Genomic DNA, 92724 nt, shown 5'->3' on the forward strand with positions numbered 1-92724 from the left:
AAGACCGAGACCACGAACGACACCCAGGGCGGCACCGCCGCCATCGGCTTCACCTGGGAGGCCCAGAACAGCTGATCCGGTCAGCGTGCGCGTCGGGGGACGCGCCGACCGGGACGATCCCGGACCGCTGCCTGTCGGGGGACAGCGGGACGACGGCAGGACCGCACCGCGAGGTGCGGGCAGGGAAGGCGTGCGACCAGGGGGATCGGGCGCCGTACGAGGGGCCCGCGCACGGCGAGAAGATCCGCCGCGCGCGGGCCCTCGTGCGTCGTAGCGTGTGGCTCCCGCCGCCGACGCCGAAGGACCGCCCGTGCCCCGTCACCCCATCGACCCCGAGTCGCTGGGCCCGCTCGAGGCGGACCTCGCGGTCCTGCCCGGCGGCCTCGGTTCCATCCCCGACATCGTCGAGCGGCGGGCACGGGCGAAGACGCTGCCGGGGGCGGCCGAGGTGGTCGATGACCCGCGCGTGACCAAGGAGGACCGGACCGTCCCGGGTCCTTCCGGGGAGCCCGACGTCCGCGTGCGGATCTACCGGCCGGTGGCCGCGTCGGGCGCGCTGCCGGGCGTCTACGTCATCCACGGCGGCGGGATGATCATGGGCGAGGTCGACGGCGAGGACCCGGTCGCGACGATGCTCTGCGTCGAGCTGACGGCCGTCGTCGTGTCGGTGGAGTACCGGCTGGCGCCCGAGCACCCGTACCCGGCCGGCCCGGAGGACTGCTACGCCGGCCTGGTCTGGACGGCCGCCCACGCCGACGAGCTGGGCATCGACCCCGCCCGGCTCGCCGTCTACGGCGGGAGCGCCGGGGGCGGGCTGGCGATCGCCACCGCGCTGATGGCCCGTGACCGCAGCGGGCCCGGGCTCCGCCTCCTGATGGCGCTCTACCCGATGGTCGACGACCGCAACGAGACGCCGTCCAGCCGGGACGTCACCGACGTCGGCGCCTGGGACCGCAGCACGAACGTCGAGGCCTGGGGCTGGTACCTCGGCGGCCGCGAGGCCGACGCGTACGCCGCGCCCTCCCGTGCGACCGACCTCGGCGGGCTGCCGCCGACCTACATCGACGTCGGCACGGTCGACCTCTTCCTCGACGAGGACGTCGAGCTCGCCCAGCGGCTGCTGCAGGCCGGGGTGCCGACCGAGCTGCACGTGCTGCCGGGCAGCTACCACGCCTCCGAGCGGCGCGCGCCCGAGGCGGCGCTCAGCCGGCGGATCTGGGCGCTCCGGGTGGGCGCCCTGCGGCGGGCGCTGGCCTAGGAGCCCGGGAAGAACGTCCGCACGAGGATGCCGGTGGCGTCCTCGACGAGGGCGGCGCCCTGGTCGGCGCTGATCCGGCGCGACCCGACGAGGCTGGCGGTGCCCTGGACCGCGGCGGCGAAGAGGAGCCCGAAGCGCCGGCGGTCGTGGGCGCTCATCGGCTGATCGGGGCGGTGCTGGTCGAGCAGCTCGTCGAACGTCGCGAACAGCCCCTCCGCCGCGCGCTCGACGGCCTCGTCCGCGTGGTCGGTCTTGGCCGCGAACATCAGCTCCATCAGTGCGGCGTCCCGGACGGCGAAGTCCACGTACGCCCGGGCCACCCGCTGCACCGCCGCCTCGAAGGTGCCGCCGCCCGCCCGGTCGGGGTCGACCGCGCCCACCTCCCGCAGGCGTACGCCCAGCCGCTCGAACCCGCGGACGGCCAGCGCGTCCAGCAGCGACTGCCGGTCGACGAAGTGGCTGCGGGGTGCACCGTGGCTGACCCCCGCGCGTCGGGCGAGGTCGCGGAGGGAGACCCCGTCGGCGCCGTCCTCCCGGAGCACCGCCTCGGCGTGGTCGAGCAGCTCCGCACGGAGGTTGCCGTGGTGGAACGGGCGCTCGACCATGAGGGCAGCGTACGCCGATCTAGGCATTGACTAGTAAGTAGTCACCGTCTACTTTGGGTTCATGACGTTCTCGTGGAACCCGCCCGACCTGCACGACCGGACCTTCGTCGTCACCGGCGCGACCAGCGGCATCGGCCGCGCGACCGCCACCGCTCTCGCCCGTGCCGGTGCCGGTGCCCGGGTGGTCCTCGCCGTGCGCGACGTCGACAAGGGGGCGCGCGTCGCGGCCGAGATCCCGGGCGAGACCGAGGTGCGTCCGCTCGACCTCGCCGACCTGTCGTCGGTCCGGGCGTTCGCCGAGGGGTGGGACGGCCCGATCGACGTGCTGGTCAACAACGCGGGCGTCTCGGTGCCGGACCTGCGTCGCAGCGTGGACGGCTTCGAGCTCCAGCTGGCGACGAACCACCTCGGCCCCTTCGCCCTGACGAACCTGCTCCTGCCGCACATCACCGACCGGGTCGTGACGCTCGCGTCGCAGGCCGAGCGCGCCGCACGCCTCGACCTCGACGACCTCGAACGGCAGCGCACGCCGTACAAGGAGTTCCGGACGTACGCCGGGACCAAGCAGGCCAACCTGCTCTTCAGCGCGGAGCTGCAGCGCCGGCTGCACGCCGTCGGCTCGCCGGTGCGGACCGCGGCCGCGCACCCCGGGTTCGTGGCGACCGGCATGTCGCAGGGTTCCGGCGGGCTGGGTGGGCTGATGACCCGGCTGCTGGCGCAGAGCCCGGAGGACGGCGCGCTGCCCGTGCTCTACGCCGCGACGGCGGACCTGCCCGGCGACAGCTTCACCGGGCCCGAGCACCTGATGCACATGCGGGGCGGGGCGGAGCTGATCAACCGGTCGGCGACGGCCAAGGACCCGGACCTGGCGCGCCGGCTGTGGGACCTGTCCGAGCGGCTGACCGGGGTGACGTTCCTCGCGCTCAGACCTTGAGCGCCCTGAGGTAGTCGAAGCCGGTCCGCGCGGTCTGGATCGCCTGCTCCGTCGTCCGGGGAGCCACGCCGGCGTCGTCGCGCTCGACGATGTACTCCTCGGCCCGGTGGGCGCGGAAGATGCGGCGGAAGTCGATCAGGCCCTCGCCCAGGTCGGCGAACGAGCCGGCCTGGTCCAGGTCCTTGACGTGGTACTGCCGGACCCGGCGGCCGAGGCGCTTGACCAGGTCGACCGGGTCCCGGGCGCCGCGCGTGACCCAGAAGAGGTCCATCTCGAGGTGGACGTAGCGCGGGTCGGTCTCCTCGACCAGCACGTCGTAGCCCGTGGTGCCGGGCTCGTCGAGCAGGGAGAAGAACTCCCAGTTGTGGTTGTGGTAGCCGAGGCGCACGCCCGCCTTCTTCGCCATCCGGCCCGCCCGGTTGAGGTCGCGCGCGAAGGCCGTCCAGGTCGCGCGGTCGCGGACGACGGCGCCGGTGGCGAAGTTGATGCCGAACACCGGGTTCACGATGTAGCGGGACCCGAGGACCTTCGCGTCCCGCAGGCTCGCGGCCCAGGTGTCCGCGTCGAACGGCTGGGGGATCGCCACGTGGCCGGACGTGGCGGTGATGCCGACCGCGTCGAGCGCGGCCTTGAACTCGGTCACGCTCCGTCCTACGAAGCCGGCGTGCTCCACCCGGCGGTAGCCGATGTCGGCGAGGCTCTCGAGGGTCCCCGAGAGGTCCTCCTCGAGCTGGTTGCGCAGCGTGTAGAGCTGGATGCTGATGCGGCTCGACGGCAGGTGGTGCGGCTTCGCGGCCGCGGGGCCGGCGGCCGACGCGACCGCGGCGGTTCCTCCGCTCAGCCCCAGCGCGGCGGCTCCGACGGCGGCGCCGCGCAGGACGCCCCTCCGGCTGATGTCGTGGCTGTGGCCCTCCGGCCGACCTGCTCCGAGATCGAGGTCCCGGGCCTGCTCGTCACCGATGCACATGCTGATCCTCACTGATCAGGTCCTGGTCGAGGTCCAGGAGTGAGCCGGAACCTACGAGCCCACCAGAGAGGTGTCAAGGGTCGGCCGCACCTGCGGCCCGGGTCAGCGGCGGCGGCGGGTCACCCGGCGAACGAGCTGACGCGCGACGATCAGGACCCGTTCGCGACGCGTCCGGGTCAGGGCCATGCCCGGCTGGACCACGAGCGGCGGGAGCGCCACCTCGAAGAGGCGGGGTCCGCGCAGCGAGCGGAGGGCGAGCGGCACGGACGCCACCCGGATGAGGCGGCTGCCCGTCGCGGGCACCTGCCACCAGGGGGCGCGGACGCCGTGACCGACGTGCAGGAGCGGGCCGGACGGGCCGGTGAGGTGGACCGTGAGGCCCTGGTCGTCGAGGCTCTGCGCGACCGGGCGCACCACCGGACGGGTGCCCTTGCCGGCCAGCGAGGGCGTTCGGGAGAACGCGACGACGACGTCCGAGCCGTCGGCCCGCACGGTGCCCGTGGTGGGGGCGGCGTGCGGGCCGGGGCCGGAAGCGTCGGTCGTGACCTGGAACGTCAGGTCGGCGACGATCTTCATGCGTGCAGCGAGCTGATGGTCAGTGCTCGTTGTCGCTGGTGGTGATCTGCAGCGTGCCGTCGAGCTTCCACGTCGCACGCGGCGCGTCGGCGCCGGTGTCGCGGGGGACCTCGACGGTCATGTCGATCAGCTTGTAGTTGATGACGGCGCCACGCCCGGTCAGGTAGCTCCACATCTCCTTGCCCAGCTGGGTCCAGGACTGCGGCTCGGTGGCCTGGCTCTCGACGGTGGGGTCGCTCATGGTGTCTCCTCGTGGTTGGGCTCGTCCGTGCTTCGGTCGGGGACGTCCTCCGCGGTTGCACCCCGCCAGCAGGTGAGACGCAAAGGGTGGGAGCCCGCACCCCGGTCTGCGACGAATGAGCCCCGGCGAGCCCCTCTGCCCCTAGGGTTTGCCGCGTCCGTCCCCCCAGCCACGAGGTGCTCCCGCATGTCCGACCCGAACGCCCAGCCGCCGGAGCAGCCCTACGGCCAGCAGCCGCAGCAGCCCTACGGCCAGCAGCCCTACGGCCAGCAGCCCCAGCAGCCGTACGGGCAGCAGCCCCAGCAGCCGTACGGGCAGCAGCCGTACGGCCAGCAGCCCTACGAGCAGCAGGGTCAGCCGTACGGGCAGGTCCAGCAGCCCTACGGGCAGCAGCCCTACGGCCAGGTGGGCGAGGTGCCGCTGTCGCAGCCGCTCTACGGCGCGAACATCGGGCAGGCGGTGCGCCGCTTCTGGAAGAAGTACGCCACGTTCACCGGCCGGGCCAGCCGCGCCGAGTTCTGGTGGTGGTTCCTGGTCAGCTACCTGATCTCGTTCGTCCTCAGCATCGTCGGTCAGGCGATCGCGGGACCGCAGCCGCAGCCGCCGGTCGCGGCGACCACCCAGGAGGAGCTGACCCAGTACTTCGGGATCCTCGTCGGCTGGACGTTGAAGGCCTCGATCCTCTCCGGCATCTGGGGGCTCGCGACCCTGGTCGGGCAGATCTCGCTGTCGACCCGACGGCTGCACGACACCAACCGCTCGGGCTGGTGGTACCTGATCGGCCTCGTCCCGGTCGTCGGCGCGATCGTCCTCATCGTCTTCTGGGCCTCCGCCCCGAAGCCCGAGGGCCAGCGCTACGACCGCTGAGGTCGTCCACGGCGATCCTGCTGCTGTCGCGGCTCCAGAGCAGGCCGTAGCCGACCTTGGCGAGCAGGTCGACCACGGTGATCCACCCGGTCTCCGTGGTCGACCCGACGACGCCGAGGCCGTGCGGCCCCAGGCCGACGACGACGGGGTAGACGCACCACAGGACGACCAGGACGAGGGTGTTGCGCCGGTACGCGTCGCGCCTGTGCCGGTCGCGGCGTCGGGCCTCGCGGCGTAGCGGGCCGAGCAGGGTCGCGAGGACGGCGAGGAACGCACCCGTGCTGACGAGGAACCAGGGCAGCCGGCGGGCCGGGTCCTCCGACAGCGCGGAGAAGAGCCCGGTGACCACCATCAGGACGTCCGCGCCGAGCAGGGCCGCGACGAGGGCGGGCCGCCGGTGCGCCCCGTGCAGGGCCGACATCGCCAGCCCGAGCAGGAGCAGCGGGGTCGTGACGCTCCAGTCGACGTAGCGGGCCCACCACAGGGTGCTCCCACCGCGCTCGGACCCGCCCTGCCCGAAGGCCATGGCCAGGTAGGAGCAGGCGGCGACGACGGTCACCAGGACGTGGACGACCTTGTGCGCCTCCTCGTCGCCGGTGCGGCTCTTCGAGACCAGGAAGAGCAGCACCGCGCCGAGGGCCATGCCGGTGGTGCCGGTCCAGAACCACGCGGTCTCGGTCATGGGGTGTGTGGTTCCCCGGTCTGCCGGTGCCGAAACCACCCGGGCGGTCGCGTCCGGACCTACCGGCATGATGGGCCCCATGAACGACGACGAGATCCTGGCCAAGATCCACGACCTGGTGGCGCAGGAGCGGGACGCGACCAACCACGGCGACCCCGAGCGGCGCCGCCGCGTCGAGATCGCGCTCGACCAGGCCTGGGACCTGCTGCGCCAGCGCGACGGCCTGCGCGACGCCGGCAAGAACCCGGACGAGGCCCAGGAGCGTCCCGCCGACGAGGTCGAGGGCTACCTGCAGTAGCGCCGGACCCACCCCGATGCCCCTCGACGTCGCGACCCTGCGCGCCTCCTTCCCCGCCCTCGCCGGCCCGACCGCCTACTTCGACGGTCCCGGCGGCACCCAGACCCCGACGGTGGTGGGGGAGGCGATCGCGCGCACCCTCACCGGACCGCTCTCCAACCGCGGCACGGGCTCGGCGTCCCAGCGCAACGCCGACGCCGTCGTCCGGGCCTTCCGCGCCGCGTACGCCGACCTCCTCGGCGCCGTGCCGGGCGGGGTCGTGCACGGGCGTAGCGCGACCCAGCTGACGTACGACTTCTCCCGGGCGCTCGCTCGGACCTGGTCCGCCGGGGACAACGTCGTGGTCTCCCGGCTCGACCACGACGCGAACGTGCGCCCGTGGGTGCAGGCCGCCGAACGCCAGGGCGTCGAGGTCCGCTGGCTCGAGATCGACCCGGGGAGCGCCGAGCTGGACCTCGGTCCGCTCGACAGCACGGTGGATGGGCGCACCCGGGTCGTCGCCGTCGCCGGTGCCTCCAACCTGCTCGGCACGATCCCGCCGCTCCGGCGGATCGCGGACCGCGCGCACGCCGTCGGGGCTCTTCTCTACGTCGACGCCGTGCACCTCACGGCCCACCGGCTGCCCGACCTGGCCGCGCTGGGCGCCGACCTGCTCGTCTGCTCGCCCTACAAGTTCTTCGGGCCGCACTGCGGCGTCCTGGTCGCCGACCCCGCGCTGCTCGAGACGCTCCACCCCGACAAGCTCCTGCCGTCGACCGAGGCCGTCCCGGAACGTTTCGAGCTCGGCACGCTCCCGTACGAGGTCCTCGCCGGGGCGACGGCGGCGGTGGACTTCCTCGCCGACCTGCCCGGGGCGGACGGTTCCGACGGTGCGGCCGCCGGCACGCGTCGCGAGCGGCTCGAACGGTCCCACGCGGCGATCGCCGCGCACGAGGCCGAGCTCCGCGGCCGCCTGGAGGCGGGGCTCGCGGAGCTCGGCGACCGGGTCGTCGTGCACTCCCGTGCGGCGGACCGCACGCCGACGCTCTTTCTGACCTTCCCGGGCCGGCGCAGCGCGGACGTCTCCCAGGGCCTGCTCGAGCGCGACGTGCTCGCGCCCGCCGGGTCCTTCTACGCGATCGAGCCCTTCCGCGCGCTCGGGCTCGAGGACGAGGGCGGGGTCCGGGTCGGTCTCGCCGCCTACACCGAGACGGCCGAGGTCGACCGGCTGCTCGACGGGCTCTCCGCGCTGCTCTGAGCCCCGGTCGCCGGGCTCGTCGCGGACCGGCGGGCGACCACGACGCTGTCGTCCATCGAGCCGTGCTCGCCGTCGGGACCGACGACCGGGCGCGGGGCGACCGCCAGGCGGACGACCTCCCAGCCCTCGTCGAGGTCCAGACCGGCCCAGACCGCCTCGGGGGAGGGCAGGTCGCCCGGTCCGTGACGGTGGCCCTTGCCGTGGCCGCCACCGTGCCCGTCCTGCTGCTCGGCCTGGTCGAGGTCCGACCACGACCACGGCGGCAGGGACGCGTGACCGACGACCAGCAGGGTGCCGCCGGGGGCCACGGCGGTGGCCGCGCGGCGCAGCACCTCGTCACGGGGGAGCCCGTCCGGGGCGTGCAGGTAGTGCGTGGTGACCAGGTCGAACGTGCCGGTGGGGAAGGTCAGCGCCAGGTCGTGCCGCTCGAACGTCGCCCGCGCGGCCACGCCGGCCTGCTCGGCGGCGGCGCGCGCCCGCTCGACGGCCGCGCCGGACACGTCGATGCCGACGACCCGCCACCCCTGGCCGGCCAGCCAGACCGCGTCGTCGCCGTACCCGCTGCCCAGGTCGAGCGCCGTGCCCGCCTCGAGCGTGCCGGCGACCTCGACCAGCGTGGGGTTCGCCTCGCGCGGGTGCATGCGCCCCTCGCGGTACCGCTCGTCCCAGAACTCCTCGGTCCGGCGCCGACGGGCGACGGCCTCGGTGGTCTCCTCCTCGATCAGGTGCGCGTTCACCAGCGCGCCGGTCATGAGCCCGGCCGCGGCCGAGGTCGAGACCTGGGCCTGGATGGTCGCCACGTTCCCGGCGGCGTAGAGCCCGGGGACCGACGTGGCGCCGGTCGGCTCGGCGACGGCGTACGCGCCGAAGACGAAGTCACCCATGGCGAAGTCGGCGACCTCGACGCCCAGGTCGCTCAGCAGGGCCGAGTGGGCGACGGCGGGAGCCGCGATCGCCAGGTTCCGCAGGGGGACGACGGCGCCGGACGCCAGGCGGACGCCCGAGAGCGCGTCGTCCCTGGTCAGCACCTCGACGACCTCGCCGTCGACGAAGTGGATCCCGCGGGCCTCGAGGCGCTCGCGGTCCTCGTCGCCGAGGGTCGGGCCGGTATGGGTCAGCACGGTGACGTCGTCGCTCAGCTGACGGAACAGCAGCGCCTGGTGCGCGGTCATCGGGGTGGTCGACAGGATGCCGATCGCGGTGCCGCGGGCCTCGTAGCCGTGGCAGTAGGGGCAGTGCAGCACGTCGCGGCCCCACCGCTCGGCCAGGCCGGGGATCGCCGGGAGCTCGTCGGTGAGGCCGGTGGCCACGACGACGCGGCGCGCCTCCACCTGGCGCCCGTCCGCCAGCTCGGCCCGGAACCACGGCTGCGACGGCTCCTGCCCCAGCCGCTCGAGCCGGGTCACCTCGCCGGTCTCGACGCGGCCGCCGTACGAGGTCAGCGTGTCCCGGCCGTCGGCCAGCAGCTCGGCGGGGGAGACGTTCTCGCGGCCGAGGTAGTTGTGGATCCCGGCCGCCGTCGCGTTGCGCGGGCGCCCGGCGTCGACGACGAGGACCGAGCGCAGCGAGCGCGCCAGCGCCACCGCCGCGGCGAGGCCGGCGGGACCGCCGCCGACGACGAGGACGTCGTACGCGGCGGGGTGCGAGCGGTCGGGGGAGGGTTCCGTGGTCATGGGTCGATCGTGACGACCGTTCGCTGACTTGACAAGTGGTGTTGCCGGAACGGCAAACTGACGGCATGGTGCACCAGCACGGCGGACCGGCCGTCGACCGCGAGCCCGACGACCGCGAGCCCGACGACCTCGGCCCCGTCCTCGACGCCGTCGGACCGCGGCTCCGGGAGCTCCGCCTCGAGCGGGGGACGACGCTGGCGCAGCTGTCGGAGACCACCGGCATCTCGGTGAGCACGCTGTCCCGGCTCGAGTCGGGCGGGCGCAAGCCGACGCTGGAGCTCCTCCTGCCCCTGGCCCGTGCGCACCAGGTCGCGCTCGACGAGCTCGTCGACGCGCCGGACACCGGGGACCCGCGCGTGCGGCCCAAGGCGATCCACCAGTTCGGGATGACGCTGCTGCCGCTCACGCGACGCAACGAGGGGCTGCAGGCCTACAAGATGATCATGCCGCCCAACCCGCCCGAGCGGACGATGGAGCAGCGGACGCACGAGGGCTACGAGTGGCTCTACGTGCTCTCCGGGCGGATCCGGCTGCTGCTCGGCCCCCACGACCTCGTGCTCGAGGCGGGCGAGGTGGCCGAGTTCGACACGCGTACGCCGCACTGGTTCGGCAACCCGGGCCCGGGCGAGGCCGAGCTCCTCTCCCTCCTCGGCCCCCAGGGCGAACGCATGCACGTCCGGGCCCGGCCGAAGCAGGCCTGAGGACTCGGAAGAACGGTCGACACTCGGCGCCCGACGGACAACATCGCAGGGCTCCTTCTGTCAGTGGGCTGAGGCAGAATCGTACGTATGTTCGATCCGACGGTGGAGGTGGCGACCCCCGCTCAGCTCGCTGAGCGCATCGCCATGACGCACGCCGCCGTGCGGGAGTCCGAGTGCGAGGAGCTCGTGCTCGCGGCGGCCTGGGCCGACGCGCACTACCTCGACACCGGTGCGGACGACTACCGGCCGCTGGTCCAGCGGGCCCGTGCCTGGGGCGGCGACGGCTGCCCGCAGGTCGCCGAGCACTGCGCGCACGAGCTCGGGGCGCTGCGCGGCACCGGTGCGGTCGCGGCCCGGATGCTGATCGCCGACGCGCTCGACCTGCGTCACCGCCTGCCCCGGCTGTGGGTGCTGGTCCGCACCGGTGCGGTGCGGGCGTGGCAGGCCCGCGCGGTCGCCCAGGCGACGCACGACCTGTCCTGGGAGGCGTGCGCGGAGGTCGACCAGACGGTGAGCGGGTTCCTGCCGATGCTGGCGTGGCCGCGGTTCCGGCGGCTGCTGACGGCGGCCGTCCTGGAGGCCGACCCGGAGCAGCGCCGCGCCCGTGAGGAGGCGGCCCGCACCGAATGCGGCGTCTGGTCCTACGAGGGCGAGCACGGCCTGCGCACGCTCGTGGCTAGGGCGGCCTCCGGGGACGTGCGCTGGTTCGTCGCGGCGGTCGACCGGCTCGCGGAGATCCTCCGGCTCGACGGCGACCTCGAGCCGGTCGACGCCCGCCGCGCGAAGGCGATCGGCGTCCTCGCCCAGCCCGCCCTCGCACTCGAGCTGCTGGCGAGGCACGCGTGCGACGCCGACCCGTCAGGCCACGAGGAGCCGGTGGGCGACGAGCCCGCGGGCGACCAGGACGACGAACGACGTGACCCGTCCCTCGACGTCGGACTCCCGGCCGGTTTGTCGGCGGCCCAGCTGCGGCGGGCACGTCCGCGGGTCGTGCTGCACCTGCACCTGACGGACTCCGCGCTGCGCTCCGGCGACGGGCTGGTCCGACCCGAGCACGGCGACCCGCTCACCCTCGACCAGGTCCGTGAGTGGCTGGCCGGCACGGGCTGCGCGGTCACCGTCCGCCCGGTCGTCGACCCCGTCGCGACCGCGCCGGTGGACGCGTACGAGATCCCCTACCGGCTGCGCGACGCCCTGTTCCTGCGCGACCCGGTGGACGTCTTCCCTTTCGGGCAGGCCACGAGCCGCACCCTCGACCTGGACCACACCGTGCCGTACGTCCCGCTCGACCGCGGGGGACCGCCGGGCCAGACCGGGCTCCACAACCTCGGGCCCCTGACGCGGAGCCACCACCGCGCGGTCACGTTCGGCGGCTGGCGACGCCGACAACCCGATCCCGGGACCTACCTGTTCAGGTCACCGAACGGGCAGGTGTTCCTGACGACGAACCAGGGCACCCTCCGCCTGGGCGGCAGCGCGTTCACGCACGCCCTGTGGGCGCTGTGCCCCACCGCGGGGGTGCCGACCGGGCCGGTGGTGAAGGCGGCGTGACCGAGCGGTCCGGGGCGAGGGGTCAGGCGCCCGTGCCCGAGGGGGAGCGGAACGCCAGCTCGGCGGCGTCGAGGTACTCCTCGCCGCTCATCCAGCCGAAGAGGGCGCTGTTGAGCAGGTAGCCCTGGCACATGATCACGCAGAGCTGCGCCGTACGGGTGCCGAGCTCGGGGTCGGCGTCGGGCTGCGCGGCGGCCCAGGGCTCGAGGGCGCGGCCGAATGCGTCGCGGAGCTTGTCGGCCTTCTGCCGGAACACGTCGTGCAGGTAGGGGTCGACGGTCGCCTCGCCCCAGAACTGCAGGAGGACCGAGAGGTCCTTCGGCGCACGGCGGAGGCTCATGAAGAGACGGAGCACCTCGACCGGGGTCCGCACCGCGCCGTCAGCCACCGCGTTGTCTAGCCCGCCTATGCGACGATGGAGGAGCTGGTCCGCGATGTAGCGGGCGAGGTCGGCCTTGTTCTCGAAGTTGCCGTAGATGGCACCCGCCGACAACCCGCACTCGGCGACGATCTCGGCGATCGAGGTGTCGGACCCTTTCCTGGCCAGGACCTGGAGCGCAGCCTCGGCGATCTGCTCGCGTCGGGCAGCGCGATGTGCATCACTCACGCGGGGCATGGCAAAAAGAATAACCGTTCGGTATTGTTCCGGAGGTTTCGCCTTCTCGAGGAGTCTTGTGTCTTCCCTCCCCTCCCGCTTCCGCACCATCGGCGCGGGCACCGTCGTCCTGGGTCTGACCTGGGCGCTCACCTCCTGCTCGGGCAGCCAGCCCGCCGCCCCCACCTTCGACACCGTCACCCGCGGCGACCTCTCGACCGGGGTCACGGCGAGCGGCGCGCTCGCCGCGAAGACCAGCGAGCAGCTGGGGTTCGCGGCCAGCGGCAAGCTCACCTCGGTCGACGTCAAGGTCGGTCAGAAGGTGCAGGCGGGCGACGTGCTCGCCACCATCGACTCCAAGGCCGCGAAGGCCGCGCTGCGGCAGGCCGAGGCCAACGTGGACGCCCAGGCCGCCGTCCTGGCCGGCAGCTCGGACAACCCGGCCGTGCAGAACGCGGCGGAGTCGCTCGCTCGTGCGCGGCACGTGGTCCTCGAGACCGAGCAGCAGGGCGCCGCCTCCTCGCGCGCCGACGCGAAGGCGGTCTCCCGCGCGAAGAAGCAGAAGAGCACGGACGAGGACGCGAAGGACGACGCCGAGGACGCGGTCGACGACGCGAAGGACGCGTGCGACGACGCGCAGTCCACGGCGCGCAAGGCCGCCGCTGCCGCCCAGGCCGCAGCGGCCGACCCGTCGAACCCGTCGGCCGCGACCGTCGCCGCTGCCGCCGCCTCGTCGGCCGCCACGTCAGCATCGTCCGCGTGTGGCGGGGTCGGCAGCGCGGAGGCCGCCGTGACGGCGGCCAAGCAGCGCCTCGCCGCCGACGAGACGGCGATCGTCGCGGCCGAGGAGCGCAAGCGGGTCGACGACGCCGCGCTCGACGTCTCCGAGGCCAACGCCAACCAGGGCGTCGCCACCGCGCAGGGCGTCTACAACTCCGCGGTCGCGGCCCGCCCGCACACGCTCGACCAGCAGCAGGCCCTGGTCGACGCCGCCCAGGCCCAGGCCGACACGGCCCAGAAGGTCGTCGACGACACCACGCTCCGGGCCCCGGTCGCCGGAACCGTCTCGGCGGTCAACGGCAACAAGGGCGAGTACGTCTCGGCCAGCACCGGGACCAGCGCGCTCGCGCCGGGCAGCAAGGCCGCGATCCCCGGGGCCTCCGGCGCCGGTGCGGCCTCCGCCGGTGGTGCCGCGTCGCCGACCCGCCCGGGAGGCACGCAGCTGATCGTGCTGTCCGGGCTGGACCAGCTCCAGGTCGTGCTCCCCTTCGAGGAGTCGGACGCGGCGCTGATCAAGACTGGCCAGTCCGTGGACGTGCAGCTGGACGCGGTCCCCGACCTCGACGCCAAGGGCACCGTCGTCTCCGTCTCCCCGACGGCCACCCCGATCGCGGGAGTCGTCAGCTACTACGCCACGGTCAACCTCGACACCCGGGACCCGCGGGAGCGGGACGGGCAGACCGCCCGCGCCACCGTGCACACCGCGGAGCGCACCAGCGTGCTGACGGTGCCGAACGCGGCCGTCCACCAGCAGGGCGACGCCAGCACGGTCGTCGTCTACGAGCCCAGCGGCGACCAGCGCACGGTCAGCTTCGAGGCCGGCCTCGTCGGTCCCGACCGCACCGAGGTCGTCTCCGGGCTGAACGAGGGCGACCGCGTCGTGGTCCCGACCCACCCGTGAACCCCGCCCTGCGTCTGCATAGGACAACTACGATGAACACCAGTGAGCGCGGCTCGGTCGCGGCTCGACACGGACAGGACGCACATGTCTGACACGGCGACCACCACGGCCACCGACGACAACGTCGGCGCGACCGACGCACCCGGCACGCAGTCGGCCGCGGACGCCCCGGCCGAGGAGGCCGCACCCAAGAAGAAGATGTCGCGCAAGGGCCGGATCCGGCTGTTCGTGATCCTGGGTCTCGCGATCCTCGTCGGCATCGCCTTCCTCGTGCGCTACGTCGTCGACACCTCGAACTACGTCACCACGGACAACTCCCAGGTCGACGGCAACCAGATCTCGATCAACGCCCCGACGTCGGGCACCCTGCTCGACTGGCGCGGCCAGGTCGGCGCGTCCCTGCGGGAGAACGCCTCGGTCGGGCGGATCGAGATGCAGGGCGGCTACGTCCAGCCCCAGATGGTCATCCGCGCCCCCGCCGACGGGACCGTCGCGGTCGACAACGGCGTGCCCGGCACGTTCGTCACGCAGGGCACACAGCTGGCGATCGCGTACGACGAGCAGGGCGTGTTCGTCACCGCCCGCGTCGACGAGACCGACGTGGACCAGGTCCGGGTCGGTGCGCCGGTGAAGCTCTCGGTCGACGCCTTCCCCGACGCCGACCTCACCGGTCACGTCGCGGAGATCCAGACGGGCTCGGCGGGCGTGTTCTCCGCCTTCCCGCAGTCCAACTCCTCGGGCAACTTCCAGAAGGTCACCCAGGTCATCCCCGTGCGGATCACCTTCGACGACACCAAGGGCCTCGCCCTGGCGCCGGGCATGAACGTCACCGCCAAGATCCACCGGCCCTAGGACAGACGCATGAGCACCGACACGGCCCCCGCCGTCTCCGCGGTCGACCTCGAGGAGCGCCCGGTCGCCCGGACCGCTCCGCCGGCGGCGCGCCCGCCGGCCCCGCCGCGTCCGCAGACGGCCAAGGAGGCCGCCCCGCGCGACGCCCGTGGTCGTGAGCAGTGGGTCGTGCCGGTGCTGGTGCTCGTGGCCGGCATGTTCATGTCGGTCCTCGACACGAGCATCGTCAACGTGGCCATCTCGGCCATCCAGACCGACTTCGGCGGCAGCACCGCGGACGTCGCCTGGATCTCGACGGCGTACAGCCTGGTGCTCGGCGTCGTCGTGCCGGCGAGCGCGTGGCTCGGCGACCGCTTCGGGATCGCCCGGGTCTACACGATCTCGCTCGCGGCGTTCGCCCTCAGCTCCGCGCTCTGCGGCCTGGCCTGGAACCTCGACAGCCTCATCGCGTTCCGCGTCATCCAGGCGATCCCCGGCGGCCTGCTGCCGGCGGTCAGCCTGACGATGGTCTACCGGATCGTCCCGCCGGCCCGCATCGGTGCCGCCATGGGCATGTACGGCCTCGGCATCGTCTTCGCGCCGGCCCTCGGTCCGGCGCTCGGTGGTTACCTCGTCGAGTACGTGAACTGGCGTCTCGTCTTCTACATCAACATCCCGGTCGGCGTCCTCGGCGTGGCGGCGGCGATCATCCTGCTGCCCAAGTTCGCGCCCGCGGTGACGCGAAGGTTCGACGTGTTCGGCTTCCTCACCATCGCCACCGGTCTCGTGTCGCTGCTCCTCGCCTTCTCGGAGGGTCCGTCGTGGGGCTGGACGGGCTACCGCGTGCTCGGGCTGATCGCGCTCGCCGTGCTCTCGCTCGCCGCGTTCGTGGTGATCGAGCTCGAGGTGGAGTACCCGCTGCTGAACCTCCGGGTCTTCACCAACCGGCTCTACACGACGTCGCTGCTGGCGATGAGCGTGATGATGACCGGCCTCTTCGCGACGCTGTTCTACATCCCGCTGTTCCTGCAGGAGGGCCTCGGCTACCCCGCGCTGCGGGCGGGCCTGCTGATCCTGCCGCAGGCGCTCGTGATGGCGGTCCTCATGCCGGTCGCCGGCCGGCTCTACGACAAGATCGGCCCGCGCTACCTGGCGTTCTTCGGGCTGCTGATCGCCGCCGTCGGCACGTTCCTGCTGATGGGGATCAGTCCCGACATGACGCGCAGCGAGCTCGTCTTCTGGCTCTGCGTCCGCGCGGCCGGGACCGGGCTGGCGATGATGCCGATCATGACCGGCGGGCTCTCGTCCCTGCCCGGTCAGCTCACGACCAGCGGCAGCGCCATCAACACGGTCGCCCAGCGCGTCAGCGCGGCCCTGGGCCTGGCCGCCCTGACCGCCGTGGTGACCAACCAGCAGGGTGGCCTGATGGCCGCCCGGGCGGCCCTCGTTCCGGCCGGCCGGATGCCGGCGGCCGAGGTCCAGGCGGTCTACCAGCAGACCCAGCTCGAGGTGCTCGCCGCGTCCTACTCGAACGTGTTCCTCGTGACGGGGATCCTCACCCTCGTCGCGGCGGGGCTCAGCCTGATGCTCCGCTCCGGCGCCAACCCGCACGCCGGGGGCGGCGCCGGCGCGGCGATGATGGAGTGAGCTAGCCGAGCAGGTCGGCGACGGCCCGGTCGACCGGGACGTCGCCGCCGGTCAGCTCGACCACCGCGTGGTGCAGCCGCGGCTCGTGCAGCACGGCGGCCAGGAACGCGGCCACGTCCTCACGGGGGACGTCGCCGTACGGGACCGCCCAGCCGGCGCGCACGCTGCCGGTGCCGGCTGCGTCCGTCAGCGTGCCGGGTCGGACGACGACCCAGTCGAGGTCGGTCGCCGTCAGGTAGACGTCCGCCGCCTTCTTGACCCGCATGTAGTGCTCGAAGCCCTCGTTCGTCTCGAGGTCGCGCCCCGCGTCGGGGAACACCGACACCAGCACGAACCGCCGCACGCCGGCCTGCCGCGCGGCGTCGACCGTCTTCTCCAGGCCCTTGCCGTCGATGAGCGTGGTCTGGTCCCGGCCCGTGCCGTGCGCACCGGCGGAGAACACGACCGCGTCGTGACCGTCGAGCAGCGCCGCCAGGTCCTCGGTCGAGCCCTCGACCAGGTCGAACAGCGCGGACGTGCCACCGGCCTCCTCGACCGCCGCGGTCTGCGCCGGGTTCCGGTGGACGCCGGTGACATGGTCACCGCTCTTCGTCAGGAGCGACGTCAGACGCCGCCCCACCCCACCTGCGCCGCCGACCACGATGATCTTCACGGAACTACTATCCCCTTCCATGAGCGCGCTGGTCGGGTGGGACGAGGGGCGGCACACCGATCCGGGGACCGGGGTCGTGCACACCACCTACCGGCGGGGCACCGGTCCGGGCGTCGTGGTCGTCTCCGAGATCCCCGGCATCACTCCGGCCGTGGTCGCCTTCGCCGAGGAGGTCGTGGAGGCGGGCTTCACGGTCGTGCTGCCGCACCTGTTCGGGGACGTGCCGAGCGCGGCCGGTCCGGGCGCGGCCGTCCGGACCCTGGCCCGGGTGTGCGTGAACCGGGAGTTCAACAAGCTCCGGCTGCGCGAGACCTCGCCGGTGGCGACCTGGCTGCGCTCGCTCGCCCGGACCCTGCACGCCGAGCTCGGCGGACCCGGCGTGGGGGCGCTCGGCATGTGCTTCACCGGCGGGTTCGCGCTGGCGATGATGGTCGACGACTCCGTCGTCGCCCCGGTCCTCGCCCAGCCGTCGCTGCCCTTCGCCATCGGCCGGGCGCGCGGTGCCGACCTGAACCTGTCGCCCGAGGACCTCGACGTCGTGAAGCGGCGCGCGGCCGCGGGCTGCGCGGTGCTCGGGCTGCGCTACGTCGACGACCCGGCCGTCGGCACCCGCTTCGACACCCTCACCGACGAGCTCGGGGACGCCTTCGTGCGGGTCGAGCTGCCGGGCTGGAAGCACTCGACGCTCACCGCGGACCGCCAGCAGGAGGCGGTGGACCGGGTCCTCGCCTTCTTCCGCGACGCCCTGCTGTGACGGACCCGACGCGCCGCACCGGAAGTTGTGGCGCGTCCGTCTGGTTGGGCAGACCGTGAGCGCACTCTTCGAACCCCTGACCCTGCGTGGGCTGACCGTCCGCAACCGGATCTGGCTGGCGCCGATGTGCCAGTACTCGGTGGAGCGCCGCGACGGCGTGCCCACCGACTGGCACCTCGTGAACCTCGGCGCGCGGGCGCAGGGCGGTTTCGGCCTCCTGCTGACCGAGGCGACCGCCGTGACGCCGGACGGGCGCATCAGCCCGCAGGACACCGGCCTGTGGAACGACACCCAGCGCGACGCCTGGGCCCGCATCGTCGACTTCGTCCACGCCCAGGGCGCGGCGATCGGCGTCCAGCTCGCGCACGCCGGCCGCAAGGCCTCCACGTACCGCGGCTTCTCCGACGAGCCGCAGAGCGGCAGCGTCCCGGTTGAGGACGGCGGATGGTCCACCGTCTCCGCCTCCGCCGAGGCCTTCCCCGGCTACGACGCGCCCCGCGAGATGACGCTCGACGACATCGCCGCCGTGGTGGCCGCGTTCGGCGAGGCGGCCCGCCGCTCCGTCGAGGCCGGCTTCGACACGATCGAGGTCCACGGGGCCCACGGCTACCTCGTCCACCAGTTCCTCAGCCCGCTCGCGAACCACCGCAGCGACGCGTACGGCGGCAGCTTCGAGGGGCGTACGCGGCTCCTCGTCGAGATCGTCGACGCGGTCCGGGCGAACGTGCCCGAGACCATGCCGGTGCTCGTCCGGCTCTCCGCCACCGACTGGACCGAGGGCGGGTGGGACTCCGACCAGACGGTCGCGGTGTCCGCGGTGCTCGAGGACCACGGTGTCGACCTCGTCGACGTGTCCTCGGGCGGCGCGGTCCTCGCCGAGATCCCCGTCGGCCCCGGCTACCAGGTCCCGTTCGCGCGGGCCGTGCGCGAGGGTTCCGGGCTGCCGTCCGGTGCCGTCGGCATGATCACCTCGCCGCAGCAGGCCGAGCAGGTCCTGACCTCCGGCGACGCGGACGTCGTCCTGCTGGCCCGGGCCGCCCTGCGCGAGCCCGCCTGGCCGCAGCGCGCGGCCGCCGAGCTCGGCGTGGACTGGCACCAGGCCGCCTACCCCGACGCGTACGCCCGCGGGCACTGGCCGAGCGAGGCCCTCGCCGGCTGACCAGCCTCAGGCGAGGCGCTGGACCAGCGCCTCGCCGAGGGCGCGCCCGGAGAGGTAGGCGCTCTCGACCCGCGGCTTCTCCGACCAGGCGTCGCCGCAGACCCCGACGAGCGCGTCGTCGAGGAAGAACGTCTGCTCCCGCTTGCCCGACGGCTTGCCGAACGTCCAGCGGTGCACGTGGGTCGACGTGGGCTCGGTCTCGATCCTCAGGGCGTCGCGCAGCGCGGCCGTCATGGGTCCGGCGGCCTCCTGCGGGGCCACGAGGTGCTCGGAGGCGAAGTCCGGGGTCGAGTGCGCGACCAGCACCGGGGCGCCGTCGCCGCGGCGACGCCCGTCGTCCGCGACCCAGCTGAGGATCGGATCGTCGGCGACGAAGGCGCCGTCGACGTCCGGCCAGGAGCGCGTCGGCCAGGTCGCCGTGAGCGCGAGCACGGGGTCGAAGGGGTCGGTCAGCGCCGCGAGCACGGTCGCGTACGCGGGGTCGAGCAGCCGCGCGGCCTGCGGGTCGGGCATGGCGAGCACGACCGCCGAGGCCGCCGTCCCGTCGACGACGAGACCGGGGCCGACCCGCTCGACGGTCGCCTCGCGCACGTCGAGGCCGTCCGCGAGGTCCTCGACCAGGCTCCGGAGCCCGCCGGGAGCGGCCCAGCGGACCGGGCCGCTCTTCGGCGAGAGGTCGCCGTCGTGGGACACCGAGAAGGTGTCGGTCCACGGGCGGGCGAGGTGGCGGGACTCCCAGTCGTCGACCTGGGCCCTGAAGGTGTCGTCGGAGACGGTGAAGTACGACGCTCCCGTGTCGACCATCCGGCCGTCGGTCCGCCGGCTCGCCATCCGCCCGCCGACCCGCTTGCCGCGGTCGAGCACGACGACGGCGAGCCCTCCGTCGGTCAGGGCGCGGGCGGCCGCGACCCCCGAGATACCGGCACCGACGACGACGACTGGGTCCACGGCCCCATCGTGGCCTACGGCACCCAATCCGCCCGGGCTACAGGCGCTGGCCCCCGGACAGCTCGACGACCGTGCCGTTGGCCCAGCCCAGGTCGTCGGACAGGATCGCGGCCACGCCAGAGCCGATCTCGTCGGCCTCGCCAGGCCTGCCGAGCGCGATCATCGAGGACACGGCGGCGTTGTACTGCGGGTTGTCCCGCACCGCGCCGCCGTTGAAGTCCGTGGCGATCGCGCCGGGACGCAGCGTGTTCACGCGGATCTGCCGGGCGCCGAGCTCCTGCGCCTGGTAGCGCGTGAGGACCTCGACCGCGCCCTTCGCCGACGCGTACGCGGAGCTGCCCGGGCCCGCGAACTGGGTGAGGCCGGAGGAGACGTTGAGGACCCGGCCGCCGTCGACGAGCAGCGGCAGGAGCCGCTGGGTCAGCAGGTACGGGGTCTTCACGTGGATGTCGAGCAGCTCGTCGAGCTCGGCCTCGGTGGTCTCGACGTAGGGCTTGCTGAGCCCCGTGCCGGCGTTGTTGACCAGTGCGTCGAAGTCCGACCGGCCGAAGGTGGTCTGCAGCTGCTCGCGCAGGGCCTCGGCGAAAGCCGTGGTGGAGGAGGGGTCGGCGGCGTCGAAGGGCAGGAACACGGCCCGGCCGCCGGCGGCCTCGATGCCGGCGACGACCGCGTCGGCGGCGTCCCGGCGGCTCTGGTAGGTGCCGACGACGTCCCAGCCGCGACGGCTGAGGTGCTCGGCCATGCTGCGGCCGAGGCCGCGACTTGCTCCGGTGATGACAGCGATCTTGTTCATGACCCGAGCCTGCGTCCGGATCGACCGTTCGCCCACGCCCGGCTCATCCCCGGACCGGGAGGGCGGGGATCCGGGGTCGTGCAGGGGGCACGCTTGTCCCCGTGGACCGATCCGCGCTCGGCGACTTCCTGCGCTCCCGCCGTGAGCGGCTGCGCCCCGAGGACGTGGGCCTGGTGCCGGGGCCGCGGCGGCGTACGCCCGGCCTTCGGCGCGACGAGGTGGCGCTGCTCGCCGCGATGTCGACGGACTACTACGAGCGGATCGAGCAGGCCCGCGGCCCGCAGCCGTCGCCGTCGATGCTCGGCGCGATCGCCCGGGCGCTGCGGCTGACCCGCGACGAGCGCGACCACGTCTACCTGCTCGCCGGGCACGCCGCGCCCGCCGCGTACGTGTCGCTCGGCTACGCCGACCCCGGCCTGATGACCATCCTCGACGCGCTCGCGCCGACCGTCCCGGCCATGATCACCGACGACCTCGAGGGCGTGCTCGCCCAGAACCCGCTGAACGTCGCCCTGCTCGGCCGGCTGACCGACCTCGGCGGGTTCGAGCCGAGCTTCCTGTGGCACTGGTTCACGAACGACCGCTACCGCCGCCTCTACGCCGAGAACGACCGCGAGCAGCTCAGCCGCGGGTACGTCGCCGACTTCCGCGCCGCCGTAGCGCGCCGGGGGACCGACACGGAGTCGAAGGCGCTCGTCGAGGCGCTGCTGGGCGCCAGCGAGGAGTTCCGGGAGCTGTGGGCGCTGCAGGAGGTCGCCGTGAAACGCACCACCCGCAAGGTCCTGAACCACGACCGGGTCGGCCGCCTCGACCTCGAGTGCGACGTCGTCGTCAGCCCGCCGTCCGGCCAGCACCTGGTGCTCTTCCGCGCCCGCCCGGGCACCGGCACGGCCGAACGTCTCGCGATGCTCGCCGTCCTCGGGACGCAGGAGTTCGCGCCGGCGGAGTGAGGCCGCGCACACTGATCGCGTGAGAGCTCGGGGCGACCGCCGCTCAGCGGCTCTGCTCCTCGCGCTGGCGCTGCTGCTGCCCGTCCTCGTCGCCGGGCCGGCGGCGGCGACACCGTCCCCGGGGCCGGCCTCGGGCGTGGTGGACAGCGGGGACGCGCGGTTCGAGGTCGTGACGCCGACGCTCGTCCGCCTGCGGCACGCGGCGGGCGGGCGGTTCGACGAACGGCCGACGACCACGGCCGTCCCGCGGGACGCGCCGCCGCCGGCGTACACGGTCGACCACGTGGACGGCTGGCTCGTCGTGCGGACCGACCGGCTGACGCTGCGCTACCGCGAGGGGTCCGGCGCGTTCACGCCCGACAACCTCAGCGTCGATCTGGACGTGGCGGGGACCCCGACGACGGCCCGACCGACCTGGCGGCGGCCGCCGGGCACGTGCGCGTACGGGACCCGCTGCGAGGCCGAGGACGGGCGCCTCAGCGGCGGTCAGAGCGTCCACCACGAGCACGAGGGTTCGTCGGGCCGCGGGTACGCCTCCGACCTGGGCCAGCACGGCGCCTCGGCCGCCTGGACGATCACCGGCGTCCCCCGCTCCGGGCGCTACACGCTGCAGGTCGCGTACGCGAACGGCTCGTCGTCGATCCGGACCCTCGACCTCCTCGTCGGCGAGCGCCGGGCCGGTCGGTTCTCGGCCCCGCCCACCGGCGGCTGGTCGACCTGGCGCACCCGCGCGATGGCCGTCGACCTGAACGCGGGGGACCAGGTGGTGGCCACCCGGTGCTCGGACGACGTCTCCTGCCGGGTCGACCTCGACGCGGTCGCCGTGACGCCCGTGGGCGCGCGCTACCCGACGGAGGTGACGACGCAGCCGCCGGCCACCGACGAGCCCGGCCAGCTCGGCGGCTGGACCCGCGGGCTCGACGCCTATCCCGACCAGGCCGGGACCGACGTGTCGGCGGTCGACCTGCACCCCGGCGTGCTGAACCGCCAGGGCTGGTGGCTGCTCGACGACAGCTGGGCGGCGGTGCGGACCGCCGACGGCTGGATCACGGGCCGGCGGACGGACGACCCGACGTACGCCGACGGCTACTTCTTCGGCTACGGGCACGACTACGCCACCGCGCTGGCCGACCTGCGGGTGCTCAGCGGGCCGGCCGCGCTGCCGCCGCAGTGGACGTTCGGCGTCTGGTACTCGGTCTACGACGCCCTCGCGGCGAAGACGTACGAGGACGACCTGCTGCCGGCGTTCGCCGCGCACGACGTGCCGGTCGACGCGCTCAGCGTCGACACGGACTGGAAGGCGCCGGTCCGCTGGGACGGCTGGGAGTGGAACCGGGACCTCTTCCCGGACCCGCCCGCCTTCTTCGCGTGGGCGGAGGCCCAACGCCTCGCCGTCGTCCTGAACGTGCACGCCGGGCTCAGTGGGCGGGACCCCGCGCTGGCGCAGGTGCAGCGGGCCTCCGGCGACCCGCTCGTGGAGGCCGGCTTCTGCTTCTCGCCGGACTGCCACGCCCTCGACTTCGGCGACCGTGCGCAGGCGGCGGCGTGGTTCGCGCTGCACACCCCGTACGAGCGCGAGGGCGCGCGTCAGTGGTGGCTCGACTGGTGCTGCACCAGCTCGATGGTCGACGTCCCCGGCGCGACGCCCGACAGCTGGCTCAACGAGCGGTACGCGCAGCGGCAGGTCGACGCCGGCCGGCGCGGGCTCGTGCTGTCGCGGATCGGGGCGTCGCTGGAGGACTTCCGCGGCTCCTACCCGAGCGGGCCCTGGGGCGAGCACCGCAGCACCGTGCACTTCACCGGCGACACCGCCCCGACGTGGGAGACGCTGGCGCTCGCGGCCCGGCTCACCCCGGACGAGGCGGCGATCGGGGAGCCCTGGGTCAGCCACGACGTCGGCAGCTTCCTCGGCCGGCACCTGCCCGACGACCTCTACGCCCGCTGGGTCCAGCTCGGCACCTTCTCCCCGGTCCTGCGGCTGCACTCCCACCACGGCGACCGGCTGCCCTGGCAGTACGACGAGGCGGCGGGTCCCGCGGCCGACTTCCTGCGGCTGCGGGAGGCCCTGAGCCCGTACACCTACTCGGCGGCCTGGGAGGCCACGCAGACGGGCCAGCCGGTCTGCCGCCCGCTCTACCTCGACGACCCCGACGCGCCGGAGGCGTACGCGCACCCCGACGAGTACCGCTTCGGCCACGACCTGCTGGTTGCGCCGGTCGTGACCGCGGGCACGACGGCCAGCCGGGAGGTGTGGTTCCCGCCGGGTCGCTGGGTGGGCTGGTTCGACGGCCGGACCTACACCGGTCCGTCGACGGCGAACGTCACCGTGCCGCTCGACCAGATGCCGGTGTTCCTGCGGGCCGGCGGCATCGTCACGCAGGTCCCCGGGGCTCGACGGGTCGAGCCCAGCCCGTCGGCCGTCGCGCTCACGGTGGCCAGCAGCGACGCCGGTCAGGTGACGTCCACGAACCTGCACACGGACGCCGGCGACGGGCTCGGGTACGCGCAGGGGGAGTCGGCCGACACGCTCCTCACCTACGCCTCCCGCCGCGGCCCGTGGTGGTGGCCGAAGCCGTCGAGCCGGCTCACGATCGGTGCGTCGAGCGGCACCTTCCCGGGCGCGGTCGCCGAGCGCTCGTACGCGGTCGACCTGCGCGCGCTCTCCCGGCCGGACCGGGTGCGGGTCGACGGGACGGACCTCCCCGAAGCCGCTCCCGACGGCGACGCGGCCGGCTGGTGGTACGACGACGCGGCCCGGACCCTGCACGTGCGGACCGCGGCGCTGGCGACGGGGGAGACGCACACGGTCGAGCAGCGGGGCGGCGAGGTCCGGGACTAGTTTGGAGCGGTGATCAGCACCGTGAAGTACCCCTACGACGACACCGTCGTCCTCGTCACCGGAGCCGGGGACGGCATCGGCCGGGCCGTGGCGCAGGCGTTCGCCGAGCAGGGCGCGCGGGTCGTCGGGCTCGGGCGCCACGTCGAGACGGTGACCGACGCGCTGTCCGGCTTCGACGCGGACAGGACGCTCGCCCTCCAGGCTGACGTGTCCTCGCGCTCCGACGTCGAGGCGGCGGTCGCGGCGACCGTCGAGAAGTTCGGCAAGCTCGACGTCGTCGTGCCCAACGCGGCCGTGTTCGAGACCGCCGACCTCGCCGACCTCACCGACGAGCAGTGGCGGCTCATGCAGAGCGTCAACGTCGACGGGCTCTTCTACGTGCTGCAGGCGACCGTCCCGCACCTCAAGGCCTCCGGCGGCAACGTCGTCGCGATCTCCTCGGTGTCCGGGATCCGTGGCGACTGGGGCCAGTTCGCGTACAACGCGACGAAGGGCGCGGGCGTCACGATGCTGCAGTCGCTGGCCCTCGACCTCGGCCCCGACGGCGTCCGCGTGAACATGGTCGCCCCGGCCTTCACGGTCACCCGGATCACGAAGGGCGCGACGGAGGCCCCGGGGTTCGAGGAGGCGCTCGCCAACCGCGTGACGCTCGGCCGCCCGGGCCAGCCCGAGGACGTCGCCCGCGCGGTGCTGTTCCTCGCCAGCCCGGACGCCGCGTACATCACCGGCGCCCTGCTCCCCGTCGACGGCGGCACGACCGCGTCCACGGGCCAGATGCACTGACCCAGGACAGGGGCTCAACGTGACCGGGCTGGAACCGGCGCGAAACAGGGCGGCCCGATGATCGAGGAAACCCTGCCTCGAGGAGCCTGATGCCCGCACCCACCAACCTCGTCGACGTGCTCTCGGTCGACACCAGCCGGCTTCCGTGGGACGTCTTCACCGTCCCGCAGACGGGTGCGCAGATCCCGGTCAAGGTGCTGCTCGACGACCCCGACACGGGAATGCAGGCGTTCCTCATGCGCTACGCCGCCGGGTTCACCAACGTCTGGCACACGCATCCGCACGCGCACGGCATGTGGGTGATCGACGGCGTCCTGCGGAGCCACCAGGGCGAGCACGGCCCGGGCAGCTTCGTCTGGTTCCCCGAGGGCGGCTGGATGGAGCACGGAGCGACCGAGGCGAACGACTGCACCTTCGTGTTCATCACGAACAAGCCGTTCGGCATCGTGTACGAGTCGGAGGCCGAGCACCCCTACCCCGCGACCGCGACCGTCTGAGGGCGGCGGCGCTCTCAGTCGACGCCGATGTCCTCGTTCCAGAGGGTGGGGTTCGCGGCGATGAAGTCGGTCATCATCGCGACGCAGGTGTCGTCGTCGAGGACGACGACCTCGACGCCGTTCTCGGCGAGCCAGTCGTGCCCGCCGTCGAACGTCCGCGCCTCGCCCACGACCAGCCGGGTGATGCCGAACTGGCGCACGAGGCCGCTGCAGAACCAGCAGGGCGAGAGCGTGGTGACCATGGTGGTGCCGCGGTAGGAGCGCTGCCGCCCGGCCCGGCGGAACGCGTCGGTCTCGCCGTGCACGGACGGGTCGTCGTCCTGGACGCGGCGGTTGTGCCCGCGGCCGAGCAGCGTGCCGTCGGCGGCGAACAGCGCGGCGCCGATGGGGATGCCGCCCTCGGCGAGCCCGGCCCGCGCCTCCTCGAGGGCGACGGCCAGGAGCTCGGTGTCGGCGGGGCGGCTCATGCGGCCACCCCCTGCTTGCGGCCGAGCGTGCGGTGCAGGACCGCGTACACGACGGCGGCGACGACGAACCCGACGACCGCGGTCAGGTCGCCGAAGCTGCCGTTCGCCTTGGGTACCAGACCGGTGTAGAGCGTCTGGTTGGCGAACAGCGGGATGGAGACCACCAGGCCGACGGCCATGGCGATGGGCCCGGCCGCGCTGACGTGGGTCGTGCTCTGCGCGATCGCGCCGACGTCCTGGCCGCGCCGCAGCCAGCGGTCGGTGAAGACGACGCCGAGCCACGGGGACACCCAGTAGGCGATGATCAGCAGGAAGGCCTCGTAGCTCTGGCCGGCGTTGCGCAGCCCGAAGCTGGCGACGAGCAGGCCGAGCAGCCCGAACACCACGGCGACGATCGCGCGGGCCCGGGCGAGCGGCACCTTGAAGCCGAGGGCCATGAACGACATCGCGCCGGAGTAGACGTTGAGGACGTTCGCGGCGACCGCGCCGAGGCAGACGGCGAGCAGCGTGGCCTTGCCGATGACCGTCGGCAGCAGCGCGGTGAACGACGACGGGTTGACCTCGGTCTGTCCGGCGGTCACGACGGCCGCGCCGGCGATCTCCAGCAGGCAGCAGGAGACGAAGCAGCCGAGCCCGGCGAACAGGGCCACCGGGAGGCGGCGCGTGGTCTTCGGGAGGTAGCGCGTGTAGTCGGAGGAGTACGGGTTCCAGCCGGCGGCGTAGCCGAACGCGGCGCCCGCGGTGATCAGGAAGCCACCGACCGGCGGCGGACCGTCCATGGCCGGCGCGGACGGGTTCGCCTGGGAGAGCACGATGACGGCCGCGACGACGAAGATCAGCGCCAGCACGGGGAAGGCGTAGCGCTCGAAGGCGTGCACCAGGTTGTGGCCGAAGAAGGCCACCACGAGCTGGGCGGCGACGACGATCACCAGGCAGAGGAACGCGGGCAGCGTGGTCAGCGCCGACAGGGCGAGCGCGCCGCTGATGCTGTTCACCGCGAACCACCCGATGCCGGCGGTCAGGGCGTTAAGCCCGGCCGGGAGGATGTTGCCGCGGTAGCCGAACGCGGTCCGGCTCAGCACCATCTGGGCGAGCCCGTCGCGGGGCCCCCAGGTGGAGAGCGCCCCGAGCGAGACCGAGCCCAGCAGCGTGCCGAGCACGATGGCGGCGACGGCCTGCCAGAACGTCAGCCCGAAGGCGAGGACGCTGAGGATCCCGACGGCGATGGTCGCGAACTCGAAGTTCGGCGACGCCCACGTCCACAGCAGCTGGATCGGCCGGCCGTGCCGCTCGCCCTCGGGGATGGCCTCGACGCCGCCCGGTTCGACGGCCACGACCTTCGTGCCGTACGCGAGCTGGGCCTGCGTGATGTCGGGATCGGTGACCGTCGCCATGCTCCGCATTCTGCTGCCTGCGGTCGCCAACGAGCCACCGAGCGCCGGTTACGGATTGTTAAGCCGGGCTCTGCTTCAGGTTCACAGCGCCAGGTGGAGGCGGAGCGCCCGGTCGAGCTCCTCCATCGTGTCGGGTGGCAGCCGTCCGACCCGGGCACCCAGGCGTTCGACGGCGACCGACCGGACCTGCTCGGCCTGGATCTTCGACTCCCGGGACAAGCCCGAGGACCCGGCCTCGACGAGCACCTGGAACGGCAGCACCCGGCTGACGTTCGAGGTCAGCGGCACGACCGTCACGACCCCCCGTCCGAGGCTCTCGGCCCGTCGGTTGGCGGCGTCGTTGCTGACGACGACGACGGGGCGACGCTTGTCCGCCTCCGACCCGCGTACCGGCTCGAGGTCGGCAACCCGGATCTCTCCGCGCCTCACCGAGACGGCAGACCGTCAGCGGTCGCGGGCTCCCACAGCTCGGCCTCGCCGCCGGCGTCCCACTCGTCCCACGCCTGCTCGTAGGCGTCCGCCAGCTCGGCCTCGCGGAGGAGACCGATGGCGCGCTGCAGGGCGGCGGAGCGCGAGGCGACCCCGTGGGCGTGGGCGTAGGCGTCCAGGATCTCGACGTCCACCACCGGGAGGCTGACGCTGATCTTCACACCCGTGATGCTACCCGGAGCGTGAAGCGGTGCCACCCCTCCGTCAGTCGAGGTGCGAGGGCAGCCGTGCCTCGACGACCTCGTACTCGTCGAGGTGGAACTCGAGGACGCGGTCGACGATCCCGTCGGCCGGTCCGGTGCCGCGGAACGCGAGCAGGTCCGCGTCCGACTCCCACCGCTCCAGGACGTTGACCCGGGTGGGGTCGAGGGGGTCGGCGGACACGGAGAAGTCGAGGCAGCCGGCGGTGCTCCGGGCCAGCGTGACGGAGCTGGCCGAGTCCGCGACGAACGCGTCCCGGTCGGCCGGCTCGAGCTCGAGGTGTCCCGCGACGACGATCATCGGCCCATCGTGCTCCTGCGCCGCCCGCACGTCGAGGACGGGCTAGCGGTCGGCCCCGACCAACCGGTCGCAGGTCGCGGCGAGGGCGTCGGCGTAGGCCTCGTCGCGCAGGTGCTTCGGCACGGTGATCGTCCGGCGGCCCCGCCAGTAGAGACCCTGGCCGAGGTCGGCCTCCGTGCAGAGGTAGGTCAGCGAGTCGGCCGAGCTGTCCACGGTCCCGGGCGCCCCGCTGGAGGCGAGCTTGGTCTTCACCCAGCCCGGGTCGACCGCCACGGAACCCACGCCCTTCAGCCGGCGGCCCCAGGCGCCCGCGAGCAGGACGTCGCTCGCCTTGCTGTCGGAGTAGGCGCGGCTCGGGTCGGTCTTCGCGCCGGGGTCGTCGGCGTCGGGGTGGCCGCTCCCCGCCATGCCCGAGCCGAGCCAGACCAGGCGGCCGGTGAGGTGGTCGGCCAGGCGGGTGGTGAGCAGGTGGGGGGCGAGGACGTTCACGGCGAAGGTGGTCTCGAAGCCGTCGACGCTGGTCGGCGGGACGTCGCCGCGGACCCACACGCCCGCGTTGTTGACGAGCACGTCGAGCGGACCCTGGGCGATGATCTGGCGCGCCAGGTCCTCCACCTCGGCGAGCGACGCGAGGTCGCCGGTGACCAGCCCGACGTCGCCGGTGAGCCGGTCGACGACCGGCCGGCCGCGCTCCTCGCTGCGGGCGTGCACCAGCACGCGGTGCCCGGCGGCGAGCAGCTGCTCGGTGGTGGCGAGCCCGATACCGTCGGACGCGCCGGTGATGCAGATGGTGGCCATGCCCCGAACGTAGCCGCCGGGGCACAGCCACCGTCGCGCCCTAGGCGCCGCCCTTCTCGAGCGTCACCGTGAGGGGCGCGAAGTTCTTGCCCTCGACGTCGACACCCTCGGACTTGAGCTCCGCGAGCGCCTTCTCCACGTACGTCGTGCTCTTGGCCGTCTCGGGCGGGTCCGCGCTGATGATCGTCGCGCCCGTCTCGTTCTTGGTGCCCTTGGCGATCCCGACGGTCCGCGTCCAGGCGACGTCGGAGATCATGCCGATGCCGCCGCTGGTGGACGGCCAGATCAGCTTGTTGACCTCGTTGGTCTGCCACTTCTGGTGGCTCACGCCGAGCTGCGAACCGGCCTTCGTGACGATGTCCGCGGCCTGCTCCGCGTTGTCGCGGGCGTAGACCCAGCCCTTGATCGACGCCTTGATGAACTTGGTCGTCTGGTCCTGGTAGGCGGTGTCGCTGCTCAGCTTGTCCGAGTTGGCCCAGATCGCGTCCTGCAGCATGTTCGTGCCGACGTCGTTCCAGCTGATCACGTTCAGGTCGTCGGGGGTGAAGAGCTGCCCGGTGGCCGGGTTCTCCGACTCCAGCACCTGCGCGTACTCGTTGTAGGTCATCGCCTGGGCCGCGTCGATGTCGCCGGCCAGGAAGCCGTTCATGTCGAACGCCTGCTGCACGAGCTTGATCGCGCCGACGTCCACCCCGGCCTTCTGCATGCCGGCGAAGAGCTCCCACTCGTTGCCGTAGCCCCAGCTGCCGACGTTCTTGCCGGCCAGGTCGCCCGGCGTGGTGATGTTCTTGTCCTTGAACGAGATCTGCGTCGTCCCGCTGCGCTCGAAGATCTGGGCGACGTCGGTGATCTTGGCGCCCTTCTCGATCGAGCCGAGCACCTTGGGCACCCAGGAGATGGCGTAGTCGACGTCGCCGGCCGACAGCACGTCCTGCGGGACGATGTCCGGCCCGCCCTCGAGGATCGAGACGTCCAGCCCCTCGTCCTTGTAGTAGCCCTGGTCGAGCGCCGCGTAGTAGCCCGCGAACTGGGCCTGCGCGACCCACTGCAGCTGCAGCTTGACCGGCGTCAGCGGGGCCGACGACCCGGCGTCGCCGCTGGCCTCGGGGCTGGCGGAACCGCCGCCACCGCACCCGGCGAGCGTGAGCCCGACGGCGGCGGCCGCGAGACCGGTCCGGCCGAGCATGATCCGGCGGCTGATCTTCGGTGAGCCCATGGGCTCCTCCATCTCTCGAGTGGTGGGTGGTGCGGTCGGGGGTCTAGGTCCGCGCGCCGGGCTGGTGGCGGGTCGCCACCACCTCGGCGAGCAGCGCGACGCCGTAGAAGACGAGGCCGAGCACGATGCTGCCGAGCACGTACGCCCAGGCGAGCGGGTAGTTGCTCGACGAGGCCGCCGAGGTGATCGACTTGCCGAGGCCGCCGATCGGGCCGCCGAAGTACTCGGCGACGAGCGCGGAGATGACGGCGAGCGACGACGCGATCCGCAGCCCCGTGAACAGGTACGGCGCGGCCGTCGGCAGGGTCAGCACCCACTGCTGCTGGGCCGACGACGCCGCGTACGCGCGCATCAGGTCCCGGTGCACGGGTCGGGTCTGGCGCAGTCCGCGCAGGGTGTTCACGTAGACGGGGATGAGCACCGCGAGCGCGGCGACGAGCACCCGCGCGGTCTCGACGCTCGCGCCGTAGAGCGTGTAGAGCACCGGCGCGAGGGCGACGATCGGCATCACCGAGAGCGCCGCGACGACCGGAGCGGCCAGCAGGTCGAGGACCCGCAGGACGCTGGCGAGCACGGCGGCGACGATCGCCACGACGGTGCCGATGACCAGGCCGAGCAGGGCGTTGAGCCCGGTGTGCGCCGCGCCCGAGGCGACCGACCCGAGGTTGTCGACGAGCTCGGCGAGGATCGCGGACGGGGCGGGCACCACGTACGGGTCGATCCCCAGGCCCGTGACCAGCGCCTGCCACAGCCCCACGAAGACGACGCCGAAGACGACGGGTGCCACCACGGTCCGGACTGACCGGCCGGGGGCGAGGACGCGGGCGGGGACGGTCGCCGCCCCGGTCGCGACGTGCGTCGGCACGGTGGTCACCGGTTCTCCACCCCGCGCGCGGTGGTCGCCGGCGTCCCGTGGAGGGCCTCGCGGACGGCGGCCACGGCGGCGAAGAAGGATGCGTCCTCACGCAGCGCGTCGTCGCGGGCCGTACCAGGCAGCCGGACCGGGACCACGTCGACGATCCGGCCCGGCCGGGGCGACATCACCACGACGCGGTCGGACAGGAAGACGGCTTCAGGGATCGAGTGCGTGACGAAGACGACGGCGGCGCCGGTCTCGGCGCAGATGCGGGCGAGCTCGTTCTGCATGCGCTCCCGGGTCATCTCGTCCAGCGCGCCGAACGGCTCGTCCATCAGCAGCAGCCGCGGCCGTTCGGCCAGTGCGCGGGCGATCGCCACCCGCTGCTGCATGCCGCCGGAGAGCTGGTCGGGGTAGGAGCCGGCGAACTCGGTCAGCCCGATCAGCTCGACCAGCTCCTCGACCCGCGCCTGGCGCTCGGCCTTCCCGACCTTGTGCAGCGCGAGCGGCAGCTCGATGTTCTTCGCCACGGTCCGCCAGGGCAGCAGCCCGGCCTGCTGGAACGCGATGCCGTAGTCCTGGTCGAGCCGGGCCTGCCGCGCGCTCTTGCCGAACACCTCGAGCGTCCCCGAGGTGGCCTGGTCGAGGTCCGCCACCAGCCGCAGCAGCGTGCTCTTGCCGCAGCCGCTCGGCCCGATCAGGGACACGAACTCGCCCGGCGCGACGTCGAGGTCGACGCCCTGCAGCGCGGTCACGCTGCCCTGCCTGCTGGTGAAGACCCGGTCGAGGCCCTCCACGTGGACGGCGGTCACGTCCCCCTCCGTTCCCTGAGCTTGTCGAAGGGTCACGCCGCCACCTCCGAGCGTCGGTACGGCTTGAGGAACACGCCCAGCAGCGACACGAAGCCGGCCGCGACGAGGCCGACGAGGATCGCGCCGACGATCGGGGCCCAGGGCTTGGCGGGGTCGCCGCCCGCGGCCTGGGCGTACTCGATGACGAGCCGCCCGATGCCGCCGCGCAGGCCGATCGAGACCTCGGCGACGACCGTCCCGATGACCGCAGCCGCGGCGGCGAGTCGCAGGGCCGGGAGCAGGTAGGGCACGCTCGCGGGCAGCCGCAGGCGCAGCAGGGTCGTCCGCCAGCCCGACCCGTACGTCCGCATCAGGTCGAGGTGGGTCGCGTCCGGCGCCTTCAGCCCGCGGAGCATGCCGACGGCGACGGGGAAGAACGCCAGGTAGGCCGCGATGACGGCCACGGAGTCCTGGCTGTCCCAGGCGAAGCTGCCGATCTGCAGCTGCGAGCCCCAGCGCCGGACGAGCGGGGCGATGGCGATCAGCGGGACCGTCTGGCTCAGCACGACCCAGGGCAGGACGGCCGACTCGGCCAGCCGGAAGCGCTGCATCAGCAGGGCCAGCGCCAGCCCCACGACGACGCCGACGACCCACCCGATCGCGGCGATCTTGAGCGAGAAGAGGCACGCGTGCCCCACGACCTGCCACAGCGGGTCCCCGGAACGTCCGAGGGCGGGTTCGGCGAGCCGCCCGGCGATGTCCCAGAGGTGCGGCATCGCGCGGTCGCTGGTGCGAGGGAGGACGACGCGGCCGCCGAGCTCCACGCCGGCCGCCGGTCCGAGGGCCTTGTAGACCTCCCACACGACGGCGAGCACCACCAGCCCGAGCAGGCCCAGGGCCCACCCGCGGACGCGCGCCAGCCTCACGAGCGCGCGGCCACGGTGTCGCGGAGCGCGGGGATGATCGTCTCGCCGTACGCGCGGAGGGTCTCCTCCTTGTTGTCGTGCTGCAGGTAGACCGAGAACTGGTCGACGCCGATCGCCTTCAGCGCCTCGAGCTTGGCGATGTGCTCCTCGACGGTGCCGAGGATGCAGAAGCGGTCGACGATCTCGTCGGGCACGAACGCCGTGTGCGTGTTCCCGGCCCGGCCGTGCTCGTTGTAGTCGTAGCCCTCCCGGTCCTTGATGTAGTCGGTGAGGGCCTGCGGGACCGAGCTGTCGGCGCCGTACTTCGCCACGATGTCGGCGACGTGGTTGCCGACCATCCCGCCGAACCACCGGCTCTGGTCGCGCATGTGCGCCAGGTCGGTCCCCACGTACGCGGGCGCGGCGACGCAGAACGTCAGCTTGTCGGGGTCCCGGCCGGCGTTGCTCGCGGCCGTCCGGACGGCCTCGATCATCCAGGTCGCGATGTCGACGTCGGCCAGCTGCAGGATGAAGCCGTCGCCGACCTCGCCCGCGGCCTTGAGCGCGAGCGGCCCGTACGCCGCGATCCACACCTCGAGCTCCGACGTGGTCGCCCACGGGAGCTGCAGCGTGGTGCCGTGGTAGTCCACCGGGCGGCAGCTCGCGAGCTCGCGGATGACGTGCGTCGCCTCGCGCATCTCGCGGACCGTCGTCGGCTTGCCGTTCGTCACGCGCACGGCCGAGTCGCCGCGACCCATGCCGCAGACGGTCCGGTTGCCGAACATCTCGTTCAGCGTCGCGAACAGCGACGCCGTGACGGTCCAGTCCCGCGTGGCCGGGTTCGTCACCATCGGCCCGACGATCACGCGCTTGGTGCGCGCCAGGATCTGGCTGTAGATGACGTACGGCTCCTGCCACAGCAGGTGGCTGTCGAAGGTCCACACGTACTCGAACCCGTGCACCTCCGCCAGCTCCGCCAGCTGCACCGTCCGCCAGGCCGGCGGGTTGGTCTGGAGGACGACCCCGAACTTCATACGAGGTACTGCGTCAGGTCGCGCTTCAGGAACCTGCCGTGGGTCTTGCTGCCGACGTAGCCGGTCTCGTCGACCAGCACGTTGCCGCGTGACATCACCCAGTCGACGTGACCGTCCACCTCGTAGCCCTCCCAGGCGGAGTAGTCCATGTTCATGTGGTGGCTCTTGCCGAGCCCGATCGAGGTGTGGCCCTGCGGGTCGTAGACCACGAGGTCGGCGTCGGCGCCCGGCTGGACGACGCCCTTGCGGCCGTACAGGCCGAACATGCGGGCGGGCGTGGTCGAGATCAGCTCGACCCAGCGCGACAGGGTGATCTCACCGGTCACGACGCCCTGGTAGAGGAGGTCGACGCGGTGCTCGATCGAGCCGATGCCGTTCGGGATGGCGCGGAAGTCGCCCTGACCCAGGTCCTTCTGGCCCTTCATGCAGAAGGGGCAGTGGTCGGTCGAGACGGTCTGCAGGTCGTTGGTCCGCAGCGCGCGCCACATCGCGTCCTGGTGGCCCTCGGCCCGCGAGCGCAGGGGCGTCGAGCAGACCCACTTGGCGCCCTCGAAGTCGCCCCACTCCTCGCTCGACGCGCCGAGCTGGTCCTCGAGCGAGAGGTAGAGGTACTGCGGGCAGGTCTCGCCGAAGACGTTCTGGCCGCGGTCGCGGGCGGCGGCGAGCTGCTCGACGGCCTGCTTGGCGCTGACGTGGACGACGTAGAGCGGGGCCCCCGTGAGGTCGGCCAGCATGATCGCGCGGTGCGTGGCCTCCTCCTCGAGCTGCCAGGCGCGGGCGATGCCGTGGAAGTACGGCGTGGTCTTGCCCTGGTTGTAGAGCTGCTCGGCAAGGACGTCGATGGCGGGCCCGTTCTCGGCGTGCATCATCGTCAGCAGGCCGGTCTCGCGGGACTTCTGCATCGCCCGGAGGATCTGCGCGTCGTCGGAGAAGAAGACGCCCGGGTAGGCCATGAAGAGCTTGAAGCTCGTGATGCCCTCGTCGACCAGGGTGTCCATCGCCTTGAGTGAGTGCTCGTCGACGCCGCCGATGATCTGGTGGAAGCCGTAGTCGACGGCGCACTCGCCGGCCGCCTTCTCGTGCCAGGCCGCGAGGCCCTCCTCGACCCGCTCGCCGTAGCGCTGGATCGCGAAGTCGATGATGCTCGTCGTCCCGCCCCAGGCCGCGGCCCGTGTGCCGGTCTCGAACGTGTCCGACGCCTCGGTGCCGCCGAACGGCATCTGCATGTGCGTGTGCGCGTCGATGCCGCCGGGGATGACGTACTTGCCCGTGGCGTCGACGACCCGGTCGACGGAGGCGGTCAGGTCCTGCCCGAGCAGCTGCGAGCCCGGCGCCAGGACGGCGGCGATCGTCTCCCCGTCCACGAGCACGTCGGCGGCGGCCGTCCCGGTCGCGTTGACGACGGTTCCGCCGGTGATGAGCGTGGTCGTCATCAACGCCCCCTGAGCTTGTCGAAGGGCCCGGAACGGGTTGGCTCAACTCCCCGGGCACGTCGTCGAGAACGCTGACCTCTTCGAGGCCGTTCGACAGGCTCAGGGAGCGTTCTCCGGCTCAGGGCGCTCACGGCTTCACCGTGCTCGTGTACGACTCGGGCCGGCGGTCGCGGTAGAACTGCCAGGCGTTGCGGACCTCGCGGATCATGTCGAGGTCCAGGTCGCGGATCACGACCTCCTCGGACTCCTTCGAGCCCATCGGTCCGACGAGGTTGCCCTGCGGGTCGACGAACTGGCTGGAGCCGTAGAACGTCACGGCCTCGTCCCCGTACTCGTTGTCCTCGCGGCCCACGCGGTTCGGGGCGGCGACGAAGTAGCCGTTCGCGGCCGCCGCGGCCGGCTGCTCGATCTCCCACAGCCGGTTCGAGAGGCCGGGCTTGGTGGCGTTCGGGTTGAAGACGATCTGGGCGCCGTTGAGCCCGAGCTCGCGCCAGCCCTCGGGGAAGTGCCGGTCGTAGCAGATGTAGACCCCGACCGGCCCGACCTTGGTCTGGAAGACGGGGTAGCCGAGGTTGCCGGGGCGGAAGTAGAACTTCTCCCAGAACTTCTCGAGGTTCGGGATGTGGTGCTTGCGGTACTTGCCGAGGATCGTCCCGTCGGCGTCGACCACCACGGCGGTGTTGTAGTAGACGCCCGGGATCTCCTCCTCGTAGATCGGGAGGATCATCACGATCCCGAGCTCGCGGGCCAGGGCCGCGAAGCGCTGCACGATCGGACCGTCGGCCGGCTCGGCGTAGTCGTAGTACTTCACGTCCTCGGTGATGCCGAAGTAGGGCCCGTAGAAGAGCTCCTGGAAGCAGATGATCTGGGCGCCGTCCGCCGCCGCCTCGCGGGCGAAGCGCTCGTGGAGGTCCAGCATCGAGTCCTTGTCGCCCGTCCACGTCGTCTGCGTGATCGCTGCCCGAACGATGGTCACTGCATCTCTCCGTCCCGCCGGTGGGTGCCCCTCTCGGGGTGAGGATTGAACAAGACCGGAGTTCCGGTCTCGTGTCAACGGATGACGCGCAGGTGACAGCAGGGGCAGCCGTACGCTCCGGTGCGTGGACGAGGTCCTGCAGTCGCGTCCGGACCGGCCCGTCGTCCGTCACGGCGACCAGGTCCGCCACCCGCGTCACCCGTGGTCGGAGTCGGTCCAGGCGCTGCTGGCCTACCTGGCGGAGGCCGGGTTCGCCGAGGCGCCGCGACCGCGCGGGGTCAGCGGCGACCACGACGACGTCACCTACATCGAGGGCCTGTCCGGCGACGAGGCGTGCACCCTCGTGCAGACCGACGCGGCGGTCGCCGAGGTCGCGCAGCTGTTGCGTCGCTACCACGACACGGTCGAGGGCTGGCAGCCCGAGACCGAGCCGGTCTGGTTCGACGGCCGGCGGGGGACCGGCAGCCGCCCGGGCGAGCTCGTCTGCCACGGCGACCCCGGCCCCTGGAACCTCGTGTGGGACCTCCACCACCCCGTGGGGCAGCAGCTCGTCGGCCTCATCGACTGGGAGTACGCCTCCGTCGGCACCCGCCTGACCGACATCGGCTACGCGCTGCACTACCTCGCGCCGCTGCGCGACCGCAGCTACTGGCACGGGGTGCTGGGGATGGCCCGCAAGCCCCGCCGTCGGCACCGCATGGCCGTGTTCGCGGAGGCGTACGGCGTCCGCCTCGACGAGGACCTCGTCGACGCCGTGGTCGCCGCCCAGCGGGCGGGAGTTCAGATGATGATCGACCTCGCCGCCCTCGGCCGCCCCCGGCAGATCCAGCTCATCGCCGCCGGCGAGCTCGAGCGCGAGCGCCGGGCGGTCGACTGGACCGAACGCCACCGCCACAAGTTCAGCCGCGCCGGCGCCACCGTCCCCGTGGACGCCTGACCCGCGCCCCCGCCCCTCCCTCGAGTTCCCCCTCTCCCGTTGCGCGAGTGGCGCCAACCGCTACGCCTGCACGGCGTGTCGCGTCGCGAGTGGTGCCACTCGCGCAACTGGGGCTGTGGATAGCCGGTCCCGGGGTCGCGGGAGGTGCGACGGTCGGCGCATGGGTGCGTTCGTGCGGGAGCTGGGAAGGGTTGTGCCGCCGCGGTCCCGGGGTGAGCTGCTGGCGGCGGGGCTGTCGCCGCGCACCCTCGGCAGCGACCGGTGGCGGCAGGTCAGCCACGGGTGGCACGTGCCCCGCGGGGTCCCCGACACGGTCGCCCAGCGCGTGGTGCAGGCCGCGACGATCGTGACCGAGGGGTGCGTGAGCGGCTGGGCGGCCGCGTACGTGCTGGGCGCGGACGCGCTGGACGGCCGGGACCCCTTCACGGGCGTGCGGCAACCCGTACGGCTGGTGCTCGCTCCCGGCACCAGTCATCGGCACGTGCCGGGATCCCGGGCCGTGCGGGCGGCCCTGGACCCGCAGGACGTCACGCGCCAGCACGGCCTTCAGGTCACAACGGTCCTACGCACCGCCGATGACCTCGCCCGCGAGGCCCCCGACCTGGTCGAGGCGGTGGTGGCACTGGACGTGCTGGTGCAGGCGGGCCTCGTCCGGGAGCGGGTCCTTCTGGCCGAGCTCGGTGCCTGCTCCGGCGGGCGTGGAGCCCGGCAGGCGCGGGCGGCCGCTGCCCTGTGCCGGAGCGGCGTACGGAGCCCGTGGGAGACCCGGCTCCGGCTCTTCGTGCTCGGGCTGGGCCTGCCCGAACCCCTCGTCAACGTGCCCGTCTTCGACCTCGACGGGAACTTCCTCGGTGCACCCGACCTGCTCGACGTCGAGGCCGGGTTGGCGATCGAGTTCGACGGTGCGGGCCACCGGGAGCGGAAGCAGCACCGCGCGGACAACGTCCGTGAAGAGGGCTTCGAGCGGGGCGGTCTCGTCGTCGCGCGCGCCGACAGCCTCGACCTGACTGCGCACCGCGACGAGCTCGCGCGACGCCTCCGCGCAGCGCACGCCGACGCCCTCCGCAACCGCCGACCTCCGCACTGGACCCTCGCTGAGCCCTCCTGGTGGCGCGGCATGCCTGCGTGAGTGGCGCCAACCGACGCGCCCGCGCGGCGTGTCGTGCGTCCGTTGGCGCCACTCGCGCACGTGGAGGGGGAATCAACCCTGGGGGAGGGGTTGGCTCTTGGGTGGCGATCGAACAGGTGTTCTAATAAGGACATGTCGCGCCACGGTCCTGACCCCGAACGTCTCTTCTTCGGTTCCGTGGTCGGGACGGCTCGGCGGCTGGCGGCGGAGCAGGGGTCGATGGCCGAGGCGATCGCCACGATCCGGGGGGTGGCGGGGGACCGTGAGGACCTGCTGGTCCAGGGCGCGGGCCTCGGTGTGGGCGCCTGGTCCGTGAACCCCGGCCTGCCGGCCGACCTCCTGGCCGCCGGGCTGCTCGTCGGGAGCGTGCCCCGCCTCGAGCTCGACGTCCTGCTGCACTGGATGACGGTCGGGCAGCAGCGCGGGCTCAGCGGGGCGCGCTACCGGGCCTGATCAGCGGATGCCGGAGGTCGCGAAGCCCTGGACGAACCAGCGCTGGAAGACCAGGAACAGCACCACGAGGGGCCCGACGGTGATCAGCGTCATGGCCATCAGGGCGCCGTAGTCGGTCTGGTACTGCCCCTGCAGGAACTGCAGGCCGATCGGCAGCGTGTAGAGGCTCGGGTCGCGCAGCACGATGAGCGGCCAGAGGAAGTCGTTCCACTGGTACATCAGGCTGAGCAGGGTCAGCACCGCGAGCAGCGGCTTCGACAGCGGCAGCACGATGCTCCAGAAGATCCGGACCGGGCCGGCGCCGTCGATCTTGGCCGCCTCGATGAGCTCGGTCGGGATGGCGAGCATGAACTGGCGGGCCAGGAAGATGCCGAACGTCGCCGCCGCCCCCGGGATGATCACCGCCCAGAAGGTGCCGACCAGGCCGAGCGCGTTCACGAGCCGGAACTGCGGCACGAGGATCGCCTGGGTCGGGATCATCATCGTGGAGAGCAGCAGCAGGAACAGCGGCGTCTTCGCCGGGAAGCGCAGCTTGGCGAAGCCGTACCCGGCCATGACGCTCACCACGACGGAGATGATCGTCGTGAGCGCCGTGACGGTCACCGAGTTGGAGAACCACTGGCCCACCGGCCACGCCGAGAAGACGCGGGCGAAGTTGTCGAGCGTGATGTCGGTCGGCAGCAGGTCGAGCTGGGTGGAGAACACCGACTGGCCCGACAGGGCGGTGACGATCATGACCCAGAGCGGGAACGCCATCACCACCGAGACGACCACGGAGACGACGACCCGGGCCGTCAGCGCCGCCTTGGAGCGGGTGCGGCGGGTCATGGGCCCGGTCGTACGGGCCGGGGTGGCGGTCGTGCGGACGGCCCCCCGGGACGCGGTGACGGCCATCAGCGGAACCCTCTTCCGGGCGTCATGCGACCTCGTCGCGGGTGCGGTTCGTGCGCCACTGGACGACGGTGAAGATCAGCGTCAGCACGAAGATCACGACGCCGATCGCCGCCCCGTAGCCCTGGTCGCGGGTCGGCCCGAACGCCACCTTGTACGCCCAGGTGCCGAGCACCTCGGTGCTGTTGCCGGGCCCGCCGTTGGTGAGCACGAAGATCGTGTCGAAGACCTGGAAGCTGTAGATCACGTTCATGATGATCAAGAAGAACGTGGCCGGCCCGACGAGCGGGACGGTGATGTTCCGGAACCGCTGCCAGCCGTTCGCGCCGTCCAGGGCGGAGGCCTCGTACAGGTCCGCGGGCACGGCCTGCAGCGCGGCCAGGTAGATGATCATGCTGAACCCGACGCGGATCCACAGGGTCACCAGCACCACCGAGGTGAAGGCCCAGAAGCCGTTCGACTGCCACGGGACGCCGCCGTTCGCGCCGAGCGCGACCAGCAGCTTGTTCACGACGCCGATGACCTCGTTGTAGAGGAACGTGCCGATCAGCCCGACCGAGACGCCGGAGATCACCAGCGGCAGGTAGACCACGGTGCGCCACACCTTGCGCCACGGCAGCACCGAGTTCATCAGCACGGCCAGCGCGAGCCCCAGGCCCATGCTCAGCGGCACGGTGATCACCGTGAACAGCGCCGTGTTGAGCAGCGCCCGGACGAACGTGTCGTCGCCCAGCATCGTGCGGTAGTTCTCGAGGCCCACCGGGCTGGTCTCCCCGCTCAGGGGGGAGACCTCCTGGGTGCTGTAGAAGAACGAGCCGAGCATCGGCACGATCAGGAACGCGACGGCGAGCAGCACCGACGGCCCCACGAACAGCAGGGCTGACGGCTCCCAGAGCGAGCGTCCCCGCCGACGGCGACGGGTCCCGGCGGCCAGCGCGGCCGCCTGGCTCACTTCACCGCCTTCTGCACCGCTTCGGCGAGCGCGGCGGTCGTGTCGGCGGCGGACCGACCGCCGAGGAACGCCTTCTCCAGCTCGCTCTGGAGCGCGAGGTTGAGGTCGGCGAACTGCGGCACGGTGACCTGGGCGACCTGCTCCGGCGTCAGCGTCTTGGCCTGCTGCACGAACGGGGCCATCAGGTCGGGCCGGATCGCGAAGTCGAGGTCGGACGCGGTGAGGCTCTTGAGCGTCGGCAGCTCGTTGGTGGCCTGGCAGTAGGTCCGCATCGCGTCCTCGGACACCAGGTACTGCAGGAACTTGGCCGCGGCCTCGGTGTTCTTGCCGTTCTTCGGCGCCACGACGGCGTTGCCGCCGAGGTCGGTGGAGGCGGCGACGTCGCGCGGCTGCGGCATCGCGGCGTACTCGAACTTCTTCTTCACCCCGTCGTCGATCCCCGGCACCAGGAAGCTGCCGGCGAACGCCATGGCGACGGTGCCCGAGATGAAGGCGCTATCGGGGTACGTCGTGCTCTTGACCGAGGTGTTCTTGGCGACCCAGCCGTTCTTGAAGAACCCGGACGTGAAGTCGACCGTCTTGCGCCCCGCGTCGGAGTCGATCGCCGGGCCCTTGAGGTCCGGGGTCAGCAGGGCGCCGCCGGCCTCGAAGAGCCACGTGAGCCAGCGGTACGCGCCCGCGCTCTGCCAGTCGTAGATGAAGGCCGACTGGCCGCTCTTGGTGACCTTGGACAGCTTGGTCGCCGCGTCGGTGAACTGCTCCCAGGTCCAGGCCTCCTCCAGCGTGGTGGGGGCGGTGAGCCCGGCGGCCTCGAAGGCGTCCTTGCGGTAGATGATCGCCGTGGTGTCGATCTGGTGCGGCGCGCCGTACGGCTTGCCGTCCGCGACGACCGCGGAGAAGAGGCCCGGCTCGAACGCGTTCGCGTCGAGGCTGGCCGAGAGGTCGAGCAGCACGTCCTGGCTCGTGTACTGGCCCATGTCGATGTAGGAGACCCGGAAGAGGTCCGGCGGGTTGCCGGCCTGGAAGCGGGTGTCCAGGTTGGTCTGCACGCTCGCGTACGGGACCGTGTCCGTCTTGATCGTGATGTCGGGGTTGGCCTGCTCGAACGACGCGATGACCTTGTCGAAGGCGGCCTTCTCGGCGTCGCCGGACCAGTTCACGAAGGTCAGCTCGACCTTGCCCCCGGCGCTGGTGCCGCCCGAGGGGGCGCTGCTGCCCGCCTTGCTCGTGAGCCCGGAGCACGCGCTGAGGCCCGCTGCCGCTCCCAGGCCCAGCCCTCCGGCGAGCAGCTGACGTCGGTTGAGCGTCATGGGTCGTTCCTTCCCCTCGAGTGGCTGCGATTGTTGCAGCACCCATCGCTTCCGGGCCGCGGCCGGGTCCGGATGCACGGGCCGACGACGAACCAGGAGGTCCAACATGGCCCTGACCAGGGCATTTATCCCGAGAGCAGGAAACGGAACATCGCGCTGTCGCTGCCGATGCGCTCGATCTGCGGTGGTGCGGCGGCCATCCGGGCGAGCAGCGGGGGCAGGTCCTCGCGGCGGGCCAGCTCGATGCCGACGAGCGCCGGGCCGGTCTCGCGGTTGCTGCGCTTCACGTACTCGAACAGCGTGATGTCGTCGTCGGGGCCGAGCACCTCGTCGAGGAAGTGCCGCAGCGCACCCGGCTGCTGCGGGAACTCGACCAGGAAGTAGTGCTTGCGCCCCTCGAAGACCGCGGCGCGCTCGGCGATCTCGGCGTAGCGGCTCACGTCGTTGTTGCCGCCGGAGAGGACGCAGACGACCCGCTGGCCGGGCTCGACCCGGACCAGGCCGGACAGGGCCGCGGAGGCCAGGGCGCCGGCCGGCTCGGCCACGATGCCGTCCGAGGCGTACATCGACAGCAGCTCGACGCAGACCCGGCCCTCCGGCACCTGCACGAGGGCGGCGCCGGACGCGGCGATGATCGGCGTCGTCAGCGCACCGGCCCGCCGGACGGAGGCACCGTCGACGAAGGTGTCCAGGTCGACGAGGTCCACCGGGTGCCCGGCCGCCAGGGCGGCGGCCACGCAGGCCGCGCCCAGGGGCTCGACGCCCACGACCCGGACCTGCGGGTAGCGCTCGCCCAACCAGGCCGTGCAGCCGGCCATCAGCCCACCGCCACCGACCGGCACGACCAGCACGTCCGGCGGGGAGCCGACCTGCTCGACGAGCTGCTCCACGACCTCGAGGGCGACGGTGCCCTGCCCGGCGATGGTGCGCAGGTCGTCGAAGGCGGGCACCACGGTCGCCCCGGTGCGGATCGCGTCCTCCGCGGCGGCGACGGCCGCCTCGTCGTACGTGGCGCCCGTGACCACGACCTGCACGTGGTCGCCGCCGATCGCGGTGATCCGCTCGCGCTTCTGGCGCGGGGTGTTGCGGGGCAGGAAGACCCGGCCCTGGATGCCGAGGGCCGCGCACGCGTACGCGAGCCCCTGCCCGTGGTTGCCGGCGCTGGCGCACACGACACCGCGCGCCCGGGCCACCCCGTCGAGCTGGGCCAGCACGTTGTAGGCGCCCCGCACCTTGTACGAGCGCACGACCTGGAGGTCCTCGCGCTTGAACCAGACCTCGGCGCCGTCGGACGAGAGCCGGGCGTTGCGCTGCAGCGGCGTGCGGTCGACGACCCCGGCCAGCCGCTCCGCCGCCTCCTCGACGAGCGCCGCGCCCATCCCGACCGACCTCTGCCGCGCCTCCGCCGTCACCGACCGATCATCCCGCACCTCAACCCTCAACCGTCACGGGAGGGACGAGGGTTTCAGGAGTGAAGTCTCCCCGGAAGCCTTCCGGCGTGCCCGGGCGCGTGCTTAAGGTGCCTGCGTCTGCAGGGCAGGACGAGGGGGCTGGACCTGCGGACGCCGCACGAGCCGACGCCCGCGACACCCGAGGACCACCGATGCTTCCCCGAACCACCCGCACCGTCCGGACCGACCCCGGGACCGCCCGCCGCTCCCGCCTGGGTCGCACGCTCCCCGCGCTGGCGCTCGGCGTCACGGCGCTCGCGCTGGCCGTGCCCACGACCCTGCCCGCCACGGCGTCGCCCGGCGGCCCCGCCGCGGGCACGGGTGGCACCGCCGCCGCGGCGCCCGAGAAGAAGGTCGCGGCGGGCGGTCAGCACCTGACCGCCGACGCCCGCGCGGCCGGGCTCGAGGCCGGCAACGCCACGATGGGCTGGCGCGAACGCGGCACCGAGCGGACGCAGCTGCGTCAGCAGGGCGGCGGGCTGCTGCGCTACGGCGCGGCGTCCCGCTCGAGCACCAGCTCCTTCACGCCCGAGGGCGTGCTCGGCGTGGACGTGTCGAGCTACCAGGGCAAGCTCAAGTGGTCGACCTGGACCAAGAAGGACAAGGACTTCGCCTACATCAAGGCGACCGAGGGCAGCTCGTACAAGAACCCGTACTTCAAGAACCAGTACGGCGGTGCGAAGAAGGCGGGCATGATCCGCGGCGCCTACCACTTCGCGAACCCGGCGGGGAAGGCCGGCTACAAGCAGGCGCGCTACTTCGTGAAGAACGGCGGCGGGTGGAGCGCGGACGGCAAGACCCTGCCCGGCGTGCTCGACATCGAGTACAACCCGTACGGCTCGACCTGCTACGGCGTGAGCAAGAAGAAGATGGTCGCCTGGGTCTCGTCCTTCACCAAGGAGTACAAGAAGCTGACGGGCAAGGACGCCGTCATCTACACGACCACCGACTGGTGGAAGCAGTGCACGGGCAACTCAAGCAAGTTCGGCAAGACGAACCCGCTCTGGGTCGCCCGTTACGGGAGCAAGACCCCGGGGACCCTGCCGAAGGGGTGGAAGACCGCCACCTTCTGGCAGTACACGTCCAACCCCATCGACCAGGACGTCTTCCCGAGCAAGCTCAAGCGGCTCAAGGTCCTGGCCACCGAGAAGTAGGGCGGCCAGGAGGGGCGGACCCGGCTAGCTGACGTCCTCGTCGTCGTCGCTGGCCGTGCCCGCGAGCTCGGAGGGGTCGACGGTGCCCTCGGGGTCGTCCTCGACGGTCAGGTTGCCGATCGTCGACCCCGGGTCGACGGCGACCTGCGCCTCGGTGGTCTCGTCGGCAGGAACGTCGGGCTCCTGGTGGGCAGAAGTCATGGGTGCTCTCCTCGCTCTCGGACGGCGTCGGCCGCGGCGTCGGTTTACAGCGTAGGCAGATCCGTGGATCTGGTCGGCGACGTGGGGCTCGTCACGGCTGCACGCAGGCGCGTTAGTCGTTAATCTCGCACGAGGACGTCGGCGATCGGCTGGGGGGTTGGCGCCGGCGTCCGTAAGCTCGGGGGCTGCAGGGCCTGTCCTGGCGGGACCGTCTGCCAGGGTGGAGGCATGGACAGGGCAACGCTGTGACCGGCCGCTGGGTCGACCACGTCTTCTGGTGGCACGTCTACCCCCTCGGGTTCGTGGGGGCCGAGCGGGAGCTGGCGGACCTCGGCGACGACCGTGTGGAGCACCGGCTCGGGCGCCTCGAGGGCTGGCTCGACCATCTCGTCTCGCTCGGCTGCAACGGGCTGCTGCTGGCCCCGGTCTTCGCCTCCGCCAGCCACGGCTACGACACCGTCGACTACTTCCGGATCGACCCCCGCCTGGGCGACGACGCCGACTTCGACGCCCTGCTGACGGCCTGCCACGACCGCGGCGTACGGGTGCTGCTCGACGGCGTGTTCAACCACGCGGGACGTGACTTCCCGCCCGTCGCCGCCGCGCTGGCGGCCGGACCCGGCACGCCCGAGGCCGAGTGGGTCGCGAAGCTCTACGACAACGACGGCATGGTCACCGCCGAGTACTTCGAGGGACACGACACCCTCGTCACCCTGAACCACGGCTCCCCGCTCGTCCAGGACCTCGTCCGCGACGTGCTGCTGCACTGGCTGGGCCGCGGCGTCGACGGCTGGCGGCTCGACGCGGCGTACGCGGTCCCGCCGACCTTCTGGGCCGCGGTGCTCCCGGCCGTGCGCGAGCGGTTCCCCGACGCCTGGTTCGTCGGCGAGATGATCCACGGCGACTACGTGGGCTACGTCGAGCAGTCCGGCATCGACTCGGTCACCGAGTACGAGCTCTGGAAGGCCGTCTGGTCGTCGCTCGACACGGTCAACCTGCACGAGCTCGAGTGGACGCTCGGGCGGCACGCGGAGTTCGTCGAGCACTTCGTCCCGATGACCTTCGTCGGCAACCACGACACCACCCGCGTCGCGAGCCAGATCCACGACGAGCGGCACTGGTCGCACGCGGTCGCGCTGCTCGGCTTCCTGCCCGGGGTGCCCTGCGTCTACTACGGCGACGAGTTCGGGCTCGAGGCCGTCAAGGAGGACCGCCCGGACGGCGACGACGCGGTCCGGCCCTCGCTGCCGGCGGAGCGCGGCCAGTTCGACGACCCGCACCCCGAGGTCGAGGAGGTCTACCGCCGCGTGCTCGCGCTGCGTCGCCGGCACCCGTGGCTCGTCGACGCCGTGACCTCCACCGAGCAGGTCGCGAACGAGCACCTGCTCGTGCACGCCCGGGCCCGGCAGGGGGAGGGGGCGCTGACCCTGGCGCTCAACCTCGGCGACCAGCCGTACGGCGTCCCCGGCGGTGCGTCCGTGCTCGCCGCGGAGCCCGCGGTCCAGGGCGACGCGGTGGCCCCGCACGGCTGGGCCGTCCTCGAGGGCTGAGCGCCGGGACCGGCCCGTCCGCGGGCTGCGTCAGCGCAGCTGGTCCTCGAAGAAGTCGGCGGTCCGGTCCATCGCCCGGTCGAAGGTCCGCCCCTCGAAGGTGTGGTCGGCACCGGGGTAGACGTCCGAGCGGACGTCGACGTCGGCGTCCTCGAGGGCGTCGACCGTCTTCCTCGCCCAGCGGACCGGGCAGGTCCGGTCGGCGGCGCCGTGCTGGACCAGCACGGGTTCGGTGATCCGGTCGAAGGACGACCGCGCCGACGCCGCTCGCCAGAAGGCGGGCGCGTCGTCCGGCAGCCCGTAGGTCTTGGCGATCCTGCGGTTCGTGCCCCGGCGCTCGGGGTTGTCGGCGTACCAGCGCTCCCAGTTGTCCGCCTCGTCGGAGCTCACGGAGGCCCAGACGGCGGCCGCGTCGACCAGCCCGGGGGCCACGGCGAGGGCCCGGAGCGTGACGCCGCCGCCCATCGACCGGCCGAACCAGCCGACGTGGTCGGTGTCGAGGACGTCCCAGCCCGAGGCCTTGACCGCCTTCACCGCGTTGATCGTGTCGACGACGTACGGCAGCCGCAGGGCGTAGTCGGTCCCGTCTACCCCGCCGTCGTCGTCGCTGGAGCCGGCGTGGTTGCGGTAGTCGACGTGCAGCACCGCGAAGCCGCGGCGGGCGAGGACGTCCTGCTCGCGCGGCATGCCCTGCCCGGACCAGTAGGTGTCGGGGTCGATGTAGCCGTGGTTGAGCACGACCACGGGGAAGGGGCCCTTGCCGTCGGGCAGGTTCATGATCCCGGAGATCTTCTCGCCGTCCCCGCGGAAGGTGACCGCGTAGCGCTTGTAGCTGCCCTGGTCGCGCAGCAGCCGGCCCCGCCGCAGGTCGCGCCCGTCGTAGCGCTTCTCGACCAGCGCCTGCATGGAGACCGGGTGCGGCTTCTTCTTCTGCGCCGGCTTCTTCTCTGCCGGCTGCTTCTTCGGGACCGCCGTCGGGCTGGGGGAGGAGGTCGGGCCCGGTGTCGCCGCCGGGGCGCTCGTCGCGACCGGGCCGGGGACCTCGTCGGCCGGGCCGGCCGGCGCGTCCGGCTGCGCGCTGCACCCGGCGAGCACGGCCAGGAGGACGGCGAGCGCGATCGACGGGCGCTTCATCGGTTCAGTGTGGCGGGGCGGTCAACCGCGCGACGATCGCGTCGACCAGGGGGAGGTCGGGCTCGAGCCAGGCCAGGTCGTTGATCGAGACGGCGTCCACCCAGGCCACGGCGTCGTGCGCCTCGACCGCCTCCGGGATGCCCGTACGCGCCGTGCACCACCAGACCCGCATCACCAGGCCGGACGTGAGCGGCCACACCGAACCGGGGCCGGCCGGCGGGACGAGCTCCTCGCCGACGTCCACCGTGACCCCGAGCTCCTCCTCGAGCTCGCGGCGCAGCGCGTCCACCGGTTCCTCGCCCGGCTCGACCTTGCCGCCGGGCAGCTCCCAGCGACCGGCGAGGTGCTCGGGGCGGGTCCGCCGGGCGGCGAGCGCGCGGGAGGGTCGTTCGAGGTCGTCGACGAGCACAGCCGCGACGACGAGCTGGTCGGCCACCCCTGGAGTGTGGCAGCGATCCGGGCCCGCCCGCGAGCAGAACTCCGTGGCGGGGCGGCGCGTCGGGGAATAGCGTCGGGCGACGGCGGGTTCATCGCCGATGAGTTCAGCGCCCCGCACGGGTCATGAGCTCGACCCGCCACGGCAAGGACGCCGGACCCCGCAGCACCAGCACGACGAACGGATCCCCGTGACCGCCACGAGCACCCCGCCGGACCTGACCACCTCGACCCCTGCGACCGACGGTTCGGGGAACCGGGCGATCATCGCGATCCTGCTGGTCGCGACCTTCGTCGTGATCCTCAACGAGACGATCATGAGCGTCGCGCTGCCGAGCCTGATGAGGGACCTGGACGTCACCGCCCGTACGGGTCAGTGGCTCTCGACCGTCTTCCTGCTCACGCTCGCCGTCGTCATCCCGACCACCGGCTTCCTGCTGCAGCGGCTCACGACGCGCCAGGTCTTCGTCACGGCCATGATCCTGTTCAGCACGGGGACGCTGATCGCGGCCGTGTCGCCGGCGTTCTGGCTGCTGCTGCCCGCCCGTGTCGTGCAGGCGAGCGGCACGGCGATGATGCTGCCGCTGCTGATCACCACGATCCTGACGCTCGTCCCGGTCGAGCGCCGCGGCGCCGTGATGGGCACCGTGTCGATCGTCATCTCCGTGGCGCCGGCCATCGGGCCCACCGTCTCCGGCATCGTCCTGCACTTCTTCCCGTGGCGCTTCATGTTCATCCTCGTGCTGCCGATCGCGCTCGGCGTGCTCGCCTTCGGGGTCAAGAAGCTCAAGAACACGGGGACCCCCGGCGACGCCAAGCTCGACGTCGTCTCGGTCGTCCTGTCCGTGCCCGGGTTCGGTGGCATCGTCTACGGCCTCAGCCTCATCGGCGCCACGGGCCCGTTCGGGATCCCGGCGCTCGCCTTCGTCGGCGTCGGCGTCCTGGGTCTGGCCGCCTTCAGCTGGCGCCAGGTCCGGCTCTACCGCGCGGGCAACCCGCTGCTGGACCTGCGGGCCTTCCGGTTCGCCCCGTTCACCATCAGCGTGGCGCTGCTCTGCGTCGCGATGGTCGCGCTGTTCGGCATGATCATCCTGCTGCCGATCTACCTCCAGCAGGTCCGGGGGATCGGCGCGCTCGAGACCGGTCTGATGCTGCTGCCGGGCGGGCTCGTCATGGGTCTGCTGGGCCCGCAGGTCGGGAAGCTGTTCGACCGCCACGGTCCGCGTGGGCTGTCGCTCGTCGGCTCCGTCCTGCTGGTCGTGTCGATGTGGCGGCTCAGCCTCATCGACCTGGCGACGCCGATCTGGATGCTGATTGCGATCCACGTCCTGCTGTCGATCGGGCTGGCGTTCCTCTTCACGCCCGCCTTCACCACCGCCCTCAACCCGCTGCCGCCGCACCTCTACTCCCACGGCAGCGCGATCCTCAGCACGCTCCAGCAGGTGGCCGGAGCCGCCGGCACCGCGCTGCTGGTCGCCGTCTACGCCGGCCGGTCCGCGGCGCTCCAGGCGACCGGGGTCTCCGACGTCGACGCCTCGCTCCGGGGTATCCAGGTCGCGTTCGGGGTGGCCGCGCTGATCGCGATCGCCACCGTCGTCCTGGCGGCCTTCATGCACCAGACCAAGCCGGTCGAGGGCGCCGAGGCCACGCAGCACGGGGCGATCCACTGACCCGGGTCGCCGTCGTCACCGGTGCCGGCAGCGGCATCGGACGAGCCAGCGCCGTCGCCCTCGCCGACGCCGGCTGGCTCGTCGTCCTCGCAGGACGGCGTGAGGAGCCCCTGCAGGAGGTCGCCGGCCTGGGCGTCGACAGCCCGGGCGGCTTCGACGTCGTGCCGGCGGACGTGACGGACGAGGACGCCGTACGTCACCTGTTCGACGTCACCGTCGAGCGTCACGGCCGGGTCGACCTCCTCGTCAACAACGCCGGCCGCGGGGCGCCACCGACCGAGATCGACGAGATCGCGCTGGCCGACTGGCAGGCCGTGGTCGACGTGAACCTCACCGGGATGTTCCTGTGCCTGCGCGAGGCGTTCCGGGTGATGCGCCACCAGGACCCGTCCGGCGGACGCATCATCAACAACGGCTCGATCTCCGCCCACGCGCCCCGGCCCCGCTCGCTCGCCTACACGGCGACGAAGCACGCGGTCAGCGGACTCACCAAGCAGGTCCAGCTCGACGGCCGCCCGTACGGGATCTCCTGCGGCCAGATCGACATCGGCAACGCCGCCACGTCGATGGGCCACGGGGTCTCCCAGGGCGCCCTGCAGGCCGACGGCTCCACGCGGACCGAGCCGACGATGCCCGTCGACGACGTCGCCCGGGCGGTCGTGCTGATGGCCGACCTGGCACCCGGCAGCAACGTCGCCTCGCTCACCGTGCTGGCCACGGACATGCCGTTCGTCGGTCGGGGCTGACCCGCTGCCCTGTCGGACCCCCTGGGTAGGGTCCGGACCATGAGCACCCCGCACGAGCAGGCCACGACGGACGACGAGCAGACGATCGAGAAGCTGGTCGCGAAGGCGTCCATCGCCCTCGTCACCACCGTCGCCGAGGACGGCGCGCTCGTCAGCCGCCCGCTCGCGGTGCAGCAGCGCGAGTTCGACGGCGACCTCTGGTTCTTCACGGAGGACCCGTCGGCCAAGACCGACCAGGTCCGCGCGAACGACCAGGTGAACGTCGCGATCCAGGCCGGCCACGGCTGGCTCTCGATCAGCGGCCGCGGCAGCGTCAGCAAGGACCAGGCCAAGATCGACGAGCTCTGGAACACCGGCGCCGAGGCGTGGTTCGAGGGCGGTCGCGACGACCCCGCCGTCGCGCTGCTGCGCGTCGAGGCCGTCACGGCCGAGTACTGGACCTCGAAGGCCCCGATGGTCGTGACGCTGGCCAAGTACGCGAAGGCCGCCGTCACGGGCGGGCGTCCCAACGTGGGCGAGAGCAAGGTCGTCGAGCTCTGAGCCCGGTAACGACCACCGGCCCGCGCTCGATCCTGACGTCATGACGAGACGTCTTCCCGCCCTGCTCTCCGCCCTGGTCGGCCTCGGCGTCGCCGCCGCCTCCCTGACCCCCGTGGCGGCGCAGGCGGCCGTGGAGCCGGCACGTCCTGCCGTTCAAGCAGCTGCGGCCTCGTCGACCTTCGCCTACACGAACCACAAGGACTGGGCCACCGCGGTCTTCACCCAGATCAACGTGGAGCGCGCGAAGAACGGGCTCAGGGCGCTGCGCTGGTCGGACAAGCTGTCCCTGTCGGCGCACCGGCACAACCTGCAGATGGGGCAGCAGAACACGCTGAGCCACCAGCTGCCCGGCGAGGCGCCCCTCGGCGAGCGCGTGACGGTCTTCTACGCCTGGTCGGCCTGCGGGGAGAACATCGGCTGGAACGGCGCACGGACGCAGGCGGGTGCGCTGGCGCTCGAGACGGCGATGTACGAGGAGACCCCGCCGAACGACGGGCACCGGCGCAACATCCTCAGCACCTCGTTCGTCGACGTCGGCGTCGACGTGATCGACGACAGCACCCACGGTCGGCTCTGGCTGACGACCGACTTCGGGCGTCCGCGCTGAAGACCTGACGCCCGGTCAGGCGTTCTGGGCGAGCCAGCGACGGGCCCCCCGTGCCCGCACGGTTCCGCGCACGATGCGCACCAGCATCCAGGTGATGAGTCCCACGAAGAGGACGAGAGAGCCGAGGCTCGCGCCGCTCACGATGAGGCCGACGTACAGCAGGGTCAGGCCGAGGTAGGTCGGGACATATCTGCCCTCGACCATCATCTGACGGGCCGCGTCGGCGACGACCGCACGCCGTTCCTCCGGCACCGGTCGGCCTTCGGCAACCTGGCTGCGGAGCCATGAGCGGTCGCTCGCCGAGAGGAAGGCGTCGGGCGTGACGAAGGGCCGCGCGGCGCCCGCGGTCCTGACGGCTCCGACGATGACGAGGACGAGGGCGACTCCCATCAGGGCGAAGCTGCCCCACAGCACGGGGAGGCTCACCGACCACAGGCCGTCGAGGTCAGGGTCGAGCAGCGGGTTGATCAGGAAGAAGGTGCCGAGCACTGCGGCGCCGCCCAGACAGAACCCCAGGGCCCGGCGGAGGAAGAGCCGCCGCCGTCGGGCGGCGAGGTCGCCGACCAGCAGCTGCTTCATCGCTACGGCGCGTGCATCGGCCCAGGCATCTCGGGCCACGGCGGTCATGGGAGCAGCATGACGCCTGCGGAGGTCGTGCGGGCCTGTCACCCCTCCGCACTACGGTGACCCTCGTGGACCAGCCCTTCGACCCGGAGCTGTGGGAGCCGGTCGCCGGCTTCGAGCTGACCGACGTGACCTACCACCGCTCCCGCCGGTCGCCGGTCGTCCGGGTCGCGTTCGACCGGCCGGAGGTGCGCAACGCGTTCCGCCCGCACACCGTCGACGAGCTCGTGGCCGTGCTCGACCACGCGCGGACGTCCTCCGACGTCGGCTGCGTCCTGCTCACCGGCAACGGGCCGTCGCCCAAGGACGGCGGGTGGGCGTTCTGCAGCGGCGGGGACCAGCGGATCCGCGGCCGCTCCGGCTACACGTACGCCGACGACGAGGCGCCCGCCGCGGTCGACCCGGCGAAGCAGGGCCGGCTGCACATCCTCGAGGTGCAGCGGCTGGTGCGGTTCATGCCCAAGGTCGTCATCGCCCTCGTCGGCGGCTGGGCGGCCGGCGGAGGGCACAGCCTGCACGTGGTCTGCGACCTGACGCTGGCGAGCGCGGAGCACGCGCGGTTCAAGCAGACCGACGCCGACGTGGGCTCCTTCGACGGCGGCTTCGGCTCGGCCTATCTCGCCCGCCAGGTCGGGCAGAAGTTCGCGCGCGAGATCTTCTTCCTCGGCGACACCTACGACGCCGAGGCCGCGCACCGGATGGGCATGGTCAACGCCGTCGTCCCGCACGCCGACCTGGAACGCGTCGGGCTGGACTGGGCGGAGAAGGTCTGCCGCAAGAGCCCGACGGCGCAGCGGATGCTCAAGTACGCCTTCAACGCCGTCGACGACGGGCTCGTGGGCCAGCAGCTCTTCGCCGGCGAGGCCACGCGGCTGGCGTACATGACCGACGAGGCCGTCGAGGGCCGGGACGCCTTCCTGGAAAAGCGCGCGCCCGACTGGTCGCCGTTCCCTTACTACTACTGAGCGAGCCGATGACCGAGCCGACGACCGACCCGGGCAGCGTGCCCGACGCGTACGACCCGTGGTTCCTGGCCACGCCGCTCCCGCTGCCGGGCGTGCCGGCCGGCGTGGAGACCGTGACGCTGCCGTTCACGCACTTCACCGTCGTGCTGCAGCCCGACCGGCGCCTGGCCCTGGTGACCGCTGCGAACCTCGACGGCGCCCGGCTGCTCGAGATCGACCGCGGCGACGACTGGCACCTCGACCCGCGGGTCCCCGCCGAGGCGCAGACGGGCCCCGAGGTCTACGCGGACAACGACCTGGACCGCGGGCACCTGACCCGGCGGCGCGACCCGGTGTGGGGGGAGCGGGCGGTCGCCGAGCGCGCGAACGTCGACACGTTCAGCTACGTCAACGCCGCGCCGCAGGCCGCGCTGTTCAACCAGGGCGAGCTGCTCTGGGCCGGGCTCGAGGACTACGTGCTCGAGCACGCCCGGACGTACGCCCAGCGCCTGACCGTGCTGACCGCCCCGGTCTTCGGCGACGACGACCCGCTCTACCGCGGGACGCGCATCCCGCGGCGGTTCTGGAAGGTGGTGGCCTGGAACGACGGCGACGAGACCGACCCGGTCCTCGCCGCGACGGCGTACGTGCTCGACCAGTCGGAGCAGCTCGAGCGCCTGGACCTGTCCGGCCGGGCGGAGGCGACGGCGCCGGACCTCGGGGCCTACCTGACCTTCCAGGTCCCGGTGGCCGACGTGGCCGCGCTCACCGGGCTCGACCTCGGCCCGCTCGTGGCCGCTGACCGGTTGCCGACCACGACGGTCGCCCCGATGGAGACGCGCTGGGTGCGGCTCGAGCGCGTCCGCGACGTCACCCTCTGACGGGGCGAGAAGCTCAGACCACGCCGTAGAGCCGGTCGCCGGCGTCGCCGAGCCCGGGGACGATGTAGCCCTTCTCGTTGAGCCGGTCGTCGACGCCGGCGAGCACGAGGTTGCAGGGGACCTTGAGGTCGTCGAGCAGCGCGGAGAGGCGTTCGATGCCCTCCGGGGCGGCGAGCAGGCAGATGCAGGTGATGTGGTCGGCGCCGCGGTCGACGAGGAACCGCACCGCGGCGGCCAGGGTGCCGCCGGTGGCGAGCATCGGGTCCAGCACGTAGCACTGGCGCCCGGACAGGTCCTCGGGCAGCCGCTCGGCGTAGGTCGAGGCCTGCAGCGTCTCCTCGTCGCGGACCATCCCGACGAACCCGACCTCCGCGGTCGGCACGAGGCGGACCATGCCCTCGAGCATGCCGAGCCCGGCGCGCAGGATCGGCACCACGAGGGGCTTCGGCAGGGCGAGCCGGACGCCGTGGGCGGGAGACACCGGCGTGGTCACGGTGACCGGGGTGACGCGCACCTCGCGGGTCGCCTCGTACGCCAGCAGGGTCACGAGCTCCTCGGTCAGCCGCCGGAACGTCGGCGAGTCGGTCTGCTCGTCCCGCAGGACGGTGAGCTTGTGTGCGACGAGGGGATGGTCGATGACCGTGGTGTCCACGGCGGCCACGCTAGCGGCAGGCGCGGCGGGGCCGTGGCCGGAGGGACACGGTTGGGTGCCGTCTGACACCATGTGGCACCGGACCGGCACCCCGGTCCGTCGGTAGGGAGGGGCGGGTCATGCCAGAGTTCGACGGCGAGGAGTACGTGTCGTTCGACGAGGCGGACAAGCCGGGATCAGCGGCCGCGGTGCCCGACGCCGACGACCCGGACGACTCCGACCCCGACGACGACCTCGAGGACGCGGCGGAGGACGAGATCGACTACGTCCTCGCCGCCTACCGCGAGGACGGCCAGCTCCGCGTCCAGGCGCTCGAGCTCGACCTGGCCAACGACCTCGACGCCCTGATCGAGCAGCTGCGCCGCCTGCCCGGCGACGCCGGCTCCCTGGGGTTCGTGAGCCTGGTCGAGGAGGTGTTCGTCATCGTGCGCGTCCGCGGTCAGCACGTGCAGGCGCTCCTCTCGGACTCCGCCGCTGCGAGCGACTGGCCGATCGCCCACGACGTCCTGGACTTCCTGGGCGAGGACGTGGACGAGCCGGAGGACGACGAGGACGGCGAGCTGGTCGGCGACCTCGACATGCTGGCCGACCTCGGGCTGAGCGAGTTCGAGCTCGGGACGATCGTCGACGACCTCGACCTCAGCAGCGACCAGATGCTCGGCGCGATCGCCGACCGGATCAACATCAACCCCGAGTTCGCGCAGGCCACCGAGGCGGCCTTCCAGGACTGACGGTCCCTCACGTGCCCGGGGGCCGGTGGGACGCGGCCATGCGCCGCGCCCTGGACGAGGCGCAGCGGGTGCGTGCGGCCGGTGACGTCCCCGTCGGGGCGGTGCTGCTCGACCCCCGCGGCGAGGTCGTGGCCGCGGCCGGCAACGAGCGGGAGGCGAGCCAGGACCCGACGGCCCACGCCGAGGTCCTCGTGCTGCGCCGGGCGGCCGCGGCGACGGGCACCTGGCGCCTCGACGGCCACACCCTGGTCGTGACGCTCGAGCCCTGCACGATGTGCGCCGGGGCCCTGGTCCTGGCCCGCGTCGAGCGCTGCGTGTTCGGGGCGTACGACCCCAAGGCCGGCGCCGTCGCCTCGCTCTTCGACGTGCTGCGCGACCCCCGGCTGAACCACCGGGTCGACGTCCGCGGCGGCGTCCTCGAGGCGGAGTGCTCGGAGGTCCTGCTCGACTTCTTCGCCGGGCACCGCACGGATGGGCAGGATTAGCGTCGCCCCGGCGCGCCCGGTACTCTCTTCGGCGGTGGCGTGTCTGAGCGGCCTAAAGAGCGCGCCTCGAAAGCGCGTGAAGTGAAAACTTCCGAGAGTTCAAATCTCTCCGCCACCGCCAGTCGTCGAGAGATCGACGAGCAGCGCCGGTCCCCCTCGGGTGGCCGGCGCTGCGGCGTCTCAGGCGCCGGTGACGTCCTTCGCCGCGTTCTCGGCCACGAGCTCGACCGCGGCGATCCCCTTCTTCTGGGTCGCCCCGCCGTCGGACAGGGCGGCGACCAGCAGCGGGTGCCCCTCGTGCTCGACCTTGCCCACGCTCGTCACGACCCACCCGCCGGTCCGCGGGAGCCAGCCGTTCTTGACGTACGCGTCGGTGTCGCTTCGTGAGTCGGCGGCCGTGACGCCCCAGTCCTGGTCGGTGGCCACGCCGCCCATGAGGGTCTGCAGGTAGGTCCGCGACTCGGGGGTCAGCGGCGAGTCCTCGGTGAACACGACCTGCAGCAGCCGCAGCTGGTCGGCCGTCGTGGTGGTCGTCGCGCCCCAGCGGCCCTTCGTGCCGCCGGTGGTGCCGGTCAGGCCGAACGTCGCGTTGGCCGCGGCGAGGCCCTTCTCCCGGCCGATCGCCTTCCACAGCGTGGTGGCGGCGCCGTTGCTGCTCTGCCGGATCATCCGTGACGCCACCTCGCGCTGCGCGCTGCTCAGCTTGCCCTGCTTCTGCAGGAGCAGCGTGGCGAGGATGTCGACCTTGACGACGCTCGCCGTCGCGAAGGCGTGGTCGGTGTCGCCGTACGCGGTCGTCCGTCCGGTCTGCAGGTCGGTCACGACCACGGCCAGGCGGCCGGACTCCCGGGCGTGCCAGTCCTCGACCGCGTCGGCCACCACGGTGGCCGGGGGCGGGGGCGGGACGGCGGCCGGGGCGGCGGCGGGTGCCGCGGCCGGGGCGGCCGACGGCGGGGCGTCGGGCCGGTCCACCAGGTGCACGACGAGGTTCACGAGCGCGACGAGGACCAGCAGGATCGTCAGGGCACGGAGCCGCCGGAAGGCGAGCGGGGGGTACGGCCGTGGGGCCGTCCGCACGGACATGACCGCACCGTAGGGCCGGTCGTGCACCGAGGCCGGGATTGGCCGCCGGGGCGGTGTGTCGTCTCGTTCGTTTCCTGCCCGTAGCCCGGGTCCGGGAGGATGGCGCCCATGATCGACCTCGACGTCATCCTGCTCGTGGGTGCCGTCGTGCTCATCGTCGCCATCCTGGCGGCCCGGCTGGGCTCCGGCTTCGGGCTCCCGTCGCTGCTGCTGTTCCTCGGCCTCGGCATGCTGCTCGGCACGGACGGCATCGGCGGCGTGGCCTTCGACGACGCCGACCTGGCGCACGCGGTCGGCTTCGCGGCCCTCGTCCTGATCCTCGCCGAGGGCGGCCTGACGACCAAGTGGTCGGAGATCAGACCCGTGGTCGGGCCCGCCGTGGTGCTCGCCACCCTCGGCATCGTCGTGAGCGTCGCGCTGGTGACGGCCTTCGGCTACTACGTCCTGCAGCTCGACCTCTGGGTGGCGGTGCTGCTCGGTGCCGTCATCTCCCCGACCGACGCGGCGGCCGTCTTCTCCGTGCTGCGGCACGTGCCGATCCCGCACCGCCTCCGCGGGATGCTCGAGGCCGAGTCCGGGCTGAACGACGCTCCGACCGTCCTGCTCGTCACCCTGGCCAGCGGGCTGGCCGCCGGCCACGCGGCCGAGGGCGGGCCGGGGCTGATCGCCCTGCTGGCCGTGCTCGAGCTGCTCGGCGGCCTCGTCATCGGCGCCGTGATGGGCTGGCTCGGCGTCCAGATCCTGCGCCGCGTGGCGCTGCCGTCGTCCGGCCTCTACCCGCTGACCACGCTGGGCTGGGCGGTGCTGGCGTACGGGATCACGGCGACCGCGCACGCCAGCGGGTTCGCCGCGGTCTACGTCTGCGCGGTCATCCTCGGCAACGCGCAGCTGCCGCACCGGGCGGCGACGCGGTCGTTCGTGGAGGGCATCGGCTGGATCGCCCAGATCGGGCTGTTCGTCATGCTGGGGCTCCTCGCGACGCCGAGCCGGGTGACGCTGCAGGCCGCCATGGTCGGGGTCGCGGCGGGGCTGTTCGTCACCTTCGTCGCGCGGCCGCTGTCGGTGTGGGTCTGCCTGCGCTGGTTCAGGGTGCGGCTGCGGGAGCAGGCGTTCCTGTCGTGGGCCGGGCTGCGGGGCGCGGTGCCGATCGTCCTGGCCACGGTGCCGCTGGCCGACGGCATCGAGAACGGGCTGTTCTTCTTCGACGTCGTCCTGGTCTTCGTCGTCGTCTTCACCTGCCTCCAGGCGCCGACGCTGCCCTTCCTCGCCCGCCGCCTCGGGCTGACCGACGAGCAGGCCCCGCGCGACGTGGAGGTCGAGGCGGCGCCGCTCGACCAGATCGCCGCCGACCTCCTGCAGGTCCGGGTTCCGGAACGCTCCCGGCTCGCAGGGATCGAGGTGAGCGAGCTGCGGCTGCCGCCGAACACGGTCGTGTCCCTGATCATCCGCAACGCCTCACCGTTCAACCCGGCGCCGGGCGAGCGCATCAAGATCGGGGACGAGCTGCTGATCGTCACGCCGACGAGCACGCGGCAGGTCGCCGAGGACCGCCTGCACGAGCTCGGCCGGGCCGGGCGTCTCGCGCGCTGGCGCCGCGAGCCGAAGGCCTGAGCTTCGCGTCAGTGAGGCGTCAGGCGGGGGTCGCGGAGGCGGAGGCCGTCTCCACGGAGGGCAGGCAGAGGCTGTCGGCGTCCACCGAGAGCGTCTTCTTCGCGTTCTTGTTGTAGCCCGCGTACTTGTTGCCGACGAGCACGTCGACCGTGTGGTCGGCCCGGCCGTCCGCCCGTACGGTGGCGCCCTTGAAGAAGCTCTTGGTGAGCAGCACCTCGGGGTCGCGCTCGCCGGAGCCGACGATGACGGTCTCGCTGATCTTCTCGATCGTGTTCGTCGTGCCCGTCACCTTGAAGCCGCTGCTGCGCATGGCGCGGCCGACGTTCGCGGCGAGACCGCGGCTGTTGCCGCCGTTGAACACCTTGACGTAGACCTGCTTGGTCGCCAGCTGGCGCTTGGGCAGGGTCTGCTCGACGCAGGGCGTCGGTGGCGGCGGGGGCACGGGGGCGATCACGTTGGTGTAGCCCCAGTAGGCCGCGTACACGAGCGCCGCCAGCAGGACGAGCAACGTGACCGGCGTCCGGATGACCCGGAAGATCCGTCCGATCAACGCAGCGAGCTCCTTGCCGTGTCGCGACGAGGGTGCACCGGTGCACCTCGTCGGGGAGACCGTGGCCGCCCGTACATGCGCGCGAAGCCTAACCCGCGCAGGCGGCGGCCAGGTCGGCCCGGCGCGTCGTCGACGTCACCGGAGCTCCAGCACCCGGGCGTGCATCGTCTGGCGCTGCTGCAGCGCGGCGCGCAGGGCGCGGTGCAGGCCGTCCTCCAGGTAGTACTCGCCCCGCCAGGACACGACGTGGGCGAAGAGGTCGCCGTAGAAGGTGGAGTCCTCCTCGAGGAGCGCCTCCAGGTCGAGCGTGCGCTTGGTCGTGACGAGCTGGTCCAGCCGCACCTGGTGCGGCGCGATGGCCGCCCACTGCTTCTGGACGTAGCTGTGGTCGGGGTATGGCCGCACGTCCCCGACCCGCTTGAAAATCACCTGGTCAGCCTAGCCAACGAACGGGGGGAGACCCTGGAGGGACATCGTTACGATTCGGTCTATGAGCGATGCCGCCGGCTACGTCCCCCCGACCGCGGCCGCGCCCGCTGCCGCCACCCCGAGCCCCGCCGCCGCCCCGGCACCCGTGCCCCCGGCCCCGCTGACCGCGGACGGGGAGGTCATCGCGAAGGGCTACACCTTCGACGAGCCGTCGATCCAGCTCGGCGTCCTGATGGAGGACGACACCCCCAAGCCCGACGCGCAGATCCGCATCCCGCTCAGCATGCTGAACCGCCACGGCCTGGTCGCGGGGGCCACCGGCACGGGCAAGACCAAGACGCTGCAGCTGATGGCCGAGCAGATCTCCGCCGCAGGCGTGCCCGTCTTCGCCGCCGACATCAAGGGCGACCTCTCCGGCATCGCCTCGGCCGGCCAGCCGAGCGACAAGCTGCTCGCGCGGACGGCGAAGCTCGGCCAGGACTGGCACCCGCAGGGCTGCCCGACCGAGTTCTTCTCGCTCGGCGGCCAGGGCATCGGCGTCCCGCTGCGGGCGACGATGAGCTCCTTCGGGCCGACCCTGCTGTCGAAGGTGCTCGGGCTGAACGACGTGCAGGAGTCGTCGCTGGGCCTGGTCTTCCACTACGCCGACACGGCGGGTCTCCCGCTGCTCGACCTGAAGGACCTGCGCGCCGTCCTCACCCACCTGACCAGCGACGAGGGCAAGGGCGAGCTCAAGTCGATCGGCGGGCTCAGCGCCGCGACGGTCGGCGTCATCCTGCGCTCGCTGATCACCTTCTCCGACCAGGGGGCGGACGCGTTCTTCGGGGAGCCGGAGTTCGACACCGCCGACCTGCTGCGCGTGACCGCCGACGGGCGCGGGGTCGTGTCGCTGCTCGAGCTGCCCAACCTGCAGGACCGGCCGGCGATCTTCTCGACCTTCCTCATGTGGCTGCTGGCCGACCTGTTCCACGACCTGCCCGAGGTCGGCGACGTGGAGAAGCCCAAGCTGGTCTTCTTCTTCGACGAGGCGCACCTGCTGTTCGCCGACGCGTCGAAGGCGTTCCTCACCGCGATCGCGCAGACCGTACGGCTGATCCGCTCCAAGGGCGTCGGCATCTTCTTCGTGACCCAGACGCCCAAGGACGTCCCCGACGACGTGCTGGCCCAGCTCGGCTCGCGCGTCCAGCACCAGCTGCGGGCGCACACGCCGAACGACGCGAAGGCGCTGAAGCAGACGGTCGCGACCTTCCCGAGGTCGGCGTACGACCTGGCCGAGGTCCTGCAGCAGCTGGGCATCGGCGAGGCGGTCGTGACGGTGATGGACCCCGACGGCGCGCCGACACCGGTGGCCTGGACGCGGATGATCGCGCCGCAGTCGCTGATGGCGCCGACGCCGGAGGACGTCCTGAAGCCGGGGGTGGCGATGTCGGCGCTGATGACGAAGTACGGGCAGGCCGTCGACCGCGACTCGGCGCAGGAGATGCTCGCCCGGAAGCTCGAGCAGGGCGCGGCGACCGCGGCGCAGGAGCGGGAGCGGGCCGAGGAGGCGGAGCGGGCCGCCGAGGCCGCCAGGGCCGCCCAGCAGCAGGAGCGCCAGGACCGGCAGGAGCGGCCGGCGCCGCGCGCCGCTCCGCGGACGTCCACCCGGCAGCAGAAGGGGATGGTCGAGCAGATCGCCGGCTCGACGGTGTTCCGACAGTTCGCGCGGTCGGCCGGGCGGGAGATCGTGCGCGGCCTGTTCGGGGCGGCGCGTCGGCGCTGACCCGGACTCGAGAACCCTGTGCCCCGGGCCTGGTGACCAGGCCCGGGGCACTCCCGGGTAGCGGGTTCAGCGGGCCCCGGCGAGGAGCCGGGGGAGCCGGGGGACCCGGCGGAGCAGACCGCGGCGAGGCCGCGGTCCGGGTCGTGGCGGTGGTTCGGGTGGCCAAGGCAGGTTGCGCCGGCCACGGGGGCCGAGCTGGTCGTACGAGCTGAGGGGCAGACCGGGGCTGCCGAGGCTCGCGAGCGGGACGTGCTGGTGCATGGGAGTTCCTTCGGGTGGCGCGCAGAGGCGCGCGGGGACCGACCGTGGGCAGGCAGGAGCCGCCGGGGTCGTACGGGTGGCGGGGCGACCTCGTCCGAGTCGCAGGCGTCGCGGCTCAGGGCCGCGGGTGACCGGCCGTCAGTCTCGGCGGGAGCCGCCGAGGAAGGACCGGGACAGGTGGTCGACGCACGCGTCGCGCAGAGCCGTCATCCAGGGTCACCTCCTCGCTCGGGTCGGCGTCGTTCTCGACGTCGATGAGGACACTAGGAGGTCGCTCCGGCGGGCGGCAACGGGTTTTTCCGGCGCCGTAAGGGCACACGACGACGAGGATCCGGCACCGACGTCGGTGCCGGATCCTCAGGGTTGTCGTCGGGGGTGCGGTCGCTAGAGCGCGACGCCGAACCAGAACAGCGCGAACTCGCGGTAGAAGCGCAGGCCGATCGCGGCCACGACCACGAGGTACCAGACCGCGGTGACGGTGACCGCGTAAGGGCGCAGGCGGGCGCCGAGAGGCTGCAGACCGCTCCCGAGCCGGCCGGTGGCGGCGTTCTCGAGGGTGACGACCACGACCAGCGGGATCGTCACGGTCCAGACGAGCATGCACCACAGGCAGAGCGCGCCGATGACGTAGAGGCTCTGGGTCTGCAGCCAGGTGATGAAGACGGCGGCGAGCAGCACGCCGACCTGCAGGCCCCGGTGGTACCAGCGGGGCAGGGCGGCGCCGGTGGCCCGGACCGCCCCGGTCGTCAGGACGAGCGTGAAACCGATGATGCCGAGCAGCGGGTTCGGGAAGCCGAAGAGCGCCCCGGCCTTGGACTGCATCACCGGGCCGCAGGCGATGAACGGGCTGAGGTTGCAGGCCAGCTGGGCCGAAGGGTCCTCGAGCAGCCGGAACCGGTCGATGGTCAGCATCATCGCGGCGACGAGGCCGAGGGTGCCGACGACGACCATCAGCACCCCGGTGCGCCGGCCGGGCGCCCCGGCCGACCTCGGGGTGTCGAGGTCGGCGGGGTCGTCCGTCAGGGTGGTGGCGGTGTCCTCAGGCACTGGCGAGGGAGTTCACGCGGTCGGCCAGGGCCTGGCCCGAGAGCGTGTCGGTCTTCTGCCCGTCGATGAACATCGTCGGCGTGCCCGAGACGTCGGCCTTGGCCGACGCCGCCGTGTTCGCGGTGATCCAATTGCGGTAGGTGCCGTCGGTGACGCACTTCTGCGTCGCGTCGCCACCGCCGTTCGCCGCCGCGAAGCTGGCCAGGTCGCTCGCCCCCCAGCCGTCCGTCTGCGCCGAGTGGTTGGCGTAGAGGGCGGCGTTGAAGGCCGGCCAGGCGTTCGGGTCGTGCACGGCCATGCAGGCGGAGGCGCTGCCGGCCTCGGTGCCGTAGTCGGTCACGATCTGGATGTTGTGGTAGACCACCGCGAGCTTGCCGGCGGCGACCAGCCCGTCGATCGTGCCGTTGTTGGTCGCCTCGAACTCCTGGCAGTGCGGGCAGGAGTAGTCCACCCAGAGGTCCATCGTGACCTTGGCGTCGGCCGCACCGACGCGGACGCCGGTCGCGGTGTCGTCGCCGCCGCCGATCGCGAACGGCACGGACGTCCCGCCGACCGTGGTGCTGCCGGAGGCCACCGGCGTGCTGCCGGCGGCGGGGACCTGGTCGCGCCGGCCGAGGACGACGGCGGTGGCGATGATGGCGATCACGACGACGGCCACGCCGCCGACGATCGCGAGCTGGGTGAGGGTGCGACGACGCTTGGCGCGGGCCGCGGCCGCCTGCGCGGCGGCGCGGGCCTGGCGCCGACGGTCCTCGACCGCGGGGTCCGGACGCTTGGCCATCTCAGTCCTCCTGCTGCTTGTTGAGGGCGCTCGCGCGCCGGTTGAGCCGGATCGCCGCCACGATGGCGATCACGCCGGCGGCGATCCAGCCCCACGACGGGATGAGCGGCTCGCGCCGAGGAGCCTCGGCCGGTGCCGCGGTGGCGGCGGGCGTGGGTGCCGCCGCCGAGGGCGAGCCCCCGGCCGCAGCGGCCTGCGCCGTGAAGGCGAGCGTCCCGGAGGCCGGGTGCCCGTCGTCGGACGCCACGCGCCACTCGACCGTGTAACGACCGGCGGGCGCCGAGGGTTGCACGTCCTGGACGACGTCGGCGCTGGCGACGCGCGGGGCCCCGGTGGAGACCACGCCGTCGGGGCCGGTGACGACGACCTGGGCGCCGAGCTCGACGGGCGCCTCCTCGAAGGTCAGGACGACCTGGGCGGGCGGCTGGGCGAGGGTGGCGCCGTCGGCCGGGTTGCTGGAGCGGAGGTCGCCGTGCGCGTACGCGGGCGCGGCGCCCCCGGCGAGGGCGAGGCCGGCCGCGAGCGCGGCGAGGGCCGTGGTCAGCAGGGCGGGAGGACGGGAGGGTGGTGCGCTGGAACGGGTCACGGGAGTCCTTCGACGAAGCGGAGAGCCCGCGCGGGTGCGCAGGCGGGCACGGCCACGAGGCCGTACGGGTGCTAGGCGAAGGAGAGCGGTGGTCCGCGGGTGAGACGCGGTCGGTGCGGCCGGAGGAGTGGGACCCGGGTCGGGGCGGGCGTGTCGAGGCGGCGGGCCCGGCGGATGCTGGGCCGGGCGGCGGGGGAGACGTGGGCGGCCCGGACGACGCGGTCGGCGAGGCGCCAGCACCAGGCCTCGCCGCGGGCGAGCAGCCAGGCGGTGCCGAGGGTGGCGACGGCGTGCCCGACGAACATCGGCCAGGCGTAGCCCATCGGGCCCATGCCGTGGCTGGGCATGCAGGTGAGGACGGTCATCGCGTGGTGCGCGGCCTGGACGGGGGTGCAGCCCCCGGCGGCCGCGGCGGCCGTGTCGAACAGGACGTGCAGCGCCACCTGCTGCGGGACGAGGGCGGCCATCAGCACCGGCAGCCGCACCCGGCGCCGGGTCAGCAGCACGGCGACGAGCCCGAGGACGAACACCGCGAACCCGAGCACGCCGGGCCCGGGGAGGGTGCCGCCGCCGGACAGGTGGGCCGCGGTGGCGAGCAGCAGCGAACCGCCGCCGAGGAGCGCGACGCGGGCCGCACGACCGGGGCCGTGGAGCGGGCGGGGTCCGACGCGGGCCGGGGTCACGCCTCCGGACGCCGTTCGGGCGTCAGGGCGGCGAGCCGGGCGTTGTAGGCCTTGAGCTCCGCGTCGTCGTCGCGGTCGGCCTGGCGGTCGAGCCGCTTGCTCGTCTGCCGGTCGCTCCGGATCCAGCCCACGAGCAGGGCCACGCCGAGCATCAGCGACGGCAGGTCGCCGGCCCCCCAGGCGATCCCGCCGCCGCGCTGCTGGTCGGCGAGCAGCGCCACGGTGTCGGTCCTGCCGAGCGAGGCCCACCACTGCGGGGCCAGCAGCTTGGCGCCGGACATCAGGGCGATGCCGAAGAAGGCGTGGAAGGCCAGCGTCATCAGCAGGATGAGCAGGCGGAACGGGTACGGCGGCCGCTCGGGCCCGGGGTCGAGCCCCACGAGCGCCCACACGAAGAGGTATCCCGTGAGCAGGAAGTGGGCCGTCATGATCACGTGGCCGGTGTGCGTCGAGAGCGCCAGGTAGAACAGCGGCGTGTAGTAGAAGACGGTCAGGCCGCCGGTGAAGATCACGGCCGCCACCACCGGGTTGCCGGTGACCCGGGCGAAGCGGGAGTGCACCAGCCGGAGCAGGGTCTCGCGCGGGCCGAGGCTGTGGTCCTTGCGGGCGGGCAGCGCCCGAAGCGCGAGGGTGATGGGCGCCCCGAACACCAGCAGGAAGGGCACCGCGACCATCAGCGCCATGTGCTGGACCATGTGCAGGCTGAAGCCGAGTCGCCCGTACGCGCCCGGCCCGCCGTTCGTGACCCAGGCCAGCATCAGGCAGCCCAGGGCCCAGAAGAGCAGGCGCTGCACGGGCCAGCGGTCCCCGCGCCGGGCCAGGCGGACCACGCCGGCGACGTAGAGGCCGAGCATCCCGAGAGCGACGACGAGCCAGAGGATGTCCGGGCTGAAGACGGTGAGGTAGCGCTCGAGCGTGAACGGCGGCGGCGCCGGGTGGCCGAGCAGCGTCCCGATCCGCTCCACCTCCGACGCAGGGGCGGTGTCGGTCTCGGGCACCGGGGTCGCCGAGCGCGACAGCGCCACCGCGAGGCCGACCGTGGCGCCCATGACGACCAGCTCGACGGCGGCGATCCGCGCGAAGGCCGACGGGTCCGACCCGAGCCGGGGGATGGTGCGACGGCGGTGGGCCCAGCCGGCCACGCCGAGCAGCCCGAGGGCCACGACCTTGCCCAGCACCAGGAACCCGTACGTGGTGCCGAGCGCGGAGAACGACCCAAGGCGGAGCGCGGCGTTGACGACGCCGGACAGGGCGACCAGCGCGAAGCAGGCGCCCGCGAGGGTGGAGTAGCGCCGCACGACGGCGTCCCGCTGCGCACCGAGCCGGCCGCCGACCAGCACCAGCGCGATCAGGCCGCCGACCCACAGCACCGCGCCGACCAGGTGCAGCGCGAGGCTGTCGACGGCGTTCATGTGGTTGGCCGCGCCGGCGGAGTGCCCGCCGAGCGACAGCGGCAGCACGGCGAGCAGCGCGATCGCGCCCGCCCAGGCGACGGCGACCACGCGCGTCGCGAGCGCGCTGACGACGGTCGCGAGCAGGACGAGCAGCAGGCTGACCAGCAGCGCCCGGCCCAGCTCGAGCTGCGAGGTGAAGGAGAAGAAGACGACGCTGAAGCCGGACGTCGTGGGCGGGAAGCCCGACACGTCGGCCGCGGTCAGGACGAGGACCACGAGGGCCGCCCCGGCCCAGACGAGGCCGCTGACCGTCGCGGCCCGGACCATCAGCCGGCGGGGCCCGGCCAGGCTGTCCGCGGACTTGCCCGGGTCGGGCGCGACGGCCCAGGCGGCGAGCACCAGCAGGCCGACGGTGGCGGAGGCGGCGACGTCGTGGACGGCGCGGGCGGCGGGCAGCCCGTAGCGGGTCAGCGCGCCGGGGTCGAGCAGCCCGCCGGTGGGGGCCGACAGCGCCCCGCCGACGCCGAGCAGAACGAGCGAGACCGCGACCGCCACGGCACCCGCGGAGACGAGGACGAGGCGTCCGGGGACGGCTCGTCCCTCCGCGTGCACCGCGACCTCCGGTGCGGTCGTCGTGGCCACCCAGCCAGTGTAGGAACTGCGCGCCGTAGCCTCTCGGACGTGCCTGAGCACCACTACGAGACCCGCCTGAGCTGGGCCGACCCGGCCGGGACGGCCGACTACCGGACGTACGCCCGCGAGCACGAGGTCGTGGCGCCGGGACGTCCGGTGCTCGTCGGGTCGGCGGACCGGCCGTTCCGCGGGGACCCCACCCGCTGGAACCCCGAGCTCCTGCTGCTCGCCGCCCTGTCGGAGTGCCACCTGCTGTCCTACCTGAGCTTCTGCGCCCGGGCCGGCGTCGTCGTGACCGCGTACGCGGACCGTGCCACGGGCACGATGCGCCAGGAGGGCATGGGCGGGCGGTTCACCGAGGTCGTGCTGCACCCGGAGGTGACCGTCGCCGAGGCGTCGATGCTGGCGGAGGCCGGGACCCTGCACGGCCCGGCGCACGAGGCCTGCTTCATCGCGTCCTCGGTGAGCTTTCCCGTCCGCCACGAGGCGACGGCGGTGGCGGCGTGAGCGGCTGGAGCGGGGCGTCCGCGCAGAGCCTGGCGGCGTTCGAGGAGGCGGTGCAGGCGTACGTCGCGCTCGTCGGCCAGGTCCGCGGGGGCTGGGACCGCCCGGGCCTGGGCGTGTGGGACCTGCGCTCGCTGGTCGGCCACGGCGCCCGCGCCCTCGTCACCGTGACGGCCTACCTGGACCGGCCGGCGGCGACCGAGGACCTCACGTCCGCGGCGGCGTATCTGGCCGGCAGCGGATCGGTCGACCCGGAGGTGGTCGCGGAGCGGGGACGCCAGGCCGGGGCCGACCTCGGCGACGACCCGGCGGGCTGGGTGGCCGAGGCCGCCGCCCGGGCGGTCGCCGCCGTGCGGGCCGCCGACCCCGACGCGCTGGTCACCACCGTGAACGGGGGCATGCGGGTCGCCGCCTACCTCCCCACGCGCACCTTCGAGCTCGTCGTGCACGGGGCCGACGTCGCCGCCGCGCTCGGCCTGGACCCGGACGTGCCGCCGGCGGCGCTGCGCGAGGCCGCCGGGCTGGCCACCCAGGTGGTCCTCGAGCAGGGCCGCGGCCAGGACCTGCTGCTCACCCTGACCGGCCGGGCCGACTGGCCGGCCGACCTCGTCGTCATCCGCTAGCGGGACCGCCCTCGACGTCGCGCTCGAGCTGCTCGACCTTGGCGACGTACGCCTTCGGGTCGGCCTTGCGCTCCAGACCGGCCGCGTTCATGTAGCGGACCTTGCCGAACACGTCGCGCTCGGTCCAGCCGCGGTCGTGCTGGCCGAACACCCAGGCGACGTTGGCGAAGGAGTTCGCGTCGCGCCCGTCGATGAAGTACTTGTTGTTCAGGTAGAGCGCGGTGGCGTGCGCGTGCTGCGGCGTGCCCGACCACTCCAGGATCTTCTTGCCCCAGTACATGCGCATGTAGTTGTGCATGTAGCCGGTGGCCCGCATCTCGCGCATGGCCGCGTTCCAGTAGGGGTCGTGGGTCTCCGCGTCCTCCAGCTGGGCCCGGGTGTAGCGGTGCTCGCGCAGGTCGTCCTCGTGCTCCGACAGCGTCTTCTTCGCGAAGTCCGGCAGCGAGGAGTAGGAGTCGTAGCGGGGCTGGTAGAAGACGAAGTTCATCGGCAGCTCGCGCCGGATGATCAGCTCCTCGAGGAAGTCGTCCCGGTTCTCGCTGCCCGGCTTCTGCGACGCCTCCATGGCGATCCACACCGGGGACAGCTGCCCGAAGTGCAGGTACTTGCTCATGTGCGACACGTCGGACGTCTGCGGCTGGTTGCGGTGCGCCGCGTAGACGTCGAGGTGGTCGTCGAGGAACGTCCGGAGCACCTTCTTGCCGGCCGTCGTGCCGCCCGTGAACAGCGGCACCACCGGAACCTCGTCGTCCAGGTGCAGGGAGTCGAGCAGCGCGTCGACGTCGGAGAGGTCCTCGCCCTCGTCGTCGACCGGCCTCGAGGTGTCCTTCAGCGTCGTCCGCGGCAGGTCGACGACGAAGCGGCCGAGGTGCCGCGTGATCTTGGGCCGGATCGTGCGCGCCGCGTGCTCCTGGTGGTCCGAGACGAGCTCGACAGGGACGACCACGTCGCTCTCGACCTGGACCACGGCGCACGGCGCCTCCTCCGCCACCCGCTCGCGCCACTCGCGCTGGTTGCGGAGGTAACCCCGGTCGCACACGACGAGGCTGGCGTCCTGCGCCAGCGCGAGCGCGACGTCGTCGGGGTGCCCCCGCCGGACCACGAACGGGATCTTCCGCTTCCCCAGCGCTCCCGCGACGTCGGCGAGGCCCTGGAGCATGAAGTGGTAGTGCCGGCGGTTGGCCTCGGGGTAGTCGTCCATCAGGCCGAAGGCGACCAGCAGCGGCCGGTGCAGCTCGTTCGCGCGGTGGACCGCGTACTCGAGGGCGTGGTTCAGCTCGGCGCGCTGCGCCTGCTGCATCCAGTAGAGGACGTACGTCCCGTCCTCCGCGACCGGGACCTCGTTCAGGGTCTGGACCCGCTCGGGCTGGAGGCCGGGGTACAGGTCGTCGATGTCGTCGTCGTGGCCCGCGTCTCTCGTCACGCCCTCACCTTCCCCCGGGCACCCGTCGCCGGATCACCCGCCGCCTCACCCGTCCTGACGACCGAGACCGCGGAGCCGGTCGAGCTGGGCCCAGTAGCGCGCCACCGCCTCCGCCCCGGCCGGCGTGAGGGCCGCCGACGTCTGCGGCTTCTTCCCCACGAACTTCTTGGAGATCTCCACCAGGCCACCGGCCTCGAGCCTGCTGAGGTGGCTCGACAGGTTGCCCTTGGACAGCCCGAGCGCGCTCTGCAGGAAGAGGAACTCGGCGCTGCGGACCGAGGACAGGACCGTGAGGATCCCCAGCCGGGCGGGCTCGTGGACGAGGCGGTCCACGTCCAGGTCCGGACGCGCGCCCGTCCCGGCCGCCGCGCCGACCGCGGGCTCAGTCACGCGGGACCGCCTTCATCGTGGTGACGAGCCGGACGTGGTCGGCCAGACCGATGATGGCCATCGCGACCCCCAGGGCGACGACGCCGGTCCGGGGGCCGAGCGCCCCGAGGCCCAGCAGGGGGGCGAAGGCGCTGAGGAGCAGCACCCCGACGGCCAGCCAGTGGGCCGGGGTGACCCCGACGTGGCGGTAGCCGATCCGGTAGCCGACCGCGAAGCAGGCGGCGGCCAGCAGCGGGAGCACCAGGACCGGCCAGCCCGTCAGGCCGTCGACCACGTAGCCGACCATGCACACCACGAAGGCGGCCAGGGTCGCGCCGAGCGAGGAGAGCAGCGACCCGCGGCCGACGGCCCGACCGAAGCGGTGCCGGTAGTAGGTCGTCCCGACCACGACCCCGACGGCGATCACCACGCCGGACCACTCGGGGTGCCCGATCCCCCAGAGGACGAGACCGAGACCGGTCGTCACGTTGATCAGCCCCTGGAGCTGCGTGTAGTCGGCGGCCACGGCGGCGACCCGCCGGACCTCCTCGTGCGCCTTCAACTGGTTTGTCATGCAGACCAGTCTGGTTCGACTCGTGGTTGGTGTCAACCGGTCTGCGCCACAAACCTCGGGGTCAGAGGGAGCGAGCGGCGCAGCGTACGCAGGTGCGCGCCTCCGGCCGGGCGGCCAGCCGCTCGGGCGCGACCGGCTGCCCGCAGCGCTCGCAGGTCCCGTACGTGCCGGCCGCCAGACGTCCGCGGGCGGCGGCGAGCTCGGCGAGGGTGCGGTCGACCTGCGCGAGGAGCGCGGTGTCCCGGGCCTGGTCCAGCGAGGCCGTGGACCCCTCGGGGTCGTGCTCGTCGTCGGTGAAGGTCAGGCTGCGGGCGTGCTGGGTCTGCTCGATCGCCGCCCGCAGGGCCTCCCGCTGGGCCTGCGCCGCGGTGGTCCGTTCGTCCAGCAGGGCTCGGACGTCCGCGGGGTCGACGGTCAGCGTCCGATCAGCCGGCGCAGCCCGCCGCGCACCGTGGTGGCCCCGGTGGTGCCGTTGTCCTCGGCCCGGGTGAGCGCCGGGGCCGGCTCCTCGAGCTCGGCCGGCGTCTCGATCTTGCTCACGAACCCGGCCACCTCGAGCAGCGAGCCCGCGGCGTCCTGCGGCCGCGGCCCGATCTCGCCCTCGACGCTGTAGAGCGGGTGGGTCAGCACGGCCGTGCAGCGGGTGCCGTAGCCGTGGTCCATCACCTCGCAGCCGTAGCACTTCACCTGGCCCGCGGTGACCACGAGGTCGGGGTTCGCCGACCTCAGCCGGTCCTCGCGCTCGGTGACGCCGGCGGCGTACACGCGCACCGCGTCGCCGTTCCAGCAGGCGACACCGTCGCCGCCGCTGCGGATGTCGACACGCACTAGGCACCTCTTCGTCGAGTGGCCGGACGTGCGGGACGTGTGCGTCCCGCGTCCCCCGATGGTGCCACCCCCAGGTGTGCGCGCGCGCCGCACCCCGTACGGCGTGGCGGGCTCAGGCCAGGTCGTAGACCATGCCCATCGCCGCGCGGACCTCGTCGAGGGTCGCGTCGGCGACCTCGTTCGCCCGTGCGTTGCCCGCCGCCAGCACCTCGACGAGGTAGCCGGGGTCGGCCTCGAGCTCGGCGCGGCGCGCCCGGATCGGCGCGAAGGTCGCGTTGACGGCCTCGGTGACCACGGCCTTGAGCCGGCCCGAGCCGCCGTCGCCGATCTCCTCGGCCCACTCCTGCGGCGGACGGCCGGTGCACAGCGACGCGAGGAGCAGCAGGTTGGCCACCTCGGGACGCTGGTCGGGGTCGTAGGTGATGTGCCGGTCGGAGTCGGTGACCGCCCGCTTGATCAGCTTGGCCGTCGCGTCGGCGGTCATCCCGATCTCGATCGAGTTGTTGCGCGACTTGCTCATCTTCTGGCCGTCGGTGCCGAGGATGTTCGTCGCCTCGGACAGCAGGGCGTCGGGCTGCGGGAACACCGGGGCGTACGTCTCCCCGAACCGACGGGCGACCACGCGGGTCTGCTCGAGGTGCGGCAGCTGGTCCTTGCCGACCGGCACCACGTTGGCCTTGCAGAAGAGGATGTCGGCGGCCTGGTGCACCGGGTAGGTCAGCATCAGCCCGGACATGGGCCGCTGGCTGGCCGTGAGCTCGGACTTGACCGTCGGGTTCCGGCGCAGCTCGGAGTCGGTGACGAGCGACAGGAACGGCAGCATCAGCTGGTTCAGCGCGGGCACGGCCGAGTGGGTGAAGATCGTGCTGCGCGCCGGGTCGAGGCCCACGGCGAGGTAGTCGACGAGCAGCGACAGCACGCGCTCGCCGATCGGGCCGACGCCCTCGCGGTCGGTGATGACCTGGTAGTCGGCGACGACGATCCACGAGTCGACGCCCAGGTCCTGCAGACGTACGCGGTTGGCGAGCGAGCCGAAGTAGTGCCCGATGTGCAGCCGTCCCGTGGGCCGGTCGCCGGTCAGCATCCGGTACTTCCCCGCGTCGGTCAGCAGCTCGGCCTCGATCTGCCGCGACCGGCGCTGGGCCGCGTCGAACGACGTGCCCTCCGGCGCCGCGGCCTCCGTGCTGACGTCGCTCACCGCTGGGTTCCTCCCGCTCGTGGGTGCCGTGGCGGGGCGTGCGCACGACGGTCTCGGAGTCTAGGGCGCGTCTCTCGAGGTCCAGCAGGCGCAGGCGTGGCGTCCGCGCCCGGTCCGGCCAGGAGCAGGAGCAGGAGCGCAGCGGGCTGCGCCGAGCGACTGCGACGCCGCCGGACGGGATGCGGAGCCGCGCATGCGCCAGCTGGAACCGAGAGGCGGGTCCTCGTGCTGAGATGGACGGTGGCTCCCGGGGAAACCCGCCGGGAGCAGCCGCACCCACGACCGCAGGAGCACCACATGGCCTACACACCCGAGCAGACCGCCATCCTCGAGCGCGAGCCGCTCCCGCCCACCGGCATCACCACGGGCGAGGTGGCGTACGAGGTCGAGGGCACCGCCTGCTCCGGCTACGTGGCCCGACCCGACGACGACGGTCAGCACCCGGGCGTCCTCGTCGTCCACAACTGGCTCGGCGTCACCGACGCCGTCCGCTTCCGCGCCGACATGCTCGCGCGGCTGGGCTACGTCGCCTTCGCCGTCGACGTGTTCGGCGCCGACGTCCGTCCGACGCCCGAGGAGGCGCCCGGCGTCGCCGGCGGCTTCTACGGCGACCAGCGGCTGTTCCGCTCGCGCCTGACCGCCGGGCTCGAGCAGCTGCTGGCCCAGCCGGGTGTGGACGCCGGCCGGACCGCCGCGATGGGCTACTGCTTCGGCGGCTCCGGCGCGCTGCAGCTGGCCCGCACCGGTGCCGACCTGAAGGCCGTCGTGAGCTTCCACGGCGCGCTGCAGCCGGGGCCTGAGGGCGAGGCCGCGGACATCCGGGCCAAGGTCCTCGTGCTCACCGGGGCCATCGACCCGGTCGTGCCCCCGGAGGCCGTCGACGCCTTCGAGGCCGACCTCCGGACGGCGCCGGAGCTCGACTGGCAGGTCGTGACCTACTCCGGCTCGATGCATGCCTTCACCGAGCCCGGGACCGACGCCCCGGACTTCGGCGCGCAGTTCAACGCCGTGTCCGAGGCCCGCAGCTGGCGGGCGATGAAGGACTTCTTCGCCGAGGCCCTCTAGCGCGCCGGGTCGGCGAGCTGGTCGGCGTCGTCGTCCAGCTCGCCGATCAGCCCGCGCAGCTTGGTCATCAGCCGCGCGAGCAGCCGCGAGACCTGCATCTGCGTGACGCCGACGACCCCGGCGATCTGCGACTGCGTCATCTCCTCGACGAAGCGCATCCGCAGCAGGTCCCGCTCGTCCTCGTCGAGGCTCTGCAGCGCGCGGCGCAGCAGGACCCGGGTCTCGACCAGGTTCCACTCCGGCGGGTGCTCGGGCACCCAGGCGTCGCCCACGAGCGAGTCGATGCTCGTCGAGTGCAGCCCCAGCTCGGCGGTCCGGGCGTCCTCGACCTGCTGGGTCGTCCAGCCGAGGTACTCGGCGAGGTCCGCGCTGCTCGGTGCACGACCGAGCTCCTGCGCGAGGTCCGGGACCGCGCCGCGCAGGACGTTGGCCGCCTCCTGCACCGAGCGCGGCGGCCGCACCGACCAGCCGTGGTCGCGCAGGTAGCGCCGCAGCAGCCCCGACATCGTGACCCAGGCGAAGTAGCCGTACGTGGTCTGCGCCGGGTCGTAGCGGTCGAACGCCTCGACCAGGCCGCCGCGGGCCACCTGCACGAGGTCGTCGTACTCGCTGCGCGGGCCGTAGCGCCGCGCCGCGCTCGTGGCGAGCCACAGGTGCAGCGTCACCACCTCGTCGCGGATCGCCCGCCGCTCCTCCGGGGTCGAGTCCCCGAGGTGGCTCATGAGGTTCTGCGTGCGCTCGCGGTCGGCGTCGCGCTCACGACCCCGCGGCGGGGTGTTCGGGTCCCGCTGGGACGGCTGCCCGAAGTCGTGCAGGGCGGGCGGCTCGCCGAGCGCCTGCGTGCTGTTGGTGGTGTCACCCAGGTCGACGAAGTAGGAGTCGGGCCCCTGCTGGGCCTCGTCGCCGTCAGCCCGCACGCCGCGACTCACTGACGCCTCCGCCCACAGGTCTGGACCGGTGGGACGACGGGACGCGCACGTCCCTCGTCTGATGGTTGTTCACGTTCCCCAGTCAATCGATACCTAGAGGGGGTTTGATACACCCTTAGGGGGGTAATTGACCGGCATGCCCCCGAGCCCCATCACCATCGCTGTCGTCGACGACTACGACGTGGTCGTCCTGGGGGTGGCCCGGATGCTCGAGCAGTACCCCGACCGGGTGCGGGTGGCCGAGCTCTCGACCACCCAGACGGTGGACCAGCCCGTCGACATCGTCTTGTACGACGCCTTCGCCCAGCCCGAGACCGACACCGCGGATCTCCATCAGTTCCTCGACAACCCCCTCGCCGGACGCACTGTCGTCTACACCTGGAACTTCCACGCCCAGCTCGTCACCCAGGCCCGCAAGCTCGGGGTGCACGGCTATCTGTCGAAGGCCCTGCCGGCGCGCGACCTGGTCGCGAGCCTGGAGCGGGTGCACGCGGGGGAGCTCGTCGTCAGCGAGCCGCCCGGGCGGGCGCGGAGCGCGACCGGCCTCGACTGGCCGGGGCGCTCGGAGGGGCTGAGCGACCGCGAGTCGGAGATCCTCGCCCTGATCACGCAGGGCAAGAGCAACGCCGACGTCGCGGAGATCACGTTCCTCAGCCCGAACACGATCAAGTCGTACGTCCGGACGATCTACCGCAAGATCGGCGTCACCAGCCGGACGCAGGCGGTGCTGTGGGGCGTGCGGCACGGCTTCGTGCCGGGGGACCAGGGCTCGGGCGGCTGGCGCTGAGCCGCGCGGCCCGCGCTACTGGACGGCGGAGGTGAGCCGCATCAGGTTGTCGATGACGCTGCGGGCGAAGCCGCGCTCGGCCCACTCGGCGGCCGTGAGCTCGCGCGACAGGCGGCGGTAGCGGTCCTCGACCGCCTTGACCTGGTCGACGAAGGACCTCCCGCAGACCATGAGCATGACCTCGAGGTCGAGCTGGAAGCTGCGGATGTCCATGTTCGACGAGCCGACCACGGCCACCTGGTCGTCGATGGAGATGTGCTTGGAGTGCAGGATGTTCGGCCCGGGGTAGAGGTAGATCCGCACGCCGGCCGCCAGCAGCTCGGCGTAGTAGGAGTGCTGGGCGTGGAAGACCACGAACTGGTCGCCGATCTCCCCGACGAAGAGCTCGACCGCGACGCCGCGCCGGGCCGCGGTGGTGATCGCGCCGAGCAGCGACTGGTCCGGCACGAAGTACGGGCTCGTGATGCTGATCCGTGACGTCGCGTGGTAGAGCAAGCTGTTGAACAGCGCGAGGTTGTTCTCGGCCTCGTACGCCGGCCCGCTCGGCGCGACCTGGGCGAGCAGCCCGCCGTCGCGCTGCTCGTCGGAGGACTGCTCGCGGGAGCTGCTCAGCAGCTCGTCGGTCTCGCAGTACCAGTCGGTCACGAAGAGCGCGTCGATCTCGTGCACGACCGGCCCGTGCACCTCGCAGAGCTCATCCACCCACTGCAGGCCGCGCCGCCGGTTGCCCCGCTTGTCGTAGCTGGGGTCGATCATGTTGAGCGACCCGACGAAGCCGACGTCGCCGTCGACGACCAGCAGCTTGCGGTGGTTACGCAGGTCGGGACGCTGCCAACGGCCCTTCAGCGGCTGCACCGGGAGCATCAGGTGCCACAGGACGCCCGCCTCGCTGAGCGCCTGCAGCGTCTTCCGGTAGCCCGGGTAGGGCCGGGTGCCCATGTGGTCGAGCAGCAGCCGCACGGTCACGCCGCGCTCCACCGCCCGGCGCAGGGCGGCGAAGAAGGGTTCCGTGGTCGCGTCGCGGATGGTGATGTAGAACTCGACGTGCACGTAGCGCTCGGCTCCGTCGACGGCCTCGACGAGGGTCCGCAGCTGCTCACCGAAGCCCATCACCATGCGGGCGTCGTTGTCCTGCAGCAGCGGCATCGAGCCGACGGACTCCACCAGCGCGGAGACCGACGGGAACCAGGGCGGCGCGTCCTCGCCGGCCCGGACCGGCCCCACGCCCCGGGCCACCTCGGAGATCAGGGCGTTCATGTTCTGCTGCTTCTCGCGGCGCCGCCGGGTCAGCTTGGGGCTGCCGATCAGGACGAACAGCAGGATGCCGAGCAGCGGGATCAGGGCCATCAGCAGCACCCACGCCAACGCCGAGCTGGGCTGCCGGTTGCGGGGCGCGATCACCAGGGCGACCGCGATCAGCGCGATCTCGAGACCCACGAACAGGCCGGTGCCGCTGAGGCCGTTCAGGAGGTCGAACACCCGCCGCAAACTACAGGGGTGGAGCCAGGGTAGAGATCCTCGTTCCCTCACCGCTTGCCGGTTAAACTATGAACATCTGGTGAGCGCCGGTCGGAGTGACGACCTTTCGGTTCCTGCTTGCATCCCGGCTGGGAAGCCCTCGGAGACCGAACCAGGAGCGACCCCACGTGCTTTCACCCGACCCCGCAGGCAGAGCCACCGCCCGCCTCGCGGCGCAGCCCCTCACCCGCAGCTTCACCGCGCTGACCGCCCAGGTCCGCACGGCCGGTCTGCTGGCCCGGGCCCGCGGCTTCTACGTGCTGGTGTTCGGGGTCCTGCTGCTGGCGCTCGGCGGCATCGCCACGGGCGTCGTGCTCCTCGGTGAGTCCTGGCTCCAGCTGCTCATGGCCGGCGCGCTCGGGCTGGTGCTGACGCAGTTCGCCTTCCTGGGCCACGAGGCCTCGCACCGCCAGATCTTCACCTCGGGCAAGGCCAACGACCGCAGCGGCCGGATCCTCGCGGTCGGCTTCGCCGGGCTCAGCTACAGCTGGTGGATGCACAAGCACACCAAGCACCACGGCAACCCGAACCAGGTGGGCAAGGACCCCGACATCGAGCGGGACACCTTCTCCTTCGTCGAGGCCGACGCCGCCAAGCAGCGGGGCCTCTCCCGCTGGTTCACCAGCCGTCAGTCGTGGCTGTTCTTCCCGCTGCTCTTCCTGGAGGGCGTCAACCTCCACCTCAAGTCCGTCCAGTCCCTGCTGCAGCGCGGCCCGGTCAAGGGCCGCCGCACCGAGCTGACGATGCTGGCGCTGCGCTTCGGCCTGTACGCCGGCGTGCTCTTCTGGTTCCTCCCGCTGGGCATGGCCGCCGCCTTCATCGGCGTGCAGCTGGCGATCTTCGGCTTCTACATGGGCGCCACCTTCGCGCCGAACCACATGGGCATGCCGATCGTCCCCGCCGACGTGAAGCTCGACTTCCTGAGCAAGCAGGTCCGCACCTCGCGCAACATCACCGGCGGGTTCTGGATGAGCGTCCTCATGGGCGGGCTCAACTACCAGGTCGAGCACCACCTGTTCCCGAGCATGCCGCGCCCGCACCTGCGCGCCGCCCGGGCCATGGTCCGCGAGCACTGCCGCACGCTGGACGTGCCGTACACCGAGACCAACCTGATCCGCGCCTATCACTCGGTCCTGGGTCACCTCGACCGCGTCGGCCTCAAGGCGCGCGACCCGTTCGACTGCCCCGCCGCGGGCAACATGCGCTTCGGCTGAGCCACGGCTCCTGCGACGGCCCGCACCCCTCGGGGTGCGGGCCGTCCTGCGTCTCCGGCCCGGCCGTTTCGGTGGTTCTGCTGGGATGGCGGGCGTGGACCGCGCCGAACCCGCCGACGTACGCCCCGACCGGACGCTGCTGCGCCCGGGGCTGCGGGTCGTCATCACCGGCACGCTCGGCCGCGGGCACCGGCCGGAGCGCTACTACGCGGGGGCGGGCAACCGCTTCTGGGAGCTCCTGGAGGGGAGCGGCCTGGTCGGCGAACGCCTGGGCCCGGACGACGCCGGACGCCTGCCCGGCCTCGGGGTCGGCCTCACCGACCTGGTCATCGAGCGCGTCCGACGGGCCGGCCAGGAACCCGAGACGGTCATCCACCGGGGCCCCTTCGACCGGGCCGTGCGGGCGGTCGCGCCGCCGGTGGTCGCGTTCGTGAGCAAGACCGCCGCCACCTGGTACGCCCGCGGCGCGGGGGAGCGGCTCCCGCAGGGCTACGGCGAGCTGGCCTGGACCGTGGCCGGGGTCCCCGCCTTCGTGCTGCCCGGTCCCTCGGGGGCCAACAACGGCATGTCCCTCGCGCTGCGGCTGGCGCTCTGGACCGACCTCGCCGACTTCCTCGAGCACCTGGGGCACGCGCGTCCCTGAGCAGGTCGCAAGGATTGCGCAACTTGTTGCGTCGCCCGTCGTGCAGATGGCAGGATCGCGGGCGGGAGGCGTACGTCTCCGACAGCTGCGGTTCCGTCCCCGGGCAGGGCTGCTCGAGCAGAAGGACTCACCGATGACACCAGCAGGCAGCGTCGCCACGAGCATGAGGGTCAGCGTGCTGACCGGCCAGAAGGCGCTCGGCATGGAGGAGCGGGCCGTGCCCGTCCCCGAGGGCGACCAGGTGCTCGTGCAGGTCTCCAAGGTCGGGGTCTGCGGCTCCGACGTGCACTACTACCGCGACGGCCGCATCGGCCCGTTCGTGGTCGACGCCCCGCTGGTGCTGGGCCACGAGCTCTCCGGCACGATCGTCGCCGTCGGCGCCGGGGTCGACGCCTCCCGCATCGGGCAGCGCGTCGCCGTGGAGCCGCAGAAGCCGTGCCGCCGCTGCAGCCAGTGCAAGGCCGGCCGCTACAACCTCTGCCCGTTCATGGAGTTCTACGCGACCCCGCCGATCGACGGCGCGTTCTGCGAGTACGTGGCCATCGAGGAGGACTTCGCCCACCCCGTGCCCGACTCGATCAGCGACGAGGCGGCGGCGCTCCTCGAGCCCCTGTCCGTCGGGATCGCCGCGGCGCGCAAGGGCCGGATCGTCCCGGGCTCGCGGGTCCTCATCGCCGGCGGTGGACCGATCGGCGTCATCACCGCGCAGGCCGCACGGGCGTTCGGCGCCGCCGAGATCATCGTCTCCGACCCGGTCGCCGACCGCCGCAAGATGGCCGAGCGCTTCGGCGCGACCGCCACGGTCGACCCGACGCAGGTGGACACCACCGATCTGCAGGTCGACTGCTTCATCGACGCCTGCGGCGTGCCCGCGGCCATCGTCGCCGGCATGGAGTCGGTCCGCGGCGCGGGCACCGTCGTCATCGTCGGGACGGGTTCCGACACCGTGGCGATGCCCATCCCCACCATCATGAACAAGGAGCTGAACGTGACCGGCGTGTTCCGTTACACCGACACCTGGCCCCTCGGGGCGCACCTGGTGGCGACCGGGCAGGTGGAGCTCGACCCGCTCGTGACGGGCCGCTTCGGCCTGGACGACGTGGAGAACGCGCTCAACGCCGACCTGCAGCCGGGCAGCCTCAAGTCGATCGTGGCCGTCCGATGAGCGGCGTGCTGGACGGGTTCTCGCTCGCCGGGCGCACCGCCCTGGTGACCGGCGGCAACCGCGGGCTGGGCGAGGCCTTCGCCCGCGGGCTGGCCGAGGCCGGCGCCCGCGTGATGATCGCCAGCCGCGACGCGGCGCAGAACGAGGTCGCGATCGAGAAGATGCGCGCCGACGGCCTGCAGGTCGAGTCCCTGGTCGCCGACATCACCCAGGACGCCGACGTCGAGCGGATGGTCCAGGAGACGATCGAGCGGCTCGGCAGCATCGACGTCCTCGTGAACAACGCGGGCATCTGCTACCACCGCGACTCGTGGGACGTGCCGGACGACGAGTGGGACCACGTGTTCAACCTCAACGTCCGGGCGCTGTTCAAGTGCAGCCGGGCCGTCGGGACGCACATGCGCACCCGGGGCGGCGGCTCGATCGTCAACATCGGGTCGATCTCGGCCCTGATCGTCAACCGCCCGCAGAACCAGGCCGCGTACAACGCGTCCAAGGCCGCGGTGCACCAGCTCACGAAGTCGCTCGCGGCGGAGTGGGCGCAGGACGGCATCCGCGTCAACGCCGTCGCCCCGGGCTACGTCAAGACCGAGATGGCCCCGGTCGACGAGCCGCAGTTCCGTCGGCAGTGGATCGAGGACGCCCCGCAGCAGCGCTACGCCGTCCCGAGCGAGATCGCCGGCAGCGTGGTGTTCCTGGCCAGCGACGCGGCCGCGTTCGTCACGGGGTCCGTGCTGGTGATCGACGGCGGCTACACCGTCTACTGATCGTCCCTACCGGGGGTCGTGCGGGTCGCACCCGCACGACTCCCGGTGCACGAACGTCGTCGCCAGCGTGAGCCGCCGCGGTGCCCGGTCGGGGTCGAGGATGCGCGAGACCGCCAGGTCGACGGCGCTCTCCCCGATCTGGGTCGTCGGCTGCGCGATGACCGTCAGGCGGGGGTGGAACAGGTCCGCCCAGTCGAAGTCGTCGTAGCCCACGAGCGCGACGTCGCGCGGCACCTCGACGCCGAGGTGGCGGGCGGCCCGCATGGCCCCGATCGTGGCCCGGTTGTTGCCGGTCACGACCGCCGTGGGCGGCTGCGCCGAGGTCATCAGCCGGGTCATCGCCTCCTGCGAGGCCTCGTCGGCGCCCTGGCCCGACACGACGCTGCCGTCGTCCAGCGCGATGCCGTGCCGCGCGGTCGCCCGGCGGAAGCCCTCGACGCGCTCCTCGGTCGTGCTGAGGCCCGGCATCCCGCTGATCATGGCGATCCGGGTGTGCCCGAGCCCGGCGAGGTGGTCGACCAGCACGCCGATCGAGTCGACGTTGTCCGAGCCGACCTGGTCGACCGCGGCGTCGACCATCCGGTCCAGCACGACGACCGGGACGTCCTGACCGCGCGCGTAGTCCAGCGCCGCGCCCGGTTCCGCCGACGGCGCGAGCAGGATCGCCTGCACGCGGTGGTCGATGAGCTCGGTCATCGCCCGCAGCTCGGTGACCGCGTCGTCGCGGGTGTCGGACAGCAGCAGCGAGTAGCCGTTGCGGGAGGCGACCTGCTCGATCCCGTGCAGCAGGTCGCTGAAGGAGGGGTTCGAGAACGCCGACGAGGCGATCCCGAGGACCCGTCCGGTCGCACCGCCGGCGGGGGCGGCCTGGTAGCCGAGCTGACCGGCGGCCGCGAGGACCGCGGCCTCGGTCTCCTCGCGCACCGGGCGGGTGCGGTTGATGACGTGCGAGACGGTGGTGACCGAGACGCCGCTGAGCCGGGCGATGTCGGCCATGGTCGCCGAGCCTCGGGTGCGCGGAGCCACGAACGGACTCTAGCAACGTGTTGCGCAACGAGCTTGCTCGTCGGGCAGAGGCAGGCCGGGCGTACGCCGGCCGCTGGCGGAGGATACGAGATTCGAACTCGTGAGGGCGTGAACCCAGCCCGCTTTCCAAGTCAGAGAACCGCTATCCCCAGAAGGTTCGCGACTACCTCCGCGCGCGAGTAGGCCTCGCCCCGACGGCAGCAGACGAGGACGAACGGTGGCAACTGAGACTAGAAGTGAGACTGATGGCTGCGGTACGAACAAGACCGGACCTGGGGTGCGACCGCGAGCCTCAGCATGATGAGCGGCCACGGCCATGCCCGGGCACGGCCTTCGGTGACTCATCCGTCCCAGTTCGGAGGGGACGCGTGCCGCGCAGGTACGTCGGGCTGCGGTGGCAGATGCGGCTACCCGAAATGTCGATTGATTCAGCGCCGCGCCACCCCCTCCCTTAGGTGTGTGGATAGGGTGACATGCATCCGCTATTGACGCGGGTGCGAGTCGCCGATTCCGAGACGAGAGGGCTGCCGCCCGTGTACCTTGCCGAACTCAGGCTGCAGGACTATCGGGGTTTCTCGGGTCCAAACGCAGCTCCGGGTGATACGGCTTACCGCAGCGTCTTTTTCAATGAGGGCCTGACGGCGCTTGTTGGAGAGAACGATAGTGGCAAGACGTCGATCATAGATGCGATACGCCTGGTCCTTCTGACGAGCGCTAACGACTACTTCCGAATTACTCCCGACGACTTCTATGCCGACGCTGCGCGACAAGCGACAAGGTTCATGATTACTTGTCGCTTTGCGAAGCTCAGCCCTGAGGAGCGGGCCGATTTTCTCGAGATATTGACTCCGGCGACGAATGGCGAACATGAACTCTTCGTCACCTTAACCGCCGAACAACTTGCGCTTCCACCCGGTCGTATCAGCGTCACAATTCGATCAAATCCCCGTGGCGACGGAGCGGCAATTGACGGTAGGATGCGTGAATTACTCAGAGCGACATACCTTCGCCCCTTGCGGGATGCCGAGGTAGAACTTCGGCCCGGGCGCGGCTCGCGACTATCGCAGGTCCTGAACGCATACCCGGATATGCAGACTCAGTCAGCGAGTGACTATGACGCTGAATCGGACGCGGCCAGTACCATCGTTGGCCTCATGCATAGAGCGGAGCGTGGCATCAATGACAACGCCGTCATCGCGAGTGCTCGACAACACATCAGCGAGGACTATCTGACGCATCTAGCTGTAGGCAGCGACGAGCTCGATTGCGAGATTGGTCTTACGCCGACATCGCGCCTCCTGCCAGTGCTGGAGAAACTCGAACTGTCGTTTCGCCCGGCAGGACCGGGTGCTCCCAAATTGAGGCACGGCCTCGGCTACTCGAACGCTCTTTTCATGTCAGCTGAGTTACTCCTCCTAGATAACGCTACCTTGGCGCCTCTCCTGCTCATCGAGGAGCCAGAGGCACACCTGCACCCGCAACTTCAAAGCCGTGTGATCGACCTCCTGCTCTCCCGAGCTGACGGCAATCGACTGTCGTCGAGTGTTAGCGCAGAAGCTGCGGAAGCCACTGATGCAACGGCCGAGAGCGATGCGGGGGTCGTGCCACTCCTAGAGACGAAGCCCGTTCAAATCATCGTCACAACTCATAGCCCCAACATGGCCTCAGCGCTGCCGGTGGAGGCGCTCGCCATAGTGTCCGAGAACGCTGTCTATTCGCTAGCACAGAATCAGACTCGTCTCCTGAGCGGCGACTATCGCTTCCTTAGGCGCTTCTTGGATGTCACCAAGTCAAACCTCTTCTTCGCACGCGGCGTAGTTGTCGTCGAAGGGGATGCCGAAACCATACTGCTCCCCGCGCTGGCAGCAAAAGTGGGCAACTCATTCTCCAAGCTCGGAGTAAGCGTCGTCAACGTCGGGCACGTTGGCCTCTTCCGATACAGTCGAATCTTCCAACGGACCGACGGGAAAGCCATGCCGGTGCGCGTTGCCTGCGTCAGGGATATGGACGTTCCACCGGCCGGCACGCCTCAGGAACTGAAGGGCAAACTGAAGGCGGCCAACGAGTTCTCTGCTGAGGACCTAGCGGCTCGTCGGGCGAAGTTGTCATCTGAAGACGAGGGTGCGGTTAAAACTTTTGTCTCCGACTCGTGGACCCTAGAGTACGACTTCGCCGCTGCATCGTGGGCGGCCGCGACCATCGCTCACCAGGCCGCTAGTTTGGCCGCAAAGGCCGATTCCTCGGGCGCTATTGATGACGTGCAACGGAAGGAAGTGATTGCGCAGGCCCATGCTGCAATAGATGCCGCAAAATTCGCCGGGCAGCCGCTCGAGACGGTGGCCCTCAAAATCTTTGCTCCGCTTCGCAATAAAAGCATCAGTAAGGTTGTGACGGCTCAGTTCCTCGCGGAACTGCTCGATGACTCACATCTCGCTTCTACTGATCTTCCTAAGTACCTTCAGGAGACCTTCGAGTATTTGAGTGTGCTATGAGCGTCCAACTCGCTCAAATATCAGCACTGCTCGACTCCGAGCATATCGCTGAGACGGCCAGGCAACTTTCGCTAGACGTATCCGAAGAAAGTGAGCTTCCCTTTCTCCAAGCAGCGGGAAGCACCTACATACAAGCTGTCCCCGGCTCTGGTAAGACTTCGCTACTTGGATTAAAGATAAGTGCCCTACTCCAGAGGTGGCCGTCCGCGCGACAAGGCCTGTGCGTGCTCTCTCACACAAATGTGGCCTGGGAAGAGATTGTAGGGCGGGTGGGTGCCATTCCGGGCTTGTCGGCTCGGCTGCAGACCGCGCCACACTTCGTGGGAACTATTCAGTCGTTCGTAAATGGCTTCCTCGCCGCGCCCTGGCTGAACGCTAGGGGTCACGCGGTAGCCAGCGTCAACGATTCGGTATTCGAGGCGATGGCTAAGCGAGATCTCGGCGGTTGGCAGTACGCAACTGCGCGGAACTACCTTGAGCGGCGCAGATACGGGATTGGCAACCTCAGTTTCGTCCACTCAGGCGGAAGACTTGTGGTTGACACCGACGCTTTCGGCTTGCAGCCGCAGAGTAAGAGTGGCGCCCAGCTGGTTGCGCTCAAGGAGTCCTTGGCTGCTAAGGGGTGCTTCCGATATAACGACATGTTTGAAGCGGCAGATGCTTACCTGACGACACATCCAAGCGTGGTCTCGGCTATAAGGCACAGATTTCCGCTCGTATTCGTCGATGAGTGTCAGGACACAAGCTCGGAGCAATTGGCGCTACTGGAGAAGATCTTCGGCATGAATGGTGAAGTGGGTGTTCAGTGGATTGGGGATGCAAATCAAGCCATTTACGGCTACCACACGTCACCTAACATGTCTAGACTGCCGCTCATACAGCTGGGGAGCAGTCGCCGATTCGGGACCGAGATTGCGGCGATCGCGAGCCCACTCATGGTCGAGAAGCCACAACAGCTGGTCGGAGGGGGGGAGCCGGGGCGCGTCGTGGTCATCAAGTACGACGAGAAGTCCGTGCATTCCGTTGTCGCGAGGTTTCGAGAGTTAGCTGCATCCGAGAGTCCGGCGCCCGGTAGTGAGATCTGTGTACTTGGGAGCCGATGGTTCCCCGGGTCGTCACAGAAGTTTCCGCAGTCTCTTGCTTGCTATAGCCCAAGCCTTACACGGGCGCCGTCGACGTTGGGGTCCTCGTGGGACTTCCTCTACGACGCACAGGCCAGCTGGCGGCGGGGTGACAGGTTTAGGGAGGTTCATCGACTTCTTATGTCCTCGATTTGGCAGTACGGCCAGGCGGCCCATCTCAATCCGCCGGCTGACGTTTCCTCCTCGACACTGCTTGTGGCAGCGCATGCCGATGCCGAGGAATTGCGTCCGTCTTTGAACATCCTCCTCGTCCAGCTTCTGTCAGGCGACCTGCAAACCTCAGATTCTCGACGGCATATTGCCGTCACTCTCGACTCGGCGTGCGAACTGTTGGGTTTCAAGGGTAGCCCGGATATCGTGTCCACCGCATGGGAGCCGAAGGTAGGGTCTGCGTTTCTCGATCCCACTGGTGTGGTGGATGTTGTGGTCAAGACCGTGCATGCTGCCAAGGGCGAGACTCACTTCGCTACCTTACTTGTGGATTGTCTCGACGGTACTGGGAAGAAGTACGACCTAAGCCATGTTTGGCCTCTGCTCTCCGGCGCAGCTAAGTTGAGTGCATTGCCGCCGAAGGGCCGCACAGCCGTCAAGCTCGCTTTCGTTGCGGCAACTCGCCCAATGCGTTTGCTTGCCTTCGCCTGTCATGCGGACCGCTTAACAATCAGCGACACAGACTTAGTGAAGTCGGGCTGGGAAATCGTAGACGTGCGTGCGCCGATCTGATCGGCGGGGCTTCTGCCGGGAGACGCAGACTCTGCGGGTCCAGTGAAGGGCGGCGCGGCCCGCAGCGTAGCGAGGACACGCGTCGCATGGCCGAGCGAAGCAAGGCTTTTGATCGAGTAGAGCCAGATCCGGCAGCGGTGCGGGCGGAGCGGTTGTCCTCCGTCGGGTGATGCGCGACAGTCGTCCGCCAGTTGATGTGCGACACGGGGCCGATTCGACCACTCCGAGCTGGGCGTCTTCGTGGGGCGCCTCCGTGGGCGTTCAGACTTTGGGGGGCGGGAGGCTCTGGTTGTCTTGTTTGTTCTGAAGCAGGGTTGGACGTTACGCGCGGTCCTGGCGCGTGCGGACGTCACCGAGGCAGCTCGGCTGGGGGTGCATCGGTCGAACGGTGCACCGGGGGACGGCCAGACGCGTCTATAGAGAACCATGGTGCCGTGGTTCACAAACGTCACACGCCGACCGCGCGACCAGGTGCATGCTTCGCTGCGGGACTGCCTACGCCAGGCCAGCGCGGGGACTGGCCCATGGGAGGATATTGAGGCAGACCGAGTCATTGAGCAAATTGCACAAGCTTCGGAACGTTCGACCATTCAGCGGCTTCGCCAGTTGGACGTGCGCGCGGTAATGGCTTTGACCGCCGCAGAAATGGCCACCGTCGTGGACCGCAGAGATGGCCACCGCCGTGGACGACCGGGATAAGGCTCGGATGGCTTCGCGGCACAGCTTGGCCCTGGCGCACCTGGCGAACACACATACTGAGAATTCGATGGCAGCACAGGTAGTACTTGAATTAGTTGTGCGGCAACCTGTCGAGCAGAGGCGGCGCGAGCCGACCGTACGCAATTTCCAGGTCCTGATTATCTTGGCCCATGAATATGGCGATGGCGCACAACTGCGGACAGCACCAGCCGCGCAAGCCCAGCTGCATTACGAGGGAGGAATCTGGGGCACTCTGGCGGCCCGAGCGTCGTTCGCGTCCGCGGCCTTTTCGTGACCCGAGAGTTGACTCCAGCGGCGTATGTCGACGGCGTGGCTCACGAATTCATGACCATCGACCGGCTCCCCAGCGTCCTAACTCGCCGGTAATTGCTGGTGCCAGAAGCAAGGGAGGTCGAGCGGAGCGTGCAGACTGCCCAGCCGTGAGAGCGGACACCAGCGCACCACGGTGGCACTCGTCGGCGACGCTTGCTCAGCTAGGTCGCGCGTTGTGCGGATTAGGTGCCGGAAGCAGTTAGGCTCAACTGCGGACCTCCGATCAGTCCGCGACCCGTCTCAGGAGGCGGGCGAGTGGAAGCAGTAGCAGCAGAAGGGCAGCCCATGCGGCAACGCTTTACCAAGCAGGTGATAACCGCTGTTGCAACCCTTGGCAGCCTTGTCGCGTTTTTCCTCCTTGGCTGGACCCCGGAAAACGACATTCCTGCTTGGCGCTGGATACTCCTGGTGATTGCGGTCCTTGCTTTCGGGATCAATATCCGTGGAGACTGGTTGGCATACAAAGCAGAGTCGGCCAAGATCTATCAAAGTGGCCGAGAGATTCGCGACTACATGACGTCACTGCTAGAACGAGGCGGTCGGTGTGCTATCTTCTCGCGCGACTTGACTTGGGCGGATCACTCCGACGTGCGGGACTTGCTGAATCGCAAGGCCCGACGAGGTGAACTGACTTTGGTACTGCCGAAGCCCACCCCGCTTGCCACAGAACTTGCTGCTCAGGGGGCGTCGCTGTTTACCTATCCAGACTTGAACTGCGAGTTGCGAAGCCGCTTCACGCTGGTGCAACTTGGCACGGCTGCACCGAGCGTCGCAGTGGGTCGACCGCAAGGAGAGACCGTGCTGGTTGAAGAATTCGACGAGCGTACTCATCCGGTAGTCACGCTCGCCGAGGACCTTAGGACGGTTCTCGAACAGATCAGTACTAGGCAAGCCACTATCCCGCCGAGCGGTTCATGACGGACGTTGAACCTGGTGAGGACGTACGTGCCGTCGGCCGACCGGGATCTGATGCGATGGTCCGCGAGTGGGATAACCTCGCGGAGCGACGGCGCAGCGAAATCTCGAAGGGCACGGACACGTCTTTCCTGAATACGCTTATGCCCGCCGTCAAAGCAGAGGTTCAAGCCGCCCGTTCTCGTCATCCTGAGTTGAGGGTTCTCGATGTAGGATGCGGTACTGGTGAGCTAACGGTGGAGTTGCTGCCGCTCGTGGACTACCTTGTCGGTGTCGACCCAAGCCGACGAAGTATCCAACTGGCGCGGCAACTTGCTCCTGCCGTCCCCTTGCACGTGAGTGACTTGCGTTCCTTCAGTGCGTCACACCGGCATCTATTTAGCGTGACTGTTGCCAATATGGTGCTCATGAATGTCGATGACCTCGACTCCTTCACGCGAGACCTCGCCGCTGTCCTGCAGCCGGGCGGCACGCTAATTGCCACGCTGACGCACCCATGGACGTGGCCCCGCTACTGGGCCTACGAAGGGGCTCCGTGGTTCAGCTACGACAGCGAGTTGTTTGTACAGGCCGGCTGGAAAGTATCAGGGGCCCCTGCGGCCGCACCTGAGGTGAGCACCCACGTGCACCGGCCGCTTGGTCGGTATGTGCAAGGTCTTGTCGATGCAGGCTTCGCTATCACAGGCTTGCTCGAACTTGGCGCGACTAGCTCGACGCGGGGCGGTCGCAGCGTCGCGCGGCCTTACCCAAGATTCCTTCTGATCAGGGCGCAGTTCCTTCCCGAGTAGTGGACAGTAACTTGGCCCTGCGCTTTGTAGGTGATGTATGGGTTCACCAGCATCTTCGAGAACAGAGCTTCTCGAGGAGCTCGGTGGCGTGCTCTGGCTGCCCATCGAGAGGCTCTCGAGTCTCAGAAATTGACGTGCCGCAAGTCGGCTGGCAGTCAACTCGAGTTACGACGGTCTCTGCGTGGTCGTACGGACGTTCCTCCGTGTTCACCTCGGTGACCGGGGAGTCGCTGAACCTGAACTCGGACTACCACCGGTGGAAGGCGCTGCTGCGGACGGCGGGGGTGCGGGACGGTCTTCTGCACGATGCGCCGCACACTGCGGCGACGGTGCTGCTGGTGCTGGTGCTGGTGCTGGTGCTGGTGCTGGGGGTGCCGGAGCGGACGGTGATGGGGATCATGGGCTGGCCGAGCACGGCGATGGCGGCCCGGTACCAGCACGTCACGGACACGATCCGGCGGACGGTCGCGGACCAGGTCAGCGGGCTGTTGTGGGCGGACCAGGAGGCTCCGGATGGCCGCAACTGATTCTGGGAGCGGTTCTAGCGCCGGATGGTGTCCGGCCCCGACGTGGGCCGGCCTCGCGTTTCCCCTGATGAGCTGGCGGAGGATACGAGATTCGAACTCGTGAGGGCGTGAACCCAACCCGCTTTCCAAGCGAGCGCCATAGGCCTCTAGGCGAATCCTCCGCGCGGAACCTTACCCGTCGAGAGCCCGCCTGCCGAACCCGTCCGCCTCTGCCGCGCGACGAGACCCTCCGAGCGGTTCGCGTACAGTAAGAGCCGGTCCCCCGCGTGGCGGCACCTCACCCAACTCCCCCAGGGCTTGACGGCAGCAAGGGTCAGTGAGCTCTGCCGGGTGCGCGGGGGACTCTCTCGTCTCGAGGCGCTGGTCGAGCGACGCTGCCTGCCGTCATCAGCAGCGCCCCCTGAGCTTGTCGAAGGGCCTCGAAGAGGTCGGCTTCTGCTCACCCCCGGAGAAGCCGACCCGTTCCGGGCCCTTCGACAGGCTCAGGGGGCGTTCCCCGTTTACGGCCCTAGGCCGCGAGGGGCTCCGCGAGGTCGTGCAGGGCGAGGATGCGGTCGAGCTCCGGGCGGCCGGCGTCCTTGGCGAAGTGCTCGGCGACGAGGCCGACGCTGCGGGCGGAGGCGACGTTCTCGGCGACGTCGTCGACGAAGAGGACCTGGCCGGCCGGCAGGCCGAGGAGGTCGACCGCGCGGCGGAAGTACTCCGGGTCGGGCTTGGCCACGCCGATCTCGGCGGAGATCACCATCGGGTCGAAGAGCCGGTCGTAGCCGAGCTCGCGGCGCATGTAGACGGCGCGCTCGCGGTGCTGGTTCGTGGCGATGGCGCACCGGATGCCCCGCGCCCGGAGGCCCTCGACGGCCTCGAGCATGCGGTCGTCCACCAGGAGGTGCTGCCAGACGTGCAGGAGGTCCTGGGCCCGGACGGTCAGCCCGCGGCCGGCGAGCACGCGGGCCAGCGGGACGGCGAACGGCTCGGACCCGTCCAGGACCGGCTGCTCCGCCGTGCTGACCTCGTCGAGGAACGCCTCCAGGTCGTCGCCGTGCAGACCGGTCGCGGTGCCGATCTGGCCGGCCCAGTCGTTCGCGGGACGCTGTAGGACCCCGTCGCAGTCGAAGAGGACGGCTCGGATCGGTGCGCTCACTCGCCCCAGTCTGGCAGCGGATCGCCCGGACCGCTGGCGGCGAGCCGCTCGAGCAGGCCCATGGCGTCGAAGGGGGCCCGGACCTTGGCGTCGTTGTCGCAGTAGACGTAGACGTCGAGACCCGCGTCGGACCAGCCGCGGACCTTGGCGGCCCAGGCCTGGAGAGCCACGTCGTCGTAGCCGCTCGCGTAGAGCTCCTCGTGCCCGTGCAGGCGCACGTACGCGAACGGTGCGGTCACCTCGTCGAACACCGGCCAGGTGCCGGGGTTGTCCGACAGCACGAGGGCGACGCCGTGGTGGCGCAGCAGCGCGCTGAACCCGGGCGTGCGGAAGCTCTCGTGGCGGACCTCGAAGGCGTGCCGCAGGGGCAGGTCCGGCACGGTCGTCGTCGTGAGCGCGCGGTCCCCGTCGACCCGGGCGTCGTGCCGGGCCGCCAGCTCGGCGGCCTCCCCGGCCGTGCGGGGGAGCGCCTCGAGGAACGCGGCGAGCTTCGCCTCGTCGTAGCGGAAGGTGGCCGGCAGCTGCCACAGGAACGGGCCGGTGCGCTCCGCGAGGGCGAGCACGCCGGACGCGTAGAAGTTGGCCAGCGCGACCGTGGGCTCGACGAGCTTGCGCATGTGCGTGATGAACCGGCTGCCCTTGACCGCGAAGACGAACCCGTCCCCGGCCACGGGCGCGACCTCGGTGGTCCAGCGGGCGTAGGTCGAGGGTCGCAGCAGGCCGTAGAAGCTGCCGTTGACCTCGACGCTCGTCATCCGCTCCGCCACGTACGCGAGCTGGCGGCGCACGGGCAGGCCGGCGGGGTAGAAGGTCCCGCGCCACGGCTGGTAGGTCCAGCCGGAGATGCCCACCCGGATCACGCCTCCGATCCTCCCGCGCCGACGGGGTCGGTGGGAGAGCGGTGGTCGCGGGCGGCCCCTCGGCGCGGCACGGTTTGTCAGAGGGCGGGCATAAGGTTCTGACCGTGGACGAGGTGCTGCTCTCGGGGTCTGGGGTCATCGACCCGGAGGCGGCGCAGGACCCCTGGGTGGAGGGCGACGAGCCCCCGGCGTACGAGCAGACGGTCCAGGACGAGGCGCTGTTCGGCGAGCCCGAGGGCAGCCGGGCCAGCGGGGCGGCGCCGCTGGCGCTCTACCGCCGCTACCGTCCGGACACCTTCGCCGACGTCATCGGCCAGGACCACGTCACGCAGCCCCTGCAGCGGGCGCTGGCGAACAACCGGGTCAACCACGCCTACCTGTTCTCGGGACCGCGCGGCTGCGGCAAGACCACCTCGGCCCGGATCCTGGCCCGCGCCCTCAACTGCGAGTACGGCCCGCGGGCCGAGCCCTGCGGCCACTGCCGCTCCTGCCGCGAGCTCGCCACCGGCGGTTCCGGCAGCATCGACGTGATCGAGATCGACGCGGCCAGCCACGGCGGCGTCGACGACGCGCGCGACCTGCGGGAGCGGGCCTTCTTCGCCCCGGTCGCGAGCCGCTACAAGATCTACATCGTCGACGAGGCGCACATGGTGACCACGGCAGGGTTCAACGCCCTGCTCAAGCTGGTCGAGGAGCCGCCGCCGCACGTCAAGTTCATCTTCGCCACGACCGAGCCCGAGAAGGTCATCGGGACGATCCGGTCGCGGACCCACCACTACCCCTTCCGGCTGGTGCCGCCGCGGATCCTCACCGACTACCTCGGCAAGCTCTGCGCCGCCGAGGGCATCACGGTGGAGCCGGCGGTCCTGCCGCTCGTGGTCCGCGCCGGCGCCGGCTCGGTGCGTGACGCGCTCTCGGTGCTCGACCAGCTCCTCGGCGGGGCGGACGAGGGCGGCGTCTCCTACCGGCAGGCCACGGCGCTGCTCGGCTACACGCCCGACTCGCTGCTCGACGAGTTCGTGGACGCGTTCGCGGTCGGCGACGCGGGCGGGGTCTTCGCCTGCGTCGACAAGGTCATCGAGGTCGGCCAGGACCCGCGGCGCTTCGCCGAGGACCTGCTGCGCCGCCTCCGCGACCTCGTCATCGTCGCCGCGGTGCCCGACGCGCTCACCTCCGGGCTCGTCGACGTCGCCCCTGACCAGGCCGACCGGCTGTCCACCCAGGCCGCGTCGCTCGGTTCCGGCGAGCTGGCGCGCGCCGCCGAGGTGATCTCGACCGGGCTGACCGACATGCGGGGCACGACGGCGCCGCGGCTGCACCTCGAGCTGATGTGCGCCCGCGTGCTGCTGCCGGGCGCGGACGTCGACGAGCGCGGCCTGCACGCACGCCTGGACCGGATCGAGCGCCGCCTGGACATGGTCAGCGGAGCGCCCGCCGACGCCCCGGCTGCGGCTCCCGCCGCACCCCAGGCCCGGACCGCGCCGACGCCGACGGCTGCCGCCCCGGCCCCCGCGGCGCCCTTCCCGGCCTCGTCGCCGACCGCGGCTGCTCCTGCACCGGCGGCCTCGGGCCCGGCGGCGGCTCCCCGCGAGGAG

96 protein-coding genes, 2 tRNA genes and 1 other RNA gene are annotated in these 92724 nt (G+C 71.8%); 47 read left to right on the forward strand and 52 right to left on the reverse strand.

Annotated features, from left to right (window positions below; all coding sequences use genetic code 11):
• Positions 1–310 precede the first annotated feature (310 nt).
• Positions 311–1258 (forward strand): alpha/beta hydrolase, encoded by a 948-nt coding sequence (locus ABD665_RS12610; RefSeq protein WP_344742424.1) that lies wholly within the window; start codon positions 311–313, stop codon positions 1256–1258.
• Here ABD665_RS12610 and ABD665_RS12615 read toward each other — a convergent pair.
• Positions 1255–1863 carry a TetR family transcriptional regulator gene (locus ABD665_RS12615; protein ID WP_204910343.1) on the reverse strand — a complete coding sequence of 203 codons (609 nt, stop codon included), beginning with the start codon at positions 1861–1863 and terminating at the stop codon, positions 1255–1257. The two genes, ABD665_RS12610 and ABD665_RS12615, sit on opposite strands and share 4 nt — an antisense overlap.
• A 61-nt stretch (positions 1864–1924) precedes the next feature.
• Here ABD665_RS12615 and ABD665_RS12620 point away from each other — a divergent pair, with 61 nt between their 5' ends.
• The gene (locus tag ABD665_RS12620) at positions 1925–2797 is read left to right on the forward strand and encodes an SDR family NAD(P)-dependent oxidoreductase (protein WP_204910342.1); all 873 of its coding nucleotides are present in this window, start codon (positions 1925–1927) and stop codon (positions 2795–2797) included.
• Here the strand turns inward: ABD665_RS12620 and ABD665_RS12625 are convergent.
• From ABD665_RS12625 to ABD665_RS12635, 3 genes are all read right to left on the reverse strand, one after another.
• The gene (locus ABD665_RS12625) at positions 2787–3764 is read right to left on the reverse strand and encodes a TIM barrel protein (RefSeq protein ID WP_204910341.1); all 978 of its coding nucleotides are present in this window, start codon (positions 3762–3764) and stop codon (positions 2787–2789) included. The two genes, ABD665_RS12620 and ABD665_RS12625, sit on opposite strands and share 11 nt — an antisense overlap.
• A 102-nt stretch (positions 3765–3866) precedes the next feature.
• Positions 3867–4340: a hypothetical protein gene (locus tag ABD665_RS12630; RefSeq protein WP_204910340.1), complete on the reverse strand. Its 474-nt coding sequence runs from the start codon at positions 4338–4340 to the stop codon at positions 3867–3869.
• Positions 4341–4359: 19 nt separating this feature from the next.
• Positions 4360–4581, reverse strand: a complete 222-nt coding sequence (locus tag ABD665_RS12635) for a hypothetical protein (protein ID WP_204910339.1) — start codon at positions 4579–4581, stop codon at positions 4360–4362.
• 186 nt (positions 4582–4767) lie between these two features.
• Here ABD665_RS12635 and ABD665_RS12640 point away from each other — a divergent pair, with 186 nt between their 5' ends.
• Positions 4768–5448 carry a DUF805 domain-containing protein gene (locus tag ABD665_RS12640; RefSeq protein WP_204910338.1) on the forward strand — a complete coding sequence of 227 codons (681 nt, stop codon included), beginning with the start codon at positions 4768–4770 and terminating at the stop codon, positions 5446–5448.
• On the opposite strand, the gene ABD665_RS12645 is transcribed toward ABD665_RS12640, so the two are convergent.
• Positions 5393–6130, reverse strand: coding sequence for a bacteriorhodopsin (locus tag ABD665_RS12645; protein WP_204910337.1), 738 nt, complete (start codon positions 6128–6130; stop codon positions 5393–5395). The two genes, ABD665_RS12640 and ABD665_RS12645, sit on opposite strands and share 56 nt — an antisense overlap.
• A 79-nt stretch (positions 6131–6209) precedes the next feature.
• Between ABD665_RS12645 and ABD665_RS12650 the strand changes: the two genes are divergently transcribed.
• Both ABD665_RS12650 and ABD665_RS12655 read left to right on the forward strand, forming a co-directional pair.
• Positions 6210–6428, forward strand: coding sequence for a DUF2630 family protein (locus ABD665_RS12650; protein ID WP_204910336.1), 219 nt, complete (start codon positions 6210–6212; stop codon positions 6426–6428).
• Positions 6429–6444: 16 nt separating this feature from the next.
• Complete coding sequence (locus tag ABD665_RS12655) at positions 6445–7665, forward strand: cysteine desulfurase-like protein (protein ID WP_204910335.1); 1221 nt, start codon at positions 6445–6447, stop codon at positions 7663–7665.
• Here the strand turns inward: ABD665_RS12655 and ABD665_RS12660 are convergent.
• Positions 7608–9338, reverse strand: a complete 1731-nt coding sequence (locus ABD665_RS12660; RefSeq protein ID WP_204910334.1) for an FAD-dependent oxidoreductase — start codon at positions 9336–9338, stop codon at positions 7608–7610. The two genes, ABD665_RS12655 and ABD665_RS12660, sit on opposite strands and share 58 nt — an antisense overlap.
• Positions 9339–9403: 65 nt before the next feature.
• On the opposite strand from ABD665_RS12660, the gene ABD665_RS12665 reads away from it, so the two are divergent.
• On the forward strand, positions 9404–10039 hold the full coding sequence (locus ABD665_RS12665) for a helix-turn-helix domain-containing protein (protein WP_204910333.1): 636 nt from the start codon (positions 9404–9406) through the stop codon (positions 10037–10039).
• An 87-nt stretch (positions 10040–10126) separates the two neighbouring features.
• Entirely contained in the window at positions 10127–11590 is a 1464-nt protein-coding gene (locus tag ABD665_RS12670; protein ID WP_204910332.1) for a DUF222 domain-containing protein, read from the forward strand.
• A 22-nt stretch (positions 11591–11612) separates the two neighbouring features.
• Here the strand turns inward: ABD665_RS12670 and ABD665_RS12675 are convergent, their stop codons facing one another.
• Positions 11613–12197, reverse strand: coding sequence for a TetR family transcriptional regulator (locus ABD665_RS12675; protein WP_204910331.1), 585 nt, complete (start codon positions 12195–12197; stop codon positions 11613–11615).
• A gap of 67 nt (positions 12198–12264) precedes the next feature.
• Between ABD665_RS12675 and ABD665_RS12680 the strand changes: the two genes are divergently transcribed.
• The 3 genes from ABD665_RS12680 to ABD665_RS12690 all read left to right on the forward strand — a co-directional run bounded on the left by ABD665_RS12680 (position 12265) and on the right by ABD665_RS12690 (position 16344).
• Entirely contained in the window at positions 12265–13866 is a 1602-nt protein-coding gene (locus tag ABD665_RS12680; RefSeq protein WP_204910330.1) for an efflux RND transporter periplasmic adaptor subunit, read from the forward strand.
• Between the two features lie 84 nt (positions 13867–13950).
• A complete protein-coding gene (locus ABD665_RS12685) occupies positions 13951–14718 on the forward strand; it encodes an efflux RND transporter periplasmic adaptor subunit (protein WP_344742425.1) in 768 nt (255 codons plus the stop codon).
• A gap of 9 nt (positions 14719–14727) precedes the next feature.
• Positions 14728–16344 (forward strand): DHA2 family efflux MFS transporter permease subunit, encoded by a 1617-nt coding sequence (locus ABD665_RS12690; RefSeq protein WP_204910329.1) that lies wholly within the window; start codon positions 14728–14730, stop codon positions 16342–16344.
• A gap of 1 nt (position 16345) precedes the next feature.
• Here the strand turns inward: ABD665_RS12690 and ABD665_RS12695 are convergent, their stop codons facing one another.
• Complete coding sequence (locus tag ABD665_RS12695) at positions 16346–16996, reverse strand: NAD(P)H-binding protein (RefSeq protein WP_204910328.1); 651 nt, start codon at positions 16994–16996, stop codon at positions 16346–16348.
• A 19-nt stretch (positions 16997–17015) separates the two neighbouring features.
• On the opposite strand from ABD665_RS12695, the gene ABD665_RS12700 reads away from it, so the two are divergent.
• A complete protein-coding gene (locus ABD665_RS12700) occupies positions 17016–17750 on the forward strand; it encodes a dienelactone hydrolase family protein (RefSeq protein WP_344742426.1) in 735 nt (244 codons plus the stop codon).
• 55 nt (positions 17751–17805) lie between these two features.
• Entirely contained in the window at positions 17806–18909 is a 1104-nt protein-coding gene (locus ABD665_RS12705; protein ID WP_204910326.1) for an oxidoreductase, read from the forward strand.
• A gap of 6 nt (positions 18910–18915) precedes the next feature.
• Here the strand turns inward: ABD665_RS12705 and ABD665_RS12710 are convergent, their stop codons facing one another.
• Together ABD665_RS12710 and ABD665_RS12715 are read right to left on the reverse strand one after the other, a co-directional pair.
• Entirely contained in the window at positions 18916–19857 is a 942-nt protein-coding gene (locus ABD665_RS12710; RefSeq protein WP_204910325.1) for an FAD-dependent oxidoreductase, read from the reverse strand.
• 37 nt (positions 19858–19894) lie between these two features.
• Complete coding sequence (locus tag ABD665_RS12715) at positions 19895–20650, reverse strand: SDR family oxidoreductase (RefSeq protein ID WP_204910324.1); 756 nt, start codon at positions 20648–20650, stop codon at positions 19895–19897.
• Positions 20651–20751: 101 nt separating this feature from the next.
• On the opposite strand from ABD665_RS12715, the gene ABD665_RS12720 reads away from it, so the two are divergent.
• The 4 genes from ABD665_RS12720 to ABD665_RS12735 all read left to right on the forward strand — a co-directional run bounded on the left by ABD665_RS12720 (position 20752) and on the right by ABD665_RS12735 (position 25719).
• The gene (locus ABD665_RS12720; protein WP_204910323.1) at positions 20752–21600 is read left to right on the forward strand and encodes an MmyB family transcriptional regulator; all 849 of its coding nucleotides are present in this window, start codon (positions 20752–20754) and stop codon (positions 21598–21600) included.
• Positions 21601–21619: 19 nt separating this feature from the next.
• The gene (locus ABD665_RS12725) at positions 21620–24439 is read left to right on the forward strand and encodes a TIM-barrel domain-containing protein (RefSeq protein ID WP_204910322.1); all 2820 of its coding nucleotides are present in this window, start codon (positions 21620–21622) and stop codon (positions 24437–24439) included.
• A 9-nt stretch (positions 24440–24448) separates the two neighbouring features.
• Complete coding sequence (gene budC, locus ABD665_RS12730) at positions 24449–25222, forward strand: meso-2,3-butanediol dehydrogenase (RefSeq protein WP_204910321.1); 774 nt, start codon at positions 24449–24451, stop codon at positions 25220–25222.
• An 89-nt stretch (positions 25223–25311) separates the two neighbouring features.
• A complete protein-coding gene (locus tag ABD665_RS12735) occupies positions 25312–25719 on the forward strand; it encodes a cupin domain-containing protein (RefSeq protein ID WP_204910320.1) in 408 nt (135 codons plus the stop codon).
• A gap of 14 nt (positions 25720–25733) precedes the next feature.
• Here ABD665_RS12735 and ABD665_RS12740 read toward each other — a convergent pair whose 3' ends face one another.
• The 13 genes from ABD665_RS12740 to ABD665_RS12800 form a co-directional block, all read right to left on the reverse strand.
• Entirely contained in the window at positions 25734–26186 is a 453-nt protein-coding gene (locus tag ABD665_RS12740) for a deaminase (protein WP_204910319.1), read from the reverse strand.
• Entirely contained in the window at positions 26183–27580 is a 1398-nt protein-coding gene (locus ABD665_RS12745; RefSeq protein ID WP_204910318.1) for a cytosine permease, read from the reverse strand. Before ABD665_RS12745 ends, ABD665_RS12740 begins: the two co-directional genes overlap by 4 nt.
• Before the next feature lie 81 nt (positions 27581–27661).
• Complete coding sequence (locus ABD665_RS12750; protein ID WP_204910317.1) at positions 27662–28009, reverse strand: type II toxin-antitoxin system PemK/MazF family toxin; 348 nt, start codon at positions 28007–28009, stop codon at positions 27662–27664.
• A complete protein-coding gene (locus tag ABD665_RS12755; RefSeq protein WP_204910316.1) occupies positions 28006–28230 on the reverse strand; it encodes a ribbon-helix-helix domain-containing protein in 225 nt (74 codons plus the stop codon). The genes ABD665_RS12750 and ABD665_RS12755 overlap by 4 nt, the downstream gene beginning before the upstream one ends.
• Before the next feature lie 43 nt (positions 28231–28273).
• Positions 28274–28570 (reverse strand): antibiotic biosynthesis monooxygenase, encoded by a 297-nt coding sequence (locus tag ABD665_RS12760; protein ID WP_204910315.1) that lies wholly within the window; start codon positions 28568–28570, stop codon positions 28274–28276.
• A 42-nt stretch (positions 28571–28612) separates the two neighbouring features.
• A complete protein-coding gene (locus tag ABD665_RS12765; RefSeq protein ID WP_204910314.1) occupies positions 28613–29368 on the reverse strand; it encodes an SDR family NAD(P)-dependent oxidoreductase in 756 nt (251 codons plus the stop codon).
• 40 nt (positions 29369–29408) lie between these two features.
• Entirely contained in the window at positions 29409–30584 is a 1176-nt protein-coding gene (locus ABD665_RS12770; protein WP_344742427.1) for an ABC transporter substrate-binding protein, read from the reverse strand.
• A gap of 43 nt (positions 30585–30627) precedes the next feature.
• Complete coding sequence (locus ABD665_RS12775) at positions 30628–31458, reverse strand: ABC transporter permease subunit (RefSeq protein ID WP_204910313.1); 831 nt, start codon at positions 31456–31458, stop codon at positions 30628–30630.
• Positions 31455–32252, reverse strand: coding sequence for an ABC transporter ATP-binding protein (locus ABD665_RS12780; RefSeq protein ID WP_344742428.1), 798 nt, complete (start codon positions 32250–32252; stop codon positions 31455–31457). Before ABD665_RS12780 ends, ABD665_RS12775 begins: the two co-directional genes overlap by 4 nt.
• A gap of 32 nt (positions 32253–32284) precedes the next feature.
• On the reverse strand, positions 32285–33157 hold the full coding sequence (locus ABD665_RS12785; protein WP_204910311.1) for an ABC transporter permease subunit: 873 nt from the start codon (positions 33155–33157) through the stop codon (positions 32285–32287).
• The gene (locus tag ABD665_RS12790) at positions 33154–34170 is read right to left on the reverse strand and encodes a TIGR03842 family LLM class F420-dependent oxidoreductase (protein WP_204910310.1); all 1017 of its coding nucleotides are present in this window, start codon (positions 34168–34170) and stop codon (positions 33154–33156) included. Before ABD665_RS12790 ends, ABD665_RS12785 begins: the two co-directional genes overlap by 4 nt.
• Positions 34167–35603, reverse strand: coding sequence for a dihydropyrimidinase (gene hydA / locus ABD665_RS12795; protein ID WP_204910309.1), 1437 nt, complete (start codon positions 35601–35603; stop codon positions 34167–34169). Before hydA ends, ABD665_RS12790 begins: the two co-directional genes overlap by 4 nt.
• A 127-nt stretch (positions 35604–35730) precedes the next feature.
• Positions 35731–36579, reverse strand: a complete 849-nt coding sequence (locus ABD665_RS12800; protein ID WP_204910308.1) for a nitrilase-related carbon-nitrogen hydrolase — start codon at positions 36577–36579, stop codon at positions 35731–35733.
• A gap of 124 nt (positions 36580–36703) precedes the next feature.
• On the opposite strand from ABD665_RS12800, the gene ABD665_RS12805 reads away from it, so the two are divergent.
• The 3 genes from ABD665_RS12805 (at position 36704) to ABD665_RS12815 (ending at position 39098) form a co-directional block, all read left to right on the forward strand.
• Positions 36704–37516: a phosphotransferase gene (locus ABD665_RS12805; RefSeq protein ID WP_204910307.1), complete on the forward strand. Its 813-nt coding sequence runs from the start codon at positions 36704–36706 to the stop codon at positions 37514–37516.
• 160 nt (positions 37517–37676) lie between these two features.
• Positions 37677–38645, forward strand: a complete 969-nt coding sequence (locus ABD665_RS12810; protein ID WP_204910306.1) for a hypothetical protein — start codon at positions 37677–37679, stop codon at positions 38643–38645.
• A 132-nt stretch (positions 38646–38777) separates the two neighbouring features.
• Positions 38778–39098: a hypothetical protein gene (locus tag ABD665_RS12815; protein WP_204910305.1), complete on the forward strand. Its 321-nt coding sequence runs from the start codon at positions 38778–38780 to the stop codon at positions 39096–39098.
• On the opposite strand, the gene ABD665_RS12820 is transcribed toward ABD665_RS12815, so the two are convergent.
• The 4 genes from ABD665_RS12820 to ilvA form a co-directional block, all read right to left on the reverse strand.
• Positions 39099–39992, reverse strand: coding sequence for an ABC transporter permease subunit (locus ABD665_RS12820; RefSeq protein WP_204910304.1), 894 nt, complete (start codon positions 39990–39992; stop codon positions 39099–39101). It abuts the gene before it with no gap.
• Positions 39993–40014: 22 nt separating this feature from the next.
• Complete coding sequence (locus tag ABD665_RS12825) at positions 40015–40941, reverse strand: ABC transporter permease subunit (protein WP_204910303.1); 927 nt, start codon at positions 40939–40941, stop codon at positions 40015–40017.
• Entirely contained in the window at positions 40938–42251 is a 1314-nt protein-coding gene (locus ABD665_RS12830) for an extracellular solute-binding protein (RefSeq protein ID WP_204910302.1), read from the reverse strand. The genes ABD665_RS12825 and ABD665_RS12830 overlap by 4 nt, the downstream gene beginning before the upstream one ends.
• Before the next feature lie 125 nt (positions 42252–42376).
• Positions 42377–43663 (reverse strand): threonine ammonia-lyase IlvA, encoded by a 1287-nt coding sequence (ilvA, locus tag ABD665_RS12835; protein ID WP_425562160.1) that lies wholly within the window; start codon positions 43661–43663, stop codon positions 42377–42379.
• A 191-nt stretch (positions 43664–43854) separates the two neighbouring features.
• On the opposite strand from ilvA, the gene ABD665_RS12840 reads away from it, so the two are divergent.
• Complete coding sequence (locus tag ABD665_RS12840) at positions 43855–44856, forward strand: GH25 family lysozyme (protein ID WP_344742429.1); 1002 nt, start codon at positions 43855–43857, stop codon at positions 44854–44856.
• Positions 44857–44880: 24 nt separating this feature from the next.
• On the opposite strand, the gene ABD665_RS12845 is transcribed toward ABD665_RS12840, so the two are convergent.
• On the reverse strand, positions 44881–45057 hold the full coding sequence (locus ABD665_RS12845) for a hypothetical protein (protein ID WP_204910301.1): 177 nt from the start codon (positions 45055–45057) through the stop codon (positions 44881–44883).
• 245 nt (positions 45058–45302) lie between these two features.
• Here ABD665_RS12845 and ABD665_RS12850 point away from each other — a divergent pair, with 245 nt between their 5' ends.
• Positions 45303–46607 carry an alpha-amylase family glycosyl hydrolase gene (locus tag ABD665_RS12850; protein ID WP_204910300.1) on the forward strand — a complete coding sequence of 435 codons (1305 nt, stop codon included), beginning with the start codon at positions 45303–45305 and terminating at the stop codon, positions 46605–46607.
• Positions 46608–46637: 30 nt separating this feature from the next.
• On the opposite strand, the gene ABD665_RS12855 is transcribed toward ABD665_RS12850, so the two are convergent.
• A complete protein-coding gene (locus tag ABD665_RS12855) occupies positions 46638–47741 on the reverse strand; it encodes an alpha/beta fold hydrolase (RefSeq protein WP_204910299.1) in 1104 nt (367 codons plus the stop codon).
• 4 nt (positions 47742–47745) lie between these two features.
• Complete coding sequence (locus ABD665_RS12860) at positions 47746–48177, reverse strand: (deoxy)nucleoside triphosphate pyrophosphohydrolase (RefSeq protein ID WP_344742430.1); 432 nt, start codon at positions 48175–48177, stop codon at positions 47746–47748.
• Between the two features lie 190 nt (positions 48178–48367).
• On the opposite strand from ABD665_RS12860, the gene ABD665_RS12865 reads away from it, so the two are divergent.
• The 4 genes from ABD665_RS12865 to ABD665_RS12880 are packed head-to-tail and all read left to right on the forward strand — an operon-like array spanning position 48368 to position 51739.
• Positions 48368–49846: an MDR family MFS transporter gene (locus ABD665_RS12865; protein WP_344742431.1), complete on the forward strand. Its 1479-nt coding sequence runs from the start codon at positions 48368–48370 to the stop codon at positions 49844–49846.
• Positions 49843–50592, forward strand: a complete 750-nt coding sequence (locus ABD665_RS12870; RefSeq protein ID WP_204913676.1) for an SDR family NAD(P)-dependent oxidoreductase — start codon at positions 49843–49845, stop codon at positions 50590–50592. Before ABD665_RS12865 ends, ABD665_RS12870 begins: the two co-directional genes overlap by 4 nt.
• A gap of 39 nt (positions 50593–50631) precedes the next feature.
• On the forward strand, positions 50632–51132 hold the full coding sequence (locus ABD665_RS12875) for a pyridoxamine 5'-phosphate oxidase family protein (RefSeq protein ID WP_204910297.1): 501 nt from the start codon (positions 50632–50634) through the stop codon (positions 51130–51132).
• A 40-nt stretch (positions 51133–51172) separates the two neighbouring features.
• Entirely contained in the window at positions 51173–51739 is a 567-nt protein-coding gene (locus ABD665_RS12880) for a CAP domain-containing protein (protein WP_204910296.1), read from the forward strand.
• A gap of 15 nt (positions 51740–51754) precedes the next feature.
• Here the strand turns inward: ABD665_RS12880 and ABD665_RS12885 are convergent, their stop codons facing one another.
• Positions 51755–52366: a hypothetical protein gene (locus ABD665_RS12885; protein WP_204910295.1), complete on the reverse strand. Its 612-nt coding sequence runs from the start codon at positions 52364–52366 to the stop codon at positions 51755–51757.
• 65 nt (positions 52367–52431) lie between these two features.
• On the opposite strand from ABD665_RS12885, the gene ABD665_RS12890 reads away from it, so the two are divergent.
• On the forward strand, positions 52432–53328 hold the full coding sequence (locus tag ABD665_RS12890; RefSeq protein ID WP_204910294.1) for a 1,4-dihydroxy-2-naphthoyl-CoA synthase: 897 nt from the start codon (positions 52432–52434) through the stop codon (positions 53326–53328).
• Between the two features lie 8 nt (positions 53329–53336).
• Entirely contained in the window at positions 53337–54188 is an 852-nt protein-coding gene (locus ABD665_RS12895) for a DNA/RNA non-specific endonuclease (RefSeq protein ID WP_204910293.1), read from the forward strand.
• A gap of 13 nt (positions 54189–54201) precedes the next feature.
• Here ABD665_RS12895 and upp read toward each other — a convergent pair whose 3' ends face one another.
• Entirely contained in the window at positions 54202–54840 is a 639-nt protein-coding gene (gene upp / locus ABD665_RS12900; protein WP_204910292.1) for a uracil phosphoribosyltransferase, read from the reverse strand.
• A gap of 119 nt (positions 54841–54959) precedes the next feature.
• Here upp and ABD665_RS12905 point away from each other — a divergent pair, with 119 nt between their 5' ends.
• The 3 genes from ABD665_RS12905 (at position 54960) to ABD665_RS12915 (ending at position 56177) form a co-directional block, all read left to right on the forward strand.
• Positions 54960–55571: a tRNA adenosine deaminase-associated protein gene (locus ABD665_RS12905; RefSeq protein WP_204910291.1), complete on the forward strand. Its 612-nt coding sequence runs from the start codon at positions 54960–54962 to the stop codon at positions 55569–55571.
• A gap of 38 nt (positions 55572–55609) precedes the next feature.
• On the forward strand, positions 55610–56056 hold the full coding sequence (gene tadA, locus ABD665_RS12910) for a tRNA adenosine(34) deaminase TadA (protein ID WP_204913675.1): 447 nt from the start codon (positions 55610–55612) through the stop codon (positions 56054–56056).
• A gap of 33 nt (positions 56057–56089) precedes the next feature.
• Positions 56090–56177: transfer RNA gene (locus tag ABD665_RS12915), tRNA-Ser, on the forward strand.
• A 59-nt stretch (positions 56178–56236) separates the two neighbouring features.
• On the opposite strand, the gene ABD665_RS12920 is transcribed toward ABD665_RS12915, so the two are convergent.
• Positions 56237–57139 carry a serine hydrolase gene (locus ABD665_RS12920; protein ID WP_204910290.1) on the reverse strand — a complete coding sequence of 301 codons (903 nt, stop codon included), beginning with the start codon at positions 57137–57139 and terminating at the stop codon, positions 56237–56239.
• Positions 57140–57238: 99 nt separating this feature from the next.
• On the opposite strand from ABD665_RS12920, the gene ABD665_RS12925 reads away from it, so the two are divergent.
• Positions 57239–58750 (forward strand): potassium/proton antiporter, encoded by a 1512-nt coding sequence (locus tag ABD665_RS12925; RefSeq protein ID WP_425562161.1) that lies wholly within the window; start codon positions 57239–57241, stop codon positions 58748–58750.
• Positions 58751–58769: 19 nt separating this feature from the next.
• Here the strand turns inward: ABD665_RS12925 and ABD665_RS12930 are convergent, their stop codons facing one another.
• Together ABD665_RS12930 and ABD665_RS12935 are read right to left on the reverse strand one after the other, a co-directional pair.
• Positions 58770–59300 carry a LytR C-terminal domain-containing protein gene (locus tag ABD665_RS12930; RefSeq protein WP_204910288.1) on the reverse strand — a complete coding sequence of 177 codons (531 nt, stop codon included), beginning with the start codon at positions 59298–59300 and terminating at the stop codon, positions 58770–58772.
• Positions 59301–59435: 135 nt separating this feature from the next.
• Positions 59436–59729, reverse strand: a complete 294-nt coding sequence (locus ABD665_RS12935; RefSeq protein ID WP_204910287.1) for a type II toxin-antitoxin system VapB family antitoxin — start codon at positions 59727–59729, stop codon at positions 59436–59438.
• A 61-nt stretch (positions 59730–59790) separates the two neighbouring features.
• On the opposite strand from ABD665_RS12935, the gene ABD665_RS12940 reads away from it, so the two are divergent.
• Positions 59791–61491 (forward strand): helicase HerA-like domain-containing protein, encoded by a 1701-nt coding sequence (locus tag ABD665_RS12940; RefSeq protein WP_204910286.1) that lies wholly within the window; start codon positions 59791–59793, stop codon positions 61489–61491.
• Positions 61492–62136: 645 nt separating this feature from the next.
• On the opposite strand, the gene ABD665_RS12945 is transcribed toward ABD665_RS12940, so the two are convergent.
• The 5 genes from ABD665_RS12945 to ABD665_RS12965 form a co-directional block, all read right to left on the reverse strand.
• Complete coding sequence (locus ABD665_RS12945) at positions 62137–62799, reverse strand: vitamin K epoxide reductase family protein (RefSeq protein WP_204910285.1); 663 nt, start codon at positions 62797–62799, stop codon at positions 62137–62139.
• Positions 62792–63580: a thioredoxin domain-containing protein gene (locus ABD665_RS12950; RefSeq protein WP_204910284.1), complete on the reverse strand. Its 789-nt coding sequence runs from the start codon at positions 63578–63580 to the stop codon at positions 62792–62794. Before ABD665_RS12950 ends, ABD665_RS12945 begins: the two co-directional genes overlap by 8 nt.
• 1 nt (position 63581) lies before the next feature.
• Positions 63582–64166: a copper resistance protein CopC gene (locus tag ABD665_RS12955; protein WP_204910283.1), complete on the reverse strand. Its 585-nt coding sequence runs from the start codon at positions 64164–64166 to the stop codon at positions 63582–63584.
• 71 nt (positions 64167–64237) lie between these two features.
• On the reverse strand, positions 64238–64849 hold the full coding sequence (locus tag ABD665_RS12960; RefSeq protein ID WP_204910282.1) for a hypothetical protein: 612 nt from the start codon (positions 64847–64849) through the stop codon (positions 64238–64240).
• Positions 64846–66885 carry a cytochrome c oxidase assembly protein gene (locus ABD665_RS12965; protein WP_204910281.1) on the reverse strand — a complete coding sequence of 680 codons (2040 nt, stop codon included), beginning with the start codon at positions 66883–66885 and terminating at the stop codon, positions 64846–64848. The genes ABD665_RS12960 and ABD665_RS12965 overlap by 4 nt, the downstream gene beginning before the upstream one ends.
• 39 nt (positions 66886–66924) lie before the next feature.
• On the opposite strand from ABD665_RS12965, the gene ABD665_RS12970 reads away from it, so the two are divergent.
• Together ABD665_RS12970 and ABD665_RS12975 are read left to right on the forward strand one after the other, a co-directional pair.
• Entirely contained in the window at positions 66925–67383 is a 459-nt protein-coding gene (locus ABD665_RS12970) for an OsmC family protein (RefSeq protein WP_204910280.1), read from the forward strand.
• Complete coding sequence (locus tag ABD665_RS12975; protein WP_204910279.1) at positions 67380–68003, forward strand: maleylpyruvate isomerase N-terminal domain-containing protein; 624 nt, start codon at positions 67380–67382, stop codon at positions 68001–68003. Before ABD665_RS12970 ends, ABD665_RS12975 begins: the two co-directional genes overlap by 4 nt.
• Here ABD665_RS12975 and ABD665_RS12980 read toward each other — a convergent pair.
• From ABD665_RS12980 to trpS, 6 genes are all read right to left on the reverse strand, one after another.
• Positions 67993–69426 (reverse strand): deoxyribodipyrimidine photo-lyase, encoded by a 1434-nt coding sequence (locus ABD665_RS12980; protein ID WP_204910278.1) that lies wholly within the window; start codon positions 69424–69426, stop codon positions 67993–67995. The genes ABD665_RS12975 and ABD665_RS12980 overlap by 11 nt on opposite strands.
• A 45-nt stretch (positions 69427–69471) precedes the next feature.
• Positions 69472–69816 carry a transcriptional regulator gene (locus tag ABD665_RS12985; protein WP_204910277.1) on the reverse strand — a complete coding sequence of 115 codons (345 nt, stop codon included), beginning with the start codon at positions 69814–69816 and terminating at the stop codon, positions 69472–69474.
• A complete protein-coding gene (locus tag ABD665_RS12990; protein WP_204910276.1) occupies positions 69809–70369 on the reverse strand; it encodes a hypothetical protein in 561 nt (186 codons plus the stop codon). Before ABD665_RS12990 ends, ABD665_RS12985 begins: the two co-directional genes overlap by 8 nt.
• A 61-nt stretch (positions 70370–70430) precedes the next feature.
• Positions 70431–70787: a TraR/DksA C4-type zinc finger protein gene (locus tag ABD665_RS12995; protein ID WP_204913674.1), complete on the reverse strand. Its 357-nt coding sequence runs from the start codon at positions 70785–70787 to the stop codon at positions 70431–70433.
• Positions 70784–71197 carry a hypothetical protein gene (locus ABD665_RS13000; protein WP_204910275.1) on the reverse strand — a complete coding sequence of 138 codons (414 nt, stop codon included), beginning with the start codon at positions 71195–71197 and terminating at the stop codon, positions 70784–70786. Before ABD665_RS13000 ends, ABD665_RS12995 begins: the two co-directional genes overlap by 4 nt.
• A gap of 112 nt (positions 71198–71309) precedes the next feature.
• Positions 71310–72395: a tryptophan--tRNA ligase gene (trpS, locus tag ABD665_RS13005; protein ID WP_344742432.1), complete on the reverse strand. Its 1086-nt coding sequence runs from the start codon at positions 72393–72395 to the stop codon at positions 71310–71312.
• A 297-nt stretch (positions 72396–72692) separates the two neighbouring features.
• Between trpS and ABD665_RS13010 the strand changes: the two genes are divergently transcribed.
• On the forward strand, positions 72693–73460 hold the full coding sequence (locus ABD665_RS13010) for a dienelactone hydrolase family protein (protein ID WP_204910274.1): 768 nt from the start codon (positions 72693–72695) through the stop codon (positions 73458–73460).
• On the opposite strand, the gene ABD665_RS13015 is transcribed toward ABD665_RS13010, so the two are convergent.
• On the reverse strand, positions 73457–74377 hold the full coding sequence (locus tag ABD665_RS13015; protein ID WP_204910273.1) for a sigma-70 family RNA polymerase sigma factor: 921 nt from the start codon (positions 74375–74377) through the stop codon (positions 73457–73459). The two genes, ABD665_RS13010 and ABD665_RS13015, sit on opposite strands and share 4 nt — an antisense overlap.
• 148 nt (positions 74378–74525) lie before the next feature.
• Here ABD665_RS13015 and ABD665_RS13020 point away from each other — a divergent pair, with 148 nt between their 5' ends.
• A complete protein-coding gene (locus ABD665_RS13020; RefSeq protein WP_204910272.1) occupies positions 74526–75176 on the forward strand; it encodes a LuxR C-terminal-related transcriptional regulator in 651 nt (216 codons plus the stop codon).
• A gap of 15 nt (positions 75177–75191) precedes the next feature.
• Here ABD665_RS13020 and cls read toward each other — a convergent pair whose 3' ends face one another.
• Positions 75192–76655, reverse strand: coding sequence for a cardiolipin synthase (gene cls / locus ABD665_RS13025; RefSeq protein ID WP_344742433.1), 1464 nt, complete (start codon positions 76653–76655; stop codon positions 75192–75194).
• 167 nt (positions 76656–76822) lie between these two features.
• Here cls and ABD665_RS13030 point away from each other — a divergent pair, with 167 nt between their 5' ends.
• The 4 genes from ABD665_RS13030 (at position 76823) to ABD665_RS13045 (ending at position 80483) form a co-directional block, all read left to right on the forward strand.
• Complete coding sequence (locus ABD665_RS13030; RefSeq protein WP_204910271.1) at positions 76823–77908, forward strand: fatty acid desaturase; 1086 nt, start codon at positions 76823–76825, stop codon at positions 77906–77908.
• Positions 77909–78002: 94 nt separating this feature from the next.
• The gene (locus tag ABD665_RS13035) at positions 78003–78551 is read left to right on the forward strand and encodes a uracil-DNA glycosylase family protein (RefSeq protein WP_204910270.1); all 549 of its coding nucleotides are present in this window, start codon (positions 78003–78005) and stop codon (positions 78549–78551) included.
• 133 nt (positions 78552–78684) lie between these two features.
• Positions 78685–79716 carry an alcohol dehydrogenase catalytic domain-containing protein gene (locus ABD665_RS13040; RefSeq protein WP_204910269.1) on the forward strand — a complete coding sequence of 344 codons (1032 nt, stop codon included), beginning with the start codon at positions 78685–78687 and terminating at the stop codon, positions 79714–79716.
• Complete coding sequence (locus ABD665_RS13045; RefSeq protein ID WP_204910268.1) at positions 79713–80483, forward strand: glucose 1-dehydrogenase; 771 nt, start codon at positions 79713–79715, stop codon at positions 80481–80483. Before ABD665_RS13040 ends, ABD665_RS13045 begins: the two co-directional genes overlap by 4 nt.
• Positions 80484–80489: 6 nt before the next feature.
• Here ABD665_RS13045 and ABD665_RS13050 read toward each other — a convergent pair whose 3' ends face one another.
• On the reverse strand, positions 80490–81509 hold the full coding sequence (locus ABD665_RS13050) for a substrate-binding domain-containing protein (RefSeq protein WP_204910267.1): 1020 nt from the start codon (positions 81507–81509) through the stop codon (positions 80490–80492).
• Between the two features lie 533 nt (positions 81510–82042).
• Between ABD665_RS13050 and ABD665_RS13055 the strand changes: the two genes are divergently transcribed.
• From ABD665_RS13055 to ABD665_RS13075, 5 genes are all read left to right on the forward strand, one after another.
• Positions 82043–84001, forward strand: a complete 1959-nt coding sequence (locus ABD665_RS13055) for an AAA family ATPase (protein WP_204910266.1) — start codon at positions 82043–82045, stop codon at positions 83999–84001.
• Positions 83998–85866 carry a UvrD-helicase domain-containing protein gene (locus ABD665_RS13060; RefSeq protein ID WP_204910265.1) on the forward strand — a complete coding sequence of 623 codons (1869 nt, stop codon included), beginning with the start codon at positions 83998–84000 and terminating at the stop codon, positions 85864–85866. The genes ABD665_RS13055 and ABD665_RS13060 overlap by 4 nt, the downstream gene beginning before the upstream one ends.
• A 1317-nt stretch (positions 85867–87183) precedes the next feature.
• Positions 87184–87816, forward strand: a complete 633-nt coding sequence (locus ABD665_RS13065) for a hypothetical protein (protein WP_204910264.1) — start codon at positions 87184–87186, stop codon at positions 87814–87816.
• A gap of 56 nt (positions 87817–87872) precedes the next feature.
• Positions 87873–88601, forward strand: a complete 729-nt coding sequence (locus ABD665_RS13070) for a methyltransferase domain-containing protein (protein ID WP_204910263.1) — start codon at positions 87873–87875, stop codon at positions 88599–88601.
• 203 nt (positions 88602–88804) lie between these two features.
• Positions 88805–89128 (forward strand): hypothetical protein, encoded by a 324-nt coding sequence (locus tag ABD665_RS13075; RefSeq protein WP_204915022.1) that lies wholly within the window; start codon positions 88805–88807, stop codon positions 89126–89128.
• Between the two features lie 73 nt (positions 89129–89201).
• Here the strand turns inward: ABD665_RS13075 and ABD665_RS13080 are convergent.
• Positions 89202–89289, reverse strand: a tRNA-Ser gene (locus ABD665_RS13080).
• A gap of 92 nt (positions 89290–89381) precedes the next feature.
• Here ABD665_RS13080 and ffs point away from each other — a divergent pair.
• Positions 89382–89478: signal recognition particle sRNA small type (gene ffs, locus ABD665_RS13085), an RNA gene on the forward strand.
• 158 nt (positions 89479–89636) lie between these two features.
• Here ffs and ABD665_RS13090 read toward each other — a convergent pair.
• On the reverse strand, positions 89637–90269 hold the full coding sequence (locus tag ABD665_RS13090; RefSeq protein ID WP_204910262.1) for an HAD-IA family hydrolase: 633 nt from the start codon (positions 90267–90269) through the stop codon (positions 89637–89639).
• Positions 90266–91129: a DUF72 domain-containing protein gene (locus tag ABD665_RS13095; RefSeq protein ID WP_344742434.1), complete on the reverse strand. Its 864-nt coding sequence runs from the start codon at positions 91127–91129 to the stop codon at positions 90266–90268. Before ABD665_RS13095 ends, ABD665_RS13090 begins: the two co-directional genes overlap by 4 nt.
• Before the next feature lie 218 nt (positions 91130–91347).
• On the opposite strand from ABD665_RS13095, the gene ABD665_RS13100 reads away from it, so the two are divergent.
• The coding region (locus ABD665_RS13100) for a DNA polymerase III subunit gamma and tau (protein WP_344742435.1) at positions 91348–92724 on the forward strand (1377 nt) is incomplete at its 3' end.

This window comes from Microlunatus spumicola (assembly GCF_039536445.1).
Lineage (GTDB): Bacteria > Actinomycetota > Actinomycetes > Propionibacteriales > Propionibacteriaceae > Microlunatus > Microlunatus spumicola.

Coding starts and splice junctions, on each gene's coding strand:
- ABD665_RS13045 (WP_204910268.1), top strand. CDS start 79,713: ATGAGCGGCGTGCTGGACGGGTTCTCGCTCGCCGGGCGCACCGCCCTG.
- ABD665_RS12920 (WP_204910290.1), bottom strand. CDS start 57,139: ATGTCCGTGCGGACGGCCCCACGGCCGTACCCCCCGCTCGCCTTCCGG.
- ABD665_RS13040 (WP_204910269.1), top strand. CDS start 78,685: ATGACACCAGCAGGCAGCGTCGCCACGAGCATGAGGGTCAGCGTGCTG.
- ABD665_RS13070 (WP_204910263.1), top strand. CDS start 87,873: ATGGTCCGCGAGTGGGATAACCTCGCGGAGCGACGGCGCAGCGAAATC.
- ABD665_RS12670 (WP_204910332.1), top strand. CDS start 10,127: ATGTTCGATCCGACGGTGGAGGTGGCGACCCCCGCTCAGCTCGCTGAG.
- ABD665_RS12660 (WP_204910334.1), bottom strand. CDS start 9,338: ATGACCACGGAACCCTCCCCCGACCGCTCGCACCCCGCCGCGTACGAC.
- ABD665_RS12810 (WP_204910306.1), top strand. CDS start 37,677: ATGGGTGCGTTCGTGCGGGAGCTGGGAAGGGTTGTGCCGCCGCGGTCC.
- ABD665_RS12880 (WP_204910296.1), top strand. CDS start 51,173: ATGACGAGACGTCTTCCCGCCCTGCTCTCCGCCCTGGTCGGCCTCGGC.
- ABD665_RS13060 (WP_204910265.1), top strand. CDS start 83,998: ATGAGCGTCCAACTCGCTCAAATATCAGCACTGCTCGACTCCGAGCAT.
- ABD665_RS12620 (WP_204910342.1), top strand. CDS start 1,925: ATGACGTTCTCGTGGAACCCGCCCGACCTGCACGACCGGACCTTCGTC.
- ABD665_RS12635 (WP_204910339.1), bottom strand. CDS start 4,581: ATGAGCGACCCCACCGTCGAGAGCCAGGCCACCGAGCCGCAGTCCTGG.
- ABD665_RS12840 (WP_344742429.1), top strand. CDS start 43,855: ATGCTTCCCCGAACCACCCGCACCGTCCGGACCGACCCCGGGACCGCC.
- ABD665_RS12735 (WP_204910320.1), top strand. CDS start 25,312: ATGCCCGCACCCACCAACCTCGTCGACGTGCTCTCGGTCGACACCAGC.
- ABD665_RS12630 (WP_204910340.1), bottom strand. CDS start 4,340: ATGAAGATCGTCGCCGACCTGACGTTCCAGGTCACGACCGACGCTTCC.
- ABD665_RS12895 (WP_204910293.1), top strand. CDS start 53,337: ATGACCGAGCCGACGACCGACCCGGGCAGCGTGCCCGACGCGTACGAC.
- ABD665_RS12665 (WP_204910333.1), top strand. CDS start 9,404: ATGGTGCACCAGCACGGCGGACCGGCCGTCGACCGCGAGCCCGACGAC.
- ABD665_RS12770 (WP_344742427.1), bottom strand. CDS start 30,584: ATGGGCTCACCGAAGATCAGCCGCCGGATCATGCTCGGCCGGACCGGT.
- ABD665_RS12940 (WP_204910286.1), top strand. CDS start 59,791: ATGAGCGATGCCGCCGGCTACGTCCCCCCGACCGCGGCCGCGCCCGCT.
- ABD665_RS13020 (WP_204910272.1), top strand. CDS start 74,526: ATGCCCCCGAGCCCCATCACCATCGCTGTCGTCGACGACTACGACGTG.
- ABD665_RS12645 (WP_204910337.1), bottom strand. CDS start 6,130: ATGACCGAGACCGCGTGGTTCTGGACCGGCACCACCGGCATGGCCCTC.
- ABD665_RS12790 (WP_204910310.1), bottom strand. CDS start 34,170: ATGAAGTTCGGGGTCGTCCTCCAGACCAACCCGCCGGCCTGGCGGACG.
- ABD665_RS12820 (WP_204910304.1), bottom strand. CDS start 39,992: ATGGCCGTCACCGCGTCCCGGGGGGCCGTCCGCACGACCGCCACCCCG.
- ABD665_RS12765 (WP_204910314.1), bottom strand. CDS start 29,368: ATGGCCACCATCTGCATCACCGGCGCGTCCGACGGTATCGGGCTCGCC.
- ABD665_RS12685 (WP_344742425.1), top strand. CDS start 13,951: ATGTCTGACACGGCGACCACCACGGCCACCGACGACAACGTCGGCGCG.
- tadA (WP_204913675.1), top strand. CDS start 55,610: ATGCGCCGCGCCCTGGACGAGGCGCAGCGGGTGCGTGCGGCCGGTGAC.
- ABD665_RS12615 (WP_204910343.1), bottom strand. CDS start 1,863: ATGGTCGAGCGCCCGTTCCACCACGGCAACCTCCGTGCGGAGCTGCTC.
- ABD665_RS12715 (WP_204910324.1), bottom strand. CDS start 20,650: ATGAACAAGATCGCTGTCATCACCGGAGCAAGTCGCGGCCTCGGCCGC.
- ABD665_RS12990 (WP_204910276.1), bottom strand. CDS start 70,369: ATGACAAACCAGTTGAAGGCGCACGAGGAGGTCCGGCGGGTCGCCGCC.
- ABD665_RS12950 (WP_204910284.1), bottom strand. CDS start 63,580: ATGGCCAAGCGTCCGGACCCCGCGGTCGAGGACCGTCGGCGCCAGGCC.
- ABD665_RS12815 (WP_204910305.1), top strand. CDS start 38,778: ATGTCGCGCCACGGTCCTGACCCCGAACGTCTCTTCTTCGGTTCCGTG.
- ABD665_RS13065 (WP_204910264.1), top strand. CDS start 87,184: ATGCGGCAACGCTTTACCAAGCAGGTGATAACCGCTGTTGCAACCCTT.
- ABD665_RS12830 (WP_204910302.1), bottom strand. CDS start 42,251: ATGACGCTCAACCGACGTCAGCTGCTCGCCGGAGGGCTGGGCCTGGGA.
- ABD665_RS12905 (WP_204910291.1), top strand. CDS start 54,960: ATGCCAGAGTTCGACGGCGAGGAGTACGTGTCGTTCGACGAGGCGGAC.
- ABD665_RS12650 (WP_204910336.1), top strand. CDS start 6,210: ATGAACGACGACGAGATCCTGGCCAAGATCCACGACCTGGTGGCGCAG.
- ABD665_RS12700 (WP_344742426.1), top strand. CDS start 17,016: ATGAGCGCGCTGGTCGGGTGGGACGAGGGGCGGCACACCGATCCGGGG.
- ABD665_RS12855 (WP_204910299.1), bottom strand. CDS start 47,741: ATGAAGCGCCCGTCGATCGCGCTCGCCGTCCTCCTGGCCGTGCTCGCC.
- ABD665_RS12885 (WP_204910295.1), bottom strand. CDS start 52,366: ATGACCGCCGTGGCCCGAGATGCCTGGGCCGATGCACGCGCCGTAGCG.
- ABD665_RS12690 (WP_204910329.1), top strand. CDS start 14,728: ATGAGCACCGACACGGCCCCCGCCGTCTCCGCGGTCGACCTCGAGGAG.
- ABD665_RS12760 (WP_204910315.1), bottom strand. CDS start 28,570: ATGATCGTCGTCGCGGGACACCTCGAGCTCGAGCCGGCCGACCGGGAC.
- ABD665_RS12655 (WP_204910335.1), top strand. CDS start 6,445: ATGCCCCTCGACGTCGCGACCCTGCGCGCCTCCTTCCCCGCCCTCGCC.
- ABD665_RS12745 (WP_204910318.1), bottom strand. CDS start 27,580: ATGGCGACGGTCACCGATCCCGACATCACGCAGGCCCAGCTCGCGTAC.
- hydA (WP_204910309.1), bottom strand. CDS start 35,603: ATGACGACCACGCTCATCACCGGCGGAACCGTCGTCAACGCGACCGGG.
- ABD665_RS12640 (WP_204910338.1), top strand. CDS start 4,768: ATGTCCGACCCGAACGCCCAGCCGCCGGAGCAGCCCTACGGCCAGCAG.
- ABD665_RS12875 (WP_204910297.1), top strand. CDS start 50,632: ATGAGCACCCCGCACGAGCAGGCCACGACGGACGACGAGCAGACGATC.
- ABD665_RS12740 (WP_204910319.1), bottom strand. CDS start 26,186: ATGAGCCGCCCCGCCGACACCGAGCTCCTGGCCGTCGCCCTCGAGGAG.
- ABD665_RS12845 (WP_204910301.1), bottom strand. CDS start 45,057: ATGACTTCTGCCCACCAGGAGCCCGACGTTCCTGCCGACGAGACCACC.
- ABD665_RS12925 (WP_425562161.1), top strand. CDS start 57,239: ATGGCGCCCATGATCGACCTCGACGTCATCCTGCTCGTGGGTGCCGTC.
- ABD665_RS13010 (WP_204910274.1), top strand. CDS start 72,693: ATGGCCTACACACCCGAGCAGACCGCCATCCTCGAGCGCGAGCCGCTC.
- ABD665_RS12625 (WP_204910341.1), bottom strand. CDS start 3,764: ATGTGCATCGGTGACGAGCAGGCCCGGGACCTCGATCTCGGAGCAGGT.